Raw genomic sequence first — 93,262 nt, 5'->3', positions numbered from 1 at the left:
GACGTTGCCAGGCTAAGCCCCATGGGGGCTATTATTATGCTGAAATATACAGTTAGGCCCCTTGGTCAAGCGGTTAAGACACCGCCCTTTCACGGCGGTAACACGGGTTCGAATCCCGTAGGGGTCACCAAAATTTTTTCGTGATAGCGAAAATGAAGTTCATTAATTTGGAGGATTAGCTCAGCTGGGAGAGCATCTGCCTTACAAGCAGAGGGTCGGCGGTTCGATCCCGTCATCCTCCACCATAATTTTTTCGCGAAAGCGAAAATAATTTTCACTATGCGCCCGTAGCTCAATTGGATAGAGCGTCTGACTACGGATCAGAAGGTTATGGGTTCGACTCCTTTCGGGCGCGCCATATTTTTTTCGGGAAGTAGCTCAGCTTGGTAGAGCACTTGGTTTGGGACCAAGGGGTCGCAGGTTCGAATCCTGTCTTCCCGACCAGTCGCAGTTTACAAGAATATATTTTTTTGGCGGTGTAGCTCAGCTGGCTAGAGCGTACGGTTCATACCCGTAAGGTCGGGGGTTCGATCCCCTCCGCCGCTACCAAATTGTTTTTATAAAACGGAGGAATACCCAAGTCTGGCTGAAGGGATCGGTCTTGAAAACCGACAGGCGGGTCAAACCGCGCGGGGGTTCGAATCCCTCTTCCTCCTCCATTATTAAATTTATTTTTTTATCGTCGCGGGGTGGAGCAACGAGCGTTGCTTCTATGAATAATCTGCGAGTTGTATCAATCGAGCCGCTGCTTGAATAAGCTTTCTGAGATTGATACAGTTCATGCAACTAAGGGCATGAACATCATATATGGTTTTCTTATCGTCGCGGGGTGGAGCAGTCCGGTAGCTCGTCGGGCTCATAACCCGAAGGTCGCAGGTTCAAATCCTGTCCCCGCAATTTGGTCTGGTAGTTCAGTTGGTTAGAATGCCTGCCTGTCACGCAGGAGGTCGCGGGTTCGAGTCCCGTCCAGACCGCCATTTTTTTCCTAGCAGATTTGCTGCTATTGATATATAGATTTTGGCGATTGTGGCGAAGTGGTTAACGCATCGGATTGTGGTTCCGACATTCGTGGGTTCGATTCCCATCAGTCGCCCCATTAATTTTTTCTATTGGGCTATAGCCAAGCGGTAAGGCATCGCACTTTGACTGCGACATGCGTTGGTTCAAATCCAGCTAGCCCAGCCATCTTATTTATTTTTAATGAGCGGGTGTAGTTTAGTGGTAAAACCTCAGCCTTCCAAGCTGATGTTGTGAGTTCGATTCTCATCACCCGCTCCAATTTTGGGCCTATAGCTCAGCTGGTTAGAGCGCACGCCTGATAAGCGTGAGGTCGATGGTTCGAGTCCATTTAGGCCCATTACAAATACATAATATTTTCAATTTAGAGAGCGATTACTAATAAAGTAATCGCTCTCTCTTTTACTTTTCAATTTGCTCCGCGCTCTCTAAAAGATGTATCCGCCAAGCGTTCAATCTCAAATTCCCCGTTCTTATAGCTGACTACTGAAACACTGCAATTATCATGGTGGAGATACTTTTGACTTTTAGTTAATTGCATTAAGTAATTTCCGATAGTTACACCATGAGAGAATACAAGAATATTTCCGCCTTCCCGCTCATGATTTTTAAGAATCTCATCAATCGCTAAACAAGTACGTGAATAGAGTTGTGAATAGGACTCACCTTCAGGAGCAGCCAGATTAAAATCAGTAAGACTAAATAAAGTCTCAAGTATATTCCCATATCGAGCGGTAATTTCGGATATCATTAATGATTCAAGTAAACCAAAGTTCATTTCTTTAAGACGTGCATCAGTCGATAGCGGTATTTTCCGAACTCCAAGAGCATGATTGGCTGTATCAATCACACGCTGGCTCTCACTGCAATAGGCCGCTTTGAATTCAATATCCGATAGGCCTCTTCCAACAGCCCGGGCCTGTGCGACTCCCTTTTCAGTAAGCGGGGAATCGGCATGTCCTTGCATCCGTTTTTCTACATTAAATTGCGTTTCACCATGACGGACAAAATAAAGTGTTACTTTTTTGGTTTCCGACACTTAAACACCTACTTTTTCTAGATTATAATTAGCATTCTACCACGAAATGAGATGGTGTCAGGCACCTTTTTGAAGGATTCTCCAGTTTTAAACAGAATAATAGTAGGAAGTCAGTATTTAAAATGTTGGGGTGAAGGTATTGAACGTAGACATAGAAACATTATATTTAATTGATCAAAAAGAAGGTTTAGGGTTGGAATTCAGCAAGTTAGTTTCAATGATGAATTATACAAGAGCAACGACAATAGATGCGGTGAAGGATTTAACGGTTGAAGAGTTGGACTTCCTTTATGATGAGGAAGCGAATTCGGTCGGCATGCTGCTTGCTCATTTTGCTGCCGTGGAAAAAGCATATCAGATTGAAACCTTTGAAAATCGCGATCTTACGGATGAGGAGCTTAGCCTTTTATTGCCTGCGCTTGACTTAGGGAGCCTTGGAAGGGAACAATTTAAAGGAAAAACAGTTGATTATTATCTACAAGAATTATCCAAAGTTAGAAATACAACAATCGAAAGATTTAGATCTTTACCTGATGAATGGTTATATCAGCAATCTCCGTTTTGGCATGACCGCCCTGCAAACAATTTTTTCAAATGGTTTCATGTGTTCGAAGACGAATTGAGCCACAGAGGTCAGATCCGTATTATAAAAAAAATGATAAAAAGGAAATTTTGAAATAATGGGGCACCATCTTCATGTACTGCACCCCAAAAGTTAGAGTTGAAATCTAACTTTTGGGGTGCAGTACAGTAAGGCTAGCATCCAATATACTAGAGTATGAACCATTGAACCTGCTTCCGAACGCAGAATTTTTGCGAAGAGAATAATAGAAACAATTCCAAGAACGGCCCCAATTACCCTGTGTGTGAATTCAATCAACGTGTCACCATGTAAAGTGGGAACCACGTCACCATTACATAAGGGCCATTCAGGTCCACATCCCATTCCCGATTTTGATGAGGCCACATAGCCTCCAAAGACAATTAATAAATATGTGAGCAAAATGGTTAACAAAGCTAAACGCTTTATTGTCACGCTCACCCCTCCTTAAAGTAGCTTTTTACGAAAACATCCCCATGTTTCGCATTAGCATTATGACCATAATTCTTTAACGTTAAGGAGGTTTTTTGTGAACGTTTTGTGAATTTGGTTTTCATTTATGGTTTTGAAGGAAGCCAACCGCCAATCTCTAAAATCGTAATCACAATTTCAATGACAATGAGAATCACGACAATCCATTCCACGAAAAGTCCTCTAATTGAATGGCTGATGGTCGAAAAACCATCCATAATGTTATATAAAATTTCCGTTTTACTCTTTAAAATTTTATACCGATCGTTTAATTCGAAAAAGTCACCCATCCTGTCGTAAAATTGGCTGGCATCGTTGCTGGTCCAAGTGATATCAGGCTTATCTAAAATCATGATATAGGCAAGGGTATTATACTCGTGACGAAGGATGATCGCGGTCGTTCTTGCCAGTTCTTTATTGCCGATTCGTAGTTTCCCTTTTTCCAACCGTTCAATCATGGTCTCGAGTTTGTCATGAATTTTTCCAAGCTGTTCCTCTGCTTTCTCGAGTGCTACTGATTTTGCAAGCACCGTCGAAATTAATTCCGGGTAAAACACTTCATACTCGGGAACCACCACATATTCGTCGGTTAACTCGATGGTTTCCGTTTCTTGGATATGAAGGCTGTAATCGTCGGTATATCTGTCGGCTTTTCCAATATCAATGTCCGGCTCGAAGGACTGGACAAATTTCAATAAGCCCTTAATTTCATCGGTGTGGGAGTGATTAATGAAGACAATGCTGCCAAAAGAAAAAACCAACACCATTTGCGATTCGTCCAATTTCGTATCAAGAATAGAGTTTAAAATTTCGCCTTTTAGAATTAATGGCTCTTCCCAGGTGAATTTTTTAGGAATACCGCAATGAATGGCGATTGAGTTCAAATCAATTTCATTCGTAAGGGCGAAGGCTTTAAAGGTTATTTCTTTCATTTTTTATCACTCTTTCAGTGAAATGAATTTTTCTGATATATTTTATTCTATTTTTTCAAAAACATGTTTATATCAAGAATACACGCGTTAAATGAGCGGTAGAGGCAAAAAAACGAACAGTTACTATCACTGTTCGTTTATTTTTTTAAGTATAAGTTAAGGAATGCACGTGATAATAGGCTCATCAAATAATAACTTATGGCCGAAGGGAGCAGGAGATGAAAAAGGGGATTTGGATCATAGTAAGTGTAATAGTAATCGGGTTTGTAGGGTATCAGTGGGTTAAATCAAAGTCAAGCAGCACTGAAGTGACCACACAGACACGAACCGCAGTCGTTCAAAAAGGAAAGTTAGAAGTGAACATAAGCGGTTTTGGTACGGTTGAGCCGGTTACAAGCCAGGATATTAAATCAACAATTGATAATAACGAAATTGATGAAGTGCTGGTTACAGCAGGTGAGGAAGTAAGTGAAGGCGAGGAGCTTATTACCTTTACTGATGATAGTGATCCCATCACCGCCTCTGCAGATGAAAACCGGGATTTCTACCGATGAATATGTGGAAATAACAGAAGGTGTAAGCGAGGGTGACACCATCCAATTACCGGAGCTTACAACCGGAAGCTCCACCTCCAATAATCAAGGCGGAATGATGAAAGGCATGGGCGGCATGGACGGAGGCGGCATGCCACCTAGTGGCGGTGGCATGGGAGCACCAAGTGGAAATGGAAAGAGCGGTAATTAAGTTTGTGCCCAAGTAAATAATGAAAGAGGAGAAATGATAGATGAAAAAAATGAGAAAAGCACACTTATGGATTGGGTTAATTTGTTCAATATTTATACTCATGGAGTCGATTACAGGGTTGTTAATGAATGAACCATGGCTTATCGGACAAACACAGACGGAAAGAATGGGGAATTTTCAGCCTGGGCAAATGCCTGGGATAAATGGAGATTCAAGCCAAGCATCCGGACAAACACAATCCCAGACGAATGGGCAAACTCAGCCTAATACAAACAACCAATCCAATGGAAATAGCCAGGACAATACAAGCGGTCAGACTCAAGGTCAAACTGGGGCCAAGACAAATGGCCAGTTCCCAGGTCAAGGTGGACGCGGCGCTTTTGGCCCAGGAGGAGAAAATTCGCAAGGATCATTCATGAGCATTATTAAAGGTCTTCACGAAGGAAGAATAGGAACTACGAACATTAAATGGTTAATAGACCTTACCGCCATTGCGATGATTTTCTTAACTGGATCAGGTATTTATCTCTCAATAAAAGTTCTAGGTGTTAAAAAAAGAAAAAAAGATCGGATGGAAAATGAAGTTGCGTAGTGTAAAGTCATTGTTGTTAGCTGAGTGGGTGTAATGAACCTGCTCTTTTTTTGTTTTTTTGAAAAAATTTATAAAAGGTCATCAAACAGCGTCATTCCTCGATGTATCGCTATTTTGGATAATGATCAGGGAGAAAAAATTATCTTAAACATGACATTTATCATGTCCTGTACATGACACCTGCTACTTATAAGTCCAACTCCCTTTCCTTATAATTTAACTAACGACACATTAAAAGAAGGGAATTCCATTAAAATGACCTTACAAGACACAAAAAACCTAAGAAAACAAGTTGCTCCCTTTGAAAAATCAACTACAAAAGAAAGTGTTTGGCAGATAATTAACACAGTGGCACCATTTATTATTTTATGGTTCTTAGCCTATATCAGTCTGTCCGTTTCTTATTGGTTAGCATTAGTTCCGATGGTGATAGCTGCAGGGTTTCTGACAAGGATATTCATTATTTTTCACGACTGCACCCATCATTCTTTTTTTAAGAGCCGCCGGGCCAATAGAATAGTTGGGACATCAATGGGCGTTCTCACTTTATTCCCGTTTGATCAATGGGGCCATGAACATTCTGTTCACCACGCGACAAGTGGTAACTTGGATAAGCGCGGTACAGGTGATATTTGGACCATGACAGTGGATGAATATATAGCAGCACCGCTTCGAACTCGTTTAGCTTACCGTTTTTATCGCAATCCTTTCGTTATGTTTGGATTAGGACCGATTTATGTTTTCCTTCTTAAAAATCGATTTAACCGAAAAGGTGCGAAACAGAAGGAACGCAATAACACTTATTTAACCAATATTCTGATTGCAGCTGTCATTGGATTACTCATCTGGGCAATTGGCTGGCAGTCGTTTCTATTAGTTCAAGGTTCCATTTTCATGATCTCAGGTGCGGCTGGCATTTGGTTGTTCTACGTTCAGCATACTTTCGAAGATTCTTATTTTGAAGAAGATAAGGACTGGGAATATGTAAAAGCAGCAGTAGAAGGAAGTTCTTTTTATAAGCTTCCAAAACTTATGCAATTCCTGACTGGAAATATTGGCTTTCATCATGTTCACCATTTAAGTCCAAGGGTACCGAACTACAAACTGGAAGAGGCACACAAGCATACGCCTCCATTACAAAACGTTCCGACGATTACCCTTGCAACAAGCTTGAAATCTCTTCGTTTCCGCCTATGGGATGAGGAAAGAAAGAATTTTGTGACCTTTAAAGAAGTGAAAGCACTAACTAAAAAAAGCATTTCAGTGCGAGTAAAACCTGAACTTTAATTTTACCATCAACGGCTGACTCTCCTTTTATTTCGGGGAGTCTTTGTTTCATGGCCGCTGCCCGATAAGGAGAGAACATTCACATGATTCGAATTGTCATTGCAGAAGATCAAGAAATGCTGTTAGCAGCAATGGGTTCCCTGCTAAATTTGGAAGATGATATGGAAGTGGTCGGGCAGGCTAGCAATGGAGAAGAGGCGCTTTTTCTTACACAAAGATTAAAGCCAGATGTTTGTATTATGGATATCGAAATGCCTGAAAAGAGCGGACTTGAGGCAGCGGAAGCGTTAAAATCATCAGGATGCAAAATTATTATATTAACAACCTTTGCAAGATCTGGGTATTTTGAGCGGGCTTTAAATGCGGATGTAAGAGGCTATTTATTGAAGGATGGTCCGAGCGAGGAGTTAGCCTGCTCGATTCGCAGCATTATGGCTGGAAAGAGAATCTACAGTCCCGAACTAATGGACGATGCTCATAACGGCGAGGTACAGAAAATCAACATCCAAGAGCGGGCGTCCGCTGAAATTAATAGGCAAAGAACCAAATTTGGAACGGTCAGAAATTATTTTTCAACCATTTGGGATAAGATGAAGCTGCCTGCAGGATAGATTTTCAAAAATGAAATGTTATATCATATCACGAAAAACTCTTTTCTCTTGTGGGAAGGAGTTTTTATTTTGTTTAGGAAATTATCTCGCCAGTTCATATTCAATTCATATATCTTTTGTATAATCCTTTTTATAAAGTGGAAAGCGAATGTATGTCAACTATAGAAAGGATGTAAATAGATATGTCAGAAAGAAAGAAACAAAAAGGCTGGCACCAATTTATTGGCTTGGTTCAACAGACAAAACCGTCTAAACTCTTCATTTCTATCGCATTATTATTAAGCGTTAGTACAACACTAGTGGGACTATTGGTTCCGCTGTTTACAAAAAATTTGATTAATGATTTTTCGATTAGTGCATTAAGCACAGGGAAAATCCTTTTGCTTGTTGCTGCTCTTTCGATTCAAGCAATAGCTAGCGGTGTTTCCATTTATCTCTTAAGTAAGATTGGTCAATCTGTTGTGGCGGGTATAAGAGATCGACTATGGAAGAAGCTGCTTGTCCTTCCGGTTGGTTTTTATGATGAGCATCAATCAGGTGATACCGTTAGCCGGATGACAAATGATACGGCCGTAGTAAAAGGATTAATTACTGAGCATCTCTCTGGATTTATAACAGGAATCATTTCCATCATTGGCTCACTCGTGGTATTGCTGATTTTGGATTGGAAAATGACCTTGCTGATGTTTATTGCGATTCCACTTTCCGCTGTAATTTTAATGGTATTAGGGAAGAAAATGCATCAGGTATCGAAAGGGATGCAGGACGAAACGGCCCGATTTACTTCGGTTCTCCAGCAAGTGTTATCTGAAATTCGCCTTGTCAAAGCATCCAATGCGGAATCCTTGGAGTATAAGAATGGAAAAACAGGGATTACCCAATTGCTTCAATACGGGTTAAAAGAGGCTAGGATTCAAGCGTTAATCACTCCGCTCATTGGTCTGGTCATTATGGTATTACTTGTTGTCATTCTTGGCTACGGTGGAATGAGGGTTTCATCAGGAGCATTAACAGCGGGTGATTTAGTGGCTTTCATTATGTATCTTTTTCAGATTGTCATGCCGATGGGGCAAATCGCTGGATTCATTACTCAATTTAACAAAACAACGGGGGCAACAGAGCGGATTATCGCCATTATGGATTCGCTTGAAGAATATGATTCCGCTGAGCATCAGATTGAAAACTTGAACCAGGCTATTGTCGTGGATCATCTTCATTTTTCTTATAATAATGGAAAAACAGTGCTTCAGGATATAAGCTTTTCTGTAGAGGCGGGAAAGGTAACCGCGATCGTAGGTCCAAGCGGCAGTGGAAAAACGACGCTTTTCTCGTTACTGGAGCGTTTTTATCAGCCTCATGGTGGTGCAATCCGTCTTGGCAAAGACTCGATTAATCATTTTTCCCTGCAATCGTGGCGGAGTAAAATTGGGTATGTATCACAGGAAAGCTCGATTATTTCAGGAACCATCCGTGATAATATTTGTTATGGAATCGATAGAATCGTGGAGGATGCTGAGATACATCGGGTGGCAAAAATGGCGTATGCCGATACATTTATTTCCGAGCTGCCAAAGGGTTATGAAACTGAGGTCGGGGAAAGAGGAATGAAATTATCGGGTGGTCAAAGACAAAGAATCGCAATCGCAAGAGCCTTTTTAAGGGACCCGAAAATAATAATGCTAGATGAAGCAACCTCGAGTCTTGATAGCAAATCGGAACTAGTTGTTCAGCAGGCCTTGCAGAATTTGATGAAGGGGAGAACCACCCTGATTATTGCCCACCGTTTATCAACAGTCATTGATGCCGATCAAATTATCTTTTTGGAAAAAGGAAAACTTACAGGAAGCGGTACACATGAACAGTTGTTGCAAACTCACTCTTTGTATCGTGAATTTGCAGCACAGCAATTACGAATGAAAGAAATTGTGTAAAGGGAATGGGGCAGAGTGGCGAAATTACTAATGGTCGATGACGATGCAAATATTCGAGAGCTTGTCCTCCTTTTTCTAAAAAAGGAGGGGTTTGAGGTTTATGAGGCTTCAGATGGTGTAAAGGCACTAAAAGTAATGGGAAAAATCAAGATGGATTTAGCCATTATCGACATCATGATGCCAAACATGGACGGCTGGGAGTTATGCCGAGAGTTAAGGGGGTATAGTGATATTCCCATCCTAATGTTAACAGCCAAAGGGGAAACCACTCAAAAGGTGAAGGGGTTTGAACTTGGAGCGGACGATTACCTTGTGAAGCCCTTTGACCCGATTGAGTTAGTGGCGCGGGTCAAGGCTTTACTAAAAAGGTATAACATAACTACCTCACAAACCATTGAAATGGGTGAATTTAAGTTAAATCGCAAAACACATGAAATCTCTTTTAACGAGCAGGAATACACCATTCCGTTGAAAGAATTCGAGGTATTGTTTAAATTAGCTCTTTATCCTGGAAAGACGTTTTCAAGGGAAGACTTAATTGCAGATATTTGGGGCTTTGATTATGAGGGCGACGATCGCACGGTTGATGTTCATATAAAGAGACTAAGAGAACGATTTTCTGAAGATGAGTTCCCTTTCCGGATTCAGACCATACGCGGGTTAGGATATCGTCTTGAGGTGAAGTCATGAAGAGAAGAAAGCTTTTTCAACATTTATATGGTTTTTCCATGTTTTTAGTAATGATCACGATTAGTTTTTCGGCATCTTACTTTCTTACTGCCTACCTTTTAAATTTGTTCAGTTTTCATCCGTCGAATTATGTGCAGCATTTAATTACGACTATACTTGGCTTTTTTATTTTTGCAGGTATTGGGATTGGCTTTTCAAAAATTATCCGCTCTAAGCAGCGTAATCTTTTTCAGGAAGTCATTGATGCACTTAGAAGTATTGCCAGGGGTGACTTTAATGTCCAGTTGGAGACGCTGAAAAGAGACGATCCTTTTAAAACGCTCATTGATCATATTAATCATATGGCCAAACAATTAAAGGAAATGGAAGACATGCGGCAGGAATTTATTTCGAATGTCTCTCATGAAATTCAGTCACCGTTAACTTCCATTAGTGGTTTTGCCCGCGCTCTTCAAAATGATGAGTTAACAAGCGAAGAACGCAGCCATTATCTAAATGTGATTGAAACTGAAAGCAGAAGGTTATCCAAATTAAGCGATAATCTCTTAAAGCTAACTTCGCTGGAATCGGAGCATCATCCCTTTGCACGAAAAACTTATCGTCTGGACCAGCAATTAAGAACGGTTATCTTGGCCTGTGAACCCAATTGGGTGGAAAAAGACCTTGAATTGGATGTCATGCTTGAAAAAGTCACGATTTCCGCTGATGAGGACTTGATGAATCAGGTTTGGACTAATTTGATTCATAATAGTATTAAATTCACTCCTAACTCTGGGAAAATTCGGGTTCGGTTAACTCAGGTTGAGGACAAAGCAGTCATAACCATTTCCGATACGGGAATTGGCATATCGAAGAAGGACCAAGTTCATATATTTGAACGCTTTTATAAAGCAGATAAAGCGAGAGAGCGTTCAAAAGGCGGCAGTGGTTTAGGGCTGTCCATCGTGAAAAAAATAATAGATATGCATAAAGGGATTATTGATGTTGAGAGTGAAGAGGGAAAAGGAACGACCATTTCTATAACCATAATTTAAAGGGGGCTTACCCCTTTTTTATTTTTGTAGACAATTATTGGAAGATGAAGTAAATTGAAGGAAAATAGTCATAATAGTTAATGTTAATAAAAGAGGGGATAACGTATGTTTACACGGAAAACGGCACTAATACATAAAGAAAATGCCATTTCGGAGCTCAAACCCATCAAATTAGGCGGCATACAACAGTGGATTTCCATTCGTGCAGAAGATAAATCAAAGCCAGTTTTACTTTTTTTACACGGCGGGCCAGGAACAGGTCAAATTGGGATTATAGGAGACTATCAAAAGGAATTAGAAAAGCATTTCATTGTTGTCAATTGGGACCAAAGAGGAGCGGGCCTGTCCTATACAAAAGAAGTGGCAAAGACTGAGTTAAAGATTGAGCAATTACTAAATGATACATTAGGATTAATCAATTTCTTAAAAAAGGAATTCCATCAGGAGAAAATATATTTAATCGGGCATTCATGGGGAACCATTTTAGGACTGCTGGCCATTCATCGCCATCCAGAGCACTTTCATCATTATATTGGTATTTCTCAAGTAATCAGCATGAGTAAAATTGAAGAAGTTTCATACGAATTAGTTTTGGAAAAAGCAAAGGAATTAAATAACCAGAAGGCTGTTACTCAATTAACTGAGATTGGAAAACCGCCATGGCGGAATTTAAAGCATGATCGAATCCACCAAAGATATGTAGATTTGTTTGGCGGAGGCATCTCCCACAACGGAAAACTAGTAAATACCTTTTTGAAAAAATTATTAAAAAGTAAGGAATATACATTCCTCGACATTGTTCGTTTTTTTAAAGGGCAATATTTTAGTCTTACCCAGCTTATGGGGGAAATGAGAAAGCTGGATTTGAGTGAAGAAGTCCAACAATTAGATGTACCCATTACGCTTATAATGGGAAGACATGATCTTCAGGTACCGACTGAAACAGCAAGAGGTTGGTTTGATTCCGTTGATGCAAAAAACAAAACCTGGGTCTGGTTTGAGAAATCTGCCCATTCCCCTTTGTTTGAAGAAAACGATAAGTTTGTGGAACTAGTATTAACCCAAACACAACGTTAGGTAAAAAAAAGACCACTGGCCGGTGGTCTTATTTATTATTATCTTTTGCTAAATTGTTGACCGCATTTGCTGTTGCGTCTACTGCATTCATTGCTACATTTTCTGTAGTTTCTAATGCGCTGTGCACCGCATGAAAGGCAGCTCCTGCCGTTTCTTTAATCCCCTCAGAGACACTTCGATTATTATGGTTTGTTTCGTTCGACATTGCTTGTCACCCCCTAAGCAAGATTAGGTTATCCTGATAACGTGAATTTATTCTATTAAATGTAAGTGTTGACGCAAAGTGCTTTATAAATTATCATATGTTTAAACGTTTAAACATTTAAAAAGACGAAGGAGGATTATAACTATGAAAAAGACAGCATTAATTACAGGGGCAACAAGCGGATTAGGTTTTGAGTTTGTAAGACTGTTTGCCAAGGATGGCTATAATCTTGTACTAGTTGCAAGAAACGATAAAAAACTTGAGGAAATTAAGCGAACGTATCCAAATTTAGAGGTCACTGCTATCTCGAAGGATTTAAGTATACATGGTGCAGCCAAAGAAGTTTTTGATGAAATAGAAACTAGAGGTATTGATATTGATGTACTTGTTAACAATGCTGGGTTTGGATTAATGGGTAAGTTTGAGGAATTGAATTTTCAAAAACAGCTAAATATGATTCAATTAAATATATCTGCACTGACGGAATTAACCTATTATTGCCTGCAAAAAATGAAACAAAAGAACAGCGGCAGAATTTTAAATGTTGCCAGCACTGCGGCCTTTCAGCCTGGTCCGAAAATGGCCGTCTATTATGCAACCAAAGCATATGTCCTATCGTTTTCGGAAGCACTTGTAGAAGAGCTCTCGGGCAGCAATGTCACTGTGACTACCCTGTGCCCAGGTCCAACGAAAACAAATTTCGGTGCTGTGGCCAGTGTTGAAGGCACAAAAATGTTCAGTCGAGCGATGGCCTCTGATTTAGTAGCGAAGCAAGGGTATGAAGCATTGAAGAGCGGGAAACGCGTGATTGTGACAGGAGGATTTAATAAGGCTGGAGCACTAGGAGCTAAATTTATGCCAAGAAGCTTAGCTGCTAAAATTGCTAAGTATGTTGCAGGTGAAAAGTAGTTTTTGCAGGACTGAGATAAATGAGCTTGGAGGAAAATTTATATATGGCACAGCAAGCAATTGATGTTTTTAGAGCATGTATACCGTTATTTAATGCCTTAAGTGATCCAGCAAGACAGGATATCATTCTTCTGCTGGCAGAACGTGAGCCGTTAAGTGTAAATGAAATTGCTGAACAATCGAATCTGTCACGCCCAGCCATTTCCCATCATTTAAAAATCATGCGCGATAATCATCTTGTAAAACTAGAACAAAAAGGGACACAGCGCTATTACTCCCTTTCGTTAAATCAAAGTGTGAAGCAATTGAAACAGCTGATAGAAATTGTGGAGAGTGAGTGCATTCTATAAATTGGGGTAAAAAAAAGTGGCTAGCGATTACTATTAAGAGTTCACAGTGCCTGCTACCAGGTAGAAAAGCGGCTCACGGTAACTGTCGAAGGTTCACAGTGCCCGCGGCCAGGTAGAAAAGCAGCACACGGTAACTGACGAGGGGTTCACAGTGCCCGAAGTCAGGTAGAAAAGCGGCTCACGGTCACTGTCGAGGCTTCACAGTGCCCGCCACTAGAAAAATTAATGTGATTGCAAGCTAGTCTCTTCCATCCAATACGCTTCCCTAATATTAATCTGCTTACGAATTTTCCGGGTTACGTCGATAGTGATTTCTCCTTCTTCGTACAAATTCTGAATTTCATCCCGTTCTGCTTGAAAGGCCTTGACTCGTAGTTCCCTTTGCATCTGGGTGTATTGGGTAGAATCCCCGCTTTTCTTGGCAAGCTTAAATTTCATCATCATTTCATTATACTCCCCGATAATGGCCAAATAGCTATGTTCATTTTCAAGTGTCATCTGTTCTTTCAAATACTGAATCGCGGCATGGGCCATGTTAGCTTTTAGCTGGATAATCTTTTTCGCTTTTGCTTTACGATTTTTAAGCCGCTCCTGGTTTTTTGGCACAAAAAGCTGAAAAAGGTTATATACACTCCTTTTAATCAAGGTCCAAAAGAATAATCTTCTGTATTGCATTCGATTGGTAACAGCCAGCCTCATTCGGTGAATATGCTCTTCAATAAAATAGGTAGTTTCAAAATCTACTTTTCCTTCTTTTTGCAATTTTTCAAAGTAGTCTTCCTCTGCATCAAGAGCCTTCATCCGGATTTCAGTTTCCGCTAATTTCTGGCGGTCAGAGTGTTCTACACTCACATTCGTTAGGCGGTTTCGGATTTGATTGTAAGCTGTGATGACCGATACAGCGGCTCCGCGATTGTCATCATCCATCAATTCCCGGATGGAGCGAATGGCCGCATCAACGGTCAGAATCATAGCAAACCTCTCCATTTCCTCTCTAAGCTCTTCCGTGTTTTCTTTTTCTGTCCTAGCAAGAATCGGCAAGAAGATGCTCGCAGCAATAAGCGTCACCAATATAACCCCAGCAGCTATAAAGAGAATTAATGAACGCTCTGGAAATGGACTCCCATCCGCTAGCACATAGGGAATGGTAAACGCACCTGCCAGTGTGACCGCTCCTCTTACGCCGGAAATCGTAAGGATGCCAATCGCTTTCATCGAAGGCATTTGAAGCTGCTTTTTTAACAGCCATCCTCGCTGCCAGGCTATGCTTATCCATATGAAGCGAAGGAGGAGAAGGGCAGCAGTAATAATGATAATATACTTGCTCACTTCCCAATTATTAAACATCGGGTCCTTGAAAATCTCATTTAAAACACTTGGAATTTGCAAGCCTAACAGCACAAACACCAAACCGTTCAAAATATAGATAAGCACTGTCCAAGTACTTTGGGAAACCACTTGCAGCTGCATCGCAGGGGATTGATCCCGGTCCCGGGAAATCGTATGGACAATGCCTGCTGCGACAACGGATAGAATGCCGGAAAGATGAAAATGCTCAATGACATAAAATATCACGAAAGGGGTAAGAAGCTGGATGAGCATGTGAATCGTCACATCCTCCATGCCGAGCCGCCGAATAAAAATTTTCAACCGAATTATGAGGAAGGCAAGAAATGCACCTCCCAAAAAACCGCCAATCGAAATCACTAAAAAGCTCCAGCTTGCCTGTGTTAACGAAAAAATGCCGGTAACAGCTGCGGCTACAGCAAATTTAAACGCCACTAAACCGGAGGCGTCGTTCATCAACCCTTCCCCTTCAAGAATATGCATAATCGTATGTGGTATCTTCACCCTGCTTGAAATAGCACTAACCGCAACAACATCCGTGGGAGAAAGAATAGCTGCTAAGGCAAATGCGGCCGGCAATGGAATCGTTGGGACCAGCCAATGTATTAAATAGCCAATAACGAATACGGTAACAAACACTAGACCAAGCGCTAGCAATAAAATGGGCTTTCGTAATTTCCATATGGCGTGCCTAGAAACATTTTTTCCATCATGAAATAGCAATGGGGCGATAAATAGAACGAAAAACAACTCTGGTTCCATGGGCACTTGAATGCCAAGCGGAAGGGAAGCAAGCAAAATACCCAATGCAATTTGCACAAGCGGTACCGGTATATAGGGCAAAAAATGATTGATAAAACTGGATAATCCAATAATGGAGAGTAGTAATAGGATGATGAGGAAAAATTCCATGGTGCCGCCCCTTTCAAAGATATTATGTGAAAATCTCTATTTTTCTACGCTAAAAAAAAAATGCCTAGCTCACGCTTTTATCCTTTAACAGCGTGAGCCAGCATCTTTTCAAAGGTTTATTAAACTTCGACAGTGTCAATTTTGACCGTCCAATTAAATGGATCTTCTTTTTGTCCAAGCTGTATTCCAGTAATTTCATCATAAATGTCCTGGGATAGTTGGCCGATTTGATGATCGTTGATGACGATAGTATGACCATTCCAATTTAATTCGCCAACGGGAGATATAACGGCTGCCGTTCCTGCTCCAAAGACTTCTTCCAATTCACCGCGCTCATGGGCCGCATAGACTTCCTCAATGGAAATTCTAGCTTCACTTACTGGCACATTCCAATACTTTAATAGTTGAATAACCGAATCACGGGTTACACCAGGTAAAATGCTGCCATTTAATTTTGGTGTTACCACTTCACCATTAATCTTGAAGAAAATATTCATACTACCAACTTCTTCAACATACTTGTTTTCTTTTGCATCTAGCCAAAGGATTTGGGCAAACCCATTGGCATCTGCCTTTTCTTGTGCCTTCAAGCTGGCGGCATAATTTCCCGCGGTCTTTACATGCCCGACTCCACCAATTACGGCCCGGACGTACTGCTCTTCTACGTAAATTTTCACAGGACTTAATTGGTCGCCATAATAGGCTCCTGACGGAGAGAGGATAACGAGCAATTGATACTGGCGGGCAGGGCGGACTCCAAGGTAGGCTTCCGTTGCGATAATAAACGGGCGAATGTAAAGTGATTGCCCTTCACCTTCAGGAATCCAATCTTTTTCTGTAAAAATTAATTGTTTAATCGCTTTTAATAAAAAATCTTCATCAATTTGCGGAATGCATAACCTGTCGCATGATTCATTCAATCGGCTCATATTTTTTTCCGGACGGAAGAGCTGGATGGTACCATCTGCTTTTTTATAAGCCTTTAATCCTTCAAAGATGGCTTGTCCATAGTGAAAAACCATTGCTGCCGGATCAAGTGTTAATGGAGCGTAAGGGATGATTCGCGGATCATGCCAGCCGAGTTCAGCATGAAAATCCATAACAAACATATAATCGCTGTAATACTTACCGAAACCAAGTGAAGCCGAATCTGGCTTTACCTTTAATGCTTCTCTTTGAATAAATGCAATTTCTTGTTTCATTATCACACCTCTTATCCATTCTATTGTTTACCATTTTAATTATACACCAAAGAAATTCAAATCGTGTCTGAGACTCTCTGACGCTTTAGTATGATTAAGTCCATATTTCCGCAAATTTGGAACAGATTTCAATTTCCAGCCTCTTTATAATGACATAAGGGGGGAAAGAAAATGAAGTTATTTTTCAAAAAAGATTCTTATAAAGTCTATATTTATACCTGTTTCCTATCACAATTATTCTTTACCTTTATCTTTACTATGAACTTGTTATATCAAGTAGAAATCGTAAAGCTCGATCCACTGCAGCTAGTTTTAGTCGGAACGGTTTTGGAGGTATCCGTTTTCCTGTTTGAAATTCCAACGGGCATCGTTTCGGATTTGAAGAGTCGGAAACTATCTATCATGATTGGTTACTTTTTAATCGGAATTGGCTTTATCATAGAGGGCTTGTTTCCGTATTTTATGACGGTTATCGCTGCCCAGATTGTGTGGGGAATCGGTTATACCTTTACAAGCGGTTCGCAGCAAGCTTGGATTGCCGATGAAATGGGAGAAGAGCGTGCCTCTCTCGCTTTTATAGAAGGGGCGAAGGCGGGGAATCTTGGAAAAATTATTGCTATCCCGTTAAGTATGTTGACTGGATATTTTATGATTAATCTGCCTATCGTATTGGGTGGGATTGGTATGGCAGGACTTTCTGTCTTATTATTTTTCTTTATGAAGGAAGAGCATTTTAAGCCAGCGGACCGCGCAGAAAGAGTTTCTACATGGGAAAGTATTCGAGATAACATGAGTCGAATTATCACTTTTTCTAAAAATAGTTCCCTCATGAGAATCCTTTTTCTCATTGCTTTGTTTTTTGGGTTTTATAGTGAAGGCTTCGATCGGTTATGGATTTCTCATATTTTTGATGCTATCAATATAACCGAGGGAAAATTAGTGATGGTTGTTGGCGGAATTCAATTTATCGTAGTAGTTCTATCGTTTGCAGTACTCCAGTTTATTAGTAAGGGCTCGATCCATGAAAAATTAAAATCTATTTATTTTGCACTTTTTGCAGGAAGTATACTAATTATCAGCTCCTTAATAGGGTTTGCATTATCGAGTTATCTAGTTAGTTTACTAATCTTTTATATTGTAATCCAAGTTGTTAGGTATGTAATGCATCCGCTTGAGGAAATTTGGCTGAATCAAATGATACCGGATTCCTCGACACGTGCTACCTTCTTTTCCGTTAAAGGCCAAGTGGATGCGATTGGTCAAATTAGCGGCGGCCCGGTTATTGGTCTTATTGCCTTAAACTTCACGATCAAAACAGCTATTTTGGTTTGTTCCATCATTTTATCGCCTGTCCTATTTTTATATAGTCGAATTTTGAAAAAATAAGAGAGTGATGCGATTTCACTCTCTTTCTTTAATAGGAATGTGGATTTCCATATATATTTTTTCAAATTCCCAGTAGTGGCAGTGTTCATCATAGTATTCAAAATCGTAAACCGCTTCATCCACTTCATAAGGGGATTGCGGTAGCCAATCCTCTAAAATATACCTCCATGTTCCTTTAATGGCTGGAACAAACTGGTCTACACCAACAAGGGGAGTCCTAAAGATGGCATACGTTGCAGCTGGAATAAGCAAATGGATCAGCTCGTCCGGTAGCTGCACATCCTCATCAAAATCAACTGCAAATAAATAGGTAAATCGATCTTCATGTTCAGGCCTGCTTAAATTGATGCAATATTCTCCATGCTTTTTGGGAGCTAATAATTGATAGAGCAATCTTTCCGTTGAACCATCTGTCAGCCCTTTTTGGTCCCAATAGGCAGGCAAATCTCGGGTATATGATACATTATCTATGACACTTTCAAATGCTTTACCAGCAACGGAAAAAGCTTGTCTAGTTACAATCTTAGGCTGCATCACAATGCCGCCAATATTTTTTTCGTGGAGGCTCATCAAGTCTAATTTTTGCGGCAGCGATCTTGGGCAATGTAGTTTATATAAGCTTGGCGGACTTCCAAAGCATCGCTTAAAGGCTTTGGTAAAACCAGAATGGGTATCAAAACCATAATCCAGAGCAATTTGAATGATCTTTTCTCCATGTACTAATTCATGCAAGGCAAACTGGAGTTTTCTTTTTAACACATAATCCATCACGGTATAACCAATATGCTTATGAAAAATCCGATAAAAATGATAGGGGGAGTACCCTGCCATTTCCGCTAATGTCAAAGGATCGATTTCCTCTTTTATATGGTCCTCAATATAATCAATGACTTGCTGTAAGATGGTTAATTGTTGAATAGGAATCACCTCTGGTTTAATCATTAACGATTCGCGGTGATTTGTAAATTGGATAGGGAAAAAAAGCTGTCGCTTACAACCTGGTAAGGACAGCTTTTTAAACTCGGATTATTATTCTTCTTCTTCGTAAGCTTCCGTTGTTGTATCCCGGCACTCCCAGCATTCAGCCCTATTCCTCTCCATGATTGACAGTTCCATTCCACAAGAAATGCAATAATCCATAACTAATATGCCCCTTTCCAGTGAAAATGTTATTTAACATATTAGCTATATATATTCAATGATATTAAATAATATTTCTCTTTAGGCTTGTCAAAGAACATTCATCATCACTTATTGCTAATTTTTACTTAATAGATGAAGAGGAGTCCGTTAAGCTCCTTAACACTTTTCTGTATTGCTTTACATTGTTGATCTTGCCTATAAAGCTATTCTTTCTTTTGCTATCAGAGGAAATAAACATGATAGCAAGGTTAGGAAAAAATTTTTTTGTTCGAAAACGGAGATCCTTCCAGTAGACCAAATATCCGTTTTTTCTAACAACAACAAATGGATAAGCGAAAGTTGTACCGGAAAGAAAATCGGAAACGCACTTGTTATTTGTACTGTCTGATACCAATGCGGGAAAGTCGATTTTTTTAGAAAGAGTATGTTCAATGGCGAGCCTATTAACTGAATAGACGCCAAATAAGAAATCCGCATCTGTTTCGATGATAATATTCCATTTAAATAGGGCTAAACTCGGAATTAATTTAATACGGACTGCCCTAATAAAGTGTTCCTGTAAATGTTTTTTTGCTGCTGCAGTGGAAAAAGTTCTTAGCGCAAGATACAGAAAAATAAATACATAAATGATCAAAAAGGTTATTCCTGCCTGATAAAATAAGAGCAAAACAAACCCTAAAAAATGGAGCAATAAAATTGGAGGATCCATTAAAGGGATTGAATCAAAGGCAATCCATTTTCGGGAAAAAGGCTTCAGGATTTGCGTGCCGTGCATATTGAATAAATCAAAAAGCACATGTAGAAGCACCGCCAAAAATGTCCATAAAAATAAATGGAGAAATCCAGTGCCAGCAAAGAATGGGTATAGCAGGCCTGAAACAATGATACCCCATAAAGGAAGAGCAGGAAGTGAGTGGGACAGGCCTCTGTGATTTCTGAAATAGCTTCCCTTTCCCTTCAGACGATAAAGAACGTCAAAATCAGGTGCATTGGAACCAATCACTGCACCTAAAACGACAGCTTGTGTTAAGGTAGCACTGTCGGCAACAATTGGATCAATTTGAGCCAGCGCACCAATGCCTAAGCCCATCAAAACATGAGAAAACGTATCCACTCGATCACTCCTTAAGTTTACTGATTGTTACACCTTCTCAAAGCCATAATCAAGCGTATTTTTGTATGTTTGGTTCCTCGACAATGCTCCTATAATGCCAAAGTAAATGGGCAAAAATCTTATCCCAGCTTTGTGTCAAGGCATAATTTCTTCCCTCTATCCCAAATGTACTTCGCAGAATGTCATTTTCTAAAAGCTTCAAAATAGCGTTTACGAACTCCGCTTCATTGCCCGTTTCACACAAATAGCCTGTTACCCCTGACTTAATAATATTTTTTACACCACCGGAATTTGCGGTTATAACGGGTGTACCACTTGCCAGGGCTTCAATCACGACATTTCCAAAGGTTTCAGTAGGAGAAGGAAATACAAATAAGTCTGATGCCGAGTAGATTTCTGCTAGCCGTTCTCCTGTTAAGTATCCGGTAAAGGTCATGTTAGAGGGCGCTTCTTTTTGAAGTTCTTTCCTTAGTGGACCGTCCCCAACAACATACCATTGAATTTGTTCATTCAGATCTGCCGGCATTGCTTTAGCAACAGCCAGGAGTGTTTCCACATCTTTTTCTGGCGCTAATCGGCCCACATAGGTAAGAAGGTACTTTTTTGAAATTCCTAATTCCTCACGAATAGCCTGTTTTTCGTAAAAAGGGTGAAAAAGCTGGCAATCCACACCGCCTGGCCAAATTTCTAAGTGAGCAAATCCGTGACGTTTGAGCTGTATTAACGTTTCACTAGAAGGGACGAATAATTTCTTAAAGGGTTTATGGAACCATTTCATGTATTTCCAAACGATTTTTGAAAGAAATTGAAGGTCATAGAATCGTAAGTAATAATCAAAGTCGGTGTGATAGGAACCGACGAGTGGTAAATTCAATTTTTTAGAAAGATAAACGCCGCAAAGTCCCATATTGAAGGGTGTAGCGACATGGATAATATCTGGGGAGAACTTTTCTAATTCAGATTTGATCCGGAAAAGGTTGGGAAAAGCCAGGCGGCATTCAGGATATAAGAAAAAAGAAAAGCTTTTAAAACGGCGAATATGTGAAGAAACATATTCATTGGAAAGAGAATCCGGTGCAAAGACTTTATAGGTGATGTTTTGGCTTTCTAAGTAGTTGGTAAAATGTTTAAGTGTCCGCGCAACCCCATTGATGTCTGGATGGAAGGTATCAGTGAAAATTGCAATTCTCATAAACTACTCCCCCACAAAAATGTAGAAAACACACAAAAGGCCATCAAAGGACCCTTAATCGTCATTTTCATCTACTCCTTCCAAGTAATCGAGTCCCCTTTATTGTATTAGATAGAGGGGACTATTCTTCTTGAGATACTGTTAATTAATTGTAAAGATTCTGTATATTCAAGTTAGGAATACATTGTTAAGAATTTTTTGATTTTTTGTAAAACTATTGTGCTGCCCGATTGTTTTTCTTTTTTTTATGTTATAAAAGTATTGTCACCAGTAGTTCGTTGGATTTCTAAAAATTAAAAACTCCTGAAAAAGGAAGGTGTTGTTAACCTTGTTAAAATCCACCGCTTGGCAGCATGATAATGGTTTGAATCCATTCAATCCAATGGTGAAATACCTCGGAACTCAAAGAGTAAAAAATGTGATCCTCCTCATTGGCGATGGAATGGGATTTTCTTATACTACTGGACTGCGTTATTTTAATCATGATTCTAATAAAGGGATAATGAACCCGACCATATTTGATCAATACTTTGTCGGTACCCAATCAACCTATTCATTAGATACAGAAAGTAATATTACCGATTCGGCAGCAGCAGGAACCGCTTTATCCACGGGTTATAAAACCTTTAATGGAGCCCTTGGTCTAAACATTGATAAACAAACCGTACCGACCGTTTTAGAATATGCCAAATTTCGAGGCAAATCGACGGGGCTTGTTGGAACAAGTCAGGTCAATCACGCCACTTTAGCAGCGTTTGCGGCGCATATAGAATCAAGAGAGCAATATGATCAAATTGCCGATGATTATTTGGATGAACGTATTGAGGGGAAACAGAAAATCGATGTGATACTGGGGGGAGGCACTTCTTATTTCGATCGAAAAGATCGAAATTTAATAGAAGAGTTTGTTAGAAATGATTTTGGTTATGTCACCACTTTACAAGAGCTTGTAACGAACAATAACGAGATGCTGCTGGGCTTATTCGCCCCCATTGAACTGCCAAAACAGATTGATCGCGGGCAGACTGTTCCATCGCTTGCCCAAATGACGAAAGCCGCCCTTGAACGCTTGCAGCAAAATCCCAACGGTTTTTTTCTTTTAGTTGAGGGAAGCCAAATAGATTGGGCGGGACATGACAATGATATCGTAGGGGCAATGAGCGAGGTTAAAGACTTTGAGGCTGCTTTTAAAGAAGCGGTAAAGTTTGCAGTAAATCGGGAAGATACGATTGTGATTGCGACGGCTGATCACTCAACAGGAGGGATGAGCATCGATCGGAATGATAACTATAGGTGGAATCCAAGTGTCATAAAATCAATTACCTCCACACCGTTTGTGATTGCCACACGATTGCATGAAACAATGGATATGGAGACATTAAAGTATCATATGCACTTTCCCCTTCATGATGCAGACTTGGAAATCATAAAATCAACGTTAGAAATGGAAGTGGAAGATACCAAGGAAGCACTTATTAATGTTATTAATCACTATTCCAGCACGGGCTGGACAACAAAAGGACATACGGGAGAGGATGTTCCCATTTATGCCTATGGTCTAAATAGACATTTATTTAGCGGCAGAATGGAGAATAGTGATATTGCGAATATTCTGTTTCAAATTATGGATTAATCAAGTGAATATAGAGGGGGCTGGTTTAATTGAATTTTATTCACGAGCCTTTTAAAGATAAAAAGCTGTCACCTGTGCCTTCGATCCACTTAAGCAGTCAAATCATCAATAGTTACGCAGGGGATTGGACATCGTTTGGTCCAAATAATGTGATCATTGAATCTAAAATTGAGGATTACACATATACAATGGATGATGTAACCATTAACTATGCGGAAATAGGAAAGTATTGTTCAATTGCCTCTCATGTCTGCATTAACCCTGTTCATCATCCAATAGACCGTGTAACCCAGCATCACATGACTTATCGTCGAATAGCTTATGGATTCGCTGAGACGGATGATGAGGAAATATTTAACGGGCGCCGGTTAAATCGTGTGAAAATTGGCCATGATGTATGGATTGGTCACGGGGCGATTATCATGAAGGGTGTCAAGGTCGGAACAGGTGCCGTCATTGCTGCAGGAGCAGTCGTTACAAAAGACGTCGAGCCTTACACCATCGTTGCCGGAGTTCCTGCAAAACCGATTAAGGAACGTTTCTCTAGGGAGATTGCCGATAAATTACAGCGAATTGCCTGGTGGAATTGGCCGCGTGATATGATGGAAAAACTCTTTAATGATCTCAATGATGTTGAAGCCTTTCTCGAAAAATATGGGCAGTAAAATAGATAACTTGGCTGAAGGCGGTGTATCCAAAAAGGGTAGACCGCTATCGGTCTACCCATATCGATTTCATTAGATTTTTTCGCTCATAAACGATTTAGTAAACATGCTCAAGTGGTTTAGCCGACGTTTCTAGCACTTCTTTTATAATGTTAACACCATTCTTTATGTGTTCTTCTGAAATCGTTAACGGGGGCAAAAGTCGAATCACCTTATCCCCAGCCGGCAATGCGAGAAGCCCCATATTTCGAAGCTCGCTTAACACTGTCGTTACAGAAAACTTGCATTCAATCCCAGCCATCATTCCAATACCTCTGATATTCTCAATCATGCTCAAGTGATGGAGCTGATTTCGAAGCTGCTCAAAGAAATACTCACTTTTATCTACAACCTCAGCTAAGAAGTCCTCTTTAAAAATGGTATCCATCGTAGCAATAGATGCGGCTATCGAGAGCGGATTTCCTCCGAAGGTCGAGCCGTGGCTGCCCGCACCAAAATATTGTGCGAGATTTTCTTTCCCGAGACAAGCGCCGATCGGAAATCCACTTCCTAATCCTTTTGCAGTTGTAATGAGATCTGGGCCCAGGTCATAGTGCTGGAAGGCGAAGGGTTTCCCGGTACGGCCGATTCCTGTTTGGATTTCATCAATGATGAAAAGTGCATTATGCTGTTTACAAAGCTGCTCGACACCCTGTAAAAAATCTTTCTTTCCAACATGAATGCCGCCTTCACCCTGAACAACCTCAATCATAACGGCAGCAATATCTCTTCCTATTTCTCTTTTAACGGCTTCGATATCATTATAGGAAACATAGACAAATGTTTCGAGCATTGGCCCAAACCCATACTTTATTTTATCCTGTCCTGTTGCTGACATTGTCGCAAAGGTACGGCCGTGAAAGGAGCTATTAAAGGTAATAATTTTCGATTTTCCTGTTGCTTTACGTGCAAGCTTAATGGCTGCTTCGTTTGCCTCGGCACCACTATTGGCAAAGAAAACCCGATCCAACCCGGAAGCTTCTGCCAGCATTTTTGCAGCTGTCTCTTGGCTGCTGCTTTGAAATAAATTCGATATGTGCCAAAATTGATTTAGTTGCTTAAGGACGGCATCCTCTACATTTTTTGGACGGTGTCCAAGATTACAAACCCCAATTCCTGAAGTAAAATCAAGATAACTGTTTCCATTTTTATCTATCAACATACTGCCGCCGGCAATTTCAGGTTCAACTTCCCAGCGAGTATAAGTAGGGAATAAGTGACTCATTTTGTGATTGCCTCCTTATGATAAATCCTCGTACCGTTCCATTTTCCATTTTCATAAAATGGTTTTTTACCAGAAACAATCATGACGCTATTCACGCCTGTTTCAACAGCATTCAGCGCTGATTGAACTTTCGGAATCATCCCGCCGTGAATTTCACCATTTGAAATATAAGTATCGACCTCTTGTTTTGAAAGGCTGCTTGTGATCGAGCCCTTAATCATTACTCCATTCACATCGGTAACAAATAGGCATTGTTCAGCATGAAGGGCTTTTGCTACTTCTGCTGCCGCATAGTCGGCATTAATATTTAGTTTTTTGCCGTCTTCCGTAATTCCTATCGGGGTAATGACAGGAATGTAGTTGCCATTAATGGCTAAATACAAGATCTGTGGATTTACCTTGCGGATTTCTCCAACAAACCCAAGCTCTTCAAGATTTATATAATCTGCTTGTAAACAATAACCATCGCTTCCATTGATCCCGACTGCAGAGAGATTGTGGTGCTGAAGCATTTCCACAAGCTTTCTGTTCGTATAGCCTGATAAAACCATTTCTGCAATCTTTAATGTCCGTTCATCTGTTTTACGGAGTCCATTTTCAAATTGTGGTTTTACATTAAATAATTCGAGCATTCCATTAATATCAGGACCACCGCCATGAACAAAGACGAGATTATAACCAAGATTCTTTAATTCGCTAAGACTTGTGAAAAAAGAAGGAGTTAATTCGTCCAGAACACTGCCACCGCATTTGATAACAATATATTTCATCTTAGTTTCACCAATCCTTACGTACGGTAGCTGGCATTGATTTTGACATAGTCATAGGAAAGGTCACAGCCCCATGCCTTGCCGATTCCTTTACCCACATGCAGATCAACCAATATTTTAATAATTGGCTGATTTAAATAATCCTGCGCTTCGTCCTCTGAAAACATACATGGTACACTATTTTTCAGCATCTGAATCGGGCCGATGGCAATATCGACTGTATAAGGATTAATCGCAGCTTTTGTCTGTCCAATCGCGCCAATGATGCGTCCCCAGTTGGCATCTGCTCCAAAAATGGCAGTTTTGACTAAATTGGACCCAACAATTTGTTTGGCAATGAATCTTGCTTCCTCAGGATCCCTTGCCCCTAAAACCTCAACTTCCACTAACTTTGTAGCTCCCTCACCATCCATGGCGATTTGCTTGGCTAAATTTTCACTAGCCATTGTTAAGAGTTCTACAAATGTTTCCCATTCAGGGTGTTCAGGAGTTAACGGGTCATTCTTTGCCAGCCCATTGGCCATCACGAGAACCATATCGTTAGTAGAGGTATCTCCATCAACGGTAATTTGGTTAAAGGTATGGTTGGTTACCCGTCTTAAGGCTGCTGATAAATGATCAGGCGAGATGACGGCATCCGTTGTTAAGAAACCTAGCATGGTAGCCATGTTCGGATGAATCATGCCCGAGCCTTTGGCCGCTCCGCCAATGGTAATCGTTCTGCCGTCGATGGTGCTTGAATAACCGCAGCTTTTCATTACGATATCGGTTGTGAGAATAGCAGTTTGAAAGTCTATTGCCTCACTGCTTTCATTGCCAGGTGATAATAATTGAATGCCTGTTTCAATTTTATCCATATCCAAATACTGACCAATGACACCTGTCGAGGCAACAGCCACATACGTTTCCTTCATGTTGAATTTTTCAGATGTTAAGGAGCGCATTTTTAATGCATCCTTGTAACCTCTAACCCCAGTACAAGCATTGGCACAGGCGCTATTTACCACAACAGCCTGCAAAATTCCTTCGCTTGCAATGCTTTCTCGAGTAACTAGTAAAGGAGCTGCTTGGAATTGGTTTGTCGTATATACTGCTGCAGCGGCAGCTGGGATTTCACTAATAATGACCCCTAAGTCTTTTTTGGCATAACGGAGGCCCGAATGGACCCCTGCTGCTGTAAAGCCTTGGGGTGATAAAATATTCCCATTCTCAATTTCAACGATTTTATCCTGTGACAATACTGGCATTCCAAAATCCTCCTTAAGGGTAAATGGGAACAAACTCTAATCCCGTTTTCTCATTTAATCCATTCATCAAATTGGCATTTTGAACCGCCTGCCCGGCAGCACCTTTCATGAGGTTATCGATTACGGAAACAATCGTTAACCTTCCTGTTCTCTCGTCAACATGCAGCCCAATGTCACAATAATTGGATCCCGATACCTCCTTTACAGATGGGAAATTTCCTTTCTGCCTAATCCTCACAAAAGGACTCCGCAAATACTGGTCCTTATATAATTCAATGAGTCTATCAGTGCTCATATTTTCTGTTAGTTTTACATGGATAGTAGCCATGATTCCTCTGGTGATCGGCAGCAAATGCGTATTGAAAGTAATGGGTGAAACTTCGGCATTCCATAAGTTCAGTTGCTGCTCTATTTCGGGTATATGCTGATGTTCGTTTACCTTATAGATTCGGAAATTTTCATTAATTTCCGAGAATAGCAGGCTTTTAGCTACCGATCTTCCCGCTCCGGAAGCGCCAGATTTTGCATCGATGATGATGATATTGGGATCAATTAGTCCCGCTTTTACCACTGGTGCAAGACCCAAAAGAGTGGCAGTAGGGTAACAGCCGGGATTTGCAATTAATTTGGCACCAATAATTTTCTCTTTATTCCATTCGCTCAACCCATAAACTGCTTTTTCCACTAATCTGCTTTCGACTGGTTCGTGTTTATACCATTTCCTATACACTTCTCCATCGGTAAGGCGGAGGTCACCTGATAGGTCGATAATTTGTATGCCTGTCTCCATGAAGGCTGGAACCAGTTTACTCGATACACCTGATGGCGCGGCAATAAACACGATATTTGAATGTTTCGCGATTTCTTCCGTATCGATAGGCTCAAGTTTTAAGTTGGTAATTCCGTTCAGATGAGGAAACTCATCAGATAATGGAGTCTCATCCCTTGTCGTATGCACGGATTGTACCGTAAAGACAGGGTGGTGGTGTAATATACGAAAAAGTTCACCGCCGCCATATCCAGTAGTGCCAATTATAGATACCTTCATTACGATCCTCCTCGAACTGGTCAGACGCTTATGCTTAAATTTTTAAGAAATAAAATAGATCATGCCCAATGATAATTATTGCCCCAGCTTTCTCTTGCCAGTGCTTCCACTTCTTTAACAAGACTGTCTTCCACCATATAGGTGTCACCTTGTTCGAATGGGTTATAGTGATAGGCGTACATTCTCGATACAAATTCGTGGAATGGAAGAGATGCTTCTCCTTCGAGTTCATCAAATCCTGAAACACTTGCGATAATGCCTTGTCCCCAATTCTGCCCGCTATCGTTGTTAGGATTGTAAAAATAAATCCGGTGATTTCCGTTCGGATCCTTTTTAATTCTTTGAATGGATACTGCATGAAGGCCGAGTAAATCTCCATGCACGTTTGTGATGAAAATACCGACAGGATTAGGATAAATCAATTCATACCCTTCATTGTAATCAGGATGGTGGGTGGCATAGAATAACTTCACAAAAGCAGAGTAGTTTGTAACACCTAGTGTCAATTGATCAATCGCATTGATAAAACCTTTAGGAATCCACGCTCCGTAAAACTCCGGGTTTACCCACTTATGTCCGTCCTCTCCGCGAAGCAGCGTTCTTTTCATCATGTCGTTATAGATTTTATCAAGGTGTGGAACAAGAACCATTGATATCGGATCCAAATCCTGATTGATGGCTTCCGCTACTCCGCCAATAAGGAGGCTTGAATGAATGGACTCTCCTTCAAATGTCATATCAATATCATTGTCACGGGCTGCCCGAGCAATATATTCTAACAGCTGACCAATTCCATGCTGGCTCCAGAGGGAAATAGCTCTTGCTGACTGGCAAGTAGGATTATTTCCTTGCCCGACACCAAGAGGCTGACCGAGAATGTTGATAACTCCGGCAATAAGAAGACCGTTTAGGCTGATGGCGCTTTGTTCATTTTTAAATTTTGTAAGTGCTTGTCGTACTTGAGCATGAATAGGGAGATCAAACAGGCGGCGAATGGCAGGAAGGACATGTTCCTGTGTCAGCACCCCCCGGTCAAGCATTCTTGCAAGTCCGTATACAGCTTGCCGTGTTTCAGGATAAATGGAGATCTGGATAATATCATGAATCAGTTGTTGATTGGCATTGAAACCTGCTATTCCTGTCTCTGATAAATCAAGGGCAGCCTGAATTTTATCCTGATTCTTCCGATTTAAGAATCGAAGGAGAACGGCATGATAGGGTGATACTAGACCTGTTTCTTTCATCGATTTTGCAAAAATTTCAGCTTCTGACAACAGGTCATCTTCATTGGCATTTTCTAGTCTGAGTCTATATTCTCTTTGATCTGCTGCATCTATACTTAAAGGTGTTGGAGCATCTGCTGCTTGTATATATTTTTCAAGAGATACTCTCGTTTCATCAGCAATACCGCTTTTAATTAATTGCTTAGACAAATTGATTATGTTTAAAATCCGGCCTGTCATAATAGGACGCTGGACAGACAAGCGGTCTAATTCCTGCACAATTTGATGACCGATTGCCCGAAAGGAAAGCTGCTGACCCAAGTATTCGAACAAGCCTTGCGCACGCATCATATGATCTTCTAAAATACGGCCTTCTTCTGTTTCCGGTGGAAACAAAAGATCGAGATTCAGGGCCATGACTTCATTTAAAAAGGCATTTGCTTCTTCTTTACTCAAGCCCTCATGTATGTGATTTCCTTTCGCAATAGCTAGCATTCTCATTTCACTTAACACTTCGATAATGGAATTGAAACCTTGTTTAGACCTTAATGAACCGCCAACTAGAGGGGCCTGCATTTTAGTTAGATCTTCCCATTGACCTCCAAGGAAGACACCAGCATGGTCAAACCGATGAGCATTTTCAAAGAGTACGCTCATTCCATCGGAGGAGCAAGAAAGTTCCATGGCTAATTGGTATACGTCTATTTGATATAGGCTTTTTGCAAATGGTTTAGCCTGCTCAAGCTTGTCCAATGCCTCTTCAAATTTCCCCTTTAAAGCTGATATGTGTTTACCCATTCTTTTTCTCTTTCCCGTTACTGTGCTCATCCATTTATTCACTCCTTCTTATTGGTAGAAATTATATTTCTCGTAATCTTGTAAAAGGAATCTCATTTCATCAGCATTTTCTCCAAAAAAGAAAATGGTTCCATAATGATTCCCAAATCCTACCCGTTCTGCCACTTTGGATGTAACAGGAATGAACATATTATGATTTACAAAGTAAGGATGGTCCTTGAGATTTTTAGGTATATTAAGCTTTTCAACGATTTTTACATTAGGATAAACCATAAGATTACCAGAATATCCTTTTGCGGAAACCACTTCCTCAGGGAAAAATGCCTGAATTTCTTCTTCGGTAGTATCTGGGTCGCAGCAAAGCACTTGACCTTGATATGGGCTGAATCCATATGCATTTTCAATATGTTCAAAAATATGACCGCCAGGAATACGGTTCGCTACCTCTCCAAAACTCAATACCCCATCTTGAGTGATGAAAAACTCAGGATGTATGAGGCCATTTTGGACTTCAAAGGCATCCACGAGTTTCTCAATCGCTTCCCTGATTTGTTGTCTCCATTTTTCAAGAGAAGGAGAAGCTGGTACGAAGTTGGAATGTCCTAACTTTACATATTCAGTAATATTGAGGAACCGTACTTTTCCATTTTGGATAAAGGCCTCACAAGAGAATTCCTGACCTTCCAGGTGGCTTTCCATTAGTAGAGGGAATTCTGAATCTTCAATATGGTCAATCTCCTCTAGTTTTCGAATCATGTAATGTCCGACCGTACCTGCTTTATCAAATGGTTTAACGTGAATAGGTGCATAGTCATCCTCATCTATATTGCATAGTGCTTCATTGATTCTTTTTAAGAAATAACGGATATCTTCTTTGCTGTTTGCTTCTTCAAAGACTCCAACACGGATTCCCGCAAGTTGTGCTTTACGCTTCATCAAGCCTTTGTCTCGGAGTAGCAGAGATTTATGGAAAAGGCGCGGGTCATTCCAGAACCTTGCATTCATGGCACCCGCCCACTCGACTGTTTCTTCGTAGATTGGTACTGCTACTTTTGTATTAAGATCCTTTAATTTTTCATAGAGTTCATCCGCATGTTTTTCTAAATTGCGGAATACCCATGGGACAAACTGAATGCCATGGGTGTCAGCAAAACTTTGAAATTCAGGTGGACCAACAACCACAAATGGTCGATTCATTTTGTCAATGGCTTCAATTGCTTGCAGGCTCCAGCCAAGTAATGCCGTTAATTTACCCTTGTTCTGTTTCATTTGAATTAACTCTCCCTATTTAGAAATATATAAAAGATCCTAACAGCCCTATAGTAGCAAAATTTGATATTACAATTTTCGGATTTACAAAAATAGTACAAATACTTCAAACCTGCTTAACAAAGGGTTTACATTTGTTTACTAAAATGGGAGAGACAACAGATTCGATGTTTTCATATTTCAATATTCGGGCAAAGGGGTATTTAGGATGAGCGACTGGTATACGAGATTGACTGATTATTTTCCAGAAAAAGAAATGAAATCTAAAATGCATTTTGAAATCCTTTTTCACGAAAAACAAGGAATCTATCAATTAGAGGAAAGCCAAGACCATGTACTAGTCTACTTCGAAAAGGCAGATTTTATCTTCATAGATTATATACTAGTGGCTCGAAACAACAGAGGAAATGGGAGAGGCCGTATGATCCTTGACCAGCTGAAACAAAAGGGGAAGGCAATCATACTGGAGGTTGAACCTGTTACTCTTAATGATCCCGACTCGGAAAAACGAATACGATTTTATGAAAAGAATGATTTCCTTAAGATGGAATCGATTGGTTATGAAAGAATCCATATGGTCACAGATGAGTTGAATAAAATGGATATATTTTGCTGGTCGCCAGTACATAGAACAGAACAATGGGTATTGGACCAAATGGAAGAAATTTATCAGGAGGTTCATGCTTTTAAAGCTAGGGAGCTTTATGGGTGTAATCCTCAGTCTGGTAATGAGGTCCTTTGGCTGAAAGAATTAGTAAATGTTAAGATTAGTTAATTGTCACTAATATGAGAAATAATATTTTTGAAACCAAATTCGGATTTGATTCAAGTGAATTTAGAAGTTTTAAGGATTGGATTGTTAAAATAAAGGAATTATCGGTTTTTACTTAAGTTGCCCCATGATAAAAGGCGAACAGTCAAGGCACTGTTTGCCTTTTACTATCGAGTCTGGTTAAAGAATAAACTCAAATATGGTACGCCTTAATTCTATTGCCCGCAATTCTCCTTAAAATTACAGCTGCCACATCTTTTTGAAGTGTTCATCTCAAAATGCTGTTTACCCAGTGGTTTATTTTTAGCAGGGTCATCTAAATATTGAAGCATGTGATAAATACTGTCATTCATTAATTGCTGAGCAGAAGAGATTTCAAACTCAGTTAATTTATATTCCAGGCTTTTACCTGACAGCAAATACTCATTGCGGAGCACGATATCCTTGATTGGAATATTGTGTTCTTTTGCTAGGAAAAGGGCATAGAAGGCTAGCTGTTTCCTGTCGTCCTCAGACTCTTTCCCCGTTTTCCAGTCGACCACAATCCATTTTTCCTGGCTCACGTCCTTATAAACAAAGTCCAGAACAACAAATACATCTACACCATTGACTTCAAACGTTTGAAAATCCTCAGAATGCAAGACATGCATCTCTAATTTAGTAAGGATATCTTGATAGGTTGTGCTGGTGAAAAAATTCTTCACGCACAATTTGAGCTTCGTTTTCGCTCCAGCAATCTCCTCGGAGCCTAGGCCATTTCCGTAATAAATTTCATGCAGCATTTGGTATCTCTTCGGTTTATTAAACCAATATTGCCGATACTTGGTTGAATCCAAATAAGCCTTGTTCAAGTTCTGAGTGACCAAGGAGATCATTTCATTTTCATTAAAAAGCTGCTTGCCATTAAGGAAATTTTTGAGTTGCCTATCAATGATTTTATGGATTTCATCTCCCAAAAGGATGGGGATATTTTTGATATTTTTCAAACGGTAAGCTGCTTTATTTTCCTCAGGGGACTTATATAACCAGCCATTATGGGATTCATAGTATTGATGGTAATACTTCCGAGCACACTCTAAGAATGTTTTATGCCTGGAATTTGACCACGAAAAATCAGGGAAATCACGATGGACGTACATGGTGGAAGTCTCCTCTATTTAATCAATTATTTTCTTTAATGGGTATATATTACAAAATTGGGATATTATAGTTATTTGTCTGATAAAATACTATAATTTAATAGTAATAGGTAAATTGTATTTTCTAATGGCACTGAAAATCAATTGGCATGTTTTGGGGGTGATGATGAAATTGAAAACAAGTATTACGATATTAATCATATTAGTAATTGGTATGGTGCTTGGAATATACGGTCATATTGAATACCAAAAGTTCCACCCGATCGGAGAATGGAACGTTTTTATACTAAAAAATAATCCAGCACCATATAAGTTTTGCCAGCGAACAGTGCCTGCCACTGTTCGTTTTTTTATCCCTGGTGCCACAACAAAAATCAATCTTCGATAAAATTCGAGTAAAATATGGTACTTTTTTACCGTATTTTTAATAAGTTTGTAATATTTGGTCAATTTAATTTATAATGGTATTAAAATTATATTTTAGTAGAAAGGGGTTTTGTGATGAAATTATATGTTTCCGTTGATATGGAAGGGATCACAGGGATGGTTGACCATACCCAAGTCGATTCTGGCAAGCATAACTATGAGCGCAGCCGCATTATTATGACCGATGAAACCAATCATGTCATTACTGCAGCCTTTGATGCAGGATGTCAGGAAGTAGTCGTCAATGACAGCCACTCGAAAATGAATAATCTATTAATTGAGAGACTCCACCCAGAGACCCAACTGATAACTGGTGATGTAAAGCCATTTTCCATGGTCCAAGGATTAGATAAATCCTTTGCGGGGGCGGCCTTTATTGGCTACCATGCCCGCGCAGCCTTAAAAGGGGTCATGTCCCACTCGATGATTTTTGGCGTTCGCAATATGTACATTAATGATGTAGCAGTAGGCGAACTAGGATTTAATGCCTATGTCGCGGGATATTATGATGTACCGCTGCTGATGGTAGCAGGTGATGACCGTGCCGCCTTTGAAGCAGAGCAATTGATTCCGGGTGTGACAACCGCAATCGTGAAAGAGTCCATTTCAAGGTCTGCCGTCAAATCGTTAACACCGGCAAAAGCGGGACAGCTTCTTCGTGAAAAAACGGCGATCGCACTAAAAAATAAAGATAAAGTGAAACCGCTTACTCCGCCAGACAGACCACTCCTAGCGATTGAATTTACCAACTATGGGGAAGCGGAATGGGCAAACTTAATGCCTGGCACAGAAATGGTCCCAGAAACGACCATTGTTCGTTTTCAAGCGAAAGATATTTTAGAAGCATACCAAGCAATGCTGGTAATGACGGAATTGGCGATGAGAACAACATTCTGTTAGGAAGTGGACAAGCATGAATACATATTACATTAAACGTATTGGAGCCATGATTATCACGTTATGGCTCATCATTACAGCAACCTTTTTCTTAATGCATTCAGTACCAGGTTCTCCTTTTAATGAGGAAAGAACAACGAATGAAGCGGTCCAAAAGAACCTTGAAGCCTATTACCATCTGGATCAACCGCTCTTAGTCCAATATGGAAATTACCTAACAGCCCTTGTGAAATTAGACCTCGGGCCGTCTATTAAAAAATCATCGCAGACCGTTAATGACATGCTGGGAAGAGGATTCCCAGTGTCCTTTGAACTTGGACTTTACACACTTTTAGTAGCTATTTTTTCAGGGATATTACTTGGCATTCTTGCTGCCCTTCGCCATAACGGCATCATCGACTATGTGGCGATGAGTATCGCGGTTCTTGGAATTTCCATTCCGAACTTTGTCATGGCGACTTTTTTGATTGAGGAACTGGCGGTAAGATTTCCGATCTTTCCAGTCGCTACCTGGTCGAGCCCGAAACATATGGTATTGCCGATTTTAGCCTTGGCAACAGGACCAATGGCGATTATCGCCCGCTTAACACGCACAAGTATGCTCGAAGTATTAACACAGGATTACATAAAAACAGCGAAAGCAAAGGGATTATCTCCTGTAAAAATCGTTTTCAAGCATGCGTTAAGAAATGCTTTATTGCCGGTCGTGACCGTATTGGGATCATTAGCGGCAAGTATCCTAACCGGTACATTTGTTATTGAAAAAATATTTGCGATTCCCGGGATGGGAAAATACTTTGTTGACAGTATCAATACCCGTGACTATCCCGTCATTATGGGAACAACCGTCTTTTATAGTGCCATTTTGATTCTCATGTTGTTGATCGTCGATCTTGCCTATGGGGTATTAGATCCTAGAATTAAACTGCACAAAAAGGAGGCGAAATAATGGAGCTGCGGAAACAGGAAAACAGAAATATTTCGCCAGAGGTTCCAGATGAATGGTTTGTTCCTAAGGTACGGAATCAAACGGACGCCGAAGCAGTCATCAGACCGAGTTTGTCATATTGGAAGGATTCTTGGCTCAGGCTTTTAAAAAATAAACTGGCAATGGCAGGATTAGTTTTCTTAGCCTTCCTAGCCTTATTGGCGATATTCGGACCGATGATTTCACCGCATTCGGTGGAAAAACAATCGTTAACCCTGCAGAATTTGCCTCCATCCAGTAAATATTGGTTTGGGACCGATGATTTAGGACGAGATGTGTTTACAAGAACCTGTTATGGTGCCCGAATCTCCTTATTTGTTGGTTTGATGGCAGCTCTAATCGACTTTATTGTTGGTGTAGTCTATGGAGGTTTTTCCGGATATAAAGGCGGCCGAATCGATAACCTGATGATGCGGTTTGTGGAAATCCTTTATGGCCTTCCATACTTACTAGTTGTCATTTTAGTCATGGTCGTGATTGGTCCGGGATTAACAACTATTATTCTAGCATTATCGATAACCGGCTGGGTGGGTATGGCCAGAATTGTCCGTGGTCAAGTTCTGCAAATTAAAAACTATGAATTCGTTCTAGCATCAAAAACATTTGGTACGAAAACGGCACGAATCATTCGGAAAAACCTGCTGCCAAATACGATGGGTCCGATCATTGTTCAAATGACGCTGACAATTCCATCTGCCATTTTTGCGGAAGCATTTTTAAGCTTCATCGGCCTTGGAATCCAAGCACCGCATGCAAGCTGGGGTGTCATGGCGAATGATGGTTTATCTACTATTCTCTCAGGCTACTGGTGGCGTTTGTTCTTTCCAACCTTGTTCATTTCATTAACCATGTTTGCGTTTAATGTTTTAGGTGATGGATTGCAGGATGCCCTAGATCCAAAGTTGAGGAGGTAACATCATGGAGAAAATTCTTCAAGTTAAGGATTTACAAGTATCCTTTTCAACCTATGGCGGCGAAGTAAATGCTGTCCGCGGTGTCAGTTTTGACCTTCATAAAGGTGAAACGTTAGCAATTGTAGGGGAATCGGGCTGTGGGAAAAGCGTGACTTCTCAAAGCATCATGAGGCTCATTCCTAGTCCTCCCGGCAGAATAACGGGCGGAGAAGTCCTTTTCAAAGGCACGGATTTAATTAAGTTAAAAGAACCGGAATTGCGGAAACTTCGAGGTTCTAATATTTCGATGATTTTCCAAGATCCCATGACCGCTTTAAATCCAACGCTTACGATTGGTGAGCAAATCATGGAAGGAATTATCCAACATGAAAAAATATCACGGGATCAGGCAAAGAAAGCGGCCATTGAGATGCTTAATCTTGTGGGAATTCCTAGCCCAGAGCAGCGGTTAAAACAATATCCGCATCAGTTTAGCGGCGGTATGAGGCAGCGAATTGTCATTGCCATGGCGCTTGTGTGTCAACCGGATGTATTAATTGCCGATGAACCGACAACCGCGCTCGATGTTACCATCCAAGCACAAATCTTGGAGTTATTTAGAGATATTCAAAAGAAAACAGGGGTATCGATTATTCTGATTACCCATGATTTGGGGGTAGTAGCACAGGTTGCTGACCGTGTTGCCGTCATGTATGCAGGGAAAATCGTGGAAGTAGGGACAAGGCGGGAAATCTTTTATCAATCGCAGCATCCATATACAGTGGGATTACTTCAATCTGTCCCACGGTTGGACATGGAAAAGGAAGATCTTGTTCCGATTCCAGGAACACCGCCGGATTTATTTTCCCCGCCAGTTGGATGTGCTTTTTCAGCACGTTGTCCCTATGCGATGGAAGTTTGTGATAAAGCCTATCCGTTTAAAACCCATCTGAGCAGCCATCATCAAGTAGACTGCTGGCTCCAGGACGAACGGGCTAAAAAATTGGTTTCAACATTTGTTTAAATATAAAAATTACTGAGGGGGAAAGTCATGAAAAAGTTTATGTCAATGTTGGTCACTTGTTTGCTTGTCTTTGCTTTAGTAGCTTGTACAGCAAATAAAGATGCAGGCAGCGAGCCGACAAAAGATGATGGAAAAGGAAAGACGAAGGAAAAAGTAGAAAAAGTGGTAAATTGGAACAATTCACAAGAGCCTACGTCCTTTGACCCGCCAATTGGCTTTGATGCCGTATCTTGGAATGCCTTGAACAATCTGATGGAAGGGTTAACTCGTTTAGATCAAACCCACCAGCCAAAAGCTGCCACAGCTAAAGACTGGGACGTTTCTTCTGATGGTAAAATCTATACCTTCCATATTCGTGAGGATGCAAAATGGTCAAATGGCGACGATTTGACTGCTGGTGACTTTGTATTTGCTTGGAAACGCCTGTTAGATCCAAAAACAGGCTCATCTGCTGCCTTCTTAGGCTATTTCATTGAAGGTGGAGAAGCCTTCAACACTGGAAAAGGCACAGCTGATGGTGTGAAAGTAAAAGCGGTTGATAATAAGACATTTGAAGTAACATTAACAAGCCCGCAGGCTTATTTCTTAAGTGTCATTGCCAATCCTGCGTTTTTCCCAATCAATGAAAAAGTAGCAACAGCTAATCCAAAATGGTTTGCTGAAGCAAGTTCATTCGTGGGTAATGGTCCATTCAATCTAACAGAGTGGAACCACGATAGTGATTTCACGATGACAAAGAATGATAAATATTGGGATGCCAAAAATGTTAAGTTAGATAAAATTCATTGGGCAATGGTAGATGACGAAAATACGGAATATCAAATGTACACAACAGGTGAGCTAGATTCATCAGATGTACCTTCTGAATTAGCTGATAAGCTATTTAAAGAAGGGGACGTAAAGGTAGAAGATCAAGCGGGTGAGTATTTCTATCGCTTTAATCTAACAAAAGAACCTTTCCAAAACGAAAATATCCGTAAGGCATTCGCAATGGCGGTTAACCAGGAGCAAATGGTTGACCTTGTTACAAAAAATAAAGAAAAGCCTGCTTACGGTTTTGTGTCTTACGGTTTTAAGGATGCAGCTGGTAAGGACTTCCGTAAAAACAGCGGTGACCTTCTTAAAACCGATGTAGCCAAGGCAAAAGAATTGTTGAAAAAAGGAATGGAAGAAGAGAAATACACGAAACTTCCGGAAGTAACGCTTACGTATAGCACAAGCGACGAACACAAGAAAATCGCGGAAGCCCTGCAGCAAATGTTTAAAGAAAACCTAGGTGTTGACGTGAAGCTTGCCAATATGGAAAGCAGCGTATTTGCTACTGATCAAAAAGCATTAAAGTTCCAGCTTTCACGAAGCTCATTCCTAGCTGACTATGCGGATCCGATCAACTTCCTAGAAAACTTTATTACCGGTTCTCCAATGAACCGTACAGGCTGGAGCAATGCTGAATTTGACCAATTAATTAAAGATGCAAAAAATGAGAAAGATGAAAAGAAACGTTTTGACATGATGTATAAGGCTGAAAAGGTATTATTTGATGCCGCACCAATCATTCCAATTCATTTCTATAACCAAGTTTATTTACAAAATAAAGATGTTACTGGTGTCGTTCGCCACCCAGTTGGCTATTTAGAATTCAAATGGGCAGATAAAAAATAAGTATTTTTTGATTTCCAAATAAAAGGGATGTTCAAACGAACATCCCTTTTACCCTAGAAACATAGACTGATAGAGATGATGTCGAAAAGGGGTTTTTACATGGACATAGTAAAGCCAAGGCGGCTAATAAAGGGAGATACCGTTGGGGTTATAGCCCCAGCAAGCCCGCCGAATCAAGAAAATTTAGAACGTGGAATCGGATTTTTAAAGGATTTAGGACTTAACGTCAAAGTTGGAAAGCATGTTTCTCGTATTCATGGCTATTTAGCAGGTTCTGATGAAAATAGATTGGAAGATTTCCATGAAATGTTCGCTGATCCTGACGTTAAAGCAATCATTTGTGCCTGCGGCGGTTATGGAACTGGGAGATTGGCCGAGCAAATTGACTATGATCTGATTAAAAATAATCCCAAAATTTTTTGGGGCTATAGTGATATTACTTTTTTACATACGGCCATTCGGCAACAAACGGGGCTCGTCACCTTCCACGGTCCAATGGTGGCTTCGGATATTGGAAAAGAAGACACACACCAATCATCAAAAAAGGGATTTTTGCAATTGTTCGAACCCACTTCCTTAATCTATACAGAACAAATTTCTCCATTGGAAGTATTAGTGGATGGTGAGGCAAGAGGAGTTATCGTTGGAGGAAATTTGTCCCTTCTCGTCAGCACTCTCGGTACATCGTATGAAATCGATACTAAGGATAAGCTGCTGTTCATCGAGGATGTGAATGAAGAACCTCGGTCCGTGGATCGAATGCTTAATCAGCTTGATATGGCTGGTAAGCTCAAGGACGCGAATGGGATTCTTATAGGAGACTTTTGTGATTGTACACCAAAAAGGAATCTTTCCTTATCGCTCGATGAAGTCATTAGTCATTATGTGACACAAGCTAATAAGCCGGCGATAAAGGGATTCATGATGGGGCATTGTAACCCTCATATCGCGATTCCATTTGGCGTTAAAGCATCCATGAATACGTATGAAAAAAAATTAATTGTCGACAGCGGCATCTTGTAAAGGATGGTAAACCAATGATCATTGAACAAATTGAAACATTCCGAGTTGCTGTTCCGTTAATAAAACCGTTTAAAACGGCACTTCGTACTGTAACGACAGCTGAATCCATTTTTGTGAAAATTAGCTGCGATAATGGTATCGTCGGCTGGGGTGAAGCACCTCCTACGGTTGTGATCACGGGTGATAGCCTCTCGAGTATTGAATCGGCTATCCACCATGTAATCAAACCATTTTTACAGAAGAAAAACCTTTTTCAATATGAGGTGATTTTTCAGGGGCTAAAGACTCTTCTGGTTGGAAATTCGAGTCCAAAGGCTGCTGTCGATATGGCCCTTTATGATTGTTTATCCCAGTTTTGCAAACTGCCGCTCTATCAATTCCTCGGCGGTCATAAAAAGGAAATGGAAACTGATTTTACTGTCAGCGTGAATGGACCTGAGGAAATGGGAGATGATGCGGTTTCCTATATCCAAAAAGGATTTAATGTCCTGAAGGTAAAGGTTGGGAAGGATGATATTGCTGCCGATATTGAGCGAATCCAGGAGATTAGAAGAAGAGTAGGATACGATATTAAAATCCGTCTGGATGCAAATCAAGGCTGGACAGCTAAGGATGCCATCCGCGCCATCCGCAAAATGGAAGATAGTGATTTGCAAATTGAGTTAGTTGAGCAGCCTGTAGAAGCAGACGATATTGAAGGGTTGAAGCAGGTAACTGACGCTGTCGAGACACTCATTATGGCTGACGAAAGTGTGTTTACCCCAAAGCAGGCCTTTCAAGTATTAAAAACGAGAAGTGCCGATTTAATTAATATTAAATTAATGAAAGCAGGCGGAATCTATCAAGCCCAAATCATCAACCATCTTGCTGAAACCTGCGGCGTCGAGTGTATGGTTGGCAGTATGATTGAAACTCGTCTTGGAATCACGGCCGCTGCCCACTTTGCCGCAAGTAAACAAAATATTAATCGTTTCGATTTTGATGCTCCACTAATGTTAGCCAAGGAAATCGTAGAAGGCGGAGTCCATTATAATAGCAGGTTTATAACAATGCCGGAGGCTCCTGGCCTAGGGATTAAGAGCATAGATGTTGAAGGAGGGGTCTTAATTGGCTAAATGGGTAGTAAATGTTCCGGTAGCAACCGTATGGACGTCTTTTGATTCACCAAGAGAATTAGACAAAGAGGCGGTATCAAATCCTTTGTCAATCGAATCGTGGTTAAAGGGATTAACCTATGAAACAAGGCTTGAATTATGCAACGAAAACCTTGTGCAAACTCAAGTATTATATGGCGAAGAAGTGATCGTTTTAGAGGAAAAAGGGGAGTGGGTCCATTGTTTAATCCCTAGTCAGTTCACCTCAAAGGATGACCGCGGTTATCCAGGCTGGGTTCCTAAAGCACAGTTAGTGGAGGCTGCTGATGGCTGGAAATTGACGGATGTCCCGGTCGTAATTGTGAAAAGCCGAAAGGCAAAGTTGTTAAAAGAGAATCACCAATCAAGTTTAGAAATCTCCTATTTAACAGCCCTTCCTTTTTTATCTGAACAGGATGGAAAAGTTTTCGTTCAAACTCCTGATGGGACTGGTGTACTAGATTCAGAGCATGTTATTGTGGCAGATGCACCTGCAAAAGGAAATGGTCAGTCGATTGTAGCCGCTGGTAAACAATTTTTAAATTTACCCTATTTATGGGGCGGGATGAGCAGTTATGGTTATGATTGCTCTGGATTCAGCTACTCAATGTGTAAGGCAAATGGATATGTGATTCCTCGCGATGCCCACGACCAAGCGGTTAGCGGCGAAAAAGTTGAAATAGCAGACATCGAACCTGGTGATTTATTATTCTTCGCTTATGAAGAAGGGAAAGGAAGAATCCACCACGTCGGCATTTATTACGGAGATGGTAAATTGCTTCATTCTCCAAATACCGGTAAAACAGTTGAAATTATTCCATTAGAAGGAACGATTTACGAACGTGAACTATGTGCAGCAAGACGCTACTGGGTTGAGACGGAGGCATAATCATGGAGAAGTTATTACAGGTAAACAATCTTAGAAAGCATTTTAACTTAGGGAAAGATCAAGTGTTAAAAGCCGTTGATGGCGTAACCTTTCACATTAATAAAGGCGAGACATTCGGAATTGTGGGGGAGTCTGGATGCGGGAAATCCACTGCAGGCAGAACCATTATCGGCCTTTATGACGTGACCGATGGTGAGGTTGTGTTTAAAGGGAAAAATATCCATAATTTTTCCTCGAAAGAACGTTTTGCCTTTCATCGGCAAATGCAAATGATCTTCCAAGATCCATATGCGTCATTAAATCCAAGATCGACGGTAAGTGAAATCATCTCTGAGCCGATGGAAGTCCACGGCTTGTATCCCAATAAACAAGAACGATTAAATCGAGTCTATCAATTGTTAGAAGATGTCGGTTTAAATCGCGAACATGCCAATCGCTATCCGCACGAATTTAGCGGCGGACAGCGCCAGCGGATTGGGATTGCCAGAGCGCTCTCCCTTGACCCTGATTTTATCATCGCCGATGAGCCGATTTCTGCTTTGGATGTTTCCGTTCAGGCCCAGGTGGTTAATTTGCTGATGAAATTGCAAAAAGAAAAAGGCTTAACCTATCTATTCATTGCTCATGATCTTTCCATGGTCAAGCAAATCAGCGACCGTATTGGTGTCATGTATTTAGGGCAACTGGTTGAATTAACGACCAGTAATGAACTGTATAAGAAACCGCTCCATCCGTACACTCAGGCATTGCTTTCCGCCATCCCGATTCCTGATCCAGATATTGAGGACAAGCGCGAACGGATTATTTTAAAAGGGGAACTTCCAAGCCCGATTAATCCTCCGAGCGGCTGTGTCTTTAGAACCCGCTGTCCAATGGCCATGGAGGTTTGCGGGAAGGAGAAGCCTGTCTGGCAGGAAATCGAAGATAGCCATTATATTGCCTGTCATCTATATGATAAAAATAAAACCGGTGATCATGATTATTCTCAGGTTGCTGTTTCGAGGTAAGCGATGGATCAATTAAAGGCAAATATCGAGGAAGAACTCCGTGGCCTCAGCAGTCGAGTGGGGCTGGCGATTGAAATCGAAGGCGAGAGTCTATATGTTAATTGTGAGGAAGCATTTCAATCTGCAAGTCTGATTAAGGTTCCTGTTTTAATAGAAGCATTTCTGCAGAGTGAGGCAGGGAAACTAAATTTGGATCAATTAGTATCGATTACAAATTATGTTGGCGGGTCCGGAGTTTTACAGGCATTTTCTCGCGATGCGCTTTTGACTTTGAAGGATCTTATGACACTAATGATTACAGTTTCAGATAATACGGCCACCAACATGCTGATAGATAAATTGGGAATGGCAGACATAAATCGATCCATTAAGAAAATGGGACTGAAGCATACGGTTCTTAATCGGAAAATGATGGACTTTGAGGCTATTGAACAAGGTCTTGATAACTATACTAGTCCTTTGGATATGCTGACATCTTTGAAAATTGTCAAGGAAAGGTCTTTTTTAACAGAGGAAAGCCGAGCGGCTGCCTTAAAAATGATGAGTTATCAGCAATTTCAAGATAGACTTCCAGGTATGATGGATCTAGACAGGGTATTTGTAGCCAATAAAACAGGCAGTCTTCCTCACGTTGAACATGATTGTGCGGTAATTACGTATAAAGGGAAAACAGCCTATGCAGCGGTCTTAATGGACCGGCTTGACGATGTATTCTCGGGAAAGCAGAAAATAAGTAAAATTGGTAAGCATATCTATGATTATTTGTTGAAGGAATAATAGAATATTTGAACGAAGAGTGATGGCTCAAACAGCTATCGCTCTTTTTGCTGTTTGAATAAAAGTAGCAATGATTTGACCTATTAGTGAGGAAGAGTATAGTTAATTTTGTCAATAAAGGGAACCATAAATGAAAAATGGCAATTGGATAAAGGGAGAGTCCATTTTTTATGTAACTACATAGGCATTACAACTAAAGCAGGGGTGTGAGAACGTGTCAGAGACAGATATGTCAAAATATGAGAAGAAAATAATCATCCGAAATATACGCATCGAAGACATTGATGCAATTATAGCGTTAGGGAGAGTCTGCTTTCCTAACATGGATCCCTGGAAAAGGGAGCAATTGCTTAGCCACATTCGAATTTTTCCTGAAGGTCAGTTCTGTGTGGAATATGAGGAGAAAATTGTCGGTTCCTGTTCAAGCCTAATTGTCAATTTTGACGAATATGATGACCAGCATACTTGGGACATCATCACGGACAATGGGTATATCACGAATCATGATCCTAATGGACTCAATTTATACGGGATTGAAGTGATGGTCGATCCAGAATATAGGCGGATGAAATTAGGGCATCGTCTTTACGATGCTCGAAAAGACCTTGCTGTTCGTTTAAATCTTGAAAGCATCATCATTGGCGGGCGGATTCCCAATTATCACAAACATAAGGATGATATGACCGCACGGGAATATGTGGCGGAAGTGGAGAAGCATAACATTTATGACCCTGTGTTATCCTTCCAGCTCCTTCAAGGTTTTACCATTAAACGGATCAATATAAGCTACCTCCCAGATGACAAGGCTTCTGACTCTATGGCCACTTTGATGGAATGGAACAACGTAGATTACCGTCCAAAGTCCAAGCGTATTTATCGTACATCATTCCCTGTTAGAATTTGCGTGGTGCAGTATATGATGAAGAAAATTGAATCATTTGAGGATTTTAGTACCCAGGTTGAATATTATGTAGACGTTGCAGCTGATTTCGAATCTGACTTTGCAGTATTTCCGGAGATTTTCACAACCCAATTAATGTCCTTTCTGGAAGAAAAACGCCCAGACCGGGCAGTAAGACGGCTTGCAACCTATACGGATCAATACATTGAACTGTTTATGCAGCTCGCTGTAAGATATAACATCAATATTGTCGGCGGAACTCATTTTGTTGAAGAAAATGGTGATATATACAATGTCAGCTTTCTATTCCGCAGAGACGGGACGATTGAAAGACAAGCTAAAATTCATGTGACCCCTAATGAGAAAAAGTGGTGGGGAATCGCTGAAGGAAATGAGATCCACGTCTTTGACACCGATTGCGGAAAAATAGCTATTCAGGTTTCTTACGATATCGAGTTTCCTGAACTGGCAAGAATTGCCGTTCAAAAGGGAGCGAATATAATTTTTGTCCCATTTAGTGCAGAAGATCGCCAAGGATATCTTCGGGTACGCTACTGTGCCCAGGCACGAGCCATTGAGAACCAGATATATACCTGTATTGCCGGAACAGTAGGTAACTTAACACATGTTGAGAATATGGATATTCAATACGCCCAGTCGGGGATTTTCTCCCCTTCAGATATTGAATTTGCACGGGATGGCATTGTGGGAGAATGCGATGCGAATATTGATACGGTGGTGGTCGGAGACGTTGACCTTGAGCAGCTGAGACGTTCAAGGAAGTCTGGCTCCATGAGTCAATTACGCGACCGGCGGCATGATTTGTATCGAATCGAGAGGACAAATCTTAAGACGGATTAAGTTAAAGAGCGCAATTTTCCAAATTAAAAATAAGGGTGTCAGGCACAGAATTTAGGCAAAGCCTGACACCCTTATTTTTCGAAAATTGGAAAGGAAACATTTAGGATTATGCGCACAGGAACATTTTTTCGGACTTATGCTATAATTAATGCATAAGGTTAGCAGACGATTTTTATCAGTGTCTATATTCAATTCGGGGGGAATCTGGAATGTATAAAGAGAATATAATGCCTACTGAAATATCGATAAAGGATAAAAAGATTATGGTAAAAGGAAATGTTAATCGAGCAGCCCTATTTGCAAGAACCAAAGTAATTGATGTGATGACAGAAGATAACGAAAGATTTTATCTTATTTATTATAAAAATTCCTTTATTTACGGCGATAAACTGGATAAGGTCGAAGAAGACTCATTTATTAATAAAGCATTTTGTGAAGGTATTGTTATTGAATCTCCTCATCCGATAATAACGAAATTAATCCCCAATCAATCCGTGTCTATACCAAATAAAAATAAACTCTTCTCTCAACTTCAGCTCCATAATTCTCTACAGGAAATGGCCTATATTGCGACCACACTTGATTCATTTTTTGAAAAAGAGCAGCTTGTAAAAATAATTGACAATGTCTATTTTCACTATAGAAGAAGCGGTAGTTTCATTAAGTCCTTTCAGGTCCTTCAAATTTTAAATGATTTTTCACCTACATTAAAATCGGTAAATGAACGTATGAATTCAAAAGAATTCATTTCTTACACTGATTTCTACAAATCCTCTAGTTTACCTTCAATCCTAAAAAAGGATCCTCTTTATGTCGAATTGCATTGCTTTCAAAATAGATCAAATCCAGATAAGCGAATATTTTTAGAAGATATTCTAAGAAAACAAGATTGTTTCGTAGAGTTATTATTGCTCTGGTTGGAAAAAGTGGAAAAATTTCAAAAGGCTGAATCGATTGAGAAGTATACAGGGATTGCTTTACAGTTAGTCACAATCGAAGAATGGATCATCATGTTAGGAAATGCGAAAATCAATCCGTATCGAGAGTTACCTGAGGCAAAGCCAATGATTGAAAAAATGATTCAAAAAGAAGATTATGAAACAGCGGCCGAATATGTAATTAAATTTATACATGATCTGCCTGCTTCCTACGATTCGATTTTGAATCAGCTGTGGGGGAATTTGAACGCTGGATTTGTCGTATCCCATCTTGACGATTTCATCTTTATGTTTCAAAAGCTAGTCCACAAAGATAATGCTAAACAATTTGAACAAAACCTGTTTCAACTTGCCGTTATCCTGCTTGAAGAACATGATCTCAAAACCGTTCACGAAAAACTGCTGCCGATTCACACATTACTCCCCGATTCAGTGGTAATCGCAAAAGTAAATAAAATGGTAGAAATGTTAGAGGATCCTGATCGGATGATGGAATTAGGTGAATATTATGCGGAGTTTAAACAATACGATAAAGCCATAGATTGCTTCTTCTGGGAAATGGAACTTCAACCACAGGATCCAACTCCTGTACAGAAGATCAGTAAAATGTATCAACACAAAGGATTGGTGGAAGAAGCAGCCACCTATCAAAAAGTTTATGCCCAATTAAAAGGTACCCGGTCAATTTGAAAAAAAAAGACTTGGGGATTTTGATACAGCCCCAAGTCTTTAAAGATAATCCATTATTTTCGTATTCAAGAGGTTATTTAGAAAAGACGGTTATATTTCGGATGTGTCGCCTTTATTATTGCTAGCGCTTTTCACATCGTCTGATTTTTTAATACCTTTACTTACATAAGGTTTGGCACTCTTTGCTCTTTTTGCACTAGCTTGCCAACGATTCCAGCCTTTCTTTCCTGTTCCTCTACCTGTTCCGCTTTTAGCTTTGGCTTTACTCATTTGATCACTCCATTATTATTAGACAATCAGATACCTTCGTTGGTTAGTTTAACACAAAAATTAAATTAATATATTTTGCTTATGGGATATAAAAGCCCAACTAATTTGTCCAACCACTCTAATTTAGTTAATATAGAGAGGATATATGTAAGATCATGCCAACGACTAATTAGTGGGAGAGAGCATTATATGAATAAAAGAGTAGTGATTACGGGTATTGGAGCAGTCACTCCTTTGGGGAATGATGCTTTGACAACATGGGATAAAATTAAAAGTGGTGTTTCGGGTATCGGTCCTGCGACTATTTTTGATGTGGAAAAGGTAGATATCAAAATCGCAGCCGAAGTCAAGGGCTTTGCACCCGAAGAGTTTATGGATAAAAAAGAAGCGAGAAGAATGGGGCGTTATAGCCAGTTCGCTGTAGCAGCAAGTCTAATGGCTGTAAAAGATGCAGGGATTCAAATTGGTGTGGATATTCATCCAGAACGGGTCGGTGTTTGGATTGGATCAGGAATTGGCGGTTTAGCGGAGTTCGAGGAACAGCATCAGAAATTTATTGAAAAAGGTCAAAGAAGGGTCAATCCGTTTACGATTCCGATGCTTATCCCGGACATGGCAGCAGGACAAGTTTCTATTGCACTTGGAGCTAAAGGAATTAACAATTGTTCGGTTACGGCCTGTGCGTCAGGCGCCAATTCCATCGGTGATGCATTCCGCGTTATTCAAAAGGGGGATGTGGATATGATGATTGCTGGCGGAACAGAAGCAACGATTACAGCGATGACTGTGGCTGGATTTTCTAATATGACCGCCCTTTCGAAAAATCCAGATCCGAACACAGCAAGTCGGCCTTTTGATAAGGACCGTGATGGATTTGTTATAGGGGAAGGTGCAGGGATTGTTGTACTAGAAGAATTAGAACACGCTATCGCCCGTGGTGCAACCATATATGGAGAATTGATTGGATATGGAGCAACAAGTGATGCCCATCATATTACGACACCTGCGCCAGACGGAGAAGGTGCAGGGCGGGCAATGAAATTAGCATTAGCGGACGCCGAAATTTCCCCTGACCAAGTTGACTATATTAATGCTCATGGGACATCCACCTATTATAATGATTTGTACGAAACATTAGCCATTAAAGAAGTTTTCCAGGAACATGCCTACAATCTTTCTGTCAGTTCCACGAAATCAATGACAGGCCACTTGTTGGGAGCAACAGGTGCGATTGAGGCTATTTTTTCTCTTTTAGCTATCAAGGAAGGAACCATCCCACCGACCATCAATTATCAAACGCCTGACGATCAACTTGACTTAGATTATGTCCCCAATGTGGCAAAGAAAAAGAATGTTCAAGTGGTCCTATCGAACTCATTAGGATTTGGCGGACATAATGCTACATTGATTTTTAAAAAGTTTATTGAATAACATTCAATGGTCCATTAGATATACATTAACCTAAATAAAGTGTTAACATGTCCAGTTACAAGTGGGTAGAAAGACAGACTGCTTTTGTTGCAGTCTGTCTTTCTATTTTTTTTTGCAGGAGTCGACATGGTTACCAGATTATTCTACATAAAATTACAATTATATTACATTATCGACTGATTTATTGTTTTTAGTCCAATAGGAATATAAACTAGTAATATATTAGGAATTAATGGTATCAGAGGAGATTTTATATAATGATAAAGAAAATAATAAAGTATACGATATCGGCTGCCGTTCTCGCCACTATGATTCAAGCGACACCTACTTTTGCTAGTCCAGTAGATTCACAAGTAACGCAAGGGAAGATCGATGCTACACAAGGACAAATCGATAACTTTGAATCCAAGATGCAACAATTAGACGACCGAATCTCTATATCAATGGAGAAAAGCCAAAAACTTAACGATCAAATTAAAACACAACAAGGAAAAATTGAAAACACAGAGGCTGAAATTGGACAAGCTAAAAAGTCTTTAGATGCTCACAAAAAGGTCTATTCTGAACGACTAAAAAGCATTCAGTTAGAGGGAAAACAGTCTATCGCAACCTACGCTGAATTTTTGCTTTCTTCAAATGACATATCACAGTTTTTAACTCGCTTTACTGCTATTTCAAGTATCATGGAAAGTGATACAGACTTATTGAATGGTTTAAATGAAAAAGAGAACGCGTTAAAAGCTGCTGAGGAAAAATTGAATAATGAGTACAACCAATTAAAAAGCGACCAAGCTGAATTAGCATCTGAGCAAAAAAATATTGCAGCAGACAAACAAGAAATTGCTAAAGAATTAGCAGATGCAAAAAGTACATTACAAAACCAACAGAATCAACTAGCTGAACAAAAAGCTCAGGAAGAAGCAGCACGGCAGGCTCTTTTAGCCCAACAGCGTGCTCAACAGGCACAAAAAGCCCAACAAGCTCAACAAAAGGCTAAACCGCAAACTTCAGTTAACCAAACTACAGTAAACAAACCTTCAAAATCAAAACCGTCTGCAGTTGAGGCTCCGCCGGCTAGCACTGGTTCAGCAAGTGCAGTGATTGCGTACGCTAAACAATTTTTGGGTACACCTTACGTTTGGGGCGGGTCCACGCCAAGCGGATTTGATTGTTCGGGATTCACTTCCTATGTATTTAGAAATGCTGCTGGCATCAATCTCCCAAGGGTATCACGTGACCAGCAAAATGTAGGAACCAGAATTTCTCCGAGTCAAGTACAGCCTGGAGATTTAGTATTCAGAGGTAACCCTGCCTATCATGTAGGTATTTATATTGGTGGTGGGCAATATATTCATGCACCGCAAACTGGTGACGTTGTTAAAATTGCTGCTTATAATCCATCTAAGTTTTCTAGTGCTGCTAGAATATTGCGTTAGTGTCATATGGCAATTATTTGAGGTGTGAATTTTAATAGATTAATTGATTATTGATGGTAGAAAGCTTACTTTTTGAGTTCCTTTCTACCATCTTTTTTTATCAAAAAGCAGCGGAAACCCCCTAGCTTTAGAGATAAGATGTTAAAGGATGCGAAGATTGTAGGAGAATAAAATATTGATATCAATTTTTATAGCTATAGTCCCCTTTGACTAAGGCTTTTTTTCATGCGGGTCATGTTCCATGTGTTAATATGATACATATAGTTAGATAATTTTTGGAGGCATCAGATGGGCTATATCGAAGATTTGCGAAAACTAATCGGAACGAAGGCGCTTATTCTAGTAGGCGCTGTCGTGGCTGCAATAGATGATGAGGGTAAAATTCTTTTACAAAAAAGACCGGAGGGAATCTGGGCGCTTCCAGGCGGATTGTTAGAACTAGGAGAATCTGCAGAAGATGCAGCAAGAAGAGAAGTATTTGAAGAAACTGGGGTTGAAGTAGGTAAACTTCAGTTAACAGAAGTTTATTCAGGGGAGCAGTATTATAGGAAATTGCCAAATGGCGATGAATTTTATCCTGTTACCATTGCCTATATTTCAAAAGACATTAAAAACAGTAATATCAAAATAGATGGTCAAGAAACGATTGATGCTGGATTTTTTCCAATTGAGGAGTTACCGAATCATACAAGCCCATTAGTCTTGAGGATGATAAAAAGCCTCGGAAAAGAATAAGAATCTAGGGCCGCAGTTAGGCAATAATCCTCTGACTGCGGCTTTTTCTTCTGAAACTAAAAAGCTCTTAACCATGTTAATTAACTGTCCCTATCTATAAACCCACTTCAAATTCCTTAACGTATACGGCGCTTCCAGTGATTTCTATCGCATATTGACCTTTATTTTTCGTAACATGCACCATAACCCGGCCATCCTTATTCATTTCCTGTCCCTGTTCTACTTTAAGATGTAGAGTCTTTTCAAAATGGCTGTTTATGTATTTCGCATAATAGGCGCCCATTACACCTGATGCGGTCCCGGTAACTGGGTCCTCGATTGTTCCGGAATAAGGGGACGAAAAGTGCCGGGCGTGCATATGGGCAGTAGCATCATAAGTTTCTAAGCAAAAAGGATGAAGAGATACCTTTGGTAACTCCGTTAAAACGGCAGGGAATAATTCGTTGTTAGGTTCCATTTTATTAAAAGTTTCGAGGCTTTTGATTGGTATCAATAAAGTCCAAATACCTGTACTGCCATAAAGGATTGGCAAAGCATCATCAATATCCCCTTTTACCAGCCCAATGGCGTCAGCCAACGCTTCCACTGATCCTTTAAATTCTGCAAACTGAGGTGAAGCCTGTTGCATGGTGATTTGAATGTCATCACCTGAAAGGGCGTTAATCTTTATGGGCAGGTTTCCAGCAAGTGTTTCAATGGTTAATGAATTTTTTTGCATTAATAATCCGTTCTTTATTAGGGCATAGATGGAAGCGATTGTACCGTGACCACATAGATTCATTTCATGACCTGGTGTAAAATAACGTATTCTAAGATCAGGAGCATCCGAATTCAGTAGAAAAGCTGTTTCATTAAAGCCTGCTTTAAAGGCTATTTCTTGCATTTCCTGATCTGTCAGGTCGGCTCCGTTTAAAACTACTCCTGCAGGATTGCCTTTATTGGGTTCTGTACTAAATGCATCGTAATGATAAACTGTAATTGATTTCATTCGCCATATCCCCTATTTTCATCATTTTATAATCTAATCGAAAAAGATTACTAAGTCATCGCTACCCAAAACTCTATCCGACTATTATTTCTTTTGTCAACATAACCAACAATATTAATTTCTTGTTCTACTTATTTACTACAATAAGAAATATTTACCCACTTATTTTTTGGACAAAGATGACAATTTATTTTTAAATTTAAGGAAATTATAGGGAGAATTTTGAATATATAAATATAGGCTTTCGCCAAATATTTTAAGAGAGGGAGTTGTTAGAGTGTCCAAAAAAGTATTAATCTTGGCTGGAGATGCCGTGGAGGCTTTAGAAATTTACTATCCGTTTTTTCGGTGTCTTGAAGAGGGATATCATGTACAAATTGCAGCACCATCCAAAAAGAAACTGCAAACAGTAGTACATGACTTCATTGGATGGGATACTTATACAGAAAGCAAGGGATACTTAATTGAAGCACAGTTAGCGTTTGAAGATGTGAATCCGGTGGAATTTGATGGGCTCATTATTCCAGGAGGAAGGGCTCCTGAATACATCCGTTTAAATGAAAATGTTCCAAGAATTGTTGCCCATTTTTTTGAAGCAAATAAACCTGTGGCGGCTATATGCCATGCAGGTCAGGTGTTAACAACCGTTCGTCAATACTTGGAAGGCCGAGAATTGACCGCCTATATTGCCTGCAAGCCTGACGTGGAGGCAGCTGGGGCAACCTATATAGAAAATCCTCTTCATGTTCAAGGCAATCTCGTCTCGGCGCACGCATGGCCAGATCTTCCGGGATTTATGAAAGAATTTATTAATCTATTAAAATAAAGAAACACTTATCTGAAAGAGTAGGAATTAGAAAGAAGACACTAATTGTAATTTAAGTTGAACTAGAAAAATTTATACCACTAAAGAGCAGGACTATTTAGAAGTTCCTGCTCTTTCAACTGGCATTAAACTGATAATGATGATAGCTTTTCAGGATTCTTTATTCTACCAATCCATGCTCTCTTAGGGTTTCAACAAGCATCCCTTTAGGCTGAAAACCAGTTATCCTCTTGACAAGCTGACCCTCGCGAAAAAGCAATAAAGTAGGAATTCCCAATACCTGATACTCGCTTATAAACTCAGCATTGTCATCGGCATTTACTTTCACAATTTTTAAATCAAATTCCAGATCAATCTCCTCCAAAACGGCTCCAATCAATCGGCAAGGCGGACACCATGGGGCCCAGCAATCAATAAGCACCGACTGACTTGTTTTGATCTCTTTCAGTATGTCCTGTCCTTCTGCCTGTAAAATACTCATGAACTTCCACACCTTTCTATTGGTTGTTGATTGTAGTATATGATGACGTATGGTATAAGTAAAATTAATACTTTGAATAACAAACATTAGTAAAAACTAATGCATAAAAAGAGGTGTCCCATGACTCTATTTCAATTAGAAGTACTCTTAAAAGTAGTGGAAACGAAAAGCTTTACCAAAGCCGGAGAGCAAATCGGTCTCTCGCAATCGGCAGTCAGCCAAGCGGTAGCAGCGTTGGAATCAGAACTAAACATAAAATTATTTAAACGACACAGGAATGGTGTCAGCTTAACAAAAGTCGGAGAACGCATCACAAGCTTGGTAAGAGATCTAATTATGATTAAAACAAGAATCATCAATGAAGCAACAGGGATTACAGGACTTGAAACGGGAACAATCAGAATTGGGAGCATTTCAGGCATGTCAGCTAAACTATTGCCAGGAATGATCAGCTCCTTTAAAAAGCGATTTTCAGGTGTAGAAGTGGTTCTCTATGAAGGAAATTATGAAGAGGTAAAAAATTGGCTTAAATTATCAGTTGTGGATATTGGAGTGGTCACTGAGGAAAGACATGAACTTGAATTTATTCCTTTGTTGCAGGATAAAATGGTTGTTTTTGTGCCCGAAAATCATCCATTGAGTAATCAATCATTCATCCAGGCAAGGGATATCGCCAGTGAGCCTTTCATCATGCCAAAAGAATGTGGTAATGTCATTCGGTCAATCTTTAAAGAACAAGGATACACTCCTAATATTCAATTTGAAGTCAGTGACATCGCTACCATCATTGCTATGGTCCAAGAAGGGGTTGGAAATACCATTCTTCCGGAGTTGGCCATTCCGACAACCTTGTCCAAAGTTACTGCTTCCTATTTAAGTCCGCAAGTGTACCAAAATTTAGGGCTTGAGGTACGTTCAACAGAATATACTAGCCCTGCCATAACTGCGTTTATTCATGAGGCACAAGAATTCACAAAGAATTTATCTTTAAAATTGTTTAACAGCTATCATTCTGTTGTTGTGAAAAAAAATACATGATTTTATGGTCAGTACCAATGGAATACAATAAAATGTAAAATTTTATTGTCCTAAACGTACTGCACATGATAAAATCGGAATATTATAAATTTTTATAAAATATTAGAATAGAAGGGAGACTGAGTTTCTTTATCTTTTACCAGGAAAATACATAGTAGAATTTAAGGGGGAAAAGGGATGAAAAGGAGTTTAGGATTATTATTGTGTGCAGTTTTATTGTTACTTTCTGCATGCGGAGCAGGGAGTAAGGAAACAGCCGGAGCGAAGAAAGAGAAAGTGGTAAAGATAGGTATTTCCCAAATTGTCGAGCATCCGTCTCTTGATGCTGCGCGCGAAGGGTTTATCGCTGCCCTGAAGGATGCAGGCTATGAAGAAGGAAAGAACTTGAAGCTTGATTTCCAAAATGCTCAGGGAGATATGAACAATAATATGTCCATTGCCCAAAACTTGGTTGCAGACAAGAATGACCTTATATTGGCTATCGCTACCCCAAGCGCTCAGGCAGTCGTCAAGTCAACAAAGGATATTCCAGTCCTGTTTACTGCTATTACAGATCCAGTCGGGGCCCAACTTGTCCAAAGCCTAGACAAGCCAGGCGGGAATGCGACGGGCACATCTGATACACACCCAGATGCGATAGCGAAAACAATTGCCGCGATTAAAACCTTTATTCCTGATGCCAAGAAGGTCGGAATCATCTATAACAATGGTGAACCTAACTCTGTTGTAAATGTTAAGAACGCTAAGAAAGCAATAGAGGCAGCTGGGCTGGAGACGGTTGAAACTACCATAACAGCTAGTTCCGAAGTAAAACAGGCAGCCGAGTCAATGGTAGGGCGTGCAGACGTATTATACATTCCAAAGGACAACACCGTCGTTTCCGCTCTGGAAGCAGTAATAAAAGTGGCCAATGATAAAGATATTCCAACCTTCGTCGGTGAAGGCGACTCTGTAAAACGCGGAACCTTCGCATCTTATGGTTTTGACTACCACGACTTAGGCTACACAACCGGTAAAATGGCTGTGGAAATTCTAAAAGGAAAAAAACCAAGCGAAATTCCAGTCGGATTCCCGGAAAACCTTCAGTTGTTCATCAACAAAAAGGCAGCACAGGAGGAAGGAATCACTTTAACGGACGAAATGCTAAAGGATGCTAAGATAGTGGGAGAATAAATTTATCTTAAAGTTCATTATTGATTTTGCAACAATGGTATTTCCGCTCCAGGAGCTCAACTTCCGAGGAAAGCGTGCGCCTGGAGCGGAAATTAACCGCCAAGTTTAACTGGGCCTATTTTTTAAAAGTTTAGGTATAGAGGGCCACGCCTACTAATCCTGAAAGGATAATGACATAAATAGGATGCCAACGGAATTTTACTAATGCTAATAAGGATAATCCAAAGATCAACAGCTGGCTTACCATTCGAAATGAAATATTATAAGTAAGCAAGTCATTTGAAAAGGCAAAACTTATAGATGCATAAATGATTAAACTAGTAACGATAGGCTTTAATCCATAAAACATGGATTGAACGAATTTATTATCATGCATCTTTTTAAAAAACGAAGCGATTAGAATGACCAATATAATAGAGGGAATTATAATAGCAATGGCTGATATGATGGCCCCAGCTAACCCGGAAGTTGAATACCCAACTAAAATTGCGCTATTGGTTGCAATTGGACCTGGTGACATCCCTGAAATGGCAATTAAATTGGTAAATCGTTCAGTTGAAATCCAACCGAAACGGGTAACTTCCGAGTTTATAATTGGAATCATCGCATATCCCCCACCGAATGAAACCAAACCTATCCAAAAAAATGTTTTAAACAGCTGCCACAACACCATTTAGTTTTCCTCCCACTTATATTCCATCCCCAATAAAATAATCACTGCTGCTATAGGATGTAACTTTTCCTTTGTCTTTTTTTGTCATTATTCTGTAGCCAAGTTTTCTTTTGATCAGAATTAAAATGACTCCTGATAAAGCTCCAAGGAAAATGGCTAAGACAGGATGAATGAAGAATAATGCCGGAACGCCAATGAGTGTGATAAAAAACGTAGTTTTATCCACGATGGATGTTTTTATCGTTTTAATGGCAGCATAAACAATGATGGCTAAAATAGTCGCTCTGATGGAAACAAAGGCAGCCTCTATCTTCGGATTATCATGAATGAATAGATAAGATATTCCTAGGGATAGAACAATTAAAAAGGTTGGTAACGAAACACCAATCATCGCGGCCAGTGCCCCTTTGACACCGCCTATTTTGTGTCCGATAAAGGTTGCCGAGTTAATAGCAACCGCTCCAGGGACAGATTGCGCTAATGCAAACAAATCTGTAACGTCATCACTCTCTAGCCATTTTTTCTTTTCTACTATTTCCCGTTCTATTAATGGGATCATCGCAAAACCACCGCCAAATGTAGCGGGGCCAATTTTAAAAAAGGTCCAAAATAGTTGAACCAGCTTCATCCATTCTTCTTTCATTTCTATCCTTCTCCCTTAGTACGATCTTTTTCTATTGGAATAATATTTTTGGAACCTGTTTTAAATGATGGTTACACTATTATGGTATCAGATGAGTCAAGAAGTAGAAATTGCAACAAAATTATAGGGTATAATAAATTGTTATACCCAAGTGGAAATATCTGATTTTTAGATTCTATGTGGTACGATATTTCATAAAGAGTTCAAAATAAATGGAGAAGGGGGATGTTTCGTTGAACATTGAAAATTTAAAAATGTTTTGTTTGGTTGTGGATGAAGGAAGCATCAGTCAAGCAGCAAGATTAAGTTATGTCACGCAGCCAGCTGTAACGAGACAAATCCACCAACTTGAAAACTATTATGGGACGCTGTTATTCGATAGAACAGAAGGGAAAATGAGAGTTACAGAGGCCGGAAAAATGCTCTATCCATTTGCCAAATCTATCGTGAATGACTTTTATCGCTCCAGTGAAGTAATTAAACAGTCAACTGGGGAGCATAATACCACACTCCATGTCGGTGCTACCTTTACTATCGGAGAATATTTATTGCCCAGCCTGCTTGGGCGTTTTAAAAAGGAAATGCCTGAGATAAAAGTGATCTTAACGATTAAAAATACGCCGGGTGTTTTAGAGGATTTAACCAATGATGTCATCGACTTAGCTATGGTGGAGGGTATCGTTGACAACGGTAATCTTACAGTCGAGAAATATGCAGATGATGAGCTGATTCTCGTTTGTTCACCTGATCATTCATGGGGCGTTCAAATTAACATAGAAGAGCTGGCTAATGAAAGAGTTATTTGGCGTGAATCCATTTCCGGGACACGTCTGATCGTAGAAAATATGCTAAGGGAAAATGGAATATTAGAAAAAATCGAGAGTTATATGGAGTTAGGGAGTACCCAAGCGATAAAAAGCGCTGTAGAGGCAGGCCTAGGGATTAGTATTCTGCCCAGGATAACTGTAGCCAAAGAATTAGAGCAAGGGACATTACGAGAAGTGCAAATCATAGGAGTAAAAATGATAAGGAATTTATGGCTAGTGAAAAAATTTCACCGCTTCAATAAATTAGGTGTTACTAAATTTTTGGATTTTATCCTTAAAAAAGAATGAGTTGATTACATAAAGCGGAGCGAGTCAAGGTTGTGAGGGATTAATTATAGATTATGCATGATAGGAAATGTTTGTAGGGAAGGAGTTTTCTTATTGGAAAAAGTATGGGCAAACATAAAGGCGGTATTAATAGCAGATAATCCAGAGACATTTGTAACCAGAAGAATTTCAGAAACAAATCTTGAATTTGGGGGGATTCGCGGGGACCGCCACTTTGGCGTGACCAGTAAGGCTGATTCAAGACAGCCGATGTATCCCAGAGGAACAGAGATTCTTAACCGCCGCCAAATAACGATTGTGTCTGTGGAAGAATTAGATAGGATGGCAGAAGAATTAAATGTCGAATCTTTGCTGCCTGAGTGGTTGGGAGCTAATCTCTTGATAAGGGGATATCCAGAATTAACGAAACTCCCCATGGGCTCTCGTATCCTATTTCCAAGCGGTGCAGGATTAATATGTATGGGGGAAAATCAGCCCTGCACTTTACCTGGAGATGAGATTCAAAAGCATTATGAAGATCATGAGAAGTTATCTTTCCATTTTGTACGCGCAGGTTATAAGAAGCGAGGTATCGTATGTGCGGTAGAAAGTCCTGGAAAAATTCACGAAAATGATGAAGTTCAAATTTTAATTAATGATTTTACAAATCCGATGCAATAATTAGCAAAGGGGGAGAGCCGGATGGGGGATTATAAAAAGCTAATAAAGTATATACCTTACTTTGAAAATGAAGATTTAGAATTCTGTATATGGGATTCTGGCTACCCAGAATATGATGATCAGTTAAATGAATTTATTAAGAGCGTATATAACAGATATATTAAAAAGCAATTACCTGGAATACTTAAATGAAAAGATAAAAGACCATAACCTCTCCGCAGCTATTCCTACTGCTGATTTGGAATTGTTAAAAGCTATTTTAACCTTTTATGTTCGTCAAGAGCGTATCTGTGATGGGGCGTGGGCCTCTGCTGCAAAGGGAAAAGTGTTTTTGAATATTCTCTATAGATTAAAGGATGTAGTTTTTTATCTAAAACAGGAAGGTAGTGGTGGTCCATAAGCGTTCTTGGAATATGAGGGGAAATTACGGAAATAATAATGAAAATCCAGACTTTTAAGGAGTTTTCATAAATGAGTTTCTTTAAGGAGAATTCATCATTATCTATTCGTTCAAATAAAGTGGCACAACTTTCAGATAATATTGATGAAAATATAAAAATGTTACAAGAACATTTTTGCCATACGGAAGATTTAATGAAAAAGGAACTGTTATTTAATAACCAAAAGTGTGTCATTCTTTATCTTGAATCGATGCTGAAAAAGGAGCTTCTCCAATCGTCTATTATCGAGCCCATTTTAGAAATGCAAGTGGGTGATATTGAAAAAACAGTCCTGTCCACAGAGATTGAAATGACTTCCATAATTCCAGATGCAGGGAAAAAGTTATTAGATGGATCCTGTGTGATTTTGCTAGAAAACGATTCCCACGCCTATACGGCATCGGTAGGAGGAATAGAAGCAAGGGCTATTCAGGAACCAAATAACGAGCGAAGCATAAAAAGTGCTCATGATGGATTTATAGAAAGTTTTGATTCAAATCTCCAACTATTAAGAAAAAGAATTAAAAGTCCGAAATTAAAGGTGAAATTTTTTACGATTGGCAGCCTTACGAATACGAAAGTGGGCATGGTTTACCTGGACGATCTTGCTAACAAAGAGCTTATTAACGAAGTGGAGCGGAGATTAGTATCAATTGAATTAGATCACCTTTATTCAACTGGAGAATTAGAGGAACTTATTGAAGATTCCCCCTATTCTCCCTTTCCTCATATTCTAGCTACCGAAAGACCAGACAGAGCAGTGTCTTATATAACCGAAGGAAAAATTACGATTATTATGGATGGAGATCCGCGCGTAATGGTCGTTCCAATCACTTTTTTTTCGTTTTTTCAAGCCCCTGATGACTATAATAGCCGTTGGTTCGTGGGTTCTTTCTTTCGATTAATGCGCGTCTTTAGTTTTATTGTCACGATTAGTTTGCCAGCCATTTACATAGCCATTGTCTCGTTTCATTCAGAGGTGCTTCCGATTGGAATTCTATATTCCATCAGGGTTTCATTAGAATATGTTCCCTTTCCTCCATTTATGGAAGCTTTAGCTATGCAAATCATTTTGGAGCTATTAAAAGAAGCTTCGATCCGATTGCCTTCACCGATCGCGCAAACAATCGGAATTGTCGGGGGATTAGTCATTGGGACTGCGGTAGTAGATGCTCATATCGTATCGAATATGATGATTGTGGTGATTGGTTTTACGGCCATAGCTTCATTTGTGGCACCTATCAATGAAATGGGAACTAGTGCAAGGTTATTAGGCTTTCCAATGATAATCGCTGCCACCTTGTTTGGATTTTTCGGGATTGTATTAGTATTTATGTTTATTTTTATGCATTTAAGTAAATTAGATTCTTTTGGAACTCCTTATTTTTCACCATTAGCCCCATTTAAGAAAGAAGATTTAAAGGATTCGTTCATAAGACTGCCAATATGGAAGTTAAATACGCGACCGACTGACGCAAAGCCAGCTTACGAAAATCAGCAAGGAAAAACAAGGGCGTGGAAGAAGAAATGACGGAAAATAATCATTCTATTACAAAATTTCAGCTGTTTTTTATTTTAATTCAAAGTCAAATTGGCGTGGGACTTTTATCATTGCCGAATGTCGTGGGGAAAACGGCAAAAGGGGACGGCTGGATTTCTACCCTTATTGCAGGGGTGGCTGTTCAAATCATGCTCGTGATCTACTGGCTTTTACTTAAACGATTTCCTAATCTTATTTATACGGAAATCACTCAAAAGATACTCGGACGTTTTGTAGGAAAAATGCTTAACCTTTTCATTTATATGAATTTCATCCTAGTCGGAGGGTTAGCCGCCATATTATTTATTAAAATCATAAATTTATGGTTATTGCCTTTAACACCGGGTTGGATGATATCCTTACTCATTTTGATTCCATGCATTTATTTAACCATTAGCGACTTAAGAGTCATGGCAAGATTCTTTGTCCTAGCGACCTCCTTAATCCTGTTATTATTTTTTACATCTTTTTTAAGTTGGTTTACTCCTAAAGAGATTCAATACATTCTTCCAATTGGCGGTTCTGGATTAAAAAATATATTAATGGGCAGTAAGAATTCTCTGCTTTCGATGTTAGGATTTGAAGGGCTGTTATTTATCTTCCCATTCATTATTCAAAATAAAAAAGGTGTATTAAAGACCGTTTCAATGGCCAACATTTCAATCACCCTTTTTTACACCTATTTTTTCTTCCTTACTATCATTAGTTTTAGTACAGATCAGCTGGTACAAATGCGAGAACCCGTTATTAATTTACTTAGGGGAATATCTTATAAAATGATTGATCGGATCGATCTCATGTTTCTGTCGATATGGATTGTCCCGATGTCTACTTCCGTTATTGCCTATTTATTTTTTGCAAGTAAGAGTATGAATGTAGAAAAGAAGAATTACACAAAAGTAGTCTTGATGAATGGATTCATCATTTTTTTGATTACATTGATTCCGCATGATGACGCAATCATAACTCAATTTAACAAATATGTTTCGTATTTGAATTATGGGATAGTTTTTATTATCCCAACTTTGCTTTTAATCCTTTCGTTCTTATTTAATAAACATGAAAGGAGTGAATCTGCTTGAGAAAAATACTCATAGTGATGGTAGGTATGATTCCTATCCTATTGACTGGCTGTTGGGACCAGCGGCTTCTGGTAAATCGAACGCTGGTAAACGGAATCAGTTTTGATGTAACGAAAGAGGGGAAAATTAAATCATCGGTTAGAGCATTAAACATACAAAGTAAGGGTGGAGGACAATTTGAGATACAGGATGAACTAGTATCATCTGTAAGACCGACTGTGGTTGGTTTAGGTTTAGATTTTAACAGTAAAATAGCGGGTGAATTAGATGCTAGTAAAGCGCATGTGGTTATGATAGGGGAAGAACTAGCAAAAAAAGGGATTCATCCATTCGTTGAGGTTTTTTATCGAAATACAGATTCTTATATGTCTTCCAAAATTGTCATAAGTAAAGGGAAAGCAAAAGAGATTCTTGCAATGGAAATAAAGAAAAGTCCCATTGCATTTGTCATCTTACAAATGCTAAATGAAGCAGAAGCGGAAACGGTCATACCGAAAGAAAATATATTCTGGGTATGGAAAAGTATATTAGATCCTGGAATAGATTTTATATTACCTTATCTTGAAAGAACAGAGGCGAATAAAGTGGAAGTGGCTGGAGTAGCCCTATTTAACGGCGACCAATACACAGGTACCACCATTTCAAGAGATAAAAGCAATTTACTATTGGGATTAATGGATCAATTAAGCAGGGCGATCACTATGTCTATCATACTGGGGCCTGAAAACAACAGCCGTTCCATTTCTTTTGCAACGAACGATTTGAGACGAAACCAAGAGGTTCTAGTGGATCAAAATAATAAAATAACCTGCAAAATTAATCTCAAAATGAATGTTGTGATGAAAAACTATCCTCAAGATTTAAAAAAAGAACTAAATATTAAAAAATTAAATCAAGATCTTTCTGACGAATTAACTAAACAAGCAAAGGAAATCGCAAACACTTTACAGCAAGCCAATTGTGATGCATTGGGGATTGGAAGACGAATCTCTAGTTTTCACCCAGAATTATGGAAGAAAATGAATTGGGATGAAGAATATAAAAAGGTGCAAATGGAACCGATAGTAAGGGTAAACATTATGAAAACAGGCAATGTATTTTAGATTTTAGAAATGGTTAGTCGCTAAGTATTCCAACTGAATAAGAACAAGCCACCCTAGCAGGATTATTGAATAAAGACCCCAACATCTGAATATTAGAATACGAGGATAATTCAGTAGAAAGGGTGGGTTGTGCTTGAGGATATTGGTGACTGGTGCAACAGGACAGCTAGGTAAAGCTTTGTTAAATAAACTAAAAGGTTCTGATAATAAAGTTAGAATAACTTCGAGAAGAAAACCGGAAGGGATAGAAGATTTCAAGTGGATTTATAGCGATTTATTGTCTGGTGAAGGTATAGATGAAGCAGTAAAAGATGCAGAGGTCATTATTCACGCAGCAACAAGCCCAGTTAAAAATTCAAGATCAATTGAAGTTTCAGGCTTTGAGATGTTATTAAGTAAGCTGCATCACATAAAGCATTTTATTTATCCGTCCATTGTTGGCATCGAGGAAATACCATTGAACTATTATAAACTTAAATTCGAAGCAGAAGAATTGTTAAAAAATAGTTCTATTCCTTATTCCATTGTACGCGCAACTCAGTTCCACGGCTTTGTTGAACATTTACTTATGTCAAATCCTCTCTTAAAAAGGTATGTAATTCCAGGAAGCATGAAATTCCAAAGCGTGGATGTTGGTGAATTTGCCAATCATTTAATTGATTTAATTGATAGTGGTCCTCAAGGAAGAGCTGATGACTTTGGCGGACCAGAAATAATGACGTTAAGAGAAATGACGGAGTTGAAGATTAAGATAAATAATGAAACCAATAAAGTTTTAAGCATGCCTTTACCAGGAAAACTTTTCAAATCTTTCTTCGACGGAAAAAACACCAATTTTACTCAAAAAAGTGGAAGAATTACATTTGAGGAATATCTGAGAAATAAAAAGGTGACAAAATAGAAAAAATATTTATTTATAAAATGATAGATGGACAAATTAGTATTGAAAGGGTGAAGTTATGGAAAAGAATAAAATAGCACCGGAGAATCTAAGTTATGAATCAGATGGAAAAATGGGCAAAAACAACAACAAGGTAAAGTCCGACAAAAAAGATCAGGCTGAATTCTTTAATACCACACAAAACAGTGAATAAAAAATAAAACCTACTTACATTTGACGTAAGTAGGTTTTTAACTTTTCAAGCATATTGGGAAAATTTATAAATTTAACAATTCTTAACATTCTATCAACATTAGTGTGTTATTTTAGTGAGGAATAGACAAAAAGGTGTGAAAAGAATGATAGGTCAAAGTGTATCAGTTTTTTCATTAGTACTATTGCTTTTGTCTTCAGTTTACTTTAATTTAACACCCAATGTTTCAGCCGAAAATTCGCTCGATCCTGCACCACAGCTGCAACCAGTCGGGACAGCGAATGGCAAGAAGGTTTTATTTGATAATACCCACGGGCAAACAGCAGGAGCAGCAGACTGGGTTTTGGATGGAGGTTTCTCCGATTTTGCGAATGCCTTAGCCAATAAAGGCTATTATGCAAAAGAGCTGCGTAAAAACACTTCGATTACCTATCAAGATTTACAAGGGTACGATGTGTTTGTGATTGGGGAAGCGAATATCCCTTACAAAACTTCCGAGCAGGCAGCCATGACCCAATATGTCCAAAATGGCGGGAGTATCTTTTTTATTGGCGATCATTATAACGCAGACCGTAACAAAAACCGCTGGGATGCATCGGAGGTCTTTAATGGCTACCGCCGAGGAGCCTATTCCAATCCAACAAAGGGAATGGGAACAGAGGAAGCCTCCTCTGCAGCGATGCAGGGTGTAACAGGATCTGACTGGCTGTCAACCAACTTCGGTATCCGATTCCGCTACAATGCGATTGGCGATGTGACAGCCAATGATATTGTAGCACCGAGTCAGGCGTTTAGAATTACCTCAGGCGTCGCTACAGTTGCCATGCATGCTGGATCAACATTAGCGATTACCGATCCCAACAAGGCAAAGGGAATTGTCTATCTTCCTTCAACGACAACGGCCTGGGGCAACGCTGTCGACCAAGGAGTATATAATGGCGGGGGAAGGGCAGAGGGTCCTTTTGTAGCGATTTCCAAGTTAGGATTAGGTAAGGCAGGGTTTATTGGTGATTCCTCGCCAATAGAAGATGCGACTCCGAAATATTTACGTGAGGAAACAGGGGCTAAGAAAACAACCTATGATGGTTTTAAAGAACAGAATGACGGTACTTTACTAGTGAATATCATAGATTGGTTATCAAAACAAGAAAGCTATACCGCATTATCTGAGGTTAGTGGATTGCAGCTTGACCAGCCAACCTCCTTGCTATCAATAGAAAACCCGCAAACATCGACAGAACCGGTAGCAGAACCGTGGGATGCACCTGCTGCAGGCTATAAATGGTACGATCCATCAACCTTTAAATCCGGGTCTTACGGTTATGGATCTAGCGGATCTGGTGGAACGACAACCATAAATGAAAAATTTGAGTCTGGAACGAAAACAGCCTATACTGCAGGCAATGTTACACTTGCGAGTGGTTCTTGGTATTTTGATAATGCGCTTATCGGTAATTTATCAGGGGATAAGAAAACGGGCTTGCAGTCTGCACGTGTCCGGTCATCCGGATCCATTAAGATGAACTTCGATGTAAGCGGGGCAAAGAGCATTCAAATTTCCCATGCCAATTTCAGTTCCGACAGCGGAGCCAATTGGCAGCTACAAATGTCCACAAATGGCGGCACGACATGGACAAACGTTGGAAGTACGAATTCAAGTTCATCCACTTTAACAGTTAAAACCTTTACCCTTACTCAAACGGCTCCTGTCCGAATCCGAATCGTCGTATCAGGGACAACGGGGATGAGGATCAATTTTGATGATATTGTGATCAGTAATTAGTAGAAACAACGTTCCAAGCGGTCCCCAAAAATAAACGTTAAATAGATTAATTGTTCAGACGCCAATCTAGATTGGCGTCTGTTTTAGTTTAACAATTTTACTTTAGAACCTACTTGGTAATTCACTTTTGATATAGTTAATAAACTCGTTTCCAACATAAGAAAAATGTTTATTCTTGGGTCGTATCCAACCATAGGACATATCCATATGTTCATGGTTTTCAATGCTCAAAGGAACAATCTCACTGTTTTTGGAATAAGGATTATAATTTGGCGAGAAATCAGGAGCAAAAGTAATCGCCAAACCCTCTGCAACAGCTCTCGTAATGGCTTCAACATTATTCGATGTAAATAAGACATTAATAGGCTTGAAGTTATTAAAAAAATCGTTCCAAACCATCGCACATATTCACCATTATATAAAACAAGATTTTGATCAAATAATTTAACGATGCTCTTGCGATTCAAGCAAGCTGGGGGGCACATACTAGTGATACCAACTACGACCGTAATGCTGATATTAACTATGATGGTGTTGTGGACGTAAAGGACTTTTCATTTGTTGGAAAGAACTTCTTAACGCAAAATCCAGCTTTTGATAATGTTAAAAAACCAGATGAAAAGTATAAAGGAAAAACACTCCAAGATATTAAAGCTGCATTAGACATTAAATAATTTAAAACTAATTCCTGCTGCCTGTCTCTTGTTATGAGAGACAGGTAGCTTTATATATATAAATATATAAATTAGCAATTAGCACCAAGTTTCATTGAGTTTTTTCTCTTTAATCATGATGAGATGTATGACTCAGCATTCGAGAATGGAACTTAAAATGATCTAAAAATTTCTTTGTGTTGATGGAAAAATGATTATTCTCCGAGCGTACCCATCCTACACCTATCTTTATCTGTTCGTAATTGATGATTTCGATAGGAACGATTTCGCCGCTTAATACATAAGGATCATTTTTGATAGAAAAGTCTGGTCCGAAGCTTATTCCCAATCCCTCTAAAATCGCTTTTTTTATTACCTCAGTATTATCCGTGGTAAATAATATATTCATTGGCCCAAATTTACTAATTAAATCATTGGCAAAGCGTTTTACATAATCACCATTATATAAAATAACATTTTGGGTCATCAATTGTTGGGGAGTTATAGATTTATTTAACGCAAAAGGAGACGATTTGCTGACGTACACCTCCATCTTTCCTTCAAGTATTACTTCAAATAGTAGATCTTCTCTTTTTTTAATTAAATCCTCGTAAATCGTGATTAGGCCGATGTCTATCTGATTATTTTCGACAAGTTCAATAATATGCTGAGTGCCTTTTTCTGAGACTTCTATATCCACATTTGGAAAAGCATTTTTAAAGGAAGATAAAGGTTCTAACAGGAACAGCATAAAGCCAGGTATAGATGATAACTTTAAATTTCCCGCAATGACTGTGTTGAAAGATTGGGCTTCCTCTTTAAATTCTTGAAGTCGGACTAATACCTCGTATGCCTTTTTAATTAAAGTTTTTCCTTCATTAGTTGGAACAGCGCCAAGTCGTCGATGGCGTTTAAATAGTTTAACGCCCAACTCCTCTTCTAATCTAGTAATCGATTGACTGATTCCCGATTGAGATACATGTAGGTTTTCTGCAGCGATTGAAATCGAGCCTGTTTCAGCAACCTTTACAATATACTCCAATTGTTCGATATGCATAGGTTCCTCCTTTTTAATATAGAAGTACAGCTTATATTTACTTCATTAATGGTTGATTTATTTAAGTTTAAATTATATATATAATAAATTCAAGCAATTGATAATTTTCTTAAAATACTATAAAAAAGGAGGAAAGGAAACGGGTGAGTTTAAATCTGAATGAGAATTTAAAGAATAGTGCAGCAAGATTTCCGAATCATACCGCCTATACGTTTTTGAATCAAAGTACAACGTATGCGGAACTTGATAAATTAGTAGATTGTGCTGCATCCGGGTTATCTGCCGCAGGCATCAGAAAAGGGGATAAAGTCGCTTTATTACTTAGCAATTGCCCTGAGTTTGTCATTGCTCACTATGGGATCCTTCGGGCAGGTGCAGTGGTTGTGCCGATTAATCCTGCCTACACTGCGGGAGAAATATCCTATATTTTATCGAATAGCCAAGCAAAAGCCGTGATTGCTCATTCCTCTTTAGAAGTGGCAATATCTCCATTGAGAGAGAAACTAGATAATTTAAAAATGGTGATTTACACAGAGTCAATCGAGTCCGAATGGACCTGGGAACATCTTATTCATGATGCAAAAGAGGTTTTTGAAAGCCCTTCCATCGAAGAGGATGATTTAGCGGTCATTCTTTATACTTCCGGCACCACTGGGAAGCCGAAAGGTGCCATGCTTTCCCATCGAAATCTGGCATCCAATGTTACTTCGACGTCCCAGCTTACAGAGTTTACGGAAGAAGATCGTATTATTGCGGTTCTTCCCATGTTTCATGTGTTTAGTATCGCGACATGCATCAATATTCCGATTGCTTGTGGGGCAGCCATTGTCATTGTTCCGAAATTTAGCCCAACTGAAGTGATCAACACGATTAGGAGAGAAAAAGCGACGCTTTTTGCAGGAGTTCCGACCATGTTTAGCTTTTTGTTACAGGTGCCAGGAGCAACGGCAGAAGACTTTTCGTCGATACGTGCTTGTTTTTCAGGCGGTGCTTCGATTCCTGTTGAACTTTTACATAGATTCGAAGAGAAGTTTAAAGTTCACGTTTTAGAGGGATATGGCCTGTCAGAAACAGCTCCCGTAACAGCTTTCAACCCGTTAAAGGGAACACGGAAACCAGGGTCTGTGGGTATAGATATACCGGAAGTGAAGAATAAAGTGGTGGATTCGAATGGAATGGAAGTTCCAAGAGGAGAAATCGGTGAACTAATTGTAAAGGGTCCTAATGTGATGATGGGCTATTTAGGAATGCCAGAAGCTACTTCTTCTGCATTGAAAGATGGCTGGTTTTACACGGGTGATTTAGCCCGAATGGATGAAGAAGGATACATTTATATCGTCGATCGTAAAAAGGATATGATTCTCGTTGGCGGATACAATGTCTATCCAAGAGAAGTCGAAGAGGTATTATACCAACATCCGGCCATAGTGGAAACGTCCGTGATCGGGATACCTGATAAAGAGTACGGCGAAATCGTGAAGGCTTTTGTGGTAACGAATGATGAAGGAATCACGACGGATGACATCCTGTATTTCTGCCAAGACAAGCTTGCAAAGTACAAGCTGCCTAAACAAGTGGAATTTATGAAGGAATTACCTAAGAACAGCACAGGTAAGATTTTGAGAAGAGCGTTACGTATTGAGAAAGTGGAAGTTAATTAGATTGATAGAGAACGAATTTAGGGAGGAATTGCTATGAAAGCAGCTGTGCAAACATTGGAATTTCCACTTTTTATTAATGGGGAGTGGAAGCCAGCGATAAGCGGTGAAACGTTCGAGGTAGTAAACCCTGCAACGGGTGAAGTGGCCGCAAAGGTGGCGAAATCTGGGAAAGAAGATGTAGAAGCGGCCGTTTCTTCCGCTCGAAAGGCTTTCGATTCGGGAGTATGGTCTAAAAAATCTCCTCAAGAACGTGCGAACGTACTTGTCCAATTTGGTAACAAAATCATTGAACATGCTGAAGAATTGGGATACTTAGAATCTATTAGTTCGGGTGCTACAGTTCGCCGTATTTCCAATATTGACATCTTATCAATCGTAGATCTCTTACAGCAAACTGCGAAGTTCACTGTTGAGTATCCGTATGTCGAATCTCTGCCTTCCTTACCATTCCCAGGACCGAGCAATAATCAGGTATGGCGGGAACCAATTGGTGTTGTAGCGGCCATTACCGCCTGGAATTTTCCAATGATTCTTGCGATGTGGAAATTGGCCCCTGCGCTCGCAATGGGGAACTCAATCGTAGTGAAACCGGCATCTAATACACCATTATCAACTTTGAAATTAGCGGAATTGGCTGCTGAAGCAGGGATTCCGGATGGTGTATTCAATGTCGTATCTGGTCCAGGAGCAAGCATTGGAGAAGCACTTGTCACCCATCCAAGTGTAGACAAAGTCGCTTTTACCGGTTCTACAGAAGTAGGTGGCCGCATTATGCAGATGGCAGCAGGTACGGTAAAACGCGTCACTCTTGAGTTAGGCGGGAAATCACCAGCTATCGTATTACCGGATGCGGATTTGAGTATTACCATTCCAGGCATTCTATTCGGATTCTTATCACACTCTGGACAGGTTTGTGAATCAGGTACTCGTGTTCTTGTACATGATTCCATATATGAACAAGTCATTGAACAATTATCTGACCTTGCAAGCACGATTACAATTGGAAATCCATTAGATATCGCGACAGGTATGGGGCCACTCGTATCACAGCAGCAATTGGAAACCGTTCTTTCTTACATTGAATCTGGCATTCAAGAAGGGGCACGATTGGTGTGCGGCGGTAAGCGCAGAATCGTAGAAGGATTTGAAAATGGATATTATGTAGAACCTACCATTTTTGCAGATGTTCATAATGACATGAAGATTGCGAGAGAAGAAATTTTTGGTCCAGTTCTCTCCATTATTCGATACTCTACTGTTGAGGAGGCAATCGAAATTGCTAACGATACGATTTATGGATTAGCAGGTGGAGTTTGGTCTAAGGATGTCAATAAAGCGATGCAAATAGCCAGTGAGTTAAAGGCAGGAACGATCTGGATCAATGATTGGCATATGCTCCGAAGTGATGCTCCATTCGGCGGATACAAGCAAAGCGGTTTTGGCCGGGAATTAGGACGCCATGCATTGGACGAATATTCTCAAGTCAAACATGTCCACTGCTCGCTCGTACCTGAAGTTAGCCAAAGACCTTGGTACCAAATTCTTTTGGGATAATCCAGATTACTTTATTTATAAAAATATAAAAAAGCAGGTGAATTCTATGTCGACATCATTTTTCCAATTTTCTGTTCGAACAGTTGTAAATAGCGGGGCGGGATCAAGAACATTGCTTCCTGAGATGATTAAAGGTCTTGGCGGTAAACGGGCCGTACTCTTTACGGACAAAGGGTTAACTCAAGCCGGAATTACAAAGAAAATTATAGAATTGTTTGAAATTATGCCGGGTACGCCGGAGCTCGTTGGTGTGTTTGATGAAATCGAGCAGGATGCAAAGGGCGGAATTATTAATCGCGGAGCTCGTTTTTTTAAAGAGTGCAATGGGGACGCCTTAATCGCTCTTGGCGGCGGCAGCGTCTTGGATACAGTAAAAGGGATCAAGTGGTTGCTTCATAAAGGACTCGATGATATTCGTGATTCTCTTCTTACTGGAAATGTGATGGAGTGGTGGCCAGAAGCCAATTATATTCCGATTCCGCATGTAGCCATTGCGACAACAGCGGGAACAGGTGCGGAAGTATCACCAGTAGCCGTGATCTTGAATGAAAGGCTTGGAATCAAATCAAACCTTCTTCATCCGTTCATCAATGCGGATATGGCGATTTTGGATCCGGATTTAACCGTAGGGCTTCCTCCGAAAATCACTGCCTTTACAGGATTCGATGCCTTGACACATGCAGTAGAAGCTTATTTTTCACCAAAGGCCAATCCGATGACAGATGCCTATGCTCTGCAATCAATTCGTATGATTGTAGATAATTTACAGACTGCGGTTCACAATGGGAACGATCTGTCAGCAAGAGCAAATATGCTGATGGCAAGTTCGATGGCCATTTCTGCTTTCTGTTTATGTCTGAATGCCGTTCCAGTTCACAATATGGCGCATGCGATAGGGGCAAAATTCAATATCCCGCACGGACTGGCTAATGCTGTACTTTTGCCAAATGTAATGGAATCGTTGCCTGCCTACTATTTGCCGCGAATCACAGGGTTTGCCCAAGCATTAGGTATCGCGAATCCATCAGAACAACCGGAAAAATGTTTAGAGGAAGTTATCCAGTATATTAGAGATCTCCGCCAAGCGGTGAATTTACCTGACACTTTTGCTGAATTTGAATGTAACGAAGACAAGCTTCACCTTTTGGTGCCGGCTGTTCATCATGACCCTGCAGGAGTTTTCTTCAAGATCCCAGCCCCTATTATCACTAAGGTGATATATGAAGTGTTCGAGCTAAAAGCAATCGAGGCTTAACACGACTATAGGTAATCTTGTAATCCGGAAAACACTTGAAGACCTCCTGTGCATGTATGGTCCCTGATCTGACCTTATTGCCAGGAAGTCAAAAGTGTTTTCCTTTTTTGTATCAATAAAAAACAACAATCCTTGGAGGTTAATATGATAAGCAAAGTTTTTAATCCATCTAAGTCCGCAACTTCTTTTACCAAAAAGGCAAACTTAGCAGTATATGAATCACTAAATTTCGATAATCGTCAGGATTTTGAAGATGCTAACCGCGGGTTTATTGCTCCTTTAGAATCTACAATCATTAAAGATCATTCCGGGGAAGTCGTTTGGGACATCGATAAGCTAGAATTTCTTAACGACAGTGCTCCAGAGACAGTGAACCCAAGCCTTTGGAGAAATGGCCAATTACAGGCTATATCTGGTTTATTTGAAGTCGTAGAAGGAATTTATCAAGTGCGTGGACAATCCATCGCCACCACTTTCTTTTTTGAAGGTAAACAAGGCGTTATTGTCTGTGATACATCCTCAAGTACAGAAGCTGCTGAAGCTGCCATGGAATTATATTATAAACATCGTCCAAGAAAGCCAGTTTCAGCTATTATTATTAGTCAAAGTCATGCGGACCATTTCGGTGGCATTCAGGCAGTTCTAAAATATGCAGAAAATCCTGCCATTCCTATTATCGTTCCACAGCATTTTACAAAAGAAGCGTTAAGTGAAAATGTGCTTTTGGGTACCATTATGGCGCGCCGTGCCGAGTATCAGTTTGGTAAAAATATTCCAGATGGCAAGGAAGGATCGGTATCGATCGGTATCGGTAATACAATGAGTTCCGGAACCATGAGTTTTGCCCTGCCTACAATTGAAATTGAAAACGAAATCCAAACGATGGAAATCGATGGGGTAACCTTTGAATTCTTGTTAACCCCAAACACAGAAGCACCGGCTGAAATGCATTTTTATATTCGTGATTACAAAGCATTATTTGTCTCAGAAAACGCCAATCAATTAATGCACCAAATTTATACGGTTAGAGGGGCAAAAACTCGGGATGCCCTGCATTGGGCCAATTCACTCGATAAAACCATTGATTTATTTGAGAACGAAGAGATTGATGCCTTGCTCATGATTCATGCATGGCCTCTTTGGGGCAAAGAACGTGCTTTAGGACATTTGAAATTGCAGCGTGATTTATATAAATATATGCATGACCAGACCGTACGTTTAGCCAATAACGGATATACGATGGAGGAAATAGCGGAAACAATCAAACTTCCCAAATCGTTAGATACGTATTGGGGAAATCGAGGATATTACGGTACGTTAAAGCATAATTCAAAGGGGATATACAATTATTATTTGGGCTATTATAGTGCAAATCCTTCCGATTTAGATCCATTACCACAAGTGGAAACAGGTCTGAAATATGTAGAATACATGGGCGGGGCGTCAGCCATTTTGGAAAAAGCAAAAGCCGATTTTGAAAATGGGGAATACCGCTGGGTAGCTCAAGTATTAAAAAATGTTGTAATGGCTGACCCGGAAAATTCGGAAGCCAAAAATTTATTGGCAGATGCTTACGAACAATTGGGTTACCAAGCCGAATCAGCCAATTGGCGTAATATTTACCTTGTTGGTGCTTCCGAACTCAGGAATGGAATCAAAAAAGATCTTGCCCCATTAGATGTTTCCGGAATTATTAACCATATGCCAATCGAGGATTTCTTAAAGCTGACCGCTGTGAAACTAAACGGACTAAGGGCAGAAGGTAAAAAAATAACGTTGAATGTAGTTCTATCAGATATTAACCAAAACTTTGCTATTTATTTAGAAAACTCCGTTTTGAGTTATAAGACTGGAAAATTAGACGCTAATCCAGATGTTTCCTTAACCCTGGAACGATTAACATTCTTTGGGGTTGGACTCGGTTTGCTTTCACCAGAACAAGCAGCAGCAGCAGGTAAATTAACCATTTCTGGTGATCAAACAAAATTGAATGACTTTTTATCACTATTAGACGAGTTTGACAGATTATCCAATATCGTAACACCTTAATTAACAATAAGCACCTGCTTGAATTTATCTGCTTTAAAGGTGAACAATGCAGGTGTTTTCCTCTTTAGGTATAAAAAGTTAATGCCATTAAAAATGAAGAAATATTAGTTGAGAGGCAGGAGTACGAATGAAAGGTTGGACCAAATGGGTTATTTTACTTGCACTTTTTATTTTGTCTATTGTTAATTTTTCCGATAAATCCATTACAGGGTTAGCCGGAATTCATATTATGAAGGATTTGAATCTAACTTTCTCTCAATTTGGATTGGTAGGGAGCAGTTTTTTTTGGTTATTCCCATTAGCTGGAATATTAGGGGCTTCTTTATCAGATCGTTACGGAACAGAAAAATTATTGTTAGTTATGGCGATTATTTGGACCTTTGCGCAATCAATGGTAATAATTGTTTCTGGCCTTCCACTACTTTTATTTAGCAGGGTATTACTAGGTATAGGAGAGGGTCCTTTCCAAGCAACCGCAACCAGTCATATTAGTAAATGGTTTAAACCGGAATCACGTGGATTAGCCATGTCCATCCTGAATTTTGGAAATGTTGTGGGAATAGCGGTTTCAGCTCCAACTGTGGTTTATCTGATGTCAAATTTTGGTTGGAAACAAACGTTTTTAATTTCGGGCATTATTAGCTTTTTCTGGTTAATTGGGTGGCTCTGGCTCGGAAGACTGAAACCGAATGTTTTGTTTGATGAAGAGGAAAGAAAAAGGGAAAACAAACTAGAGACAAATGGAAAAGACAAGTGGAAAGCGTTACGATCTCCAATTTTTATTTTTACATCCTTAGCAGCATGTATCGGCTTTTCTTATATTGTCTTTGGACTTACCTTTAATCCCGCCTATCTAATGAAAGTGAAGGGGTTCACTGAACAACAGTCTGGAAAAATCATTGCTTTATCTGGATTAATTGGCGCGATACTTGCATTAGTAGTGGCAATCATTTCAGATCGTATTTACAAAATAACTCAAAATTTATGGAAGTCGAGAATTCTTTTTTCTGCTAGTGGTCTGATCCTAGCAGGCATTATATACGCTTTGTATCCCTTAGTTACTGGAAAGGGTTCAATCATCATTATCCTTTCTATTGTGTATACATTAGTGGCTGTTGCTGGAAATCTTAATCCCGCAGTAATCATTAGTTTATATCCTGAACGGAGAGGCCTTATGACTGGAACTTATTATGCAATCATGACATCATCAGGTATTTTTGCTCCCCTTATTTTTGGAAAGCTCATTCAATCTTCTGGTGCAAATCTAGCAGTGGGTTTTAGCTCATCCATTTATGGAATCTCTGTTGCAATGGTGGTTACAGCGATGTGCATGTTCCTTTTCGCTAGGCCAAAACAAAGAATTGCAACAAAGAACGAAAAAAGAACAGTGAACCTCTAATGGCAACTTTGATTAGAGATTATTCCAAACGGAATCATTAAGAACCTAGATTTCAAACTAAACCAAATAAATTTTTATTAAGGATGTGCGTAATGTGGCTGTAAAAAAAGAAAATCTAAAAAAATCAACAGAAGAAATCACTGTCGATGTCAATAATGAATCATCGCTTTCAAGCCTAGACCTGCTCTGGAGATACGCATTCGATGAATTAGATGAATGGGCAAAGTGTACAGATCATCGCGACGAAGTTTTCTTAAATGAGGTTAGACGATTTGCAGAAAGTATACAACGGAATCAGGAAAATAAAAAAGCAATAGCAGAGCAATTAACAAAGGAATTTACTGAATGGGAAAAGAGTGCGCGGGATGAATTATTAATGTCAACCACCACTTTGCAGCATTTTTTTCCGATTCGGTCTTATGAGGAAATTAATGCGCAAATTGATCAGATTCAAAAGACAGTATTGTCTCTCTTAAGTACTCCATGTCAAACCATTGCAAATTACCAACAGATTGAGAAATACCCTGAAATGTTCGAGCAATATATCAATCTTAGGAAAAAAGGAAGATTGCAATATATCAAAATGGTTAAACATGCCGGTAATCCACTCTATGAATATCAAAAAGGATTTGTCAATCTGTTAGCAACACAATTCAAAGATCTGATCTTCCCGCTAAATAAATATATGGAAAAAACAGAAGAACTCACAAAGTCTTAATTTAAGGAGAGCACCATCATGTCAAATGAAAACATCTATGATCCATTTTTTGTCTTCAACCAATTGAGTGAAAAGTGGGACAAACAATTAACCGGCCTATTATATAACTTGGCAGACAACAAAGAATTTGTTCGCACAGCAAGTACTGGCCTCAACACCTATTCGATTTACCTAGAGCGACTTAGAAAGAACCAAGAGCTTTTTGCGTCAATAATGAATATCCCGACAAAGAAAGATGTTGCGAATGCCGCAAAGCTTTCTATTCAGACAGAAGAAAAAATTGATCTTTTAGAAGAACAAATTTGGACATTGCAAGACAGTGTAAGCTCCATCACAAAAGAAAATGCCGGAATGTTCGAAGAGATATTAAAGATTGTCATGCAAATGAAGAATGAATTCCAAAAGATGTCCCATGAAGTGGCGGAGACTAAAAAAATGAAGGTTGACCTTCAGGAATTGCGGAAAAAAATAGAGAGCGGTCTCCCCGGAATTGAGCGGGAAAAGCAGAAAAAAGAACCGGAAAAAAAGCAAGATAAAGATCTAGTCGCCACCAGTATTAATAAATAACATCGAGGAGAGCAGTGATCATAATGAACCTTTTAGGAACAAACCTTTTTCCAAGCTTAAATTTAGAAAAAGAAGCGAAACGGTGTAAACAGCTTTATAAAGTTATGACCGAGCCAAAGCCAGATATTGTACCTACACCGAGACAGGCCGTCTGGAAGAAAAATAAAGCAACACTATGGTTTCATCCTGCAAAGGAAAAAAAACATGCAATACCGGTATTTCTAGTCTACTCCCTGTTAAATAAGGTGTACATTCTTGACATCGGTGAAGGAAGCAGCGTTGTAGGCGGACTTACCGAACGCGGATATGATGTCTACCTATTGGATTGGGGGTCCCCTGGGCTTGAAGATGCTGATATCACACTTGATCATTACATCATTGATTATTTAGAGAACGCCCTTAAACGGGCTTTAAGGCATTCAGGGGCGAGTGAAATATCCCTTGCCGGTTATTGCCTAGGTGGAACCATTGCAGCTATTCTTGCGTCCATAACCGAACTGCCCATTAAGAATTTATCCCTTGCAGCCGTTCCAATCGATTTTAGTATCGGCCTCTTTCCTGATAAATTGATGGAAGCACTACAAAAAGGGGAGCTGAGTCTTGACCGTTTTGCCGATGCACATGGGACCATTCCATCAGAAATTATGTATTTGATATTTAGGTTGGTATCACCGGGTTCTGCAAGTTCTAAAATAAATCTTGTCACCCGTGCACATGATGAGAAATATGTAGAAAAGTGGCGCAGAATGGATAAGTGGACGAAGGACTCTGTTTCGTTTGCAGGTGCTGCATTCAAACAGATGTTCAACGATCTCTATCAAGAGAATAAACTCTTAAAGGGAGAATTGGTGATTGGAGGCAGGAAGGTGGATTTAAAGAATATAAACTGCCCGCTTTTTGTCTTCTCTTGCTCACGTGACACAATTATATTAGAGAAGCAAAGTCTTCCGCTGATGGACCTTGTTTCAAGTAAGGATAAAACTTATGAGGTTTATGAAGGTGGACATGTTTCACTGGTCTTGACCGGGGTATTTGCTGAAGTTTGGGATAAGTGGCTATCGGCTCGATCACAGGGAATTCAGGAGGTACTTGGATAATTTCTGATTTATGAAGGGGATTTAATCATTAATGAAAGCTTTATATAGAGAGAAAGGAAATTGCAGGCGTCATCTTTTCACCGTCAAACCAATCCATTATCTTTGTTTCTAGTTTATTTTCTCTATTAGTGTTCATGATTTTTATGTATCTCTCGTTTTTATTATTAGTGAAGTCATAAGTGGAAAGCAACATTCTGTAAGGGTTAGTCCAAAAAAAGGGCCAGCCTTTTTTATCTATATCTCTAGAAAAAACGTATCTAATGGGTCCGTTTTGAAAAAACTAACTCTGATAAGTATCTAGAGGTGAACATCATGAAAATATTTTTTTTCGCAACTCTATTACTATTTTCGACTGGCAACATAGCAGATGCCGCTAATAGTGAAACTGTTCCACAGGCTGAAAATCCGTATTTTACAACGGAAGACATTGTTTCAGACCTAATTTTTCCAACTATTGATAAAAGAGTGATAAAAGAGTATGGGGGCGATGCCCTTTTTGACTGGCAATGGCAAAGAATCGTCGGGATTAAGTACAATGACGATCATTCTTATGATGTTTCCGTAAGAATTCAAGTTCCTTCCAAAAAACTCGATAATTATAAAGAAGATCTAGTTAAGGTAAGAATATCCCCATCTTGTGACAGTGGAAAGATTAATAAGCTTAAATGCAATCATGATTTCAAAATAGAAATATTAGAGTACATGCATGGATTCCAGTAGTAATAATTAATCAGGTATTGCCTATGAAAAATAGGAAAAGATAGTGCATTTACCGAAGAGGCTCAATTTTTTGTTCACGGGTAAAAGGAAGGGCGTTGCATTTACCGAAGAGGCTCAATTTTTTGTTTATGGGTAAAAGGAAAGGCGTTGCATTTACCGTCGGGGCTCATTTTTTCGTTAACGGGTAAAAGGAAAAGCGTTGCATTTACCGAAGAGGCTCCCATTTTCGTTTATGGGTAAAAGGAAGAACGTTGCATTTACCGAAGAAGCTCATTTTATCGTTTTTGGGTAAAAGGAAAGGCGTTGCATTTACCGAAGAAGTTCATTTTATCGTTTTTGGGTAAAAGGAAAGGCGTTGCATTTACCGAAGAAGTTCATTTTTTCGTTCACGGGTAAAAGGAAGAACGTTGCATTTACCGAAGAAGCTCAATTTTTCGTTTTTGGGTAAAAGGAAGGTCGTTGCATTTACCGAAGAGGCTCAATTTTTCGTTTTTGGGTAAAAGGAAGGTCGTTGCATTTACCGAAGAAGCTCATTTTATCGTTTTTGGGTAAAAGGAAAGGCGTTGCATTTACCGAAGAAGCCCCCATTTTCGTTTATGGGTAAAAGGAACACCGTTGCATTTCCCGTGGGAGTTCACTTTGTAAAAAATATTGAACACTCAAGCAGTTACTATGTTTATTAATGGAGGCCAATAAAGATGGCAGAAATAAAATACGAAATCAAAGAAACATTGGGGGCTTTATCTCAATCCCCTAAAGGTTGGAACAAAGAACTTAACCTGATTAGCTGGAATGGTAAAGAAGCTAAATACGATTTACGTGACTGGGCACCGGAGCATGAAAAAATGGGTAAGGGTGTAACGTTGACGGTTGAAGAATTAAAGGGTTTGAGGGATTTGTTGAATGGGATGGAATTATAATATACAGACCGAGGGCAAACTTTTCTATTTATTGTTTGCCCTCAATCTCGTTATATATTTAAATTCCCTTCAATTGTTATTACCGCTGATCCTGCCACTTCTATGATTGGTTTATTATTTTCCGAATGAATCGTAATGTATAATGTCCCCGGTCTGCCAATGGCATGACCTTGACCAATTTTCAGCTGATGAGTTTGATTTTTAGAAAGAATTCCTTCTAAAAACAAATACCCGGCTAAGGCACCATTTGCCGCACCAGTTACAGGATCCTCGTTGATTCCGATGCCAGGTGCAAAATCCCTTGTATAAATATCAAACTCCCCATTTGTATCAAAGGTAAATAAATGAGTGGTTGAAATATTATGTTCCCGATTCATAATGCCTAACTCTTTTAGACGCGGCTCTGCCGAATCAATGGCTTTACGTGTTTTCACTGGAACAAGCAGATGCCAGTTTCCAGTATTGCTTAATTTAATTGGATACCTTTCATCTAGATCAGTTGATTGAATACCGACTAGTTGGGAAAGTGTGTCTTTATTGATTTCAATTTCTTTTACCTCTGGAGTGACCTGGGTCATAGAAACACGAATAAGTTGATTGTTTTCTTTTATCCATTTTACCGGAATCAGCCCTACGTTGGTTTCAAAAACAATCTGATCTGCTTTATTTAACCAATTGTATTTGGTTCCAAGTAACCATGAAAGACCGATTGTTGCATGCCCGCAAAAATTGATTTCCTCAAGCGGTGTAAAATATCTTACTTTAAAATCTGCATCAGGATGAGAAGAAGGCAATAAAAAAGCGGACTCTGGGAGGTTCAATTCATTTGCGATTTTTTGCATTTCCATCTCACTTAAGGCCTCGGCATGGGGTATAACCCCAGCAGGATTTCCACCAAACGATATGTCAGTAAACGCATCAATATGATAAACCGGGATTTGTTTCATGTTTCTCCTCCTTTAAATGATTATTGTACTTTAATCATATGCACTAATTATGTATAAGTAAAATGAATATTATGAATTGAATACATTAGAAATTTTCATGTAAACAATTGGACAACTGTTGTAAAGGAATTTATAAATGCCACGCAACAATTTGTAAACACTTCCGGATTATCCGCAAGTAATTGAATAAAAGCACTTACTTTGGAATAGTAGAATACAAAGATAATTCGTTAGTAAGGGAGTGGCGCGCTTGAGGATATTGGTGACTGGAGCAACAGGACAGCTAGGCTCAGCTTTGCTGAATCATCTAAAAGGTTCTGATTATAAAATTAAAATGACTTCGAGAAGAAAACCTGAGGGGACAGAAGATTTCGAGTGGGTTTATAGCGATTTACTGTCTGGTGAAGGTTTAGATGAAGCAGTAAAAGATGTAGACGTCATTATTCATGCCGCAACAAGTCCCATGAAGAATTCAAGATTGATTGAAGTTCTAGGTTTGGAAAGGTTTTTAGGTAAGCTGCAACACATTAAACATTTTATTTATCCTTCAATTGTTGGCATTGAGGAAATACCATTTAAATATTATAAACTTAAATATGAAGCAGAAGAATTGTTAAAGAATAGTTCTATTCCTTTTACCATTGTCCGTGCAACACAGTTCCACGGCTTTGTTGAAAGTTTACTTTTGTCAAAGCCTCTTTTTAAGAGATATGTGATCCCTGGAAGCATGAAATTTCAAAGCGTAGATGTTGATGATTTTGCCACTTATTTGATTGATTTTATTCATAAAGGTCCTCAAGGAAGAACTGATGATTTTGGCGGACCAGAAATAATGCTGTTAAGAGAAATGCCGGAGCAGAAAATTAAGATAAATAATGAAACAAATAAAGTTTTAAGCATTCCTTTAGCAGGAAAACTTTATAAATCTTTCGTAGATGGAAAAAACACCAATTGTAATCAAAAAACCGGAAGAATTACTTTTGAACAATATCTGAGAAATAAGAAGGCTTAAGGCGTGTATTTTTTCATTCCAAAACAAGAAAAATTCTTATAAAAAATTTGGATGGACAAACTAGGAGTTAAAGGGGGATATTATGGAAAAGGATAAGAAGGTATCAGAGAATTTAAGTTTTGAATCGGATGGAAAAATGGGTAAAGACAACAATAATGTAAAGACTAACAAAAAAGATCAGGCTGAATTCTTTAATACCACACAAAACAGTGAATAAAAGATGAAAAACCTACTTACATTCGACGTAAGTAGGTTTTTCGTGTATCAGCTTTGGAATCCCAGATGGAGAGCAGATGGTTACCAATTAACAGATTTCACATTGTAAATCTTGTATGGAGAATCATGATAAAATAATAAAGTTGAAGCCACGTTTCATAATAGGGAAATTATAAAAACAGAAAAGGAGTTAATAAAATGATTAAAGTTGTTTGTAAAGCCAACTAAAACCAGGTGTAAAGCTTGAAGAATATTTAATGATAGCTAGAGAAGTTATTTCAGAAACCAAAAAAGAAAAAGGCGGCATTACGTACTCACTTCATCAAGATATCAATGATCCGACTATCCTGACTATGCTCGAAGAATGGGAGGATGAAGATGCATTAAACCAACACAATAAAAGTGAACATGTATTGAAAATTGTCCCAGAACTTAGAAAACTTCGAGAAAGTACAGAAATCAACCTTTACAGAGAAATCAAATAATTTTTATAATTATTTGATTTCGTTGTTGACACAATGTAAGAATACTATTAAAATTAAAAATTATTTAACAATAGTTAAACTCAATTAAAAAATTAATAATTTAGCAAGCTATGATTGCTATGGATCACACTATAGCAGGAGCAGCTTCTGGAGAGACCGCAGGAATACCGCGGCGCCGAAGGGTTCACAATCTCAGGCAAAAGGACAGAAGAGTACTGAATATTTATTTGTTATGCTGACAATAGTTATCGTAATAGATAGTATTTGTTATTCTTTGACCTTAGAGATTGGAGGACATCCAATCTCTTTTTTTTATGGAGTTTACTATTTTGTTCATCGTTTCACATGAAACATTTTTCATCAATTAGAGAGGGAGATTGAAATGGAACAGAGAGAATTAAAGAGGAATTTAGAAAATCGTCACGTTCAGCTAATCGCTATTGGCGGAACCATTGGTACTGGATTATTCTTGGGGGCCGGTAAAGCCATACAGTTAGCTGGACCATCCATCATACTGGCTTATTTAATCGTAGGAATCGCCTGTTTTTTTGTTATGAGAGCGCTGGGTGAACTGCTGCTGTCTAAAGCAGGCTATCAATCTTTTACAGACATTGCTGAGGACTATCTTGGTCCGCGGGCAGCGTTTGTAACCGGTTGGACCTATTGGTTTTGTTGGATTATGACGGCTATGGCTGATGTTATTGCAGTTGGTGTATATGTTCGATACTGGTTTGATATCCCACAGTGGATACCTGCGATTGTTTGCTTAATTATATTGTTAGGACTCAATCTATTAACAGTAAAGCTTTTTGGGGAATTGGAGTTTTGGTTTGCCTTAATAAAGGTCATAACCATTGTCGCATTAATAGGTATAGGGGTCATTTTGCTAGTGATGGGATTCAAGACAGATGCAGGAACGGTCTCGATAAAAAATCTTTGGGAACATGGCGGGCTTTTTCCTAACGGGATTTCAGGGTTTTTGCTTTCATTCCAAATGGTTGTGTTTGCATTTGTCGGTGTGGAATTAGTGGGAGTATCAGCTGCGGAAACATCCAATCCGAAAAAAAACATCCCATCTGCGATTAACAAAATTCCGTTAAGAATTCTATTTTTCTACGTGGGTGCCTTGATCGTTCTTTTATGCATTAATCCCTGGACAGAACTAAATGCAGCGGAGAGTCCTTTTGTTAAAACATTTACCTTGGTCGGAATTCCGATTGCTGCAGGAATTATTAACTTTGTCGTCTTAACTTCAGCCGCTTCTGCTTGTAACAGCGGGATGTTTTCGACAAGCCGGATTTTATTTAATTTAAGCCATAATGATCAGGGGCCATCTCGCTTTGCCGAGTTAAATAAAAATCATGTACCAAGTAATGCGTTATTGATTTCCACGCTTGTTTTAACGGGAGGAGCTCTTTTGAGCAAACTGATTCCGGAACAAGCTTTTGGGATCGTGACTACCATTAGTGCGATTTGTTTTCTTTGGGTTTGGGGTGTCATTCTTATTTGTCATGTAAAGTATAAGAAAACACGTCCAGACTTACAGAAAAAATCAACATTTAAAGCACCGTTTACGCCATTTATGAACTACGCTGTTCTAACTTTGTTTGTCTTGATTCTCGTAATTATGCTATTTGCTCAAGCTACACGCATGGCTCTATTGTTGACACCACTTTGGTTTATTCTATTATTTGCATTGTATTCAAATAGAAAGAGAAAGGAAAAAAATTTAAAATTGTCGGCATAGAATGATAGATTGGTGCGTGACCCCGTTGTGCTAATATAACGTGGTCACGCACCTTGTCTCTAGATGGATTTTATGAAGGCGTGCAGGACTGCATAAAATCTAATCAAACGTTTGATTGGCGGACAAATTTTTTGTCCGCCAATCGAATTATATCCCCATACAGCAGGCATTCCAGCATATTTAGTCAAACGATTGATTGATAGTGAATTTGTGGGGAATTGTCGGATTTTCTACTATCAATAACATATGAAATGGATAAATCTACGACTCTTGCAATTGCCCTGAGTCACGGCGGCGTAGACTCATGAAAACCAACGACAATGCAATTACTGTAAGTATAATCCCAAGCACTCGAAGTCCACCAGCGCTGAAATGATCCCCCATTACAATGCCGATCAGCAATGAAGAGAGAATGGTTCCCAGGTACCTCGATGTATTAAATATTCCAGATGCTACACCTATGATTGCTTTAGGAGAACTTCTGAACAAGGCCACTTGCATACCGACATTATTCAACCCGTTGCTAATACCGAATGCAGCTAACGCCAAACACACACTAATAAGCGGTGAAGTTTGATTCAATGTCACTATCCAAACTGACCCAAATGTCATCAAGATTCCGGATAATAGCAATGCGAGTCGTGGCCCTAATTTATCAATCAATCTTCCTGCTATGGGAGATACAACGAGCGAGCACAAACCCAGGCTTAGCATGAGAATCCCAGTATGCAGCTCACTGAGATGACGTACCGTTTGCAAGTAGGTAGGAAGCCCGAAAAAAAGCGAGTAAAAAAGTACGTTAACAAGCATGAATTCGACATTAACCCAAGTCAACGCAGGATATTTGGTGAATATGCGTAAAGGAATAAAGGGTGATGCCGCTTTTAGCTCATGTTGTACGAAAAACACCAGCGAAGCGAGGCCTACCAATCCGACAATGACATGCCCTAATGAAACATGGCCAGATGATTTTGCTGATAGTATTCCTACGAGTAGGGTAACCAGGCCAACTGTGAAGAGCAGGATCCCTGCCGCGTCAATCAATTTAAACCATCTTCGAAAGGACCTGTTGCCTGCAATGGATATTGATGGTTCGTCCTTAGGGATATTCCACCAAGCTAATAGAAAGCTTAACACCACGAATGGAATATTGATTAAAAATATAGCAGGCCAATCCCACAAGTGAATCAAAGACCCACCAATAAAGGGCCCAATGGCCGCTGCTCCTGATAGGAATATGGACAAAACTGACAGAGCAGTCGCTTGTTTCTCCGTAATATGAATTCGCACAATGGCCATTCCAACTGCAACAATCATGCTAGTTCCAATGGATTGCACAATGCGGAAGAAGATGAGCAAGCCAAAGTTCGGTGATAGTGGAGCTAGTAATGATGCAATGAAGGCTACAACAAGCCCTGTAAGAAATATCTTTCTGCGACCGAATAAATCACTGGCTTTTCCCATGATAGGTTGAGCGGCGCTACTAGCAATGTAGAAAGAAAAAATAATCCAGGAAACGACTGTAAAGTCAAGTTGGTACACATTTTGCAGCCTTGCAATAGCAACAGAAATCATTGAAGAATTTAATGGGTTTAATAGTACCCCCAATCCAACGGAAATCATCAACCACCTGCTGTTAACATTCATTTTTGACACCCCTAATTCGTATTAATGCCATCGTAATTGAAATCCGTTATTTATTCCAACGCATTTTATGTTATGATTTCATTGACTTGGGGGAATGAATGGAGAGTGGTAGAAATGGAACTTCTTCAACTGCAATATTTTCTCACAGTAGCACGTTTGGAACATGTGACTGAGGCTGCACGAAGTTTGCACGTTACTCAATCCTCACTAAGCAAAACGATTCAACGGTTGGAGGAGGATTTAGGGGTCCCTCTATTCGATCGAATAGGGAGGAAACTACGATTGAATGAGTTCGGAAGCAGATTCCTTCGCCGTGCAGAAAGGGCTTTGTTTGAATTGGAACAGGGGAAGCAGGAGCTTAGTGATTTATCCAGCCCGGAACATGGCACACTCGAATTGGCGGTGACTACCGCAAGCACGTTACCTAATATCCTTCGAGAGTTTCGGAAAAAGCGGCCCAATATCCAATTTCATGTGCAAATGCTGACAACAAAGGAAATGGTTACGCTTCTTCGTAGAGGAGAGGTCGATTTCTGCTTGTCCTCACCCCCTATACAAGGAGATGACATTGAATGTCAAATCGTGTTCATCGACCCGATACTTGTAGCTGTTCCAAAAGGGCATCGGCTGGCAGACCGAAGTAGTGTATCCTTGACAGAACTAAGGGATGAATGGTTTGTCGGAGTAAAGAAAGGCTACGGTACTCGCGATCTAGTGGACTCTATATGCAAATCGATAGGATTTGTACCTAAATATGTGTATGAGGGAGATGAACCTGCAAGACTAAGTACTCTTGTGGAAGCAGAAATTGGCATAGCCTTCATTCCAAGCACGGCAAGGTTTGCACAGGATCATATCAAATATCTACAAATTGAGAACCACGAATTGGTACGGGAGATAGCTTTATTATGGTACAGAGGTCGGTACATTTCGCGGGCTGCTATGGAATTCCGTGAGGTAGTTGTAGATTATTTTGGGGCACTATCCAAAAAGATAAATTAATTATGCTGGCTTTAAAATTGCTCAGATCATAAAACCTTTAAGCGTTTATTAATCATTGACTTATTGAACAAACGCCACGTTAATCACTTAAATAATACCAAGATAGATAGAATAATACTTAAAACTGCTAAAGTAAAAAAGATGACAGAAGTTACAAGATTTTTCCTTAATTTAATAGCATATGCACAAAAAAAGATTGCAGCAGCTAATTTAGAACAGCTTTGAAAATAAGCATGATCCGAAAAAAATGAACTGCTAAAAATTATTGAAATAAGCAAAGTTGTAGAAATAAGTATTTTAAACCACAGAGGCTCTTTTAGGAAATGTTTAATCATAAATTTTATCCTCAACATAATGGTATAACCCCCTTCAGGACACTTTTATTTCTAATTAAGCATATGAGGTATTCTTGAAAAGTAATACTTACCTTTTGCAATGGTTTTAGTGAAAAGTGACTGTCACTGTTCACCTTGGTTTTTCCATGAAGGATTTATTAAATGCCAAATAGGCTGGAAAGATTGTCCTAAATCAGGGAATCGGGGCGTTTTTTGTCGGAAATCTCTATTTAAACCCGCCCTACAAGTGGAATCCTAACAGGAGCAGTAATGGGTGCTGCGTGGTCATTCTTGACGATATTAGGTCTTCATTGGGCGATTATTCCGATATTTATTGCAAATCTTGCGACTGGCGGTGATCCGCTTAGTCCAATGATTGCTTCAGCTCCATTTGCTCAAATGGGGATGGGGCTTGGGGTTTTCTTAAAAACGAGAGATAAGGACTTGAAAACGCTAGCTGGATCTAGGCTTGTTCCTAGTGCTTTGGCAGGTACAACGGAAATCCTCACCTACGGTTTACTAGTACGCTACAAACGAACGATGCCTATTGTGGCAATAGCGGGAGCAGTGGGCGGAGCCATTACTGGGGCATTGGGAGTAAAAGGGATAGCATTTGCTCTCCCAAGTTTCTTGTCTATTCCTGTATTTAAACCGACTGGACTATTTTTAATTGGTACTTTAGCAGCCTTAGTTTTAGCTTTGGTTCTGACACTTGTTATTGGATATGAAGGTAAAAATGAAGGCGTGGCCACAAAAACGGTTAAAGAATTTGGATTAGCAAACGTTAGAAGAGAAATCATTTTAAGTCCTTTAAATGGGGAAATTGTTCCATTAAGTAAAATTAGCGATCCGCTATTTTCAACTGGAACAGTAGGAAATGGAATTGCCATTGAACCGGCAACAGACAAAGTGATTTCACCCGTTGACGGGACGGTTACAACTCTATTTCCAACCGAGCATGCCATTGGTATTGCATCAGAAGATGGGGCTGAGATCTTAATTTGTATTGGGGTTGACACTATTAATTTGAAAGGGCAATTTTTTACTTCCCATGTGAAACAATGGGATACTGTGAAGAGGGGCGACTTGCTAATTCAATTTGATATGGAAAACATTAAAGCTGCAGGCTATGATGTTAAAACACCCGTGGTGATCACCAATTCCAATCAGTATGTAGATGTTGTCCCAGCTAAAGATGGGATAGTCCAAGCAAAGGATGAATTAATCAAGCTGGTTGTATAAATGTAAACTTGGCGATTCTTTACTATATAATGGCAATAACGGCAATAGGGACATTTAAATAAGACCAATCCTATTGCCTTTATCATTTGAAAAATTAAAGGACGAGAACGAATGGATGAAAAACATAAAAAAATAACGACCTACATATATACCTACGCTCATTATGAGAATGAACTTTCATTGTGTGCTTTGGAAATGCGTTCATTATTTGGGAGTGAGTCTCAAACTGGCATTTTGGAAAGCCATCTAAAAATCGATCCAAGTCGAAGTCCATTTATTAAGGAACGAATAGATGTAATTTATGAGGGGGATAGCTTTCAAAATCTTCTCAAACAAGTGGCATCCCTACAAATCGCAGGAGAAACCTTTAAAGTGGTTTATGTAAAAAATGGTTTTCCTAAAATATCTGTCGACGAAGGATTTGAGAACCGCCGAGCTATTGAGAAGGAAATCGGATTACATATCAGTGGTATAGCTGATATTCATCATCCAAAGCGATTGTTTGGAGTCATGAATGTAAATGGGAGATGGGTATTTGGTGATTATGTTAAAGGGGAGTCAGTTTGGTTTCGCCATCAACAAAAGCCGCATAGTTATTCCACTGCGCTAAACACACGTGTGGCAAGAGCGGTTGTGAACATCGCTATTCCGGATCCTATCGGGATAAAGGCAATCGATCCTTGTTGTGGGATTGGGACCGTACTTGTTGAAGCTCTATCCATGGGGATTGATATTGTAGGGAGCGATAGAAACCCTCTTATTCTTGGTGGAACCAGAGAGAATATCAAACATTTCGGGCTTTCTGGAGAAGTGAAATTAGCAGATATACGAGATATCACCAATCAATATGATGTAGCGATTATCGATTTACCTTACAATTTGTGTTCTGTTATCACGCCTGATGAACAGCTTGAAATGTTGCGAAGTGCTCGCCAGTTTGCTAATAAAGTCGTAGTGGTAACGGTGGAACCCATTGATGAAATCCTTCTAAATGCAGGTTTTATCATAATTGACAGAGCAGTTGTTAAGAAAGGCTCTTTTTCGCGGGAAGTGATTGTATGTAAGTAGAGTTTTAGGTGTTTTACCAAAGGCGAACAGTGCCTCTCACTGTTCGCCTTACTCCACATTAGTTTTTCAAATGTATTCTTATTCACTTAAATAACCCAATCATCGTATTTCTACACCTTTTTTGCAATTTCAGAACGATTAGGAGCAAGTGGCGGCTGCTCTAGCCATTTATTTTGTACCATCAAATCAAACCATTTTTTTGTCACCATAAGATTTTTTAGAATAGTCTTCTCATATTCCGCAACAAGGTCTGTTCGCATGGATGATGCTAGACCTGCCCCATGATAGTTTTGTGCGGCTTGAAATAAGAATCCAATATGATACAACATTAACTTATCTGAAAATGGGGAGTCCGTCGAAGTTGTTACTTCAGTTTCCCAAGATTTCGGCACAGGCAAATTATCTGCCTGCATGATTTTTGAAAAGCCCTTTATTTGTTGGTCAGACGTTATCTCCGTATCAGTTAAAAACTTTCTTACTTCTTTTGTTTGAGCGACTTGACTGAATGCGATAGAAAGTGTTTTAGCCATAATGCTCTTTTTAAGGTTGAAAGAAATACTAATGATTTCTGTCGCTGCTAATTTTCTGCCCTTTCCGAAAAATCCATCGGCAAAATCCTCGCTGGAAACATACTCAGGGTTTTTCGTTGGATAAAATAAAGGGTCTCTCTGAAAGCTTCCTTTCTCAAGCAATAAATCAATGGTTTGATGATACATCCTCTTCCCATCATTATCACAGGAGTCGTAAAAATACCGTAAGTCCTCTCTTACAGAAACGCCCAATGAAGTGGAGTGTCCAAGTAATCCATGCAATGTCATGATATGTAAATAATTTAGGCAAAATATATCCGAGAACAACCTTTGTTTGCCTTCAAAGAGGTCAGATTCAGTAAAGCCAATGGGAACTGGAAACCCATCATTTTTTATAAAAGTAACTATTTGTTGTTTTTGCTTTTCGAATGTCCTGATAGCATCTTCAAAAATAGCTTTAATTTGCTCATCCTCAATAATGGAGACCATGTATCTATTTACAATATCAACGGCTGTTCCATTTACATATTCTGCCCATAGTGTACCTATCTCGGAAGATGTGAGTTTTAATTTATTCTCATCCATAATATCACCTCTTGGATATTATTTCTCATTTTAGAAAGTGTTATGAATATTAGTAATCAATATTAGGGAGATATAATTAAACAGAAAAAGGCTTCTTAAAATTGTAAGCATATACTGAGCGTATGAAGGTTTAAAACTGGATTTTTTAAAAAGTCTTTGTAATATTTATTTTCAAAACATTCATTCGAAATGTTATAGTTTTTTTAAGGGAGTGATTGCTTTGGAATTTAACGATGTGATATTCGGACACAGATCCATACGAGAATATGAGGATAGAGAAGTAAGTCAAGAACTGCTAAATCAAATACTAGATGCGGGCATTCGTGCCTCTTCAAGTGGCAATATGCAATCGTATTCGATTGTCGTCACAAAAGACAAAGAGCTTAGGAAAAAATTATACTCCGCACATATGGAACAATCGATGGTTGTTGATGCACCGATACTATTAACCTTTTGTGCTGATTTTAATAGAATGAGAAAATGGCTTTCGCTTAATGATGCACCAGTACATTTTGATAATTTCATGAGCTTTATGATAGGTGCCATTGATGCAACTTTGGCAGCACAAAATTGTGCATTAGCAGCAGAGGACGCTGGGCTGGGTATTTGCTATATGGGCTCAACGCTTGCAAATTGCGATCAAATTGGTGAACTATTAAACTTACCGCCAAATGTCATACCAGTTGTGGGGTATTCATTAGGCTATCCTGCGGAAAATCCTGCCCCACGTGATCGACTGCCAATGCATGGGCTTGTTCACTACGACCAATATCGTGATTATTCAGATGAAGATATTCTAGAAATCTACAAAGAGAGAAATGAAAAGGGATGGAAACGCTATATGGATATCCCTAAGCTTAAAGAAATGACAGAGCGGTTAGGGTTAAAGAATCTTGCTCAAGTCTATACCATTGCCAAGTATACAAAAGAATCTCACCACGAGTATTCACAGACAGTGCTGAATTACTTGGAGCGGAACAATTTTATGAATAATGAGTGAGGGTTTTTTAAGCTTTGAGGCGTTTTACCAAATGGGGTTGAAGAGGGAGAGTCATTTTAAAAGAAGTATCAAAGAACTTCAACGTTCTTGATACTTCTTTCTTCTTTTATTATACCATGGAAAGATTTGGTCCATCTGAAGGTGTCAAAACGAAGATGCCAAAGTGTACGTAGATTCTCTCTTATGCGAGCTTTGTTTGTTTTTGATCCAAGTGATGACTTAGAAAAGTTAGAAGGCTGGCAAAGATTGCAATCAACCCGCCGACCAATGTCACATCTATCAAATTTCCTTGATGGTAAACCATTCCGCCTACTGCGGAACCCAAGCCGATACCGATATTGCTTGCGACTGGCATCAGTGAAGCAGCGAGTCCTGTTGCTTTTGGTTGATAAATACCGGCAAGGTCAATCAAATAAAGCTGGGTAGATGTTGTTAAAAGGATAGCCATTAATGACATCAAGCCAATATTAATCAAGCCAACGATTAAATTATTTGTCGTCCAATATAAACTGACCAGAACAATTGCTTGCACAAGGAAAACCATTCGAAGGCGCCCGATCGCATTGTAGCTGGCAATTTTTCCAGCGAGTATGTTGCTGAAAATGGAAATAAATCCGTAGCCAAACAAGATCAAACTGATTGAATTACTTGGTACTTCCATTCCTTTCAAAATCGGAACAAGATACGTATAAACGGCATATGTCGCTCCAAATCCTAGAGATGGGATGAAAAATGCCATTAAGATTCGTGGGTGTGTCAACAAAGAAAATTGATCACGCATCGAACTGCGAAATTGACTGAGCTTATTAGGCAACATGAAGAAGGATGCTAAAAACGCAATTCCACCCAGAAAAGTCGTTAACAGGAAGGTTGCATGCCAGTTGTACCATTCAGCGATGACAGTGCCAATTGGTACTCCAACCACGTTTGCAAGAGTAAAACCACCGAAAACAAACGAGATAGCAAGTCCTCGTTTTGCGTTTGGTATGGTTTCACTTGCAACAATCATGGCAAGTGAGATTAAAACTCCTGTTACAATCGACGTCATCATCCGAAGTACAAGGAGCATGATGTAGCTTGTCGAAATCACACACAAAGCATTCAGAATGATGAACGAACCTATCAAAAACAACATCCATTTACGCTTAGGGAAATGACTTGTTGCGCTCATCACGAGTGGTGTGGCAATGGCAAACGTAATGGCAAACGCTGAAACGAGTGTGCCTGCTTTTGCGTTTGTTATATGAAGACCAGAGGAAATATCGGTTAAAATCCCGACGATAACAAATTCGCTTGTCCCGAGAACAAATGTTAATAAAGTAAGTGTAAAGATGAGCAACCAATGACGCTTGGATAATTCAGTAGAGTGCATAAATACCTCTTTTCTTAGATGAATGTAAATGTGAAACAGGGTAGTAAACAATTTAAATATCATACCATAAAACTTTTTTACTAGGAAAGTCTATACTTTTTACCAGCCATTTAATCTACAATCTGGAAAAGATAAATAAAAGGATTTATTAAAGTAGTCTTTAGGGCTACTTTTTTTGGTGTGCCAGGCA

The 93,262-nt window shown here is 39.5% G+C and carries 89 protein-coding genes, 12 tRNA genes and 1 riboswitch; of the genes, 74 read left to right on the top strand and 27 right to left on the bottom strand.

Annotated elements, in window-relative coordinates; translation table 11 throughout:
* The first annotated feature begins 55 nt into the window (after positions 1–55).
* From ABES02_RS08235 to ABES02_RS08180, 12 genes are all read left to right on the top strand, one after another.
* A tRNA-Glu gene (locus ABES02_RS08235) sits at positions 56–130 on the top strand.
* A 39-nt stretch (positions 131–169) separates the two neighbouring features.
* Positions 170–245: transfer RNA gene (locus ABES02_RS08230), tRNA-Val, on the top strand.
* A gap of 36 nt (positions 246–281) precedes the next feature.
* Positions 282–358 (top strand) — tRNA-Arg (locus tag ABES02_RS08225).
* Between the two features lie 9 nt (positions 359–367).
* Positions 368–444: transfer RNA gene (locus tag ABES02_RS08220), tRNA-Pro, on the top strand.
* Between the two features lie 28 nt (positions 445–472).
* A tRNA-Met gene (locus tag ABES02_RS08215) sits at positions 473–549 on the top strand.
* A gap of 17 nt (positions 550–566) precedes the next feature.
* Positions 567–659: transfer RNA gene (locus tag ABES02_RS08210), tRNA-Ser, on the top strand.
* Between the two features lie 164 nt (positions 660–823).
* Positions 824–897 (top strand) — tRNA-Met (locus tag ABES02_RS08205).
* Positions 898–900: 3 nt separating this feature from the next.
* Positions 901–977: transfer RNA gene (locus ABES02_RS08200), tRNA-Asp, on the top strand.
* 43 nt (positions 978–1,020) lie between these two features.
* Positions 1,021–1,096: transfer RNA gene (locus tag ABES02_RS08195), tRNA-His, on the top strand.
* 14 nt (positions 1,097–1,110) lie between these two features.
* Positions 1,111–1,185: transfer RNA gene (locus ABES02_RS08190), tRNA-Gln, on the top strand.
* Positions 1,186–1,204: 19 nt separating this feature from the next.
* Positions 1,205–1,278: transfer RNA gene (locus ABES02_RS08185), tRNA-Gly, on the top strand.
* A 5-nt stretch (positions 1,279–1,283) separates the two neighbouring features.
* Positions 1,284–1,357: transfer RNA gene (locus ABES02_RS08180), tRNA-Ile, on the top strand.
* Positions 1,358–1,426: 69 nt separating this feature from the next.
* On the opposite strand, the gene ABES02_RS08175 is transcribed toward ABES02_RS08180, so the two are convergent.
* Complete coding sequence (locus ABES02_RS08175) at positions 1,427–2,056, bottom strand: histidine phosphatase family protein (RefSeq protein WP_430132925.1); 630 nt, start codon at positions 2,054–2,056, stop codon at positions 1,427–1,429.
* Between the two features lie 217 nt (positions 2,057–2,273).
* On the opposite strand from ABES02_RS08175, the gene ABES02_RS08170 reads away from it, so the two are divergent.
* Positions 2,274–2,732, top strand: coding sequence for a DinB family protein (locus ABES02_RS08170; RefSeq protein ID WP_430132927.1), 459 nt, complete (start codon positions 2,274–2,276; stop codon positions 2,730–2,732).
* Positions 2,733–2,771: 39 nt separating this feature from the next.
* On the opposite strand, the gene ABES02_RS08165 is transcribed toward ABES02_RS08170, so the two are convergent.
* Complete coding sequence (locus ABES02_RS08165; protein WP_430132923.1) at positions 2,772–3,092, bottom strand: COX15/CtaA family protein; 321 nt, start codon at positions 3,090–3,092, stop codon at positions 2,772–2,774.
* A 122-nt stretch (positions 3,093–3,214) separates the two neighbouring features.
* Positions 3,215–4,060 carry an RMD1 family protein gene (locus tag ABES02_RS08160; RefSeq protein WP_430132921.1) on the bottom strand — a complete coding sequence of 282 codons (846 nt, stop codon included), beginning with the start codon at positions 4,058–4,060 and terminating at the stop codon, positions 3,215–3,217.
* 218 nt (positions 4,061–4,278) lie between these two features.
* On the opposite strand from ABES02_RS08160, the gene ABES02_RS08155 reads away from it, so the two are divergent.
* The 9 genes from ABES02_RS08155 to ABES02_RS08115 all read left to right on the top strand — a co-directional run bounded on the left by ABES02_RS08155 (position 4,279) and on the right by ABES02_RS08115 (position 12,026).
* A complete protein-coding gene (locus ABES02_RS08155; protein ID WP_430132919.1) occupies positions 4,279–4,614 on the top strand; it encodes a hypothetical protein in 336 nt (111 codons plus the stop codon).
* Positions 4,615–4,618: 4 nt separating this feature from the next.
* Positions 4,619–4,804, top strand: coding sequence for a hypothetical protein (locus ABES02_RS08150; protein ID WP_430132918.1), 186 nt, complete (start codon positions 4,619–4,621; stop codon positions 4,802–4,804).
* Between the two features lie 40 nt (positions 4,805–4,844).
* A complete protein-coding gene (locus ABES02_RS08145) occupies positions 4,845–5,396 on the top strand; it encodes a PepSY-associated TM helix domain-containing protein (protein WP_430132916.1) in 552 nt (183 codons plus the stop codon).
* 255 nt (positions 5,397–5,651) lie between these two features.
* Positions 5,652–6,683, top strand: coding sequence for a fatty acid desaturase (locus ABES02_RS08140; protein WP_430132914.1), 1,032 nt, complete (start codon positions 5,652–5,654; stop codon positions 6,681–6,683).
* Between the two features lie 83 nt (positions 6,684–6,766).
* Complete coding sequence (locus ABES02_RS08135) at positions 6,767–7,294, top strand: response regulator (protein WP_430132912.1); 528 nt, start codon at positions 6,767–6,769, stop codon at positions 7,292–7,294.
* Between the two features lie 182 nt (positions 7,295–7,476).
* Entirely contained in the window at positions 7,477–9,225 is a 1,749-nt protein-coding gene (locus tag ABES02_RS08130; RefSeq protein ID WP_430132910.1) for an ABC transporter ATP-binding protein, read from the top strand.
* Between the two features lie 15 nt (positions 9,226–9,240).
* On the top strand, positions 9,241–9,915 hold the full coding sequence (locus tag ABES02_RS08125) for a response regulator transcription factor (RefSeq protein ID WP_430132908.1): 675 nt from the start codon (positions 9,241–9,243) through the stop codon (positions 9,913–9,915).
* Positions 9,912–10,949: a sensor histidine kinase gene (locus tag ABES02_RS08120; RefSeq protein ID WP_430132906.1), complete on the top strand. Its 1,038-nt coding sequence runs from the start codon at positions 9,912–9,914 to the stop codon at positions 10,947–10,949. Before ABES02_RS08125 ends, ABES02_RS08120 begins: the two co-directional genes overlap by 4 nt.
* A 105-nt stretch (positions 10,950–11,054) precedes the next feature.
* Positions 11,055–12,026 carry an alpha/beta fold hydrolase gene (locus tag ABES02_RS08115; RefSeq protein ID WP_430132904.1) on the top strand — a complete coding sequence of 324 codons (972 nt, stop codon included), beginning with the start codon at positions 11,055–11,057 and terminating at the stop codon, positions 12,024–12,026.
* A gap of 28 nt (positions 12,027–12,054) precedes the next feature.
* Here ABES02_RS08115 and ABES02_RS08110 read toward each other — a convergent pair whose 3' ends face one another.
* Positions 12,055–12,231 carry a hypothetical protein gene (locus ABES02_RS08110; RefSeq protein WP_430132903.1) on the bottom strand — a complete coding sequence of 59 codons (177 nt, stop codon included), beginning with the start codon at positions 12,229–12,231 and terminating at the stop codon, positions 12,055–12,057.
* A gap of 144 nt (positions 12,232–12,375) precedes the next feature.
* Here ABES02_RS08110 and ABES02_RS08105 point away from each other — a divergent pair, with 144 nt between their 5' ends.
* Together ABES02_RS08105 and ABES02_RS08100 are read left to right on the top strand one after the other, a co-directional pair.
* Positions 12,376–13,140 (top strand): SDR family NAD(P)-dependent oxidoreductase, encoded by a 765-nt coding sequence (locus ABES02_RS08105; RefSeq protein ID WP_430132901.1) that lies wholly within the window; start codon positions 12,376–12,378, stop codon positions 13,138–13,140.
* Between the two features lie 44 nt (positions 13,141–13,184).
* The gene (locus ABES02_RS08100) at positions 13,185–13,490 is read left to right on the top strand and encodes an ArsR/SmtB family transcription factor (RefSeq protein ID WP_430132899.1); all 306 of its coding nucleotides are present in this window, start codon (positions 13,185–13,187) and stop codon (positions 13,488–13,490) included.
* 222 nt (positions 13,491–13,712) lie between these two features.
* Here ABES02_RS08100 and ABES02_RS08095 read toward each other — a convergent pair whose 3' ends face one another.
* Both ABES02_RS08095 and ABES02_RS08090 read right to left on the bottom strand, forming a co-directional pair.
* Positions 13,713–15,749, bottom strand: a complete 2,037-nt coding sequence (locus ABES02_RS08095; RefSeq protein ID WP_430132897.1) for a Na+/H+ antiporter — start codon at positions 15,747–15,749, stop codon at positions 13,713–13,715.
* Positions 15,750–15,868: 119 nt separating this feature from the next.
* Positions 15,869–16,951 (bottom strand): branched-chain amino acid aminotransferase, encoded by a 1,083-nt coding sequence (locus ABES02_RS08090; protein ID WP_430132895.1) that lies wholly within the window; start codon positions 16,949–16,951, stop codon positions 15,869–15,871.
* A 171-nt stretch (positions 16,952–17,122) separates the two neighbouring features.
* Between ABES02_RS08090 and ABES02_RS08085 the strand changes: the two genes are divergently transcribed.
* Positions 17,123–18,337, top strand: a complete 1,215-nt coding sequence (locus tag ABES02_RS08085) for an MFS transporter (protein ID WP_430132893.1) — start codon at positions 17,123–17,125, stop codon at positions 18,335–18,337.
* 15 nt (positions 18,338–18,352) lie between these two features.
* On the opposite strand, the gene ABES02_RS08080 is transcribed toward ABES02_RS08085, so the two are convergent.
* The 3 genes from ABES02_RS08080 to ABES02_RS08070 all read right to left on the bottom strand — a co-directional run bounded on the left by ABES02_RS08080 (position 18,353) and on the right by ABES02_RS08070 (position 21,786).
* Positions 18,353–19,279: an AraC family transcriptional regulator gene (locus ABES02_RS08080; protein WP_430132891.1), complete on the bottom strand. Its 927-nt coding sequence runs from the start codon at positions 19,277–19,279 to the stop codon at positions 18,353–18,355.
* Between the two features lie 322 nt (positions 19,280–19,601).
* Entirely contained in the window at positions 19,602–20,594 is a 993-nt protein-coding gene (locus tag ABES02_RS08075) for a metal-dependent hydrolase (protein WP_430132889.1), read from the bottom strand.
* A gap of 49 nt (positions 20,595–20,643) precedes the next feature.
* The gene (locus ABES02_RS08070; protein ID WP_430132887.1) at positions 20,644–21,786 is read right to left on the bottom strand and encodes a glycosyltransferase family 4 protein; all 1,143 of its coding nucleotides are present in this window, start codon (positions 21,784–21,786) and stop codon (positions 20,644–20,646) included.
* A gap of 328 nt (positions 21,787–22,114) precedes the next feature.
* Here ABES02_RS08070 and ABES02_RS08065 point away from each other — a divergent pair, with 328 nt between their 5' ends.
* On the top strand, positions 22,115–23,419 hold the full coding sequence (locus ABES02_RS08065; RefSeq protein WP_430132885.1) for an alkaline phosphatase: 1,305 nt from the start codon (positions 22,115–22,117) through the stop codon (positions 23,417–23,419).
* A gap of 29 nt (positions 23,420–23,448) precedes the next feature.
* Complete coding sequence (locus tag ABES02_RS08060) at positions 23,449–24,084, top strand: DapH/DapD/GlmU-related protein (protein ID WP_430132883.1); 636 nt, start codon at positions 23,449–23,451, stop codon at positions 24,082–24,084.
* A 97-nt stretch (positions 24,085–24,181) separates the two neighbouring features.
* Here ABES02_RS08060 and ABES02_RS08055 read toward each other — a convergent pair whose 3' ends face one another.
* From ABES02_RS08055 to ABES02_RS08030, 6 genes are read right to left on the bottom strand one after another with little or no spacing between them, the layout of a single operon-like run.
* Positions 24,182–25,348 (bottom strand): acetylornithine transaminase, encoded by a 1,167-nt coding sequence (locus ABES02_RS08055; protein ID WP_430132881.1) that lies wholly within the window; start codon positions 25,346–25,348, stop codon positions 24,182–24,184.
* Complete coding sequence (gene argB, locus ABES02_RS08050) at positions 25,345–26,118, bottom strand: acetylglutamate kinase (protein ID WP_430132879.1); 774 nt, start codon at positions 26,116–26,118, stop codon at positions 25,345–25,347. The genes ABES02_RS08055 and argB overlap by 4 nt, the downstream gene beginning before the upstream one ends.
* 17 nt (positions 26,119–26,135) lie before the next feature.
* Positions 26,136–27,365: a bifunctional ornithine acetyltransferase/N-acetylglutamate synthase gene (gene argJ / locus ABES02_RS08045; protein WP_430132877.1), complete on the bottom strand. Its 1,230-nt coding sequence runs from the start codon at positions 27,363–27,365 to the stop codon at positions 26,136–26,138.
* A gap of 13 nt (positions 27,366–27,378) precedes the next feature.
* A complete protein-coding gene (gene argC / locus ABES02_RS08040; protein ID WP_430132875.1) occupies positions 27,379–28,413 on the bottom strand; it encodes an N-acetyl-gamma-glutamyl-phosphate reductase in 1,035 nt (344 codons plus the stop codon).
* A gap of 59 nt (positions 28,414–28,472) precedes the next feature.
* The gene (locus tag ABES02_RS08035) at positions 28,473–30,464 is read right to left on the bottom strand and encodes a hypothetical protein (protein ID WP_430132873.1); all 1,992 of its coding nucleotides are present in this window, start codon (positions 30,462–30,464) and stop codon (positions 28,473–28,475) included.
* Positions 30,465–30,482: 18 nt separating this feature from the next.
* A complete protein-coding gene (locus ABES02_RS08030; protein ID WP_430132871.1) occupies positions 30,483–31,703 on the bottom strand; it encodes an ATP-grasp domain-containing protein in 1,221 nt (406 codons plus the stop codon).
* A 208-nt stretch (positions 31,704–31,911) separates the two neighbouring features.
* Between ABES02_RS08030 and ABES02_RS08025 the strand changes: the two genes are divergently transcribed.
* The gene (locus tag ABES02_RS08025; protein WP_430132869.1) at positions 31,912–32,478 is read left to right on the top strand and encodes a GNAT family N-acetyltransferase; all 567 of its coding nucleotides are present in this window, start codon (positions 31,912–31,914) and stop codon (positions 32,476–32,478) included.
* Positions 32,479–32,690: 212 nt separating this feature from the next.
* Here ABES02_RS08025 and ABES02_RS08020 read toward each other — a convergent pair whose 3' ends face one another.
* A complete protein-coding gene (locus ABES02_RS08020; RefSeq protein ID WP_430132867.1) occupies positions 32,691–33,614 on the bottom strand; it encodes a PD-(D/E)XK nuclease family protein in 924 nt (307 codons plus the stop codon).
* Between the two features lie 166 nt (positions 33,615–33,780).
* Here ABES02_RS08020 and ABES02_RS08015 point away from each other — a divergent pair, with 166 nt between their 5' ends.
* The 13 genes from ABES02_RS08015 to ABES02_RS07955 all read left to right on the top strand — a co-directional run bounded on the left by ABES02_RS08015 (position 33,781) and on the right by ABES02_RS07955 (position 47,723).
* The gene (locus ABES02_RS08015; RefSeq protein WP_430132865.1) at positions 33,781–34,002 is read left to right on the top strand and encodes a hypothetical protein; all 222 of its coding nucleotides are present in this window, start codon (positions 33,781–33,783) and stop codon (positions 34,000–34,002) included.
* Between the two features lie 113 nt (positions 34,003–34,115).
* Positions 34,116–34,940, top strand: coding sequence for a M55 family metallopeptidase (locus ABES02_RS08010; RefSeq protein WP_430132863.1), 825 nt, complete (start codon positions 34,116–34,118; stop codon positions 34,938–34,940).
* 13 nt (positions 34,941–34,953) lie between these two features.
* On the top strand, positions 34,954–35,886 hold the full coding sequence (locus tag ABES02_RS08005) for an ABC transporter permease (protein ID WP_430132861.1): 933 nt from the start codon (positions 34,954–34,956) through the stop codon (positions 35,884–35,886).
* Positions 35,886–36,839, top strand: a complete 954-nt coding sequence (locus ABES02_RS08000; protein WP_430132859.1) for an ABC transporter permease — start codon at positions 35,886–35,888, stop codon at positions 36,837–36,839. The genes ABES02_RS08005 and ABES02_RS08000 overlap by 1 nt, the downstream gene beginning before the upstream one ends.
* A 4-nt stretch (positions 36,840–36,843) precedes the next feature.
* Positions 36,844–37,842: an ABC transporter ATP-binding protein gene (locus ABES02_RS07995; protein WP_430132857.1), complete on the top strand. Its 999-nt coding sequence runs from the start codon at positions 36,844–36,846 to the stop codon at positions 37,840–37,842.
* A 27-nt stretch (positions 37,843–37,869) separates the two neighbouring features.
* Positions 37,870–39,504: a peptide ABC transporter substrate-binding protein gene (locus ABES02_RS07990; protein WP_430132855.1), complete on the top strand. Its 1,635-nt coding sequence runs from the start codon at positions 37,870–37,872 to the stop codon at positions 39,502–39,504.
* Positions 39,505–39,603: 99 nt separating this feature from the next.
* Positions 39,604–40,527 (top strand): S66 peptidase family protein, encoded by a 924-nt coding sequence (locus tag ABES02_RS07985; protein ID WP_430132854.1) that lies wholly within the window; start codon positions 39,604–39,606, stop codon positions 40,525–40,527.
* 14 nt (positions 40,528–40,541) lie between these two features.
* Positions 40,542–41,642: a dipeptide epimerase gene (locus ABES02_RS07980; RefSeq protein ID WP_430132852.1), complete on the top strand. Its 1,101-nt coding sequence runs from the start codon at positions 40,542–40,544 to the stop codon at positions 41,640–41,642.
* Positions 41,635–42,549: an NlpC/P60 family protein gene (locus ABES02_RS07975; RefSeq protein ID WP_430132850.1), complete on the top strand. Its 915-nt coding sequence runs from the start codon at positions 41,635–41,637 to the stop codon at positions 42,547–42,549. The genes ABES02_RS07980 and ABES02_RS07975 overlap by 8 nt, the downstream gene beginning before the upstream one ends.
* 2 nt (positions 42,550–42,551) lie before the next feature.
* On the top strand, positions 42,552–43,556 hold the full coding sequence (locus ABES02_RS07970) for an ABC transporter ATP-binding protein (protein WP_430132848.1): 1,005 nt from the start codon (positions 42,552–42,554) through the stop codon (positions 43,554–43,556).
* Positions 43,557–43,559: 3 nt separating this feature from the next.
* Complete coding sequence (locus ABES02_RS07965; protein ID WP_430132846.1) at positions 43,560–44,333, top strand: serine hydrolase; 774 nt, start codon at positions 43,560–43,562, stop codon at positions 44,331–44,333.
* 214 nt (positions 44,334–44,547) lie between these two features.
* Entirely contained in the window at positions 44,548–46,095 is a 1,548-nt protein-coding gene (locus ABES02_RS07960; RefSeq protein ID WP_430132844.1) for a GNAT family N-acetyltransferase, read from the top strand.
* A 209-nt stretch (positions 46,096–46,304) separates the two neighbouring features.
* Entirely contained in the window at positions 46,305–47,723 is a 1,419-nt protein-coding gene (locus ABES02_RS07955) for a hypothetical protein (RefSeq protein ID WP_430132843.1), read from the top strand.
* A gap of 90 nt (positions 47,724–47,813) precedes the next feature.
* Here ABES02_RS07955 and ABES02_RS07950 read toward each other — a convergent pair whose 3' ends face one another.
* Positions 47,814–47,993, bottom strand: a complete 180-nt coding sequence (locus tag ABES02_RS07950; RefSeq protein ID WP_430132841.1) for a DUF3934 domain-containing protein — start codon at positions 47,991–47,993, stop codon at positions 47,814–47,816.
* A 189-nt stretch (positions 47,994–48,182) separates the two neighbouring features.
* On the opposite strand from ABES02_RS07950, the gene fabF reads away from it, so the two are divergent.
* The 3 genes from fabF to ABES02_RS07935 all read left to right on the top strand — a co-directional run bounded on the left by fabF (position 48,183) and on the right by ABES02_RS07935 (position 51,595).
* Entirely contained in the window at positions 48,183–49,424 is a 1,242-nt protein-coding gene (gene fabF, locus ABES02_RS07945; protein ID WP_430132840.1) for a beta-ketoacyl-ACP synthase II, read from the top strand.
* Positions 49,425–49,681: 257 nt separating this feature from the next.
* Positions 49,682–50,860 carry an NlpC/P60 family protein gene (locus tag ABES02_RS07940; RefSeq protein ID WP_430132838.1) on the top strand — a complete coding sequence of 393 codons (1,179 nt, stop codon included), beginning with the start codon at positions 49,682–49,684 and terminating at the stop codon, positions 50,858–50,860.
* A gap of 288 nt (positions 50,861–51,148) precedes the next feature.
* Positions 51,149–51,595: an NUDIX hydrolase gene (locus ABES02_RS07935; RefSeq protein ID WP_430132836.1), complete on the top strand. Its 447-nt coding sequence runs from the start codon at positions 51,149–51,151 to the stop codon at positions 51,593–51,595.
* A 94-nt stretch (positions 51,596–51,689) separates the two neighbouring features.
* Here the strand turns inward: ABES02_RS07935 and ABES02_RS07930 are convergent, their stop codons facing one another.
* Positions 51,690–52,583, bottom strand: a complete 894-nt coding sequence (locus ABES02_RS07930; protein ID WP_430132834.1) for a PhzF family phenazine biosynthesis isomerase — start codon at positions 52,581–52,583, stop codon at positions 51,690–51,692.
* A 277-nt stretch (positions 52,584–52,860) separates the two neighbouring features.
* On the opposite strand from ABES02_RS07930, the gene ABES02_RS07925 reads away from it, so the two are divergent.
* A complete protein-coding gene (locus ABES02_RS07925; RefSeq protein WP_430132832.1) occupies positions 52,861–53,409 on the top strand; it encodes a DJ-1/PfpI family protein in 549 nt (182 codons plus the stop codon).
* 160 nt (positions 53,410–53,569) lie between these two features.
* Here the strand turns inward: ABES02_RS07925 and ABES02_RS07920 are convergent, their stop codons facing one another.
* The gene (locus ABES02_RS07920) at positions 53,570–53,890 is read right to left on the bottom strand and encodes a thioredoxin family protein (protein ID WP_430132830.1); all 321 of its coding nucleotides are present in this window, start codon (positions 53,888–53,890) and stop codon (positions 53,570–53,572) included.
* A gap of 120 nt (positions 53,891–54,010) precedes the next feature.
* Here ABES02_RS07920 and ABES02_RS07915 point away from each other — a divergent pair, with 120 nt between their 5' ends.
* Both ABES02_RS07915 and ABES02_RS07910 read left to right on the top strand, forming a co-directional pair.
* Positions 54,011–54,928: a LysR family transcriptional regulator gene (locus tag ABES02_RS07915; RefSeq protein ID WP_430132828.1), complete on the top strand. Its 918-nt coding sequence runs from the start codon at positions 54,011–54,013 to the stop codon at positions 54,926–54,928.
* Between the two features lie 177 nt (positions 54,929–55,105).
* Positions 55,106–56,101 (top strand): ABC transporter substrate-binding protein, encoded by a 996-nt coding sequence (locus tag ABES02_RS07910; protein ID WP_430132826.1) that lies wholly within the window; start codon positions 55,106–55,108, stop codon positions 56,099–56,101.
* Between the two features lie 130 nt (positions 56,102–56,231).
* Here the strand turns inward: ABES02_RS07910 and ABES02_RS07905 are convergent, their stop codons facing one another.
* Positions 56,232–56,774: a chromate transporter gene (locus ABES02_RS07905; RefSeq protein WP_430132824.1), complete on the bottom strand. Its 543-nt coding sequence runs from the start codon at positions 56,772–56,774 to the stop codon at positions 56,232–56,234.
* 16 nt (positions 56,775–56,790) lie between these two features.
* Positions 56,791–57,417 (bottom strand): chromate transporter, encoded by a 627-nt coding sequence (locus tag ABES02_RS07900; RefSeq protein ID WP_430132822.1) that lies wholly within the window; start codon positions 57,415–57,417, stop codon positions 56,791–56,793.
* Between the two features lie 233 nt (positions 57,418–57,650).
* Between ABES02_RS07900 and ABES02_RS07895 the strand changes: the two genes are divergently transcribed.
* The 9 genes from ABES02_RS07895 to ABES02_RS07855 all read left to right on the top strand — a co-directional run bounded on the left by ABES02_RS07895 (position 57,651) and on the right by ABES02_RS07855 (position 66,234).
* The gene (locus ABES02_RS07895; RefSeq protein WP_430132820.1) at positions 57,651–58,532 is read left to right on the top strand and encodes a LysR family transcriptional regulator; all 882 of its coding nucleotides are present in this window, start codon (positions 57,651–57,653) and stop codon (positions 58,530–58,532) included.
* A gap of 93 nt (positions 58,533–58,625) precedes the next feature.
* Complete coding sequence (locus tag ABES02_RS07890) at positions 58,626–59,192, top strand: MOSC domain-containing protein (RefSeq protein ID WP_430132818.1); 567 nt, start codon at positions 58,626–58,628, stop codon at positions 59,190–59,192.
* A 127-nt stretch (positions 59,193–59,319) separates the two neighbouring features.
* Positions 59,320–59,592, top strand: a complete 273-nt coding sequence (locus ABES02_RS07885; protein ID WP_430132816.1) for a DUF6508 domain-containing protein — start codon at positions 59,320–59,322, stop codon at positions 59,590–59,592.
* 71 nt (positions 59,593–59,663) lie between these two features.
* Positions 59,664–61,163: a spore germination protein gene (locus ABES02_RS07880; protein WP_430132814.1), complete on the top strand. Its 1,500-nt coding sequence runs from the start codon at positions 59,664–59,666 to the stop codon at positions 61,161–61,163.
* Positions 61,148–62,254 carry a GerAB/ArcD/ProY family transporter gene (locus ABES02_RS07875; RefSeq protein WP_430132812.1) on the top strand — a complete coding sequence of 369 codons (1,107 nt, stop codon included), beginning with the start codon at positions 61,148–61,150 and terminating at the stop codon, positions 62,252–62,254. The genes ABES02_RS07880 and ABES02_RS07875 overlap by 16 nt, the downstream gene beginning before the upstream one ends.
* On the top strand, positions 62,251–63,357 hold the full coding sequence (locus ABES02_RS07870; protein WP_430132810.1) for a Ger(x)C family spore germination protein: 1,107 nt from the start codon (positions 62,251–62,253) through the stop codon (positions 63,355–63,357). Before ABES02_RS07875 ends, ABES02_RS07870 begins: the two co-directional genes overlap by 4 nt.
* A 145-nt stretch (positions 63,358–63,502) precedes the next feature.
* Positions 63,503–64,258, top strand: coding sequence for an SDR family oxidoreductase (locus ABES02_RS07865; RefSeq protein WP_430132808.1), 756 nt, complete (start codon positions 63,503–63,505; stop codon positions 64,256–64,258).
* A 58-nt stretch (positions 64,259–64,316) separates the two neighbouring features.
* A complete protein-coding gene (locus ABES02_RS07860; protein WP_430132806.1) occupies positions 64,317–64,451 on the top strand; it encodes a hypothetical protein in 135 nt (44 codons plus the stop codon).
* 145 nt (positions 64,452–64,596) lie between these two features.
* Positions 64,597–66,234 (top strand): Ig domain protein group 2 domain protein, encoded by a 1,638-nt coding sequence (locus ABES02_RS07855; RefSeq protein ID WP_430132804.1) that lies wholly within the window; start codon positions 64,597–64,599, stop codon positions 66,232–66,234.
* Positions 66,235–66,336: 102 nt separating this feature from the next.
* Here ABES02_RS07855 and ABES02_RS07850 read toward each other — a convergent pair whose 3' ends face one another.
* Complete coding sequence (locus ABES02_RS07850) at positions 66,337–66,633, bottom strand: hypothetical protein (RefSeq protein ID WP_430132802.1); 297 nt, start codon at positions 66,631–66,633, stop codon at positions 66,337–66,339.
* 384 nt (positions 66,634–67,017) lie between these two features.
* A complete protein-coding gene (locus ABES02_RS07845; protein ID WP_430132800.1) occupies positions 67,018–67,944 on the bottom strand; it encodes a LysR family transcriptional regulator in 927 nt (308 codons plus the stop codon).
* A 143-nt stretch (positions 67,945–68,087) separates the two neighbouring features.
* Here ABES02_RS07845 and ABES02_RS07840 point away from each other — a divergent pair, with 143 nt between their 5' ends.
* From ABES02_RS07840 to ABES02_RS07795, 10 genes are all read left to right on the top strand, one after another.
* Positions 68,088–69,605, top strand: coding sequence for a long-chain-fatty-acid--CoA ligase (locus ABES02_RS07840; RefSeq protein ID WP_430132799.1), 1,518 nt, complete (start codon positions 68,088–68,090; stop codon positions 69,603–69,605).
* 33 nt (positions 69,606–69,638) lie between these two features.
* The gene (locus ABES02_RS07835; protein WP_430132797.1) at positions 69,639–71,159 is read left to right on the top strand and encodes an aldehyde dehydrogenase family protein; all 1,521 of its coding nucleotides are present in this window, start codon (positions 69,639–69,641) and stop codon (positions 71,157–71,159) included.
* A 46-nt stretch (positions 71,160–71,205) separates the two neighbouring features.
* Complete coding sequence (locus ABES02_RS07830; protein ID WP_430132795.1) at positions 71,206–72,414, top strand: iron-containing alcohol dehydrogenase; 1,209 nt, start codon at positions 71,206–71,208, stop codon at positions 72,412–72,414.
* A 144-nt stretch (positions 72,415–72,558) separates the two neighbouring features.
* On the top strand, positions 72,559–74,463 hold the full coding sequence (locus tag ABES02_RS07825; protein ID WP_430132793.1) for an alkyl/aryl-sulfatase: 1,905 nt from the start codon (positions 72,559–72,561) through the stop codon (positions 74,461–74,463).
* A 127-nt stretch (positions 74,464–74,590) separates the two neighbouring features.
* Positions 74,591–75,862 carry an MFS transporter gene (locus tag ABES02_RS07820; RefSeq protein WP_430132791.1) on the top strand — a complete coding sequence of 424 codons (1,272 nt, stop codon included), beginning with the start codon at positions 74,591–74,593 and terminating at the stop codon, positions 75,860–75,862.
* 94 nt (positions 75,863–75,956) lie between these two features.
* Entirely contained in the window at positions 75,957–76,580 is a 624-nt protein-coding gene (locus ABES02_RS07815) for a hypothetical protein (RefSeq protein WP_430132789.1), read from the top strand.
* 18 nt (positions 76,581–76,598) lie between these two features.
* Positions 76,599–77,147: a polyhydroxyalkanoate biosynthesis repressor PhaR gene (locus tag ABES02_RS07810; protein ID WP_430132787.1), complete on the top strand. Its 549-nt coding sequence runs from the start codon at positions 76,599–76,601 to the stop codon at positions 77,145–77,147.
* Between the two features lie 23 nt (positions 77,148–77,170).
* On the top strand, positions 77,171–78,244 hold the full coding sequence (locus tag ABES02_RS07805) for an alpha/beta fold hydrolase (RefSeq protein WP_430132786.1): 1,074 nt from the start codon (positions 77,171–77,173) through the stop codon (positions 78,242–78,244).
* 312 nt (positions 78,245–78,556) lie between these two features.
* Entirely contained in the window at positions 78,557–78,964 is a 408-nt protein-coding gene (locus ABES02_RS07800) for a DUF3888 domain-containing protein (protein ID WP_430132784.1), read from the top strand.
* Between the two features lie 698 nt (positions 78,965–79,662).
* Entirely contained in the window at positions 79,663–79,884 is a 222-nt protein-coding gene (locus tag ABES02_RS07795; RefSeq protein ID WP_430132782.1) for a YdbC family protein, read from the top strand.
* A gap of 50 nt (positions 79,885–79,934) precedes the next feature.
* Here ABES02_RS07795 and ABES02_RS07790 read toward each other — a convergent pair whose 3' ends face one another.
* Positions 79,935–80,831, bottom strand: a complete 897-nt coding sequence (locus ABES02_RS07790) for a PhzF family phenazine biosynthesis protein (protein ID WP_430132780.1) — start codon at positions 80,829–80,831, stop codon at positions 79,935–79,937.
* A 262-nt stretch (positions 80,832–81,093) separates the two neighbouring features.
* Here ABES02_RS07790 and ABES02_RS07785 point away from each other — a divergent pair, with 262 nt between their 5' ends.
* From ABES02_RS07785 to ABES02_RS07770, 4 genes are all read left to right on the top strand, one after another.
* Positions 81,094–81,843 carry an SDR family oxidoreductase gene (locus ABES02_RS07785; RefSeq protein WP_430132779.1) on the top strand — a complete coding sequence of 250 codons (750 nt, stop codon included), beginning with the start codon at positions 81,094–81,096 and terminating at the stop codon, positions 81,841–81,843.
* Between the two features lie 82 nt (positions 81,844–81,925).
* On the top strand, positions 81,926–82,060 hold the full coding sequence (locus ABES02_RS07780; RefSeq protein WP_430132778.1) for a hypothetical protein: 135 nt from the start codon (positions 81,926–81,928) through the stop codon (positions 82,058–82,060).
* Positions 82,061–82,316: 256 nt separating this feature from the next.
* Positions 82,317–82,544 (top strand): putative quinol monooxygenase, encoded by a 228-nt coding sequence (locus tag ABES02_RS07775; protein ID WP_430132777.1) that lies wholly within the window; start codon positions 82,317–82,319, stop codon positions 82,542–82,544.
* A 137-nt stretch (positions 82,545–82,681) separates the two neighbouring features.
* Positions 82,682–82,762: riboswitch (glycine riboswitch) on the top strand.
* 164 nt (positions 82,763–82,926) lie between these two features.
* On the top strand, positions 82,927–84,291 hold the full coding sequence (locus tag ABES02_RS07770; protein WP_430132775.1) for an amino acid permease: 1,365 nt from the start codon (positions 82,927–82,929) through the stop codon (positions 84,289–84,291).
* Positions 84,292–84,552: 261 nt separating this feature from the next.
* On the opposite strand, the gene ABES02_RS07765 is transcribed toward ABES02_RS07770, so the two are convergent.
* Positions 84,553–85,938, bottom strand: coding sequence for an MFS transporter (locus ABES02_RS07765; protein ID WP_430132774.1), 1,386 nt, complete (start codon positions 85,936–85,938; stop codon positions 84,553–84,555).
* A 114-nt stretch (positions 85,939–86,052) separates the two neighbouring features.
* Between ABES02_RS07765 and ABES02_RS07760 the strand changes: the two genes are divergently transcribed.
* The 3 genes from ABES02_RS07760 (at position 86,053) to ABES02_RS07750 (ending at position 89,585) form a co-directional block, all read left to right on the top strand.
* A complete protein-coding gene (locus ABES02_RS07760) occupies positions 86,053–86,940 on the top strand; it encodes a LysR family transcriptional regulator (RefSeq protein ID WP_430132772.1) in 888 nt (295 codons plus the stop codon).
* A gap of 605 nt (positions 86,941–87,545) precedes the next feature.
* On the top strand, positions 87,546–88,517 hold the full coding sequence (locus ABES02_RS07755) for a glucose PTS transporter subunit IIA (RefSeq protein WP_430132771.1): 972 nt from the start codon (positions 87,546–87,548) through the stop codon (positions 88,515–88,517).
* A 111-nt stretch (positions 88,518–88,628) separates the two neighbouring features.
* Positions 88,629–89,585 carry a TRM11 family SAM-dependent methyltransferase gene (locus ABES02_RS07750; RefSeq protein WP_430132770.1) on the top strand — a complete coding sequence of 319 codons (957 nt, stop codon included), beginning with the start codon at positions 88,629–88,631 and terminating at the stop codon, positions 89,583–89,585.
* Between the two features lie 110 nt (positions 89,586–89,695).
* On the opposite strand, the gene ABES02_RS07745 is transcribed toward ABES02_RS07750, so the two are convergent.
* Positions 89,696–90,700, bottom strand: a complete 1,005-nt coding sequence (locus tag ABES02_RS07745) for a DUF3231 family protein (RefSeq protein WP_430132768.1) — start codon at positions 90,698–90,700, stop codon at positions 89,696–89,698.
* A 220-nt stretch (positions 90,701–90,920) separates the two neighbouring features.
* Between ABES02_RS07745 and ABES02_RS07740 the strand changes: the two genes are divergently transcribed.
* A complete protein-coding gene (locus ABES02_RS07740) occupies positions 90,921–91,700 on the top strand; it encodes a nitroreductase family protein (protein WP_430132766.1) in 780 nt (259 codons plus the stop codon).
* Positions 91,701–91,881: 181 nt separating this feature from the next.
* Here the strand turns inward: ABES02_RS07740 and ABES02_RS07735 are convergent, their stop codons facing one another.
* Positions 91,882–93,072 carry an MFS transporter gene (locus ABES02_RS07735; RefSeq protein WP_430132764.1) on the bottom strand — a complete coding sequence of 397 codons (1,191 nt, stop codon included), beginning with the start codon at positions 93,070–93,072 and terminating at the stop codon, positions 91,882–91,884.
* Between the last annotated feature and the right edge of the window lie 190 nt (positions 93,073–93,262).

This window comes from Neobacillus pocheonensis, assembly GCF_050477905.1.
In the GTDB taxonomy this organism is placed as follows: Bacteria; Bacillota; Bacilli; order Bacillales; family Cytobacillaceae; genus Neobacillus; species Neobacillus pocheonensis_A.
This window is presented reverse-complemented; position numbering and strand designations above follow the sequence as displayed.

Excerpts from the sequence above, each read along its gene's own strand:
- ABES02_RS07775 (WP_430132777.1), top strand. The coding sequence starts at position 82,317 with ATGATAGCTAGAGAAGTTATTTCAGAAACCAAAAAAGAAAAAGGCGGC.
- argB (WP_430132879.1), bottom strand. The coding sequence starts at position 26,118 with ATGAAATATATTGTTATCAAATGCGGTGGCAGTGTTCTGGACGAATTA.
- ABES02_RS08005 (WP_430132861.1), top strand. The coding sequence starts at position 34,954 with ATGAATACATATTACATTAAACGTATTGGAGCCATGATTATCACGTTA.
- ABES02_RS07760 (WP_430132772.1), top strand. The coding sequence starts at position 86,053 with ATGGAACTTCTTCAACTGCAATATTTTCTCACAGTAGCACGTTTGGAA.
- ABES02_RS08145 (WP_430132916.1), top strand. The coding sequence starts at position 4,845 with ATGAAAAAAATGAGAAAAGCACACTTATGGATTGGGTTAATTTGTTCA.
- ABES02_RS07765 (WP_430132774.1), bottom strand. The coding sequence starts at position 85,938 with ATGAATGTTAACAGCAGGTGGTTGATGATTTCCGTTGGATTGGGGGTA.
- argC (WP_430132875.1), bottom strand. The coding sequence starts at position 28,413 with ATGAAGGTATCTATAATTGGCACTACTGGATATGGCGGCGGTGAACTT.
- ABES02_RS08020 (WP_430132867.1), bottom strand. The coding sequence starts at position 33,614 with ATGTACGTCCATCGTGATTTCCCTGATTTTTCGTGGTCAAATTCCAGG.
- ABES02_RS07770 (WP_430132775.1), top strand. The coding sequence starts at position 82,927 with ATGGAACAGAGAGAATTAAAGAGGAATTTAGAAAATCGTCACGTTCAG.
- ABES02_RS08100 (WP_430132899.1), top strand. The coding sequence starts at position 13,185 with ATGGCACAGCAAGCAATTGATGTTTTTAGAGCATGTATACCGTTATTT.
- ABES02_RS08160 (WP_430132921.1), bottom strand. The coding sequence starts at position 4,060 with ATGAAAGAAATAACCTTTAAAGCCTTCGCCCTTACGAATGAAATTGAT.
- ABES02_RS07825 (WP_430132793.1), top strand. The coding sequence starts at position 72,559 with ATGATAAGCAAAGTTTTTAATCCATCTAAGTCCGCAACTTCTTTTACC.
- ABES02_RS07910 (WP_430132826.1), top strand. The coding sequence starts at position 55,106 with ATGAAAAGGAGTTTAGGATTATTATTGTGTGCAGTTTTATTGTTACTT.
- ABES02_RS07800 (WP_430132784.1), top strand. The coding sequence starts at position 78,557 with ATGAAAATATTTTTTTTCGCAACTCTATTACTATTTTCGACTGGCAAC.
- ABES02_RS08025 (WP_430132869.1), top strand. The coding sequence starts at position 31,912 with ATGAGCGACTGGTATACGAGATTGACTGATTATTTTCCAGAAAAAGAA.
- ABES02_RS07860 (WP_430132806.1), top strand. The coding sequence starts at position 64,317 with ATGGAAAAGAATAAAATAGCACCGGAGAATCTAAGTTATGAATCAGAT.
- ABES02_RS07990 (WP_430132855.1), top strand. The coding sequence starts at position 37,870 with ATGAAAAAGTTTATGTCAATGTTGGTCACTTGTTTGCTTGTCTTTGCT.
- ABES02_RS07880 (WP_430132814.1), top strand. The coding sequence starts at position 59,664 with ATGAGTTTCTTTAAGGAGAATTCATCATTATCTATTCGTTCAAATAAA.
- ABES02_RS07980 (WP_430132852.1), top strand. The coding sequence starts at position 40,542 with ATGATCATTGAACAAATTGAAACATTCCGAGTTGCTGTTCCGTTAATA.
- ABES02_RS08120 (WP_430132906.1), top strand. The coding sequence starts at position 9,912 with ATGAAGAGAAGAAAGCTTTTTCAACATTTATATGGTTTTTCCATGTTT.
- ABES02_RS08115 (WP_430132904.1), top strand. The coding sequence starts at position 11,055 with ATGTTTACACGGAAAACGGCACTAATACATAAAGAAAATGCCATTTCG.
- ABES02_RS08155 (WP_430132919.1), top strand. The coding sequence starts at position 4,279 with ATGAAAAAGGGGATTTGGATCATAGTAAGTGTAATAGTAATCGGGTTT.
- ABES02_RS07755 (WP_430132771.1), top strand. The coding sequence starts at position 87,546 with ATGGGTGCTGCGTGGTCATTCTTGACGATATTAGGTCTTCATTGGGCG.
- ABES02_RS07845 (WP_430132800.1), bottom strand. The coding sequence starts at position 67,944 with ATGCATATCGAACAATTGGAGTATATTGTAAAGGTTGCTGAAACAGGC.
- ABES02_RS07750 (WP_430132770.1), top strand. The coding sequence starts at position 88,629 with ATGGATGAAAAACATAAAAAAATAACGACCTACATATATACCTACGCT.
- ABES02_RS08130 (WP_430132910.1), top strand. The coding sequence starts at position 7,477 with ATGTCAGAAAGAAAGAAACAAAAAGGCTGGCACCAATTTATTGGCTTG.
- argJ (WP_430132877.1), bottom strand. The coding sequence starts at position 27,365 with ATGCCAGTATTGTCACAGGATAAAATCGTTGAAATTGAGAATGGGAAT.
- ABES02_RS07745 (WP_430132768.1), bottom strand. The coding sequence starts at position 90,700 with ATGGATGAGAATAAATTAAAACTCACATCTTCCGAGATAGGTACACTA.
- ABES02_RS07915 (WP_430132828.1), top strand. The coding sequence starts at position 54,011 with ATGACTCTATTTCAATTAGAAGTACTCTTAAAAGTAGTGGAAACGAAA.
- ABES02_RS07805 (WP_430132786.1), top strand. The coding sequence starts at position 77,171 with ATGAACCTTTTAGGAACAAACCTTTTTCCAAGCTTAAATTTAGAAAAA.
- ABES02_RS08030 (WP_430132871.1), bottom strand. The coding sequence starts at position 31,703 with ATGAAACAGAACAAGGGTAAATTAACGGCATTACTTGGCTGGAGCCTG.
- ABES02_RS08105 (WP_430132901.1), top strand. The coding sequence starts at position 12,376 with ATGAAAAAGACAGCATTAATTACAGGGGCAACAAGCGGATTAGGTTTT.
- ABES02_RS07905 (WP_430132824.1), bottom strand. The coding sequence starts at position 56,774 with ATGGTGTTGTGGCAGCTGTTTAAAACATTTTTTTGGATAGGTTTGGTT.
- ABES02_RS07935 (WP_430132836.1), top strand. The coding sequence starts at position 51,149 with ATGGGCTATATCGAAGATTTGCGAAAACTAATCGGAACGAAGGCGCTT.
- ABES02_RS08055 (WP_430132881.1), bottom strand. The coding sequence starts at position 25,348 with ATGAGTCACTTATTCCCTACTTATACTCGCTGGGAAGTTGAACCTGAA.
- ABES02_RS08085 (WP_430132893.1), top strand. The coding sequence starts at position 17,123 with ATGAAGTTATTTTTCAAAAAAGATTCTTATAAAGTCTATATTTATACC.
- ABES02_RS08035 (WP_430132873.1), bottom strand. The coding sequence starts at position 30,464 with ATGAGCACAGTAACGGGAAAGAGAAAAAGAATGGGTAAACACATATCA.
- ABES02_RS07920 (WP_430132830.1), bottom strand. The coding sequence starts at position 53,890 with ATGAGTATTTTACAGGCAGAAGGACAGGACATACTGAAAGAGATCAAA.
- ABES02_RS07735 (WP_430132764.1), bottom strand. The coding sequence starts at position 93,072 with ATGCACTCTACTGAATTATCCAAGCGTCATTGGTTGCTCATCTTTACA.
- ABES02_RS07795 (WP_430132782.1), top strand. The coding sequence starts at position 79,663 with ATGGCAGAAATAAAATACGAAATCAAAGAAACATTGGGGGCTTTATCT.
- ABES02_RS08140 (WP_430132914.1), top strand. The coding sequence starts at position 5,652 with ATGACCTTACAAGACACAAAAAACCTAAGAAAACAAGTTGCTCCCTTT.
- ABES02_RS07790 (WP_430132780.1), bottom strand. The coding sequence starts at position 80,831 with ATGAAACAAATCCCGGTTTATCATATTGATGCGTTTACTGACATATCG.
- ABES02_RS07835 (WP_430132797.1), top strand. The coding sequence starts at position 69,639 with ATGAAAGCAGCTGTGCAAACATTGGAATTTCCACTTTTTATTAATGGG.
- ABES02_RS07955 (WP_430132843.1), top strand. The coding sequence starts at position 46,305 with ATGTATAAAGAGAATATAATGCCTACTGAAATATCGATAAAGGATAAA.
- ABES02_RS07965 (WP_430132846.1), top strand. The coding sequence starts at position 43,560 with ATGGATCAATTAAAGGCAAATATCGAGGAAGAACTCCGTGGCCTCAGC.
- ABES02_RS08095 (WP_430132897.1), bottom strand. The coding sequence starts at position 15,749 with ATGGAATTTTTCCTCATCATCCTATTACTACTCTCCATTATTGGATTA.
- ABES02_RS07900 (WP_430132822.1), bottom strand. The coding sequence starts at position 57,417 with ATGAAAGAAGAATGGATGAAGCTGGTTCAACTATTTTGGACCTTTTTT.
- ABES02_RS08110 (WP_430132903.1), bottom strand. The coding sequence starts at position 12,231 with ATGTCGAACGAAACAAACCATAATAATCGAAGTGTCTCTGAGGGGATT.
- ABES02_RS07940 (WP_430132838.1), top strand. The coding sequence starts at position 49,682 with ATGATAAAGAAAATAATAAAGTATACGATATCGGCTGCCGTTCTCGCC.
- ABES02_RS08080 (WP_430132891.1), bottom strand. The coding sequence starts at position 19,279 with ATGATTAAACCAGAGGTGATTCCTATTCAACAATTAACCATCTTACAG.
- ABES02_RS08010 (WP_430132863.1), top strand. The coding sequence starts at position 34,116 with ATGAAATTATATGTTTCCGTTGATATGGAAGGGATCACAGGGATGGTT.
- ABES02_RS07885 (WP_430132816.1), top strand. The coding sequence starts at position 59,320 with ATGAATTTATTAAGAGCGTATATAACAGATATATTAAAAAGCAATTAC.
- ABES02_RS08015 (WP_430132865.1), top strand. The coding sequence starts at position 33,781 with ATGAAATTGAAAACAAGTATTACGATATTAATCATATTAGTAATTGGT.
- ABES02_RS08135 (WP_430132912.1), top strand. The coding sequence starts at position 6,767 with ATGATTCGAATTGTCATTGCAGAAGATCAAGAAATGCTGTTAGCAGCA.
- ABES02_RS07930 (WP_430132834.1), bottom strand. The coding sequence starts at position 52,583 with ATGAAATCAATTACAGTTTATCATTACGATGCATTTAGTACAGAACCC.
- ABES02_RS07810 (WP_430132787.1), top strand. The coding sequence starts at position 76,599 with ATGTCAAATGAAAACATCTATGATCCATTTTTTGTCTTCAACCAATTG.
- ABES02_RS08090 (WP_430132895.1), bottom strand. The coding sequence starts at position 16,951 with ATGAAACAAGAAATTGCATTTATTCAAAGAGAAGCATTAAAGGTAAAG.
- ABES02_RS07780 (WP_430132778.1), top strand. The coding sequence starts at position 81,926 with ATGGAAAAGGATAAGAAGGTATCAGAGAATTTAAGTTTTGAATCGGAT.
- ABES02_RS07855 (WP_430132804.1), top strand. The coding sequence starts at position 64,597 with ATGATAGGTCAAAGTGTATCAGTTTTTTCATTAGTACTATTGCTTTTG.
- ABES02_RS08070 (WP_430132887.1), bottom strand. The coding sequence starts at position 21,786 with ATGAGAATTGCAATTTTCACTGATACCTTCCATCCAGACATCAATGGG.
- ABES02_RS08170 (WP_430132927.1), top strand. The coding sequence starts at position 2,274 with ATGATGAATTATACAAGAGCAACGACAATAGATGCGGTGAAGGATTTA.
- fabF (WP_430132840.1), top strand. The coding sequence starts at position 48,183 with ATGAATAAAAGAGTAGTGATTACGGGTATTGGAGCAGTCACTCCTTTG.
- ABES02_RS08000 (WP_430132859.1), top strand. The coding sequence starts at position 35,886 with ATGGAGCTGCGGAAACAGGAAAACAGAAATATTTCGCCAGAGGTTCCA.
- ABES02_RS07850 (WP_430132802.1), bottom strand. The coding sequence starts at position 66,633 with ATGGTTTGGAACGATTTTTTTAATAACTTCAAGCCTATTAATGTCTTA.
- ABES02_RS07985 (WP_430132854.1), top strand. The coding sequence starts at position 39,604 with ATGGACATAGTAAAGCCAAGGCGGCTAATAAAGGGAGATACCGTTGGG.
- ABES02_RS07995 (WP_430132857.1), top strand. The coding sequence starts at position 36,844 with ATGGAGAAAATTCTTCAAGTTAAGGATTTACAAGTATCCTTTTCAACC.
- ABES02_RS07820 (WP_430132791.1), top strand. The coding sequence starts at position 74,591 with ATGAAAGGTTGGACCAAATGGGTTATTTTACTTGCACTTTTTATTTTG.
- ABES02_RS07970 (WP_430132848.1), top strand. The coding sequence starts at position 42,552 with ATGGAGAAGTTATTACAGGTAAACAATCTTAGAAAGCATTTTAACTTA.
- ABES02_RS07830 (WP_430132795.1), top strand. The coding sequence starts at position 71,206 with ATGTCGACATCATTTTTCCAATTTTCTGTTCGAACAGTTGTAAATAGC.
- ABES02_RS07950 (WP_430132841.1), bottom strand. The coding sequence starts at position 47,993 with ATGAGTAAAGCCAAAGCTAAAAGCGGAACAGGTAGAGGAACAGGAAAG.